This window comes from Fictibacillus enclensis (assembly GCF_030123385.1).
GTDB lineage: Bacteria > Bacillota > Bacilli > Bacillales > Fictibacillaceae > Fictibacillus_C > Fictibacillus_C enclensis.
In genome coordinates this window covers 518,005-632,150 of record NZ_CP126109.1, presented here as the reverse complement: position 1 = coordinate 632,150, position 114,146 = coordinate 518,005, and the positions used below count along the sequence as shown (strand labels likewise).

Sequence of the window (114,146 nt, the reverse complement as noted above, 5' to 3'; positions counted from 1 at the left end):
TTTTCTATGGACGGATACATCGAGAAAAACAAAACCGTCACCGCCACAAGCGAAAAGGTCCAGATTATCATGGGGCGCCGGTTCTCTCTAAGCTCGTGCAGGAACATGTTCACCTTGAACATCCTCCTTTTCATAATAATGAAGAAAAATTTCTTCCAGGTCGGGTTCATCCACCCACAGGTTAGCAAGCTGTACTTCCGCAAGTTTCCTCATGATCAGATTGATATCCCCGCTGTATAAAAAGCTGATCCGGTTTCCCTCTTCACTTTCGATTCTCGTAACGCCATCGAGGGCAAACAGTCCGGCATCGACGGGCACTTTGGTTTCAATTCTGATTTTCTTGTGGTTTCTTTCCTGCAGGGTGCTGATTTTTTCGACCGTAATCAGTTTTCCTTCCTTAATAATGGCGACACGGTCACACATCTTTTGCACTTCACTGAGAATGTGGGAGGAAAAGAGAATGGTGGCTCCTTTTTGGTTCTCTTCTTTTAATAGTTCAAAGAACGTTTGCTGCATTAGTGGATCCAGCCCGCCAGTTGGTTCATCCAGAATAATGAGCTTCGGTTCGTGCAGCAATCCCTGAACAATCCCTACCTTCTTCCGATTTCCATAAGACAGGTCATCGATTCGCTTGTTCAGGTCCAGATCCATTCTCTCTGCCAAATCACGGATTCGCTTTTTGCAGTCCTTTTTGTAAAAGCTGGCCGAGTAATGGAGAAGGTCCTTTACCTTCATCTTGTCGTAATAAAATACCTCCGACGGCAAATATCCAATATGCTTTTTAATTTCAGGCCCATACTTTACAACGTCCTTTCCGAAAATGGATGCACTGCCGCTCGTCGGGTAAATGATGGACAAAAGAGTTCGAAGCGTAGTGGACTTGCCTGCACCATTCGGGCCAATAAAACCAAAGATCTCCCCTTCCTTCACAGAAAAGGTAATGTCCTCGATTCCTCTTGACTGGCCGTATCGTTTGGTTAACTTATTCAGTTCAATCACGTTCATGGCAGCAGCCTCCCGTCATTTGTAAAATGCTTGTTTAAACATTTCAATATAAGCTTTCGATTCAGCAAACACCTCATCATAATCCAGTTCCTGCTGTTTCATTTTCGCTTTCATCAAATATTCTTCACTCAGTCCCTGGAACGTCCACATCATACTTTTTATGGCTTTCGGAAGATCCAGATCATCCCGGAACCGAGAATGGTCAATCCCGTCAAACAGCCACGTCGAACTGCTTGCTGTGAACTCCTTAATCCGGCTTTGAAAGTCGCTCCTAATCTGCTCCGACTCCTCCAGCATCACCTTTTCAAAAAAGCGAAAAATATCGGGATACGTTTGAAGCAGTTCTATTTTGATCAGCGTCATGTCATGAAGCCTTTTAAAGAAGTCGGGCTCCTCCATAACCGTTTTTTTATAAAAATCCTCCATTACGACCTCCACACAGTGGTCAAACAAAAACAGGTAGAGCGTTTTCTTGTTTTTGAAATAATGAAACAGCAGTCCTTTCGATATGCCTGCCTCCTTCACAATTTCATTGGTCGATGCGTGGTCATACCCTTTTTGTACATATACTTTGATTGCCGCATTTAAAATTTTGATTTGTTTCTCGTCATCGAGACTGAAAAATTTAGAATTCAAGAGCAGCACTTCTTTCATTTTTTCATTTCATTGACCACTTGGGTCAACATCAGTATATGCTGATTGACCACTCCGGTCAACAACATCTTTTCGACATGATCTGCTCACAAAAGAGGTGACCCCACTGAAAAGTTGATTGGAGTGTAAGGCGTTCGCGCCGGTAAGGCTCAGCCCCCGCCAAAACGAGCATCCTGGAACGGACTCTCATGAGCCACCTTTAAAAAAGCAAAAACACCCATCCTTTTTTTAAGGATGGGTGTCTATCACATTATCTTCCACGCTTCCATCTCGGGAGTTTTGGTTCTTTTACCCGGATGAAGCGGATGATGATGAACAGCATGTAAATGGCGAGGGCCAAATAGAAAAATACGGGAACTTTTTCAAATCTCGCTTTGGCCAAAAGGTAGAACATATAGAATAAGAACAGGGTAACAATAACACCGTTTTTGGGCAGCTTGATGTTTTTAAAGCTCGGTATCTTAAGGGTACTCACCATCAGAACAGCCAATCCGTAAAAGGCAAGAAGAAATACCCATAACGGAATGGTTTTTACGAACAGTACCAGGAATGTAACAATTGCACCTGCGAGGGTAATCGGAATGCCGGTAAACCGTTTCAGTGATTCCTCTGATGAGGTTACATTGAAACGTGCGAGCCGGTACGCTCCAAAGACAGGAAATATGCCCGCCATGGCTACACCATATATATAATGGAAGTCCGCCAAATACGTATGGGCCGCTAAAAACGCCGGAGCGACTCCGAAAGAAACCACGTCTGCAAGGGAATCCAATTCCTTCCCCATCTCATTGGTTACTCCGAGAATTCGGGCCACCCTGCCATCCACCGCATCAAGCATAATGGCAATAAAAATCAGGATGGTTGCGTTTTTGCTGTCGCCGTCAATAATATAGCCGATCGAAAAAAAGCCGCAATAAAGGTTTCCGAGCGTAAGCAAATTGGGTATATGCTTCTTCATGTAGCACGTCCTTTGTATGTAAACTATACCCTTCTATACTAATGCATTTCATGGAATTTACAATTCCTTTTCCTATAATATACGGCTAATTTCCCACTTCCATTACATTTTTATTTTATTTAATAAGGAAATAAACGTTTCCATTTCTTCTTCTGTCAATTCTTCAAATATTTTTTCATAAAAACCCTGCAGAACTTCTTCCATTTTCTCCGCCATCCGTTTTCCTTCAGATGTGATAGACAGATAGACGATTCTGCGGTCTTCACTGCTGTGGGTCCGTTTCACCAGTCCGCGGTTGATCAGTTTATCACTCGTAACAGAGATGTGGCTGTTGGTCACATGCAGATGATCCGCAATTTCAGATACCATCTGATCACCAAAGCAGTTCAACACTTTCAACACTGCATATTCATTATAAGGGATATAGTCTTTGAGCAGCGGATGAAAACAAGACCTGATCTTCTTGGTCTGATTCCGGTAACTAATCACTAAATCCTGTACGAGCCGTCCTCTGGTTTTCATATAAAAGATCTCCTTGCTTTTGAGGCAGATAATGGCTGAAGACGAAGCTTACTTCACCTTCGCCCGGATGCCTGCTTCTATTTTTTTCAACAAACGAATGTATTCTTCCTGTTCTTCTCTTTCCAGCGTGGAAAGCATCTCCATCCAAAAATGGTCCCTTTTTCTCAAAATCGTTTCCATTAGTGCCTTTCCATCCTTGGAAAGAATAATCCACACCACACGCCTGTCCTTTTCATCACGTGTCCGCTGAATCAACTTGTCATCCTCCAACTGATTAAGAAGTGTGGTCGTGGCCCCGGAAGTCAGCCTCATTTTGTTCGATATATCAACAACCATGCACTTATGGTTCTCAAAGATCATTTTCAGTACGGAGTATTTAGTTGCGGTTAAGCTATATGAGAATTCCTTCATTTGGTCTTCGATAAATGCACGCCGCAATTGAAAGAAGGTATCATTGATCTTGTCCAGCTCATTAATCTTCTTTTGCATTTGTTCGTTCATACCCTTTCCCCTTTGCCTTCCTTTGTTCAATATAATGGTAAATAACACTCAAAAATTTAAAGTATATATTTATTGTGCCCATCATTTCTTTGTGGTAAAGTGTTTACTTAGACAATACCTTTATCATAAAGTATCTTTACTAAAAAGTAAAACTTTGAGGAAAAGGTATATCTCATAAATAGTTAATTGTACGATACAGTTAACAATATTAACCATTAAGGAGGAAAACTAAATGTCAAGAGGCCGATTGCTCATGACCAACATCGTCGCATTTATTGTGGTACTTGCTTTAATTGCAGGAGGAGCGTACTACTATATTCAAAATAACAACTATGTGACAACCGATAACGCGAAAGTATCAGGTGATCTTCATACGATCACAGCTCCTGCCGACGGAAAACTTTCCGCATTTAATCTTGAAGAAGGAAAAAAGGTTTCCAAGGATGATGAGCTAGGAAAAATTTCCGGAGCTGAAAAATCAATGTCCGTCAAAACTCCAGCTGATGGAACCATTATCAAAAAACAAGCCAACAACGACCAAATGGTTCAAGCTGGCCAAACACTTGCAAGCGAAGTAGATATGGACTCACTTTTTGTGATTGCCAACATTAAAGAAGATGAACTAAAAGATATCGAGGAAGGCGACCAAGTGGACGTTACTGTAGATGGCGATGATGATACCACCATTGACGGAAGCGTTGAAAAAATCGGTTATGCAACTAACTCTCTATTTTCTTTAATGCCAAAATCCAATGATGACGGCAATTATACTAAAGTAACACAAACTGTACCGGTTAAAATTTCTATTACGAATTCATCCAATAAAGTTTTACCAGGTATGAACGCGGAAGTTAAAATTTCCAAGAACTAATTTTTAATTAACTTATTACTTCCGAAGAAAGGAGGAAGAATGAATGACAGATGAATTACAGCAACCACAAGATGCACATGGAATCAAAAGATATATTCCTTTGCTGGTCATCCTCATGGTCGGATTGTTCCTTGCCATCCTCAACCAGACATTGCTGAACGTGGCCATTCCCCATTTGATTACGGAATTCGGTGTTTCAGCCAACACTGCGCAATGGTTATTGACCGGCTACATGCTCGTCAACGGAGCGCTTATTCCATTATCACCGTTCTTGATTGAACGTTTTGCGGTTCGGCGCCTGTTTTTATTCGCGATGTTTTGTTTTACCCTTGGTTCATTGATTTGCGGTATAGCTACAGGTTTTCCGGTCATGTTAATCGGTCGTTTAATACAGGCGGTAGGCGGTGGTGTTCTCGCTCCGCTCGTCATGACCATCATTCTGTTTATCTTCCCGCCTGAAATCCGTGGCCGTGGTATGGGTATCTTTGGTCTTGCCATGATGTTTGCTCCGGCCGTTGGTCCAACCCTTTCAGGTTGGGTGGTACAAAATTATGACTGGCACCTTCTTTTCACAGGAATGGTTCCTCTGGGAGCTATTGTTCTGATATTTGCCTTTTTCAGCCTGAAAGACATTCAGCCTGCCAAGAAAGTAAAGGTGGATGCACCATCGGTCGTTACATCACTGGCCGGAATGGCGCTGCTGCTATATGGTTTCAGTGAAGCAGGAAATGACGGCTGGGATGATGCTGTAGTACTTTCTACCATGATTGCAGGTGCGGTCTTGCTCGCGATTTTTGTTATCCGACAGCTTCGCATCGAAAAACCATTGCTGGATATGCGCATTTTCAAATACAGCATCTTTTCACTTTCCAGTGTTATTAACGTCGTTTTAACAATCAGCTTGTTTTCAGGGATGTTCCTGCTTCCGATCTATCTGCAAACCATCCGTGGATATTCTCCATTGGATTCCGGTCTGCTTTTGCTGCCGGGTGCATTGATCATGCTGGTCATGTCCCCTGTTTCAGGTACTCTTTTTGATAAAGTAGGGCCTCGCCCTCTCGCTATCTTCGGTATGGCGATTACAACAGCAACAACGTATTATTTTACGAAGTTAACAATGGACACACCCTATACATTTATTGTGGTTCTTTACATGTTCCGAATGTTCGGCATGTCATTTCTGATGATGCCGATTATGACGGCTGGTTTGAATCAGCTGCCGAAACATTTGAGCAGCCATGGTACGTCCATGTCGAATACGCTCCGTCAGGTCAGCGGATCAATCGGAATCAGCTTAATTACAACCATTTTTACAAACCGTACAACGTTCCATGTGAACGAAATGGAAGGTGCAATGAACACAGCCGATCCGTTCTTTATGGCATCCTTCCATGAATTTGTACAAAAAGTAGCAATGACCTTGCATCTGCCTGTCTCACAGGCACAGTCACAAGCTGTGCAGATTCTGGCCGGAAGAGCAAGTCAACAGTCAAGCATTGCCGGCATTAATGATGCGTTTATCTGGGCTACCGTTATTTCGGCAATCGGTCTTGTGTTGAGCGTGTTCCTTCGTGACGTACGTAAGGATAAAGCCAATGTTTCAGCCCCTGAACAGAAGAAGGAAGAAGTTCTTCTTCTGCCGGCACCTAAAAACGTGTCCTGACGCATTACTTTACTAAATGGAGGAATGTTTGATGAAAATATGTGTAGTCTATGATAGTGAAGGCGGACATACTAAATCTCTTGCAGAAGCGATTGCGCGCGGAGCAGAGCAGGTGGAAGGAGCCACTGTTTATCTACAGCATGTGGATGAAGCAGATGTCTATACCCTTCCCGAAATGGATGCCATCATCTGGGGTTGTCCCGGACATTTTGGCACCATCAGCTCAGGATTAAAAACCTGGATTGATAAACTTGGCTATTTATGGGCCGAAGGAAAATTAATCAATAAAGTCGGTGCTGTGTTTTGTACCACTGCGACCACACACGGTGGTTTGGAAGCCACACTGCTTAATTTGATCACACCGATGCTTCACCAGGGAATGATTATTGCAGGACTTCCTGGCAATATCCCTGAAAACGCGCTGTATGGTTCGTATTATGGAGTAGGAATAACATGCCCGATTGAAGGGAATGAACTTATTACAGAAGATGACCAGGCACTTGGCCGGGCATTGGGAGAACGTGTAGCCACAGTAGCACGACAATTTACAGAACGGTAGGTGATGAAAGATGCTCCCGATTTTACTGATTGCAGTTGCCGTGATCTTGATTGTTGTTTTGATTGTGATTAACACGAGGGCGTTTTCATCCCGCAACAAAGAGGATTCTCCTGTCGAAGAACCGAAACAGTCTCCAGACACAGATCAGCCTGATGGGGATTTTCTCAGGGAAGAAACGTCAGCAGCTGTTGATCAGCATCAAGAGCAAGAGCCGGCTACTCCATCATCACCAAAGGGCCATGCGCCTGTTCCTGAAAAAGATCCCAATTCCATGGGTGACGATGAATACCGCAAAGCCCTGCAAAAACTAAAAACCAAGCCTTCTTCTGCTGCTCCTGCAGAGCCAAAGGAGAAGCTGTCCATGAAGGACAATGATTACCGTAACGCTCTGAAATCCATGCAGCAAAAACGGGATACTGAAAAGCCATAGAATTTTCTATGGCTTTTCTTCCATCTTTTTTTAATCTATATGATACGAGGTGCCTTATGAAAGTAAAAGAATTCATGATTTCAAATGTCATTACTGCAAAACCGGACGATACCCTTCAGGATGTCATGAGTCTTATTGTTCACAAGAAAATTGGCGGTATGCCTATTGTGGATGAGGAAGGAGAACTGCTGGGCATGGTCTCGGACGGCGATATCCTGCGCGCTATCAAACCACGCGAACGGCAGATCTATGATTTTTTCACCTTTGTCATTTATGAGCAAAAACAAGAACTGGAGCAATTCCTTAAAGAACTCGGAGAAGTCAGCGTCATTAAAATTGCCAAGCGGAACGGTCTGATTACTGTTTCTCCAGAGGATGAAATGGAAAAAGTCCTGCAGCTGCTGGCAAAGCATCACTTCAAAAAGCTGCCGGTGGTAAACGAGGAAAAACGAGTGGTCGGTGTAATCAGCCGTGGAGATGTAATTCGAAAGATTGAACAGACCATACTTAGACAGCTATAAAAACACACCTTAGCAGTCAGTCCCTTTACGGGGACTGTTTTTTTATTGTGCTGGCAGTTCGGTATAGGTGTTACGGAGCAAATACTTCTGGATTTTTCCGCTTGCATTTCTTGGCATCTCCGGCACAAATATAAACTTGCGCGGGCGTTTGTAATCTGCCAGTTTGCTGCTGTTCCGGCAAAACTCGTCGAGTTCGTGCTCCGTCAGGTTTTCGTCCTTTTTGACCACAATAGCGGTCACCCGTTCTCCCCACTTGTCATCAGGTGCACCAAGCACCGCTACATCCAGAACTCCTTCATGTTCATACAGCACATCTTCCACTTCCCGGGGATAAATGTTCTCGCCACCGCTGACAATCATATCGTCCATACGGTCTGAAACAAATAAATAGCCTTCCTCATCCATATACCCGATGTCCCCGCTATGGTACCATCCCTTATAAAGGACACGCTCTGTCGCCTCAACTCTACTGTAATAGCCCTTCATCACACTAGGTCCCCTGACAATAATTTCGCCCGGCTCTCCTGGCGGGAGAATGTCATCAGGATCAGACGGACCGGTGCTTCCCGGCCGTACCACCCGTATCTCATGATTGAAACAAGCTTTTCCCGCAGAACCAGCTTTGCTCTCCTGTTCATCCTCAAACAAAAAGGAGATGGCCGGGCCCATTTCTGTCATGCCATACGCCTGTACCAGGTGTATCCCCATTTTCTCCCCTAAGGCCCGTACAAGAACCGGCGCCATCGAAGCACCTCCGTAGAGACCAAACCTCATGGATGAAAGGTTATAAGCACTTTGGTCCTCCTGCAGCATCATGTTCCACATCGTGGGTGCCCCAAACATTACGGTGATTTTTTCACGCTGAATCGTATCAAGCACTTTTTTCGCGTCAAAATGATGAAGAATTACAGTGGTGCATCCATTATGTATGCGCGGCAAAAACGCGCAATGCAGCTCTGCACAGTGGAACATAGGGGCTGCAGTTAAGCCCCTGTCCGATGGCCTGAGCTGCAGCGCCTGCATGCATGTCAGACTCTGCTCGATCATGTCGCGGTGCCTGTGCATGACTCCCTTGGGCTGGCCCGTGGTCCCGCTCGTATACATAATCGCATAAAGATCATTCTCATCAAGCTCCACTTCAGGTTCCATAGCCTCTGCGGACCGGACCCGCTCATGGAAGCTTATCGCCGGATCCGGCTGGTCTTCGCTGATCGACCAGAACGACACAAGCGGAAACTCATCGAACAGGAGCATTACCTGGTCTTCCAGTGCTTTTTCATAAATTAAAAGAACAGGCTTCGAATCGTTAAGAATATACGATACTTCGCCTGATTTTAATCGAAAGTTAATCGGATTCAGTACGGCACCAATTTTGGCACACGCAAAGTAAACCGTCGCAAACTCACTCGTATTGTGCATGAAAACAGAAACAATATCTCCCTTTCTTACACCGGATGAAATAAAGGCCTGGGCCACACGGTTCACATATTGATTCCATTCTTCATACGACCATCTTTTCCCCTGTGACACATCCACAAGCGCTTCCTTCTTCGGATACTTTTTGACGCTTTGATCAAACAGCTTTCCAATTGTCGGATACATATCGTCCTTCCTCCCACGTTTTAGTGTAGAAACAAGCCCTGCATATGTAGTTCGTGGATGTATTAACTAATAACTTCACCATAATTTAATAAAACCCTTGTTTATAAAAGACTGTTTTAGCAAACCTTTGCTTCTCTTGAGAGTGGTTGATTTCCGTTCCAGGGTGCTCGCTTTCCGTGGGCGGGCGCTGAGCCTCCTCGTCGCAAGCTCCTGCGGGGTCTCATCTGTCCCGCTTTTCCCACTGGAGTCTCGCACCTTACACTCCAATCAACTGCAATGAAGAAACAAAAAATTGTTTTCCAAAAGCAATAATTAGAAAATAGACGAATGAAAAGGCTGAAAAGAAAACAGCTTATCCTAGATAAGCTGTTTTAACCTTCCCCTCATGTTGTAACTCTATTTTCTTCTTTTACTCCATCAAAACAGGCTATTATGAGACTTTTCATTTCTAATAAATCTTCAACTGAATTGATATAAATTCGACTAACTCCATTATTTTTAGGTGCCGGCTCAATCCTAAAATCAGGACATAGCTTTTCAACCACTTCATAATTCCATTCCCATTTTGAATTATTTAATACCTTAATTTTATTTTATTTAAAATTAATCGTATACTTATGCATTTTGTTACCTAATTGTAATAAAAATTTCCCTCTGCCTGCCGATAAACTTCATAGATTCAAAATTCTAAATACAGTTCATGGATAGAGGAGAGGGAAATGAATAAATCATTTATTCCGGGGATATGTTTCGCTGTGCTTACTACAGCTGCCTTATATCAAAGTCTTCATGCGGATGCAGTGTCCGCTCAGGAAGCAAAAACGAAATATGTGAATGTCAGTGCAACGTCTAGCCTGAATTTGCGCAAAAGCGCATCTACAAAAGCGTCCATTATCGGAAAGCTGGTTAAAGGCAACAAGGTAATCGTCTATTCCGAAAGCAAAGGATGGGCCAGACTGAGATATAACAACAAACTGGGATATGTCAGTTCAAAGTATCTTACAGCTTCAAATCCTTCTACCGTCAAGGCGGCAGCTGCCGTCCCAAAAACAACAACCAAATATGTTACAGTGGGTTCAGGCGGGAACCTTAACTTGAGAAAAAGTGCCACCACCGCTTCACCCGTTGTAACAACACTGAAAAACGGACTGGCCGTTACTGTCTATTCCGAAGCCAAAGGCTGGGCTAAAATTAAGGCCAATGGCAAAGGCGGATATGTCAGCCTCAAGTACTTAACAGCAAAAAAACCGGTCGTTGCAGCTCCCAAACCTTCAGCGCCAAAAACAACCACGAAATATTCAGTGGTCAGCTCTGGCGGAACCCTGGACGTATACAAAAGCGCATCTTCGACCTCTGCAATTGTCGCCACACTTAAAAACGGTTTGGCCGTTACGGTCTACTCCGAATCGAAAGGGTGGTCAAAAATTAAAGCCAATGGTAAAGACGGCTATGTCAGCAGCAAGAATCTTTCTGACAAAAAGCCAGTCGTCAGCACACCACAATCAGCACCACCCAAATTCACAACCAAATACGTGACGGGCGGAAACCTGAACCTTCGAAAAAGCGCATCTACCGGATCGGCAGTCGTTACGGTTCTAAAGAACGGATCCACCGTTAATGTCTACGCCGAAACCAACGGCTGGGCAAAAGTAAAAGCAGGCGGCAAGGATGGTTACGTCAGTGTGAAATACCTTACTGATAAAAAATCGGAGGCTCCTGCACCAAAGCCTGCACCTGCCCCGGCTGCGCCTAAACCAACAACCAAATATGTAACAGTATCCGGTGGTAACCTGAATCTAAGAAAAAGTGCTTCTACGGATTCAGCAGTCGTTTCGGTACTAAAGGACGGATCATCGGTTGATGTCTATTCTGAAGCGAACGGCTGGGCAAAGGTAAAAGCAAGCGGCAAGGACGGCTACGTCAGTGTGAAATACCTTACTGATAAAAAACCGGCTGCTCCGGCTCCAAAGCCAGTGCCAACACCCGCACCCGCCCCAAAGCCTGAGCCCGCGCCAGTTCCAGTTCCAAAGCCAACACCAACTCCTGAACCTGTTTCAGTAATTAAGTTTGTCACGGCGGACACATTGAATATGAGATCAGGGCCAGCAACCTCCTATTCTGTTGTGCTTCAGCTGGCGCATGATACAGCAGTCAAAGTGCTCTCTGAAGAAAACGGATGGGCCAAGATCGATGCGAATGGAAAAACGGGCTATGTCAGCTCCTCCTACCTTACCGTAAAAGGAGATCCCGTACCTTCATCGGATTATGAAGCACTTTATGGCAGAACGCTAGATGATATGGTTGCCATGCAGATGAAAGTCAGCCCGCAAACCGATTTATATAAAAATTATATTCACCAAAGTGCAGTTACTGTCTCAGGCACAACTGCCACAGTGGTAGGCGATAATTGGAATGTCAGAAACGGTGCCGGAACTGGCTTTTGGTCCCTTGGCACGGTGAACAACGGAACCAAGCTAAAGGTTCTTGGCAGTGTCAAAGGAACCGACGGGAAAATTTGGTACCAGGTCGCTTATAAAACGTGGGCCAACGCAAGCCCTGATGACGTGAAATACTATATGGATTCCAACAATTTTAAAAATGATCCGGTTAAATCGTATCAGTTTATTAAACTCTCACAATCGGCCAGTCTGAATGCCGATGAGGTCAATCAACGCATTCTCACTGGTAAAGGAATCCTTCAAGGACAGGCGGCAGCCTTTATCACAGCAGGGGAAACCTACCATATCAATGAAATCTACCTGATTTCCCATGCGCTGCTTGAAACCGGAAACGGAACCTCTAAGCTTGCAACAGGTATTCAATACAACGGAAGAACGGTCTATAATATGTACGGTATCGGTGCAGTGGACAGCGATCCGATCAACAAGGGGGCCGCACGAGCTTTTGCCGAAGGATGGTTTACACCGGAAGCCGCAATCATCGGCGGTGCCAGATTCATCTCTCAGGATTACATCCAGGCGGAGCAAGACACGCTCTACAAAATGAGATGGAATCCGCTTGCTGCGTCAAACAGCGGAAAAGCTACCCATCAATACGCAACGGACATCGGCTGGGCTGTCAAACAGACCACGCAAATGCACAATCTTTACAGCCTCTTGTCCTCTTATAAAATCATCATGGAAGTACCGGTTTATGCACAAAAATAGCAATAACAAAAGGGACTCTCTTTACCAGAGATGTCCCTTTTTCTATGAGTTTGGCTCAACATGAACATGCACATCATAAACGTCATACTTTTTTACCAGAGTGTTTTCCACGATGGTTGATATATCGTGAGCAGCCTTGATATCCAGTGTCGATTTTACAAAAATCACAATATCGACAACCGCATTATTGCCATAGTTTCTGGCCTTGATCTCTTTGACTCCTTTTACCCCCTCCACGTTTTGAATCGTCTCACGATAGGAGGTAATCAGGTTTTCATCGAACCCGTCAGAAAGTTGATGAGACGCGTCTTTAAAAATATCCCATGCCGTTTTACAGATCAACATGCCCACAATCAAGGCGGTAAGCGAATCCAGCCATGGCAAGTTCAACTGTGAGCCGAAAATACCTACCGCACTTCCGATACTCACCCATGCATCCGAAAGATTATCTTTTGCTGCTGCATTTACGGCTGAACTGTTGATTTTTTTTGCCAGGGCCTGGTTATACCGATATACAAAATACATGACAGCCGCACAGAACAACCCCGTCCAGCCGGCGATTAAATCCGGGGATTCCTTTACACCTGAAAACATGGAGGATACAGCTTCAAATAATACCTGAAGCCCAACGGCTGCCATAATAAGCGAAGCCGTTAACGAAGCAATTGTTTCACTTTTCCAATGGCCGTATGGATGATCTTTGTCCGGCGGCTTGCGCGACAGCTTTAATCCGACCAATACGGCCAGTGAAGCGATAATATCTGTCACATTGTTTAATCCATCAGCTCTTAAAGCTTCCGAATGGCTGAAGTAACTGATGACCAGCTTCAGAACGGACAAACAAATGTAAGCCACAATACTGATGATTGCCCCTCTTTCTCCCAATTTCAAATTTTGATAACGCTGCTCATCCATAAATAGCCATCCCCCAAATTCTTCTTCATAAATATCGTAGCAGGTGCTATCCGGGTGGGTCTATAGCAACGTTTTTGGGTTCTGGTATAAAAGCAATACACCTATAAAAGTGTTGGTCAGAGGAAACGTTTGTGCCCAGATGAAAGCCCAAGGTTCCCGAAACCATGGGCTTTCTTTCCGGGCAAGTTTGTCGAATTTCCGAGCATCTTTCATCCACTTCCGGGCAAGTCCCACCTCAACCGCCCCAACAACAAAAAACCGCCCGCTTTAAAAGAGGCACGGCCCTGCAATCAAACATCGATGATCTTATTATTGATATTGACGGTAATTCCATCATTCTCTATAGACTCGCCAGCGGATGCCAGTGGGGCTCTCGCATAAGGTTAACAAACGCTCCTCCCGCCATGGCGTGAAGCTGGGTGGATGTCACCTCATACGCCTCCTCATCTCTTTTAAAAAAGACGTTGTTTTGGAATCAAAATAGAGATTGGGTGTTCCGCTTGTATTCTTTAGTTTCGAGTACAAAACCAAATCTCGTCATGAGCTGTCCCCCATCATATCTGAACCTGTGTTATCCCCTACTTGTTATATTCTGTGGACTAAAAAGGAATGCCACAAAAAAGACCATCACGTTCCACACGGGATGGCCTTTTATCAACGATGTTATTGTCCTTTGATCTCCAAGAGCTTCTGTCTCAGGCCGGTCTCCATCTGGGCCAGCTCGTTTTCAGCCAATCGGCGCTTGTGACGGCCCTCCTCCTGAATTTTGAGTGTTTCCTCCAGGGTGGACATGAGGTTTTCCTGCGTCTTCTTCAGCGTCTCGATATCAACAAGTCCCCGTTCATTTTCACGGGCGGTCTCGAGCGTGTTGGCTTTAAGCATTTCCGCATTTTTCAGCAGCAGATCGTTGGTCGTTTTGGCGACCTTTTTCTGTGCTTCCACGGCACTCCGCTGACGAAGAAGAGTAAGCGCAATCGCGACTTGGTTTTTCCAGAGCGGAATCGCCGTCATGATGGATGACTGGATCTTTTCCACAAGCGCCTGGTTCGTGTTTTGAATCAGGCGGATTTGCGGCGCACTCTGAATGGTGATTTCGCGGCTCAGCTTCAGGTCGTGAAGCCGTTTGTCCAGTCTGTCGGCAAACTGCACCATATCGTTGACTTCCTGATATTTCATCTGGTCATTCGTGTCTTCCGCTTCTTTCCGTAGTGCCGGGATCACTTTAGTGTTGATTTCCTCAAGCTTCAGTTCCCCTGCTGCAATGTAGACATTCAACGCCTGAAAATACTCTTTGTTATGGTCATAGAGCTTCTCCAGCATGGCGATATCGGCCAGCAGTACATTTTTACTGCTGTCGAGTTTCAAACCAATCCGGTCGATCTGGGCACCTGTCTTTTGATACTTGGACAGCACCTCCTGAACCGATCCGGAAATTTTGCCGAATACCCTGCCAAACAACGAAGGTTTGTTGGATTGCAGTTCTTCCGGATTGACGTTGCTTAATTTCTTCATCAGATCGTTAATGATATCGCCAACCTGTCCAACATCCTGCTTTTTCACCTGGTCGAGCATCGTGTTCGAGAACGACAAAAGCTTCGACTGGGCAGGGGAGCCATAGGTGATCATAGCCTGATGATTTTTCGGGTCAATCTGCTGGGCCAGCTGATAGGCTTTTGCTTTGTTCTCCTCCGGGAGCACATCGATTAATTTCCGCTGTGTGGCCGGTTCTTCCTGCTGAACCTCCGGAACCTTCGGCGTTTCACCGAACGGGTCCGCAAGCAGGTCGTCCATAATATCCAATTTATCATCCTGATTATAGAGAGGTGATGTATTATCGCTCATGATAATCTCCTGCTTTCGTTTCTAATTTGGTTTCTTTCAGCATTTTCATGGAATGTCTGGCTACATCCAGTTCAAAGTTCAGTTCTTCCATGTCATCTGAAAGCATATGGTACAAGTCCTCTTCAATGTATTCGGTAAGCTCTTTTAACGTCCTTCTTGTTTCAGAAAGGGACTCCTGAATTTCCCAGTTTTTCTTTGGCTGGCTGGATAAAAACGCATACTTCTCTGTAAGTTCAACCGCAGAATCCAAATGGGTGAAGAAAAATCTCTCTCCTTGAAAAAAGCGCCTCGGCTCCCTTTTGGTCATACTGTATATTTTTCTTGTAATTTTCGTCAGCTCAAATCTCTGCTTTAACGTGGGAATGTCACGAATCGAAAACAGCGTTTTTTGCAGCCGGTGAATTTTCGGTTTGGCTTCTCTTAAATTTTTTTGAATGTATTTATATTCACCGCGGGTGAGCTGATGTTTTTTCAGCAGCCGCCAGTTCCAGAGCATCGATGCCATCCAATAACCGGCCAAACCGCCGCCAATGGCCAAACCGCTTGAAAGCCAAAAGGATTGGTCGAAGGCAAAGAAGGACAGCAGCCATACGATGGCCATGGTATTAAAGCCGCTGATGATTTTTACGACAAAACCTAAAAACCCGTTCATGTCAATCGCTCCCGACTTCATGTCTTTTCTATTACTACGAACAGAACAGACTTGAGTTTCATTTTTAGAAATATTTTACTTTCCCCTGCCTTTACCATACCGCATGATCCCCATTTTCTCCATTGCCCTGTAAACGTAAAACGACTAAGACTTAAGACGTAGATAAAAACCGAAGTGGAGGCAAAAACGAGGAACAGAAGAAGAAAGATTCATCGCGGCACTTTCATCACTAGAATTACCCTCCTGGAAAAAGCAGCAAACAGACCTTGGCTGATATTGTAAGGTTTATAGGAAAATAGAAGCGTTTATGCCAGAATTCCCCCTATATTGTCATTTCCTGACGAACAACTTAGAGGATTTATTACGAATGACAAAGGGGAGAAATACGATGAAAAAATGGTTGGGACTTTTAATGGCGGCAGCCCTCTGTACAGGCTTATTGTTTCCTGGACATAGCAGTGCCGCTCTAGGCAGCCAAATGCTGTCACAAGGATCAAGTAACAGTGATGTGGTTGATCTTCAGGAGTATTTAATGACGAAGGGTGTTTTTCCGTATCATACCGCTACAGGATACTATGGACCGATTACGAAAAACGCTGTAGAGCAATTTCAAACCCAATCCCGTATTAAAGCTGATGGGATTGCAGGATCAGAAACGATTAATAAAATAAAAGTACTGCGCAAAGGGGATATCGGCAAACCTGTCATCGAACTTCAGCGCCTGCTAAAGGCTTGGAACGCATACAGTTCCACAGTTGACGGTATTTATGGAGATGGTACGGTATCTGCAGTGACTTCATTCCAAAAAAACCATGGACTTTCCGCTGATGGCATCGCAGGGCCGAGTACATACAAAAAACTACGCCAAAAAAGTCCTTCTTACTCCACCAGAAGCTTCACGGTGAACAGTTCGGCTTACACAGCGGACTGTGATGGCTGTTCCGGTAAGACAAAAATGGGCATTGATCTGAAGAAATACAGCAACGGAAAAGTGGTCGCTGTCGATCCGGATGTGATTCCACTTGGATCAAAAGTTGTCGTTGAAGGCTATGGTACAGCCATTGCCGCTGATATTGGCGGCGGCATTAACGGAAAAATGCTTGATGTGTTCATCGCTGACCATGGAGATGCCATCAATTGGGGCCGTAAAGACGTAAAAGTAACGGTGTATGAAAACTAAAGCAATACCTGATCCCGGGAAGCCTGATGGCTGTATCCCGGGACTTTTTATTGTCCCATGCCTATTTTGTCTTTGAAAGCAGGGATATGTGGTGGCAACCAAACTTAAAGTCAGAAAAAAAAGGAACTCTATTTACCGCAAAAGAAAGGCCCTTTTCGACATAATCCGACCGATCCCATGTATCCCTGGGACACCGTGCCTGAGGACGTTATGAATCACCGGAAAATAGGCTATCTTTATGATACGGAAGCAAAACTGCTAAAAACGAAGAAAAAATAATAGAAAAGCTGACCCGAATAAAATGCACCATGATGCATTATGCCGGGCCAGCTTTTGCCATTAAAAGTCTATCGATCTTTCTCCTCCTACAACTGGAAGACGCAACGAACTTCTAGGAAGCAGAATCGTATTTTCTGCTTTCGTTGTATCCGGCACCGTCCAGTTGTCGTCACTTCCTGCAATTACAAGACCGATCCGGTGACCCGCCTTAAAAATATAGTCTTCCGGCAGGGCATCCCATCGCACCTGATACGGTTTTCCTGGATTCAGCAGTGTGGTCACAGAAAGAGATTGATAGTTTTGAGCATCCATCCAGCTCCGGGTCACAATCTCGTAGTCGGAGGTATGGGTGTTCTTTACGGTCTTTTTATAGCAGGCATCATCCGCACCATAGCTCTCACCCCAGCAATCTTCCTCCGTCAATGTCGTGATGCCTTCCCCTCTGCCTTCATGGTTCACCCTCGTATCGGTTCCATAATCCACCAGGTACGCTGTAAAGTTCGTATCCTCCGCATTCGTCGCTACACTAAGCTCGATTTTCGGCGTGCCGCTGAAACTGACATCTTGTGAAAGTGGCTTTGATAAGAACAGCAGTCTGTTTTTATTAAGAGAGGCATCTGGCTGGACAAGCTGCTTTTCTGTTAACAAAGGATTATCCGTAAAGGAGATGGAAGGACTTTTCAATTCAGAATTCTTGGTAAGCTCCCCTGTTTCCCCTTTTTTAGTCGCTGCCAGATTGATCTTCACGTACTTGGCCTGCTTGTCCGGCCATGTTGAATACGTTTTCCAGTTATCTGCGGACCGTTCAATATCTGCCATTGGTTCTTTCATAATGTCGTTTTTCATATCCTTCAGCCAATAATCAAACCATTGATGAAGTGTATCCACCCATTCTGAACGGCGGAAATCAAATGGATCCACATGCCCGGTCTGTGCCAGCCAGATTTTTCGCGGAACCTTTTGTTTGGCAAGCTCTGCCCACCAGCGGGAGAACTGATTGGTTTTTACATTGTAATCGTTCAAGCCATGGATCAGAAAAACACTCGCCTTTACGTTTTTCACATCATTTATGTAGTTTCTCTCATCCCAGAATGAATTGTAATCGCCAGTTGCATCATCTGATCCCTGAAGAAGCTGCTGGCGGACCGGTTCGCATTGCGCCTGTCGTTTGGAATTGACGACCGTTCGGGCAAGCCCTGAAGGTCCTCCTTTGTAATAAGGAATTCCGCCATAACGGTAATAGTCATACCAAGAACTGATCGCACCGATGGGGACAATGGTTTCTAATCCCTCCACCCCGGTCGCTGCCACACCATTGGCCAACGTGCCGTCATACGATTTCCCGATCATGCCTACTTTTCCATCAGTCCAATAGGCTTCTACTTCTTTTCCGTCCTTATTCCATGCTTTGGCGCGGCCATTCAGCCAATCGATCGTCGCTTTAATGCTTTCGATCTCTTCAGGGCCTCCTGTTGTCGGGCAGCCATCTGACTGATTGGTACCGACCATTTCCGGCTGGGCCACCGCATAGCCCCTCGGTACAAAATAATTGTCATACCAGAGCGGAAACATTTCATTGATGCCGTCTTTGTCTTTGTCCTTGACTTCGGACTCATTGCCTCGTCCCAATCGTTCATAATAAGGTGAGGCATCCATGATGACCGGAACCTTTAGGGAATCCTCCGTTTCCTTTGGACGGATAATGTCCATGGCAATACGGTCTTTTTTTCCATTGTTGTCGGTGTCGAGCTGTGATTCTACAAATACAGTTTCACGGATGGCATCACTGTAGGCGTATTTTGGCTGTGACAGAGGCGGGTTTAGTTGCTCTTTAACAGATTTAACAGAGGACGTACTTGCTTGGGCATGCACATAGGAAGGTAAACTCATGGAGAATAAGGCCGTTCCGGTTACAAAAAGCTTCAGAAACTTCGATTTGACTTTCACTCACATTCCTCCTTCTTTTGGCTTACCCCTCCATGTTAATCCAGTTTTTTACATACAAATAGGGCATTTGGCCTTAATTCCTTGCGTGCAGAATCATTATTCTTTCGACATCAGAAGGCAGCATTTGAGCTGGTTCGATATTTTTGTTCAACCAGTACCCTTATGGTTCAGTGTCTTTCGACCTAAAAAAATAAGACGACTCCATTTTCTGAGTCGCCTTTCGATGAGATTATTTATTAAAGATATACTTATCTTTAAGCCGGTCAAATTCACCCTGCAGTTCCATTTCATCCATCCAGAGGTTCACCCAGTTCTCATAAACAGAATCTCCTCGTGGGATCATATACGCTTTCTGGCTTTTCGTGAATGTTTTGTCGGTAAGCGCCGCATAGAGCCTCTCATCCCTGCTGGCATAATACATTGCTTCGGTACTGTCTGTGATCATCACATCCACTTTTCCTTCAGCGACCATATGAGGGATATCAAGGTTGTTTTGCACCACCACGACCTTTGCCTTTTTAATGTTGGCATCAACAAACTTTTGATTGGTTCCACCAGGATTGACGCCAATCGTTACATCAGGCTGATCAATCGCCTCCAGGCTCGTGAACCGGTCCTTATCTTCCATTCGGATCAATGGCGATTTGCCTTCATTCAAATACGGCCGGGTTAATTGAGCCGTCTTTTGGCGTTCTGTATTACGGCTCACTCCGCCGACTGCAATATCAAACTTGTCATCCAGCAAATCATCCATGAGTGTGGGCCACGAGGTTTTTACAAACTTGACCTTAACACCAAGATCCTTGGCCATCCGTTCAGCAGCTTCAATATCAAAGCCTTCGAACGTTTTGGTGTCCGGGTTGTAAAAGGTAAACGGCTTATAGTCCCCTGTCGTTCCTACACGAATGACCCCTTTTTTCATAATGCGGTCCAGCCTAGAAGCCACCGTATAATGGTTCCGCTTTTTATGCAGCACACTCCCTGATGCACTGGCCAGTTCATCAGCCGGTACATACGGCTTGCCATTGACCTCCAGGGTATTAAGCTGCTTCCCGTTCCACTCCAGTTCTCCTTCCTTTGTTGCCGAAGTAAAATTCATTCCCCCAAATCCAATACAGGCGATGAAGGTGAGTACTGCCACCCACTTTAAAATTATTTTGCTGTGCATATGCATCCTCCATTCTATGAGATACATCCATTATTCATAGAGCGGAAGAGCAAGTACATACATTTTCTGAAAATTCAATAAAATGGTCATTTAGTCTGAAGAAAATAGTCCCGCATTCGACAAAAAAGCACAGCGCAGGCTGTGCTTTTACCATTAGAAAAAGGTCAAATTCTCGCCTATTCCCGCTTCCCGCTTTTCAGGAATGGGCGTGAAGCCGTCCTTTGAAAGCATGACCTCTACCTCATCGCCAATCTGTTCCTGCATCATCTTTAGAACCACTTTATAAGCGGAAGGGTTGTACCACTTTTCCATTCCCGTGCGTTTGTAGATGTCCGAAATGCCAAGCCGCTCGGTCCGTTTGCCGCCGCTGCCGTCTCCCATCCAAAAATCATCAATTGTCACCCGGTCTGCGATGGGCCGCAGCTTTTGAGGAAATTCTTTTGAGCAGGGCAGCAGCGGAGACAGGCTCGCCTGCGTCGTAATGCCCGCTTCCTTAATCTCCCGGAGTGCCTGCATTCTGGCCGGAATCGGCGGAGCTGTGGGAGCAAATGCTTTTCTGATATCTTCCTTATCGGTTTCAATGGTCATCGATACCCGCACATGATCGCCAAATTGCTTTAAAAGGTCAATATCTCGTTTAACTAACGGTGAACGGGTTTGGACATGAAGAAAATCGGGTGGTAGTTCGAGCATGACTTCGAGCAGTGAACGGGTCAGCTTCGTTTCATGCTCCAATGGCTGATACGGATCTGTGGAAGAAGCCATAAAAATGGTAACGGGCCCTTTCCTTCTGGCCTTTGAGAGCTCCTGCCGCAGCAAATCAGCAGCATTCGTCTTGATATCCACCCAAGTCCCCCACTCCTCATCCCGATAAAGGGAGATGGGAAGCTGCCTTACATAACAGTAAGAACACGCAAAAGTACAGCCGGCATACGGATTCAGGGAGTGCGTAAAATCATCGAGTTGCCCCACACCGGGAGTTAATATGCTTTTCGATACAATGTCCTTCAGCTCTGCTTTCATCCTGTACGCCTCCTTCCTTAGAGGATCAGCCCATTATTAATGCCGCTGACCTCTTCCTCTGTCAAATGCCGCCACTGGCCCCTGGGCAAGTCCCCCAAAGAAATGCCCATAATCCGGATGCGTTCCAGTTTAATGACAGTGTACCCAAATGCCCGGCACATTCTCCGGATTTGCCGGTTCAATCCCTGAGTCAAAATGATACGAAATTCATCATCACTCACCCGTTCTACCACACACGGCTTTGTAACCGCACCGGGAATCTGTACCCCCTGTGCCATTCCTGAAATAAATTCGTTGCTAAAGGGATTATTAAGTGTTACCAGGTATTCCTTTTCATGTTTATGATCGCCGTGTGAGATGGCATGAGACAGTTCACCATCATTGGTCATCAGAATGAGACCTTCTGAAGCTTTATCCAGACGGCCGACAGGAAAAATCCGTTCGTGATAACCAATAAAATCAATGATATTCCCTTCGATATGTGAAGCGGCCGTACACGTAATGCCGGCCGGTTTATTCAAGATAATGTACACCAATTTTACCTTATTTTTAATGGTTTTCCCATCAATCCGCACGATGTCGTCCGGCCCAACAATCTGTCCCATTTCGCATACTGATCCATTCACAGTAATCCTTCCTGCTTTAAGAAGCCTGTCTGTTTCCCGTCTGGAGATTGCCATTGCCTGACTGATGTATTGATTGATCCTCATCATTTTCCTGCTTTCTATTTTTTGCTTATGGGTAAATCTTCTCGCCTTTTTCAAGCATCTCCAAAAATTGACTCATCCGTTTCATCCGGGTTTCCGGTTTCTTTGCTGTCTGAAGTCTGAAAAGAATGGCATACCGGTTCTGGCTGTTTAATGTTTCAAAATAAGCTTTTGCGTTTGGCCGCTGATCAAGCGCTTTTTGGAAATCCACCGGCAGGGACTTCTCGCTTTGAGGAGAATACGCTTTTTCCCAAAGTCCATTTTCCTTCGCCATTTCAATGGCCCGGAGTCCGGCAGATTTCATCCTCCCTGCCGCCAGGAGTTCTTCAGCCTTCTCCTTATTCACTTTCGACCAGATGCTTTTTGGCCCTCTCGGCGTGAACCGCTGCAACCATGTTTGATCATCATATTTTTCCTTCCGGCTGTCAATCCAGCCGTAGCATAAGGCGCTTTCCACAGCTTCAGCATAGCTCGGCGTTGCCTTGCCTGAATTCTTTTTCGCAATATGAATCCGAATGCCTGGGGATGAAACATGATGCTCTTCAAGCCATTTTTCTAATGCTTGCTGACTTTCAAACCATACGGCCGGCAGCTCTTCTTTAGCCATCCTTTTCCGCCTCCACTCTCTATTCTTGATGATGTACTACGTCAAAGAAAAAAGAAATCCTCCCGATCCTTGGAGAGAATTTCTTTGGAATTAAGAAGCCGCCTGTACTTTCAAACGCTTTTCTTTTTTCTGTGAATTCAATACCAGTTGAATAGTGCAAACGATAAAGTATACGAACGATGCGATAAGCACGTATGTCCAAGCCTGTGAAACAGCCTGTGTTTTCCATACTCCTGCCATCGAAAGAAGAGCAGGGAAAGTCAACGTCACCCATGACTGCACGAAGGCAACCTTGCCAATATACGAGTCAATCTTTTTGTTTAAAGCACCTGAAAGGAAGAACAGGAACCATAAATAGGCCCATGCGACCCAAGTCAAACTGCCGACTGTATCATAGAACTTCAGGAACGACACAACAGCATATAGAATTGCAATAACCGAAACCCATAGCGAATAATAGCCAAGGCCGCTGCCGTGAAGGCCTTTCACGTTCGTAACACCAACAAATAAATACGTCAGACCGAATAAAAAGATCGAAGCCAAATTAAAGATGGTCCAATGCTGTTGATCCGAGATCACGATCAGGTAAAAAGGGATAACCACCTGAAGCACTCCGACAAACAAGTTAAAATATCCAACACTCTTGCCATCGGCTTTACCGAAAAGCATAAAGCTATTTAAGAATAGGGCCGCTCCTGAAAGGAATAAACCGACGTCACCCATAATGTTTGCTGTGAGAAAAAACCCTCACAGGCTATTCACCTCACTTTTAATCGTTAAAAAAGAAAAAGCAGATCCCTCCGCACGGAGCAGTAAGGGATATGCCTGCTTGATCTTTTAAAATTGAACTTACAGAATGAAACTTACGATGATGGCTGAAAGGACGCTGACAAGCGTTGCTCCGTAAAGAAGCTTCAGTCCAAAACGCGCAACCACGTTACCTTGCTTTTCACTTAGTCCTTTAACCGCACCGGCGATAATTCCGATAGATGAGAAGTTAGCGAAGGATACAAGGAATACAGAGATGATACCCAATGTACGAGGGCTCATGGCCTCTTGTACTTTTCCTAGCTGAATCATCGCTACGAACTCGTTTGTAACCAATTTGGTCGCCATAATTCCGCCGGCAGAAACCGCTTCTGCCCAAGGCACACCCATGATGAAGGCAACCGGAGCAAAGATATATCCAAGCACGTGCTGGAAGGTAACACCGAAAATCAAATCAAACACACTGTCGATCGCTGCCATCAAGGCAACAAAACCAATCAGCATGGCACCTACGATGATGGCGACTTTAAAGCCGTCCATGATGTATTCGCCAAGCATTTCGAAGAAAGATTGCTTTTCTTCTTCCTGTACTTCAAGAATATCTTCGTTCTCGTCCACTTTATATGGATTGATGATGGAAGCAATAATGAATCCGCCAAAAAGGTTAAGCACAAGTGCCGTCACCACATATTTCGGTTCGATCATGGTCATGTAGGCACCGACGATCGACATGGAGACCGTAGACATCGCTGATGCACAGAGTGTGTACAAGCGGTGCTCCGGAATACGTCCCAATTGCTTTTTCACAGTGATGAAGACTTCAGATTGTCCAACCATAGCTGAAGCGATGGCATTGTAGGATTCGAGTTTACCCATGCCGTTTACTTTACTGAGGACAAACCCAATGGCTCTCATAATGAGCGGAAGTACTTTAATGTATTGGAAAATCCCGATCAAAACAGAAATAAACACGATTGGAAGCAATACCGTCAAAAAGAACGGTGCCTGACCATCGTTGGCGATTCCGCCAAAGACAAAGTCAACACCAGCCGCTGCATATTTAAGCAGCTTTTCAAACACACCGGCAAACGCTTTAATGACAACCAGACCAAATCTTGTATTTAATAGAATGTAGGCCAGAATGAGCTGCAGAACGATCATAATGGCAATTGGCTTATAATTGACTTGTTTGCGGTTATTGGATGCAAGCAGTGCCAAACCCAGTACGACAACAAGCCCTAGAATCGCAATAATATATGTCATAAGTCATTTCTCCTAAGTTGTTATTTGGCAAGGTGAAGTGAGAAACTACGCTAAATCCTTCGAAGAAAAGAATCCTGGCAAAAGCTCATGAATTGATGTTTCCTTGATATCACCTTTAAGATTGGAAAGAATAATTTTTGTATTTTCATCGCAAAATTCTGCAATGACCTGGCGGCATGCACCGCAAGGAGAGATTGGTCCTCCAGTATCACCGGCGACCGCAATGGCTTTTATTTTCTGCTGGCCTTCTGAAACCGCTTTAAATATCGCTGTTCTTTCAGCACAGTTTGTCATGCCAAAAGAAGCGTTTTCAATATTGCAACCGAGGAACAAAGAATCGTCCCCGGTCAGCAATGCTGCGCCAACTTGAAATTTTGAATACGGAACATAAGCCTTCTGACGGGCTTCAATTGCTTTTTCAACTAATGCTTTTGTTTCCATGTGGCATTCTCCATTTCAGATGGTTTTTTTGTTTAATGATTAATAAGAGCTATTAGACGTCTGACCTTTTGCAATAGCAACACCCGAACTCGCACCGATACGAGTAGCACCTGCATTTACTACGTTTTGTGCATCTTCAAGGCTGCGAACGCCACCTGATGCTTTAACGCCTACATTCGGTCCAACTGTTTTTCTCATTAGGGCTACATCTTCTGGAGTTGCTCCCCCTGTAGAAAATCCTGTGGATGTTTTAACAAAGTCTGCTCCTGCTTTAACAGACAATTCACAAGCAATCACTTTTTCTTCATCAGTAAGCAGTGAAGTTTCAATGATCACCTTTGTCAATGCTTTGCCTTTGGCAGCTTCAACAACGGCTTTAATATCATTTTCAACTGCGTCATACTGTTTGCTTTTCAACGCTCCGATGTTGATTACCATGTCAACTTCGTCTGCACCGTTTTCAATCGCATTTTTTGTTTCAAACGCTTTAACTTCAGGAGTTGATGCTCCAAGAGGGAATCCGATAACCGTACATACTTTGACTTCTGGTGTATCTTTTAGAATTTCAGCTGCTGTTTTCACCCAAGCCGGATTCACACAAACAGAAGCAAATTTGTGTTCTTTTGCTTCATGAGCAAGAACTTCGATTTGTTCAAGCCTAGCATCCGCTTTTAACAATGTATGGTCGATCATTTGAACTAAATTAGTGTTGGACATACTGATTGTTCCTTTCTTTTTTGAAAATGATAAAACGCTTTCAGTCATGCTCTTTTAGTTTGCATGAACACTATACCAAGCATTTGAACAAATGTAAATGACAAACTGAACAAATGTAAAAGTATTTTTTTCCAATAAAAAATCCCCGGAGGGACAGCTAGTTTTTATCCAGCAATGATCGTGCTGTAAACTGGTCGGTTACGAGAACATTGGCATAGCCGCCCTTAAGCGCTGCGCATATTCCCTCCACCTTTTGCTGTCCACCGGCAACCAAAATGGAATGATCCTTTTTTTTCAGCTCTTTTAAATCAATCCCCAGTGTCCGTTCGTTAATATCGGCATTAAGGATATCGCCATTTTCATCAATGAATCGGGAACAGAGGTCCCCTGCTGCTTCTGAACGGATCTGTTTTTGGTCTTCCTCGGAAAAGTAACCCAGCTGGAACAGGAGAGACTCGGATTTGACTGCGCCAATCGTAAACACAGCGATGTTGGCTTCTTTCCCCAAATCCAGGATCCGTTTAATATGCCGGTCTGCCTCCATTGCCTGTTTCACAACGACATGGTCCACGATGGCAGGAAGCGGCAAATAAATCGGCACGGTGTTATACGCTTTGCCAAACAAGCTCAGCACTTCGGAGTGATAGGTGTGCGTTTCCGAATGGCTGATTCCGCCTTTTAGCTGAACAACCTTCACATCTTTAACGAATTTTTGTTTCAGATGGCAGGCGACATTATAAAGCGTCGTTCCCCATGTGACCCCAATGACATCCCCATCTTGTGTGACCTCATAAAGATAGGCCGCAGCCTTTTCACCGAGTTCTTCTTTTATAAGACCGCTGTCATATTGAGGAATGGAAGCCACAATGGCTTTCTTCAGATGAAACTTCTGCTCAAGTTCACTTGACAGTTGTTCAATGTCATTTTCGGGATCCATGATTTTGATCTGAACGATCCCCTCACTTTTGGCAAGCTGAAGCAGTCTGGAAACGGTGGGCCGTGATATTCCCATTTCCGCTGCAATTTGATTTTGATTGTAGTCCAGCAAATAATAAAGCTTCGCTGCTTCTATTACCTTCTTCAATTTATCCTGTTCCACGCTATCCCACCGCCATTTCATCTTTCTTTTATATATATTATCAAAGTTTCATAGCTAGTGAACATATGTAAAAAGATCCATTAATTATTATTTCTAAAAATTGGTTGACTAAACCTTAAAAAGCGCATATCTTAAAAATGAATGAACCGTTCATTCATAAATTGAGAGGAGAATGAATCGATGAAGAAACTAGAAACCGGATTGGTTATTGGCGGGAGTATAGGCGGCCTACTGGCTGCGCGTGTTTTATCCGATTTTTGTTCCAAGGTACTGGTTGTTGAAAAAGATGCCTTCCCGGACGGCCCGGAACATCGCCAGGGCACACCTCAGGCCTTCCATCCCCACCGTATAACACCGCGTGGCAAAGCGATTATTGATCGTTTTTTTCCTGATTATGAACAGGATCTGGTTTCACTTGGTGCCCCTTCTTCACTTAATAAAATTATTCATCAGCACAACCAGTTCGGCACCATGGTCAGCCCTTATCCAAGAAACGATATTAAATTCAGCCGGGCCGTACTTGAATATGTGATCCGGGAACGGGTCCGGAAAATAGATAACATCCACTTTCTACAAAAGCATGACGTTCTTTCTCTCAGCGTCTCCCCTGAAAACGACAGAATTACAGGAGTGATGGCCCGTGACCGGGAAACAGACCTGTCGCCTTTTCCGGTCGAAGCCGAATTGGTCATTGATACAAGCGGAAGAACTTCCAAGCTAACCGAGTGGCTCGGTGATCTAGGTTATAACGTTCCTCTTCCGGATAAAATGACAGCAAACATCGGATACAGCACACGAAGGTATAAACTTCCTCCCGGCAAGGAACATCTGGCCGAAAAATGGGAGGCCGTAAATGTTGGCGGAACGCCTGGAAAGACATTCCTAGGTGCCTTTTCTTTCATTGAAAACCAAGTGGCCGAAACCATCCTTTATCGTCCGGACGGCGTGTTTCCGCCGAGTGATCCAGTTGAATTTGAAAAGGAAATCAGCAGGCTTTCAAGCCCTCTTATTTCCGAGTTGATTTCGGGTCTGGAACCCATTACCCCGCCGAAAAGCTTTCGTGTACCCTATTTATTCCGCCAGCATTTTGAACAAATGAAAAACTGGCCAGCTGGTTTGCTTGTTTTGGGAGATGCATACTGCAATTTTGACCCGATCTTTGGCCAGGGCATGACGGTCGCGGCAATGGAAGCTGAACTGCTGTATAAAGAATTGGAACGCAATGACACGTCTGAAACCGGTTTTGAACAATCCATCCTGAAAAAATTCCAGCATGTGATTGAGGCAGCCTGGTGGCTGAACTGTGCAGCTGATTTACGCTGGGACGGTGTCGGTTACGAGGGTAGCCAGCCTCTGAAAGGAATTGAATTTGGTCAAACCTATATGGATCTTTACTTAAAATATGCCACCGAAAAGCAGGACTGGAAGCTGTATGGACTTTATTGGGCTGTGAACACCCTGTCGGTTTCCCCGAGAGCAATATTCAATCCCGAAATGGTTCGAACCGTCCTGTCTTCTTCCCCATCCGGCCAAAACGTGCTTGATAAATTGGAGAATGGCCATTCGCTTGAAAACGTACTGAGGGATATCCTTCCCGATTTTTCGGAAGAAATCTTTGATCCGGAGAAAATGAACAAATTAGAGGTTCGTCACGAGAATTGATATACTTTTCCTAAGAAGCAGCAACCACAGGAGTGAATACATTTGCCATTAAACGAAGAACAGCTTCAGCAAAAACGTGACGAACGAAGAGAACAAATCTTGTCTGCCGCTCTCAAGGTCTTTGCCCGCAGAGGACTGATCGGTACAAAGATGAGCATGATCAGCGAAGAAGCCGGTATCAGCCAAGGCCTTATGTATCGGTATTTTACTTCTAAAGATGAATTGTTTATCACCCTGGTGGAACGCGCCATACAGGGATCCATCGAAGGAACAAAACAGATTCACCAGATGCCCGGTTCCCCGCTTGAAAAGTTAACAAGGCTGACCGAAATCATTCTTGATGAAGACGGACAGTTGTATTTTTTGCTTATGCATCAAGTGCGAACCTCAGATGAAGTGCCTGAAAAAGCAAAAGCGCTTCTTGAATATGCATCCATGGATGTATATGTCGACATGCTGAAGCCTGTATTTGAAGAAGGTCAGAAAAACGGAGAACTGGCAGAGGGAGATATCAGTGAACTGATCTCCTGCTACTTCACCGTCATATCCGGTTTGATGACCCTAAATATTCCTAAAACACAAGGATTTCAACTTCCACGGGTGGAATTATTGATGAGGATGTTTACACGTCTCTAATAAAAAGAGATAGAGGTATGGTGGATGAGAATTGGATTAATGCGTCATTTTAAAGTAACAAGGGGGTATCCCAGCGGATTTTTTTCATCGTCTGACCTGATGAAGTGGGTGGATGAATATGATGCTTCCGGGGTCGAAGAGTCAGAAGTTGACCTTGGGGGAGTAGATTGGAAGACGTGCTATTCGAGCAATCTTTCAAGGGCAGAAATCACAGCACGGCGGGCGTTTAAGGGAGAGATTACGTTTTTGGATGAATTAAGAGAAATCAGGCTTTCCCCTTTCTTTCGTTCAAACATCAAGCTTCCACTGCCCGTTCATCTCTTATTTATCCGGATGGCCTGGCTGATGAAACATCCCTCACAGAACCCTGGCAAACAAGAGGTTCTCCAGCAGATCAGCAATACGGTGGACCGTATCACCGGGCATCAGGAGGAGAATATTTTAATTGTCTGCCATGGCGGTGTGATGATGTTCATGCGCAAAGAGCTGCTGAAGCGAGGCTACAAAGGCCCTAAGCTTGGCCGGCACATTGAACATGGGAAAGTCTATGTATTTGAGAATTGAAACATGAGAAACTTCTGTTTTTCGCTTGTCGAAACTCAGAAGTTTTTTTGTTTATTTGGTTTGCGTTTCCCAACGAACTTCATCACCGTAATAAGGAGAGTGGTAACCGTAAAAGCGATAAAAAAGATGGCCTGTAACAGCAGGATCATGTCCATCGCCCTGCCCTTTTCACCTGAATAAAAATACCCGATTCCTAAAAAAAGAAGAGTAGCAGGAAACGTACCCATGACGGTCAGCAGTGAATACTTCCAGATGTTCATCTTGGACATTCCCGCAAAAAAGGGAACCACATTGCCGATCGGCAGAGGACTTAGGACAGCTACACACCAATTTCCGTACTTTCGTATGGCTTTCTTTGTTTTGTCCAGTTTGGCACGCTTATCAGAACTTATTTTTCTTTCAGCGGACTCTCCAAGTTTTAGCCCAATGAAATAGGGAATATAGCTTCCGACTGTGTAAAAAAGGCTCCCGCCCAGTGAAACCCATACCACATCCAACCAGCTTAAATCCATCAGAATGCCAGCTGTCACCATAAAAGCAGAACCGACAAATGGAAAAGAACTTCCCTCAAGCAGCTGGGAAAACAGAATGCCCCAAACTCCCCATTCTTCAAACAACCTTGTCATCCAATCCAACAAAACCACCCACCTCATTATCCATTCAACGTTTGATTCAAGTATAAGAAAATGCGGCGGTTCCACCCAGAGACTCCAGATATAAATGATGTACTCCCCGAGCATTATATTCCTTCTCTACCGATGTAAGCCTTATCATTTTCTCTCAATACTAAATATTTTAACAATTTACTCGATTCCTCTTGTACTGCCAGTTTTTTGCTGGTATGATAATCAACATTGAATTCACCGTAGAAGGAGTATCTTCATCATGAAAAAAGGAATTTTAACGTTACTGGTCCTGCTTCCTTTCGTTACTCAGCTGGCTTTATTGCCTTTTGTCAACAAGATCGGTCCCATCATTTTTGGATTGCCATTTTTCCACTTCTGGTTATTTCTGTGGATCGTTTTAACCCCTTTATGCACCTATGGCATCTACCAACTTCAGAAATCAAAGGGAGGCTTGGAGTAACATGCAAGGCAATTTAACCGCACTGTCCATCACTATTTTTATCATCTTAAGCGTAGTGCTCATCGGCTTCCTTTCCGGCCGGGATAAAAAAGTCCGCAGCTCTGTGGAAGAATGGTCGGTTGGCGGCAGGCGCTTTGGCGGCCTGCTCGTTTGGTTTCTTGTAGGAGCCGACCTGTACACAGCCTACACCTTTTTGGGGCTGACCAGTACAGCCTATACAGGCGGAAGCCTCGCCTTTTTTGCGATTCCGTATACTGTACTCGCCTTCTTTATCTCTTACTTTTTTCTGCCAAAGCTTTGGAAGGTGGCCAATTATCATAAATTAACAACATTGGCTGATTATGCAAGAGAGCGATTTGACAGCAAGCTCCTGTCCATTCTTATTGCCATTGTTGGCGTACTCATGCTGATTCCATATATCTGTTTGCAGCTCAGCGGTATTCAGGATACGCTGCAAGTTGCAGGAACCGGCTTTATCAATGTAAAGGTCGTGGTGATCACTTCCTTCCTGCTCGTGGCGCTTTATACCTTTTTCAGCGGTATTAAAGGACCAACATACACAGCAATTATAAAAGATGTTCTCGTTTGGGCCATCATGCTGTTTATGGTCGTGTCTCTTCCAATGATTCACTTTGGAGGCTGGACTCCGATGATGGACCGTCTTGTTAAGGATGCACCGCAGCTGTTAACCATACCAACCGACGGGCCAAAGGGTATTCCCTGGTTCATCACCGCATCACTCGTCTCTGCGTTAGCCCTGTTTATGTGGGCACACGCGGCAACCGGCGTTTTCACAGCAAAAAGTGCAGATTCGCTCCGCAAAAATGCGATGTTCCTGCCGCTTTATAATATCGTTCTTATTCTTGTTATTTTCCTTGGATTCATCGCTTTTCTTGTGCTTCCGAAGGGAACGGATCCTCGCTTTGCCCTGTTGACGCTGATCCAGTCTTCTTATGGCGGGGTCGCACAGGGGCTGGCGTATTCAACCATTGCCCTGGCTTCCTTGATTCCATGTTCCATCATGGCCATCGGGGCATCCAACCTGTTTGCCAATAACATTTACCGTGATTGGATTAACCCCAAGGTTAAACCTTCACGTCTTACCATGATTACAAGGGGTATGGTATTTGTTGTTATCGGACTGGCCCTTTTATTCGGCCTGGTCTTCCCAAGTGCCCTGGTTTCCCTGCAGCTGCTCGGTGTTTCCGGCATGGTGCAGATCTTCCCGGCGATTGTCATCAGCCTTTTCTGGAAAAACCAAACAAGAGAAGCGACAATCATTGGTTTGCTTGTTGGACTGGCCACAACATTTACGGTCTACGGCACTGGCAATTCCTATGGCATCTACGAAGGATTCTGGGGACTCGCTGCGAATTTCCTCGCGGTTGTTGTGCTTAACCCGCTTTTTGTGAAGAAAGCAAAGAGCAACGCCAACCCGGTAAAAGAGTTCTTATTTAACAAAAATCAAAAAGAAGCCTCCCTTGCCAAAAAAGGAGCTTAACAAAAGACCGCCCGGTGTTCCGGGTGGTCTTTTTTTTGTTATCATAAGTTCTTGGCATGAAGGGTATCGCCGCCTTCGATGGTGCCGTTCTTCAATCCTTTGTTAAACCAGCGCATCCGCTGCTCTGAGGTTCCGTGGGTAAAGCTTTCCGGCACCACATAGCCCTGGGCCTTTTTTTGCAGAGTATCATCCCCTACTGCACTGGCCGCCCTGATCGCTTCTTCTACATCTCCTTTTTCAAGGAGGTCCATGCCTTGTGCCTCATGTGCCCATACTCCTGCATAATAATCAGCCTGAAGCTCGACACGCACCGATTGGGCATTCGCTTGGGTTTTGCTCAAGTTCTGCCGTGAGCCCTGATCCATCGTTCCCAATAGATTTTGCACATGGTGCCCCACTTCATGGGCAATCACGTATGCCATGGCAAAATCCCCCGGTGCATGAAACTCGTTTTTGAGCTCCTGATAAAAACTCAAATCAATGTAAAGCTTTTGATCACCCGGACAGTAAAACGGCCCGACGGATGAACCCGCGGTTCCGCATGCCGATTGAACGGTGCCGTTATACAAAACCAGTTTTGGATTTTTATACTCTTTCCCTTCTTCCTCAAACTCTTTTTTCCAGACATCTTCCGTATCCGCAAGAACCACCGACACAAACGAAGCCAATTCCTTCTCCTGATCGGATTCTTCATAGGGGACAGAAGAGTTATCTGTACTTGTCGTGCTCAAGCTGTTCAGCACATCGCTCGGGTTTCCGCCGAGCAGCATGACGACGAGCACAAGAACGATCCCGCCTATTCCGCCGCCAACCAGAGTTTTCCCTCCCATTCCACGCCTGTCTTCCACATTTGTGCTTTGTCTTCTACCTTGCCATTTCATACGCATCCTCCCAGCAGCATGTTCAGTTACTAGTGAATATACCCAGATTTTTTCTGATTAAAAGGTAAAAGAAATAAAAGAGCCAGCAATACAAGCAAACTTCCGCCGGTGATTGAACATTTTGTAAGTTTACTGAAATCCGGTTCTACCACTGATCCCTCAGTCGACGAGTGGATCTTCTTCCACATCCTTTTTGAACTCAGAGTAGGGAACACCTGAAGCTTTATAATGCAGGGAACTATTGTTCAGCGGAATCACACGTCTATTTTCTAAAAGGAACCATGAATCCGTCCGAGCCTTTTCTCTTATTCTTTTACTTTCTTCATATGTAATTAATTCCTTCTTATCTATGATTAGCTCACCAAATATAAGGGTATTGAGTAACAAAACCATTAAAGGAGGAAGCACTCATGAAACTTGAAGTTCTTTGCAATGTGGAAAACTGTAAGTATTGGGCAGAAGGTGACCAGTGTGTTGCAGACTCTATCTATGTCATTGGAATGCACGGAGAAGAAGCGGACAACGTAGCGGAGACAGCCTGTAAAACCTTTGAGCACCGTGAATAGTTAGAATATGAAGAAACGACACTCGCGTTGAGTGCCGTTTTTTTTTGTTTATTTTGATTTCATTTTTTCGTCCAGTTTAACAAAAGCTTCTTTCAGCCTGTTCTTGGGCACTTTGCTGTACAGATCACCCAAACTTACTTCAAAACGGCTGCCATTTTCGCCATTTTCTCTGACATGCCCTGTAAGGCCAATTCCTGTTCCCTCATAAAGCTGTGCGAATAACGCTTCCATGTCTTCCTTACGGGCTTCCAAATGAACATGAAACATATTGGAAACCGGCACCTTCGGAAGAGTAGTGATTCCAGTACACTGGTTGTAAAATTCAGCAAGCTCTTTTGCTTCTTCATAATATTGGTTCATCTTATCTATATACTGATCAAAGTAGTAATCCGCACTCAATATGTAAGGGTAAAGACTAATCAAGTCCCCGCCGTGCCGTCTTTTCCATACTTTGGACTTCTCCGTAAACTCCCGGCTTCCCGCCAAAACCGCCCCGGCAATCCCGCCAATTCCTTTATATACCGAGATGTATACGGAATCAAACAAGTCGCAAATTTCCTGTGCAGATTTTTTATAATAAGGAAGTACTTCAAACAGCCGCGCTCCATCAAGATGCAGCCGGATGCCCTTTTCCCGGCAATACGCCGAGATTTCCTCCAGCGTGCTGTATTCCGGCAACTGACCGCCGATTTCACGCTGCGGCAGCTCAAGCAATATACAGGCAACCTCTTCACCTATATTCATCACATCAACCAAGCTGATCACCCGGTTCTCATCCGCCAGCAAAATCGGCTTGATGTGATGCAGTTCCTTCAGCCCGTCTTCTTCATGAATTTCCAGGTGACATAACGGGTGATAAGCTACTGTCTTCAGCTCTTTTTCATCACACCAAATTCTCAGTGCAATTTGCTGGGCCATCGTTCCGCTTGGAAAAAACACCGTCGTTTCCTTCCCCAGCACGCCGGCCATCTTTTTCTGAAAATCTTCCATTACGTTTCCCTTGCCATACATATCGCTTTCCAGCTCGCCATTCAAATCCTCTATGGCATTCTTCAGCACTTGAAGGTTCCTTGGCCCGTGACCGCTCACATGATAGTCTGCCTGTTTAAAAGCTTTCATAAAAATATCTTCCACTGAATGAATCCTCCCCATGACGCGGTTGTTAGATTTTCTTCCCTTCTTTCATTTTACTTAAGAAGGTTTTTATTGTACATATGGCGAAATTTTAACGAAGTTTGGAATGATTTGCGGAAAGGGGGAATCCGGGCTGTACGCTTCATTATATTGTTGATTTGGTTTGCCATAAAAAGGGAGGTACGCTATGAAAACTCAAATTGAGCAAAATGGTATTGTAACCCTGTCTGATGATGCAACCAAGAGTGTAAGTGACAGTGAATTATGGAATGATGACCTCCGCCCCACAACAGAAAAAGAACATACCTGGACCGGTTTGAACTTTGCCACACTGTGGATTGGTATGTGCCTTTGTATTCCCGCCTACACCATGGCCAGCGGAATGATTTCGCTCGGTATGAACTGGTGGCAGGCGATTGGAACCATCTTTCTCGGCAACGTGATCGTTCTTATTCCGATTCTATTAAACTCTCATGCCGGCACCAAATTCGGTATTCCTTATCCTGTGTTCGCCCGGTTGTGGTTTGGGTCAAAAGGGGCCCACATTCCTTCCATGGCCCGTGCCGTTGTTGCAGCTGGCTGGTTTGGCATCAACACTTGGATTGGTACAACTGCTATTGATGTCCTGTTATCCGCTTCCTTCCCTGCCTGGAAAAACCTGACCGGACATACAGCTATCATTTTTGCTTTATTTTGGGCTCTAAATGTAGGTGTTGCCTATAAAGGACCTCAGGCGATTAAAGTTCTGAGCCTGATTGCCGCGCCGGTAGTCGGAATTTCGGCTTTGATTCTTATGATCTGGGCATTTACTAACGCCGGCTGGGGACCTATTTTGTCCACACCATCCAAGTTCACGACAACTGGTGAATTCCTTAAAGTGTTCTTTCCGACACTGACCGGAGTCATTGCCTTCTGGGCTACATTGGCCTTAAATATTCCTGACTTTTGCCGTTATGCGAAAAGCCAGAAATCACAAATGATCGCGCAAAGCTTCTCTCTTCCCCTCACCATGAGCATTTTCTCCTTCATCGGCATTGCCGTTACTTCAGCAACTGTTGTTATGTTTGGTACAGCCATTTGGGATCCTGTTCAATTGCTTGCCAAGTTCCCGCCGTTCATCATCTTTTTAGGAACCATCATCATCGCCATGGCTTCTTTAACTATCAATGTTGGTGCAAACATCGTCGCACCAGCCCGTGCCATTGAGAACTTGTATCCGAGACGCATTACTTTTGGCATCGGTGCACTGATTACCGGAGTGTTTGCGATTCTCATGCAGCCGTGGTTCATCATGTCCAATTTCGGAAATTACATTTTTGGCTGGCTTGGTACATATGCAGCTCTCCTCGGACCCATCGATGGCATCGCCATTGCCGACTATTGGCTTGTTCGCCGGAGACAAATGGCTCTGAAAGAACTGTATGAGCCAGCCGGCAGGTACAATTACTCCTCCGGATTTAATAAGAATGGTGTATATGCGCTTATCATTGGAGTAGCCGTACCCGTTCTTGGTCTTCTCGCTCCGGGTCTTCGATTCCTGTGGGATAACGCCTGGACATTTGGCCTTTTCATTTCCATGTTCGCGTATGCCTATTTAATGAAAAACGATCAAAGCGTACTGAGTCCCGGAGAATACGAAGCCATTACCCAAATTCAGGCTCCAGACCCTGTGGAGCGTCTTGCCAAATAAAAGAAAAAACAGGACGTGTCCAGAGAGACAGGTCCTGTTTTCATTTTAAACTGTAGATCAAAAACTTCTCGTACGGATTGTTGTCATAAAGCCCCGGCAGCCTTACTTCCTCCATCAATTCAAAGGCCGTCTGGTCGTCCAAGAAATAGGTATACTCTTCTGTCGCATAATATAAGATTAGTTCCACCTCACGCGGAAAGTGTTCCACAGACAGCAAAATGTTGTTGATGACACTCATAAAGATCGGCATTGTAAATGGGTTAAAGAAGTAGAAGCGGTTATCCACCGGGTGGATGGGATATTCCTGCGCCAGAGCGCAATGAAAATGGATACGATCTCTGCTCTTTTGATGTTTTTTTAAATAAAGATCGAGGTTATTCAGTGCGTCTTTATAGAAGTCTTCATTCACCTCTACACCAGTTACCGCATTCTGATAGAAATGATTGATGTAAAAGCTGATTCTTCCTTTTCCGCAGCCAAAGTCCACCACCCGGTCACCCTGTTTCAAGTGATATTCACGAAATAAGCCTTCAAGCGCTTCGTAAGGTGTAGGCTCGTATCGGTGATAGTGAGAAGTAACACTATACACCTTTTGCTTACCTGTGGTGGTAATATTCAGCAATTGATCATACTCTTTTTCGTTCATCTGGCTGCTCCTATCTGCTTCTTTACATAGAAAAGACCCCGGCTGCTATAGCAGAGGGCGGACTGGATTAAAGGTTGGGACTGTGTGTCTCCTTCACACGGTCATTTTCAAAAACATTGTGAGCCATATATTTATGAAAGAACCATTCACCGGCTGCAATCAGTACAGCGGAAATAACGGATCCGGTAATGAGAGCGATGTTTTGTTCAATGATCACGGCACCACCAGCCAGATCGCAAAAAACGCGAGCACAAGGTCACTGATAGTGGCCACTGGATTTCCAGGTCTCCCAGGATATAAGCTACAATGGTAAGGATCAGACTGATTAGAAACGTGTCTCCGATGGAAACTTTCATGGCGGCTCCAAGAACAATATAAACCATCACTTCAACCATGACAAACTTTAAGATAAGTGCTTTCACATGATCCACTGTTTATCCTCCTTTTTCCATTATAGCTATGATTTACCCACTGTATGGTTTCATAAACCCCATTAACTATTTACTTATATCTTAACTGAACCAATCCCGATTCAAAGGTTTCGCACGAATCCAATGTCAAGGTTTTTCCATGGTCAACTTCCTGAAACAAACGAATACCGCTCCCAAGGAAAACCGGAATAATGGAGATCACATATTCATCAATGAGATCATGTCCTCTCAATACCTTGACCGCTTCAGCGCCGCCATCAATAAAGATATTTTTTCCTTCCTCTTTCTTCAGTTGATCAATGAGTTCCCGAACATCCCCATTGTAGAAATCTACCTGGCCATCACTTCCACTTTTTGACCGGGACAGGACATAGCATCTTCGATCCTTGTGAGAAAATTCGATTCCAAAGGAAAGCACGACATCATATGTCTTCCTTCCCATAATGACCGTATCCACGTTTTTTACAAATTCCGCATAGCCATAGTCCTCTCCCGGCCGTTCCACACTGGAAAGCCAGCTGAGATCATCATCTTTCCCCGCAATAAATCCATCGAGGCTCGTCGCAATATAGAGCACAACTTTTCTTTTTTGATCCATTGTTATTATTCTCCTTTCACTATTTCTTGTTCAAAACGAGTATACTATTGAATGATGACATCCTTTGTCATATTTATTATGAGTGAAAAGAGGATAAACCATGCGCGCTGACCGCCTGATCTCCATACTCTTATTGCTGCAAAACAGGGGGAAATTGACTACAAGGGAACTGGCAAATGAACTTGAAGTTAATCCCCGAACCATTCATCGTGACATGGATGCCCTGAGTTCTGCCGGCTTTCCGGTGATCGCCGATCGAGGAACCTCCGGCGGATGGCGGCTGCTTGAATCTTACAAGACCAATTTGACAGGGTTAAAAGCAGAAGAAATCAAAACGTTATTTCTCCTGCCTTCTCTCCACCTGATGAAGGACCTTGGAATTAGTGAAGACTGGCATGCGGCCCGAGAGAAACTGCTGGCTTCGCTTCCTGCCTCTTTTCATGGCCAAGCCCAGGATGTCTGGGACCGGATCCATATCGATACAAATTCATGGAGGCAATCACCCGAGAAGGTTACCGCCTTTACCATTCTGCAAGAATCGCTTTGGCAGGACAAAAGGCTTCTCATCCAGTATGAACGGGTCGATGGTGAACAGCGGGAACGGATAGTTTCTCCTCTCGGTTTGGTTGCCAAAAGCAGCACATGGTATTTCATCGCAGGTGTCGGCGGGGATATTCGAACCTACCGTGCGTCCAGAATCTTGTCTGCCCAATTCACTGATGAAACGTTTGAACGGCCGGCAGACTTTAGACTCGCCACATTTTGGGAACAATCATCACAGCAATTCATTCAGTCCCTGCCTACCTACGAGGTGAAGGCAGAGCTTTCTCCCTCGATCCTCTCCCGGATCAAGTTTACCGGGCGCTTTGTGCAACAAATCCACCTGGAGGATTCACTCCCAAATGGATGGATTCCCGCTTCGTTTTGCTTTGATACCGAAGAAGAAGCTGCTCAATATAGTTTGGGATTTGGTAACCAAATCAGAATTGTATCGCCAAAGCGTCTAAAAGAGATCGTTTATACGAGGGCAAAATCTTTGATCGAAATGCTGGAAAATGACCAATAAACCAAAAACCCGCCTGAAATTCATTTCAGACGGGTTCAGTTCTATTCCACTGTGACATACGTAATCAGTTGATCGGAGCTCTTTGCCTTTACACCTTTTGGTACTTTTAAGAGTATAAAATCATCACCAAACACTGGCTCATCGCCGTAAACTGATGAAACACAAAACCTTCGGAGTATGTCGCGAGGTTCAATTTGGTTTTATTAAAGGTAACCTCTAATAATGTACTAAAAATCCCATATGATGTATATTATTTTTTCATAAAAATAACAGCCTTGGAAACAGGCTGCAAGTTATTTCACATCTGCTTCTGTTATTTTTATAAATCCATAAAGGTTTTCAATCGCTTTTGTGGAAATGGATACTGACTAAGTGACAGAAAGTGAGTGACCACAGATGACAGAAAAAACGGCAGTACAGGATGTGTATCCCGATGATTATTCGTGGTGTTATGGATGCGGAAAACTAAATGAAAAGGGCCATCAATTGAAAACAAGATGGCATGGGGATAAGACCGAGACGATCTATACACCACAGCCGGAACATACCGCTGTTCCCGGGTTTGTGTATGGAGGACTGATCGCTTCATTAATTGATTGCCATGGAACAGGATCTGCCTCACTTGGCCTGCACCGGAAAAATGGGCATGAACCTGGTGATGGCCATGAACCGCCGCGGTTTGTGACAGCCTCGCTGAAGGTGGACTTTATGAAACCTACCCCTCATGGCACTCCTTTAAAAGCTGTGGGGACACTTGAAGAAGTTCATCCGAAAAAGTGGAAAGTACATACTGAGGTATTTGCCGGTGAGACTCTTTGTGTAAAAGGAGAAGTGACGGCAGTCGTGATGCCCGATTCCTTCCTGAAACAAACAAAAACCACCAACCCTTCATAGGGGTGGTGGTTTTATTTATCGGGCTCTGACGTTGGCAACAATGCCTTCCTCGTCGTCCAGCACCAATTCCAGACCAGCTGAAATCGGATCAATATTCATCTGTGTATCCAGATAAAAACGAAGTGCTTCAATCATGTTGGCTTCGATCAGCACTTGTTTTCTGCCTCCAACGTAAGCTTCAGCCGAAAACCCATAATCATCATCAAAGAGCAGTTCTACCTCAACGTCTTCTGGAGCTACTTCCTTTTTATTGGCAAGGTGCAGACAAAGGGCGTTGATAATGTCCTGCTCAGAGAGCATTATCGTTTCCATCCATCATACTCCTCACGCTTGCGGCGGCTGTTTTTTATGTTTGAGAAGATGCGAGTAATCAGAGAAATAATGACCAGAATGGCGATCACGTTAATAAAGAGGCCAAGCAACGAACCAAGTCCGCCCATATTACCAAGCAATCCGCCAAACAGCATACCTGCAATACCACCGAACATCATGCCTTTTAAGAATCCGCCCTTTTGGGATTTTGCAGCTGTGCTTTTATTTTTGCTGAAAATGCTGTTTTGCTGTTTGTTTTGGGTACTTTTGTTTTGGAAAAATGAATTTCCGCTTCCTTTGTTCGAATTGAACGATTTAACCCCTGAACGATAGCCTTTCGCACTTACAGTCTGGGCATGATCATGAAAAACAATGTCTTTTACAGGCATAAATACAAACGTCATGATCAAGGTAGCCGCAATCATCTTTTTTAACATGTTCTATATTCCCTCTTCCTTTTATAGTCTAAAAAACTTGTCCTCTATCATATACGGTAAGGATAACAAAAAGTTTCATTTTAATCCAAAATTTTAAAATTTCTTTTCGGGACATCTTACCGAATAACGATGGATACCTTGTCCTTTAATGATTCCATGGTATGTCCTCCATTCTAAAATGTGATCCATTTAACTATACTATCTAGAAGAGGTTTTTTTCATGGTTTAACCCTTAACTTTGGGATTTTTTTCAAGTATTTTTAGTCCGGTTTATTTTTTTAATCAACGGATTATGTATAATGGAGTTAAGTCCAACTAACAACGATATTCTGACAACGGGAGAGTTTTTTAATGATTGAAGTTGATGACGCTGGAAACGGGTGTCCGATTCTGGGAGAAGTATTTGCGGCAAGACGGACGGAAACAGGAGAGCATGCAGCCGTTTATATCCCGCTTCCACAGGAAACGGCAGACAGAACACCCAAAGAAGAGCACATCATGTCTCTTTTGGAAAAATTAAACGTGCGAAAGGATGAAGAACTTCTCCTGTGCCGTGGAAATACACTGAATGGATTCAGCGACTTTCTGGAGAATCGAGGGTACCAGGTACAACGGGGAAAAATCTCCGAAGAAACCGATCAAATCGCTGAAGCCTTTTTTATGGAGTGCCTGTATGAAATCGGCTTTCCAAGGGACCTGTCCCTGTCTGACAGAGCCTACTATGAATTTTATCAAATGGTGAAAATTTGGTACATCTGTTTTTATAACGGCAAACAAAACCTGTTTAAATCCGATCGGAAAGGCAATGTGAAACGGCGTGGATTTATGCATAACCCCGTTTACCATTATCCTCAGGTACTCGGTATGCTGTTTTATCACGACCAATAAGGAAAGAGACACGCTCAAACGAAAATCGTGTCTCTTTTTTTATTCATTATTCAGTTACTGCTTTACAGGCCGAACATCCTCATCAGTCATAAAATAATCATGGTATCTCATCAGCTTGTCCTTGAGATCATCGGAAACACGCTCGGCATTGTAGGCACATACCGTAATGACCTTTACATTTTTGAGCATTTGATCCACTTCGATTTCAAATTTTTCAAGCGTCTCTTCAAACTCCTCCTGTGAACCCCATTCCACATGACCCCATGTCCGGACAGACTTATCCTTTTCGATTAAAGGGGTTACAATATCAGAGAACTTGGATAAAATTGTTTCCGGATAAAAGTTACCATTCCAGAAATAAAAATCAAAGTTATTGATGAAATGGACGCTCTCTATCTGCTTTGGGGTTAAAGTTTTTTCCAATTCTTTTTGAATCATTGGAAAAATGCGTTCGTTTTCCAGAAATAGTATGTACTCCCCTTGTTCAATACCCGCCATAATGTAGGACACTGCGTTTTGAATATAATCCTCCACTTTATCAGAATAATAAAAGACATGAATGCCTTGACCTTGCATGGGTTCTGGTTGAGTGAACTGCGTAAGTTTTTTGTTCAATTATGTATCCCCTTCCGATTGACGTAAATGTTAATACGGTAATTCTTCACAAATAAAAAATCTCCTCTATTTTCATAAAAAAACAGGAACCGATCAGGCTCCTGCTTTTTATCTTATTCAAAATCGCACTCTTTAAGAGGTACCACTTTTGTTTTGTGTTTGAACTTATAGCCAAGCCATACGGCCAGGAAAATGGGTATACCAATATAGGAAACGAGCGCACCTTGCCAATCGATCGTATCGCCGGTAAAAGCGGAATAATTTTGTCCGAGAATAACGACGAAACAAAGCAGGAAGGCGAAGATCGGTCCAATCGGGAACCATTTTGCCCGGTACGGAAGATCACGCAAATCCCTTCCTTGTGCCACATAGGCTTTTCGGAAGCGGTAATGGCTGATCGCAATTCCAAGCCAGGCGATAAAGCCTGACATCCCCGAGGCGTTCAACAGCCATGTATAAATGGCTCCGTCACCAAATAAGGAAGCAAGGAATGCTACTGCTCCAACTGCAGCCGTCACGATCAGCGCAGGAACAGGAACACCCCGAGAATCCAGCTTTGCCAGAAACTTGGGCGCTTTTCCGTCACGTGCCAGGTCCCACAGCATACGGGTCGATGCGTACATACCAGAGTTACCGGCAGAAAGGACAGCGGTTAAAATGATCGCATTCATGACAGATGCGGCAAAGGCGATTCCCGCTTTATCAAATACCAGGGTAAACGGACTCACGGTGATTTCACTTCTTGCCAGCCTGCTGTCCGTATAAGGAATGATTAAGCTGATCACTAGAATCGCAAGAATATAGAACAAAAGAATGCGCCAGAACACACTCTTGACTGCTTTTGGAATGTTCTTCTTCGGATCTTCAGTCTCCCCTGCTGCCACACCAAGCAACTCCGTTCCCTGAAAGGAAAAACCTGCTGCCATAAAGACGCCAAGCGTAGTAAAGAATCCGCCTTTGAACGGGGCATCACCAATGGTAAAGTTTTTAAAGCCAATGGCTTCTCCGCCGAGAATTCCAAAAATCATAAGCGTACCGAGAATTAAAAAGATAATAACCGTAACCACTTTAATAAGAGAAAACCAGTATTCTGACTCTCCAAACCCTTTAACGGATAAGTAGTTCAATAAGAACATAATTGCTAAAAACAACGCACTCCAAATATAGGAAGGCGTATCAGGAAACCAGAACTTCATGATGAGCGTAACCGCTGCAAGCTCTGCCGCAATGGTGATTGCCCAGTTGTACCAATAATTCCAGCCCAGGGCAAATCCCACGGAAGGATCCACAAATTTTGTGGCGTAGGTACTGAACGATCCTGCCACTGGCATGTAAGATGCCATTTCCGCCAGGCTTGTCATCAAAAAGAAAACCATGATGCCAATGACTACGAAGGATAAAAGCGTGCCCCCGGGTCCGGCCGTATGGATTGAGCCTCCACTCGCCAAAAACAGGCCGGTTCCGATGGTTCCACCCAGCGAGATCATCGTTAAGTGGCGGGACTTCAGTTTACGCTGTAGTTCTCCTGAAGCCGCTGGTGCTGAATTCTTTGCTGTGTTTTGCATAAAAAAACTCCTTTTCATTTTGGAAGGAGTGGGAAATAAAAAAAGCCGCCAAAACGCAGTTTGACGGCAGTTCTATTCTACCCGCATCATGCCTTCCGTAAGATAGCGCATCCCACTCACCGGTAATGTGAGCGTGACAGTGCTGTTCCTTTTCGAAAACAGCCCCAATTCATATTTCCAGAGATAAACATGAATTTCGGCAGCTTTTCCTTTCACACGGAGTCTATGATGTCTTTCTGCATCTCGTACGTCCTACTAATAAAAGCCGCGACCTCTACCTCATCGGATTGATGAGGATTTTTGAAATATCCAGTTAGTTGACGCTAGTTGCTATTATAAAACACGAACATTAACTGTTCAACTGTTTTTTGTTTCCAAGGTCTCTTTTGCAGCATTAATGTACGTTTGAACCTTTTCTATAAACGCCTTGGCCGTAAAGCCCAAGAACTTATCTTTTCTATAGATGAGGCAAATCTTCTGACTGGGAACCGGGCCTATCAACGCCACTGTTTTAATCTTGGGGTGCTTAAGATTTCCCAAAAGAAGGGTAGGGAGAATGGCGGCCCCAATATCTTTTTCTACCATGGCAATCAAAGACGATAGCGTCGTTGTCTCCATTGACGGTTTTATTTTAAATCCTGCTTCGAGACAGTATCGGTCAATCAGTTTGCGGCATTGATGATAACTTGGAAACATAACCATCTTCATTTTTTGTACATCTTTAAAATAAAGAGACTTCTTATGGGCATAAAGTGAATCCGCATGAACCGCCAGGGAAAACGTCTCTTCAAACAGTGGGATTTCAACAAGCCGTTGGTCAGGATCAGGGCGAATCGTTATGCCAATATCAATTCCCCCACTAAGGACTTGCCCCGTAACATCCATCGTTTCAATTAAAGAAACCGAGGTATCCGGATGAGTTCTGTGAAAATCGAGAAGAAGCGCATCAAATACAAGATCAGCATCCCCAGGCAAAACACCGATCGTCAGAGACCCGCCTTTACCCATTTTCAGCTCTGCAATGCTGTCCTGTGCTTGTTTTATATGAGAGAAAATATGCCGGCATTGCTCTTGGAGAATTCCCCCTGCCTCAGTGAGTGAAATCTTTTTGCCTGTCCGATGAAACAAAGGCATTCCCAACTCATTCTCAAGCAATTTGATTTGCTGACTAAGATTCGGCTGTGATACCAGGATTTTTTCTGCTGCCCTCGAAAAATGAAGTTCCTCACAAATCACCATAAAATACTCCAGCTGCCTTAATTCCACATGATACCCCTCCCTGTTTACATCATAACTGAAACCAATCATGATCATAAGAAACGCGATATTGATGAGATTTTAATGCCTCCCTATACTGAAACTGTAGAAGTTAAGTTTTTCTTATAAAAAAGAAAACGGAGGAATGATACTATGTCTCACACTTTGCTGAAATCGGCAAAATCAGTTAGAAGCATGGCCCTTCAACAAGTCAAAGCGGCTCCCGAAGAGTTGTTCGACATCAAGCCCGCACCCTTTAATAATACTATCCGTTGGAACGTTGGTCACATCGTTTTTGTCCATGATTATTTACTTTCTTTTGCTTTTTCAAAAAGCCCAGGACTTCCCACTCACTATGAGCAATTATTTAATACAGGAACCAATCCGGATCAATGGTCCGTAAATCCTCCCTCGAAAGAAGAGCTAATCTCAAAATTATCCGATCAATTCGTCCACCTGGATCACATTTCATCAGATACATTTGAAAATATACTAACACCCGCAATGGAATTGGGACCTTTAACGTTTGAAACATCAGGTGAGCTGTTCAACTTCGTAACCATCCATGAAGCTATGCACTTCTCTATGATTTCCTCGTTATTACAATCCATCACCTATTCCAGGAAGCTTGACGAAAGGATATAAAAAAAGAAGGTTTGGCATACGTCTTCCCAAAGAAGGCGTATGCTTCTTTTTTGTAAACTATAGTTGTAAAAAGTAAAATATATATTACAATGGAAGTATAAGGAAAATAAGGAGCGCCAATTGTGAAAGACTTCACTGTACGTAACAAAGTAAAAGTAGCACGTATTGAAAAGGGAGGGCTGACCCAGGGAGAGCTTGCAAAACTAGTCGGCGTTACACGCCAGACGATGAACTTAATCGAAGCCCAAAAATACAATCCAACCATACGCGTTTGCCTAATAATCAGCAAATACCTGGAACGTCCGCTGGATGAACTGTTTTGGATCGAAGACTAACCATACTAAGGAGTTGATGCATATGCAGGTCAATGCGATGACGGTGATCATCGGCGCTATTGTTGGCTTAGGGGTCATAACCCTTCTCACCGGTCAATTTCAATGGGGATTTTTAACCGCGGTACTGATTCTGACAGCCGGATTGAAATGGCTGAGAATTGAAAAACAAAAGACCAAAGATGAAATTGAGTATGATGAGAGGATCAATGACAACATAAAACAAACCTCGCTTCAGATTTTTTCGTTTTCCAACCTTCTGCTATTCATTTATTTACTGGTTGTCCATCAGCTTTTAAACAAACGAATGATACAAGTCGATTCTCTCATGATCTACCTTGGCATTACTTTGCTCATCGCTTTTTATCTCGTTCCGTTGATCGCAAGAAAAAGATAACTCAACCATTGGAGGGAAAAACATGGATCAGAACTTATTCATTTTCGGAATTATTTTTCTGGTGCTCGCTTATTTCGTCGGCGTTAAAAAACAAACGTGGCTTTTATCCGGCTTTAACCAAAAACGGGTAAGGGATCAGGACAAATTGGCCAAACTGATCGGTGGCTACGACTTAATCGCCGGTCTTGTATTAGTGGCCGGTGCCTTTATTGAAAATCTGCAGGCCACCGTTTTAATGCCTATCGTTCTCATTGGATTCATCGTACTGCTTGGATATGTGAATACAAGAATGGTTGAATAGGACCTCTCCTGCTATAAAAGGATTTTCAGTGCTCTTGTCCAATAGATAAATGGAGAATCATATAAAAGGAGCGATTGAAATTGAATCGAGTTCTGTCCCCCGTCTCATGTAAAGTAAATAACGTATTCATTCACGTTACTGATTTAAAAAAAGCCGCAGAATGGTACAGCAGACTGCTTGGGCTCCCAACGCCGGAGCACGTCGAATCTCCGGTATACAATCTCCCGGTTACGGGCGAAACAGGCTTAACCCTGGATGACCACGCGTTTGACCCGGATTTTATTTTCAGCCCTTCAAGGCACCCGCTGTTTAATTTTTTGGTAACCGATGTAGATGAAGCTTACCAGTTCATGAAAGAGAACGATATTACCATTGTCAGAGAAACAGAACGCATCGGGGATGTTGCCTTTTTCAATTTTGCAGATGAAGACGGCAATGTACTGATGATCTGCAACTGTTAAAACTAAAGGAGGAATTTCAATATGAACCATATCGCTGTATTTTGTGGATCCAGGAGCGGCAAATCAGAAGTATACGTAAAGGAAGCCGCAAGACTGGGAAAAGAACTCGCTGAACGCGGCATTGGCCTTGTTTATGGCGGATCAAGTGCAGGCGTGATGGGAGCGGTCGCTGACGCCGTTATGGAGAACGGCGGCCAGGTCACAGGCATCATGCCTGAATTTCTTGAAAAACGTGAAATTGCCCACAAAAACTTGACCCAATTGGTTGTGGTGGATTCCATGCATGAACGTAAGGCAAAAATGGCCGAATTGGCCGATGGCTTTATGGTTCTTCCAGGCGGGGCCGGAACACTTGAGGAATTTTTTGAGATTTTTACATGGGCCCAACTGGGACTGCATCAAAAGCCGGTCGGTTTACTTAACACCAACGGCTATTATGACCCGCTCCTTTCGCTGTTTAACCATATGACCAGTGAAAATTTTATGGAGGAGAAGCATCATAAAATGGTGCTTTCATCTGCTGAACCCAAGGATCTTCTCGATCAATTCAGCTCCTACTCCCCGCCTAGCATTAAAAGCTACCTGACAGAGAATCGTACATAAATTTGTTTTGAGGAGGCTGGCATGTCCGGCCTCTTTTTGGATTGCGGTTTTATGAAAATGACGTGATATGCAACTATTTCGTGTCGAACCGCAATTAAATTTGCCAATACCGCAAGTAACGAACTCAATCTCCTCTAACGACACCTGTAAATAAAGTAAAAAGACAGCTGATCGGATCAGCTGCCCCTATTTTTAGGCTGATTTCTTTTCAACTGTTGTTTGCTTTCTTCCAAAACCATTTACAACAAGTACTCCGGCAATCGCAACCAATCCCCCTATGAGAGATAAGGTACTTGGCCACTCGCTTAACCAAATCCAGGCGGTCAGGATCGCAACCCCGGGTTCCAAATAGATCATGCTGGCCACAGAGCTCGCTTTCCCTGCCGATAAAGCAATTGCCCATGTAACATAAGCAATCGCAGCCGGAAAAATGCCGACATACAGGGTGGAAATATGGGCTTCCAGTGTTGCATGCCCGATGGAATCTAGAAGCCCGGGAGCAAACCATAAAAACGGCAGTGTGCCCGCCCACGTCACATAGGCGGTAAGCTCAACAGGAGAATAGCGGGTTAAAAAAGCCTTCTGAAAAACAAAAAAGACGGAAGTCGCTACTGCGGCCATTAACACGAGCAGGGCACCGCCCGAAACCGTCAATGACGAGGAGCTCCCTAATGTGATCAGCACAATTCCGGTTAGACCAATAGCCAAACCCGTCCATCCTGGTATTCCAAGGTGTTCCTTCAATACAATAACAGCAAAAAGTGCTGTAAATATCGGGGCTGCTCCAATCAGCATGCCAGCCGTTCCTGCTGAAATGGTTTGTTCACCAAATGTGACTCCAATATGATACATGCTGATTCCCACCCATCCGAGCAGAAGCAGCCGCAAAATATCTTGTTTTTTCGGTAATCGAAATCGGACCCCTGGCATAATTGCATACAGAATAAATGCAAATGAGGCGATTAAATACCGAACAAGCACCAGATGGCCCGCAGAGTAACCGCCGTGCAGGCTATATCGGATAGCAGCAAACGTGGATCCCCAAATAATAATCGTTATTAGTGCCATGCTTAAAGCCTTTGCGTTCATCATTTCACCTTCATTTTTTCAAATCTGAACCGTCTTTCCACTCTATCTATTTCCTTTTCTACGATCACAACTCCTTTTTTTATATCAAAAAAGCCGCCAAATAGGCGACTTGTCTTTCAATTAAAATAAGCTCTAATGATTATGACAACTGTTCTTTTTCTTTTTCTTTTTCTCTTTTTTTACCTTCTTACATTTAAGAACATACTCTGAAGAAGAGCTAGAAGAGCTAGAAGAACTGGAAGAACGTTTGGATTTCTTTTTATGAGATGAACATCCACAAGAATGGTGCTGGAGGAATGACATTATAATCACCTCCTTACTCTCAAATCGAGACGAAGATACGAATCTTCTAATCTCTTAATAGAGTATGTTAAATCTGGTAGTTGGTGAGAATAATGGAGTAAAATGTGCTGTTTTTCCATAACGTAACTATCAATCTCTCATCTGTATCCCTCGGCATTTGCGGGCTTCCCGGCCGCCTCTACCTCCACAAGATACCTCCAGCAGTCCGGCCTGGTTCCGTCGACATCCGTAAAATGATAAACTTTCGCCAGTTGGCCGCTTGATAGAGACTGACCATTCCAGCGATGACGCTTGGCATCTTCAGCAAGTGCAGAAACAGCCCGTCCGATGTAACGCGGTGACTCTGAGATGACAAAATGAGGTTCTGTCTTTACGGCATCCCTCCAATTCTCCTCGGTTACCCTAAACGTCTCCAACATCAATTCCGAGCGGAGCCAGCCAGGGGTAAGCGATACTGCCGTACCACCATACGGAGAAAGTTCATGCGCCAATGCTTTTGCCATTGTGATAACTCCGTTTTTTGCAAAATCATAAAACAAAGAAAGACGGTAATTGTTTTTGTTATAGTCTTCTGTTCCATCTGTCACTTCAACCACCAAGCCTCCCTTGTTTTTAATGAGCAGCTGCAACGCATAATGGCTGGTTATAATATGGGTATCAATCGCCAGGCGCAGCATCCGGAACCCTTTTTCCAAAGAGTGTTTCCATACCGGTGTATTCCACTCTGCCAGATGCTCGCTTCCCCATATATCATTAACCAAAATGTCCAATCTTCCCTGTTCTTTTTCGATCCGATGAATCAAGGATACCACCTGCTCAGGCACAAGATGGTCGGTTTGCACAGCAATACTCGTTCCTCTTACTTCATTTACCAGTTCTGCCGTCTCTTCGATGGTTTCAGGCCGCCCGTATTCAGAAGTTTCGGTTCGTGTGGTACGACCCGTCACATAGACGGTCGCGCCAGCTGCACCCAGTTCCACCGCTATTCCCCGTCCTGCTCCCCTCGTACCGCCTGCCACCAGAGCCACTTTTCCCTCTAAAGGTTTCACAGTATCTGCCTCCTTGCTTTTTCCTTCACTCTATCACTTAAGGATGACATCCTCTGTCATATATAAACTGTCATTCTTTTCACCCTGTTCCATGTCCGTTTTTTTAAGGCTTGGCTGCTTTAAAATACTTTGTGCATAAATCAATGCGGCTAAGTGAAACGTTTTTATTCCTTTTGAATATTCGCAAAATATGGTAAAGTTTAAATAACATTTCCTGACAAAGGAGCATGCCAATTGATTGTTGAATGTGATAAATACTATATGCCCCGCAAAAACCGTGTATTGCTGTTGCCTATACAATGGCGAGAAGAATTTAACATCTCAGAAAATGACCTATTGTCAGTACATAAAGAGAACAACAGGATCATCATTACAAAGAAAAAAAACACTACTGGCTTTGCGCCAAAATTCATCAAGATCAATAAAAAAGGCGTCATCACCATTCCCAAAGCCATCGACGATGAACTGGAATGCCGCTTGCACCAGCTTTACATCAACCAGGACGAGAATTCCTTTTTGGTTGTCCCTGTAACGACAGAAAAGAGCAGCTGATTTAATCAGAGCTGCTCTTTTCTTTATGTTATTTTGACTTGCTACTTAACCTTTGCTCGCCAAACCCCTCCTGCGCCATGAGTAAAGCCGCAAGCTTAATAAAATGCCCGGTGTTCATTGGCGTAAGTGACGGTGACGATTTCCAGGCCAAAGCGCTCTGATTCATGCAGCAATTCTTTTACGACAGCTGCCCCAAGACCTTGCTTTTGATAGTTTGGATGAATCATAATGTCTTCCATATACCCATGCTCCAAGCCCATCCCGCAAATATAGCCAAAGGCAATAAGCCGGTTTGCCTCATTTCTCGCACCAGCCCAAAAGTTACAGCGTTTTAGCAACACGGGATAGTCTTTATCCCGTCTTGGCCACCCGATGAGCTCCCTCAGATCAGGAACTTCATGATCATATAAAGGCATGTTAATCACAACATTCATCGTACCCCTCGCTTACGTCAAAGAACTCCCGGACGTCCTCCCTAACTCCTCCTGCAAAGCAAATCATATGTCCCTGCTGCCATTTGATTGTGTCGTTGAATCCTGGTTCACTTTATACCTTCGTTTCCTCTGAATCAATTCCTTCATCAATTTAAGGGACTTATTTGTTACTGGGAAGAAGCTGGGCGTGTTAGTGTCCGCTTTCCCCCAATCCGCAAAAAGGCAACCAGGCCAATGTAGGCCAGAACGCCAGTTACCCATGTGTTCACAACCGAATCCCAATTATTAAAAAACGTAAAAAATCTCCCCTTATTTGTACATAGAACCCTTCCCATTCTTAAAGTGCGTATAACCGTTTAACAGAAAGAGTTTTATAATAGTAAAGAAAGAATTTGGTTATGAAGGGCGGCTAATTAACATGCAGCATGAAAAACGGATACGCGACTATGGAATTCAAATCGGACGGTTGGAACCGGGGCAGCACAATGCTATTACTGATGTGAAAGGAGTAACAGTAGGCCATGTAACGCTCAGCGAAGGAAGCATTCAGACCGGGGTGACAGCCATTCTCCCCCATCCCGGCAATCTTTTTAAAGAGAAGCTCATTGCATCCTGCCATGTGATCAACGGCTTTGGAAAAACGATGGGCACAATTCAAATGCAGGAATTGGGCGTGATTGAAACCCCGATTGTATTAACCAATACTCTTAGTATTGGAACCGCTGCTGATGCAGTGATTCAATATACAACGGAGCGCAACCCAGAGATTGGCCGCACCACAGGAACGGTGAACCCGGTCATTGGGGAATGCAACGATATGCTGCTGAATGACATACGCGCTCAATATGTTACGAAGGAGCACGTGTTTCAAGCGATACATAACGCTTCAACGGAGTTTGAGGAAGGCAGTGTCGGCGCGGGAACCGGTATGCTGTGTTATTCCTTAAAAGGAGGCATCGGCACCTCCTCCCGCACTTTTCAGCTCGATCATGGCACGTACACCATTGGTGCACTCCTATTATCCAACTTTGGGATATTAAGTGATCTTATGATCAACGGGCGGATGATTGGCCAGGAATTAAAAGAAGCCCTTCTGCAATCGTGGGAGGAAAAAGACAAGGGTTCCATCATGATCATCATTGCCACGGACTTGCCTGTGTCAGAGCGGCAGCTGAACCGAATCATCAAGCGATCTGTTGCAGGGCTTTCAAGAACCGGATCCATTATTACGCATGGCAGCGGTGAAATTGCCATTGGATTTTCAACCGCTATAAAAATACCACACACTAAGCCGGATGATTGTTTATCCATTCCCGTGATACATGAAGAGGATATAGATACCGCCTTCCGTGCAGTTGGGGAAGCCGTGGAAGAAGCAGTGCTGAATTCGCTGGTAACCGCTACCCATGCCGTGGGCAGAGACGGCAACGAACGGCCGGCTTTTAAAGATTTATTACATCAATTTCATATTGAGTTATAAGGACCATAAAAACTTCCTCATCCATTGATAGATGAGGAAGTTAAATGGTTTTGACCCAAATCATATGATGGCTTCCTTCTCCCCAATAATCCTTCATAACGTACTTTGGCTCACCAAGTTTTTTTCTCCATACCATTTGAGCCTGTTTGTAGCCGCTGTCCAGGCAGAATTGATTGATTCCTTTTCCCTTCATGTCAGCAAACAGGTAATTCAACAAAGCTGTTCCTACTCCCTGTTTTTGATAGTCCGGATGGACGTACACTGTTCCAATCTCCAGCCAATCTTTCAACGCGCTCGGTTTGTACAATTGATGATCAGCGCATTGGCTGGTCCGTAAGAGATGGTTCCAATCATTTTTTTCTCGCGAACATCAACGGCAATCAGAAAATAATACTCTTCTCCATTACGGGTGAGATCTCTCTGCAGGAAATCTTTCTTCTGTTTCATTTCCCCTTCCATCTCTTCTGTCAGATGGGATATTCCTTCCTTTTTAAACGTATGTTTAATGACCGTTATAAAAAGCTGATTCAATTCCTCTTGATCTGCCTTTTCCGGTCTTCTAATAATCATTCCGTTCACGCTGCATTTTTGCATAGTAGGTTTGCTCTCCTCTTCCATATGAAGTTTTTAGTCCACCAAGATAGGGAAAATGTAAATTAGTAACAGTACGACAAGGAGGCCAAAACAGATGACGATTTTTTCAAAAGACGCGCTAAAGGATCAGCACATCATTATAACAGGCGCGACAGGCGGAATCGGCTGGGAAACTGCCCTGGCGTGTGCAGCAGCAGGCGCCAATATAACCATTACCGGACGTAACGAAGACAAACTCGTTACACTCAAAGGGAAGTGTGAGGAATTGAATTCAAATAATTCCGTTCATCTGTTCAGTGCCGACCTTGATGCGGAAGAAGAACGGGAAAGCTTGCTGACAGGAGCCATTGACGAAATCGGACCGGTAACGGGTCTTGTGAATGCAGCTGGAATCACCGGTGGCGGCGTCTTGGAAGACTTAAAGGAAGACGATTTAAGAAAAGTGTTGGAGCTGAACTTTATTTCAACGGTCCTTTTCACACAACTTGTCTATCGGCACATGCTGGAGAAAAAGCCCGAAAAAGGAGCCATCGTAAATGTTTCCTCCCTGTCAGGTCTGAGAGGAACACCCGGCAGCAGTGCTTACGCGGGATCCAAGTTTGCTCTCATCGGTTTTACTCAGTCATTGGCGGTTGAAGCAGCCGAGCGCGGCATTCAGGTCAATGCCGTATGCCCTGGATATGTCGATACAAAAATGGGCCGTGACAGCATCGCCCGAAAAGGAAAAAAATTCGGTCGAAGCTATGAGGAGCAGCTAAAAAAAGCAGAAGCCGGAATTCCTTCCGGACGGATCAGCTCCCCTGAAGAGGTGGCCAATACGATTGTCTTTCTGCTCACAGGCGCAGCCGAAAACATTGTCGGGGAATCGGTCAAGATCTCCGGAGGAAACGTTCTATAGGCAAATGAGAAGGCACGGCCAAATAGAGGTCATGCCTTTTTTCTTTATACTGTTGCATTTTCTTTTGAAAAGTCAATGATTCTCAAGCAGTTGCCTGATATATCCCTACAAATGGCATAGCGGCCGGGCGGAATATCCAACGGCTCTTTTACAAACGTCATGTATTCCTTATGTTCTTTATAAAATGCATCCACACTATCTACTAAAAATACCCCGCCAGCAGACAGTTCCTGTTCATCCTCCTCAATCAGCATCCGAACATCAGAGTTCGGCAGCACAAGAGCCACCGTATGCTCACCCTCCCGCCAGGCTTCTTCAAATCCAAAAGTATTACGGTAGAATGCGAGTGAATCCTCCAAATTAGTAACCGGGTAATATAAAAATGCAAGTTTCATAATTTCTCCTCCTAAACCGAAATAGATTGATGATCGAAAAAAGCTTCCCCTTCAAAAACCAGTACTGCCTGTCCTGAAATCAGTACTCTTTCTTCTTCAACCTTTATCTTTAGTTCTCCTCCCCGCTCTGAAGCCTGATAGGCTGCAAATTCCGTCTTATTCAATTTGCTTTTCCAATATGGCCCTAAACTGCAATGAGAGGACCCATTAACCTGGTCTTCCTTAATGCCCTGTGAGGGCGAAAAGAAACGGGAAACATAATCATAATGATTCGAATCAGATCGGCTTGTCACCACAACAGCACGTACCGGCAATTGAGAAAGCAGCTCAATATTTGGATCTGCGGCTCTGACTTCCGCCTCTGATTCCAGTTCAAGAATATAATCCAGCATGCTTTTAACCGCATATAAAGGCTTAACCCCCAGACCATCATTCAATAGTTTTGGAGCTTCTTCCGGTTCAAAGGGAATAATCGGAAAGGCAATCTCGATCCAGTCTCCGCTTAACCGAGCAGTCAGGATACCACTTTTGGTATGAAACCGGATCTCCGCATGGTGATTTACAACGCCTTTTTGCCACAATACAAAGGCACTTGCCAGCGTGCCATGGCCACAGAGGTTTATTTCCTTTACGGGTGTAAACCAGCGAAGATCATAACCATCGTTTGTTACATGAATAAAGGCGGTAACAGGCTGGCTTGTCTGTTTAGCCACCTTTTGCATCCACAAATCATCCTGTTCTTTTTCCAATAGACACACCGCTGCAGGATTACCGCCAAATGGGTCACTCGTAAACGAATTCAAAAAAAATAGGTTCATTAGAAGTCCTCCAATTTTAACAAGTGTTTAACATCTGTCCCTGTTCTGACCATCACGATAAACTCCACTTCTTCCCTATGAAACGCCAAGGTCTCACGAAAACCGAACTTCTGGTATAAATGAATGGCCCGTTCGTTAAAGGAGGCCACGGTCAAACGATATGAAAATTTGCTGAATTGGCCCTCAAGGTATCCCAGTATGAATGAAAAAAACAAAGACCCGTTGCCCCGGCCGGTTAATTCCGGATTCATTCCCAGCCCAATATCCAGTGCATCTTTTTCATAAGCCCCCGCCAGTTCCCCGGCCGGTACCTGTGCAGACGTTCCGGTACAAAAAAAGCCAACCAGCTTATCTCCTTCATCCAGCACAACAGAATAGTGATTTTCGATCAGTTCATTCATGGACTCTCTGCTTGTTGCCATGTTGTATAAGTCATAGGGAGCTTCATATCTCCAATTTAAAATTTGCAGTGCATATTCTTGATTGACGGGTGATACTGTTAATTGCATAATTGAACCCCTTTTATATACTTTTATCTATCTTCCTTTCTTCGCTTTAGGAAGATAGATTTCCTTTTACAGCAGGAAACCCAGGGTGGTTTAAGGAATATAGCTATGGGGTTGCATCAATTGTTAAAAAGGAGGATAACGATGACTGAACGGCCAAGACCTGATGAATATGCCGAGGACTTTGAGTCTTATATCCAGCTGGTGCCTGAAGGGGACGTTTTAGAAACGCTAAAACAACAAATTAAAGAAACGGCTTCTCTGTTAAACTCGTTATCTGAAGAAGATGGTGAATACCGCTATGCGCCGAATAAGTGGAGCCTTAAAGAAGTCATCGGGCATATGGCAGATACCGAATGGATCATGAATTACAGGATGCTCAGCATCGCCAGAGGGGAAACGGCAACGCTGCCGGGATACGATGATGAGGAGTATGTAAAAGCCGCAGCGTTTAACGCTCACTCATTAACCGACTTGACCCAGCATTACACAAGCATCCGCCAGGCTACTCTCTCACTATTGAACACGCTGAGTGACGAAGCGTTAAAACGAAGAGGAGCGGCAAACAATGAGGAAGTGACAGCAAGGGCCCTCGCTTTTATCATTGCCGGCCATGAGCTTCATCACCGTAACATCATTAAAGAACGTTATTTAAAATGACCAGGGGGAACTTTTCCCTTGGCCATTTTTTTATGCTTTCAATCCCATCATCGCCCCGAAATATTGTGAGGCTGTGGTAAAGGCGATAAACGCACACAGTTCACTGATTTCCTCGTCAGAAAAGGTTTCTTTCAACACCTTGAAAATAGAATCAGGAATATCTCCCTTCACTTTTAAAAAGACGTCCGCAAACCCAACGGAGATAGAGGTTTTTTCATCAAAAAGATGAGGTTCAGGCTTTCCTTTCGCCTTGCAGTATTCACAGCCGTTCCCCTGGGCCAGCGTTCTCCGCACCTGCTCTTTAAGACGGGATGAAAGTCTTCCTTCCTCCGCCAGCATACTGCCAAGGTCATTCCATTTGTTCATGACCTCCTGATTATGTCCGAGCAGATGCTGAAACGGTGTGGCTCCACGTTCTGATTCTTTTATTCTTGCCATTAAGCATTCCTCCTTGTACCCTTTAATGGTACTAAGGAAAACCAACCCCTACCATTTACTATTAAACATAATCTTTCAATTTTCTTTTTAAATTTAATGAGTTAAGGAGAATAACATTAAATATGAAAATCGATGATATCGACAGAAAAATAATTGATGAACTGCGGGAGAACAGCCGGCTGTCCATGAGCGAACTTGGGAGAAAAATCAATCTTTCATCTCCCTCTGTCACCGAACGTGTGCGAAGAATGGAATCGTTTGGCGTGATCCGAAAATATACATTGGAAGTGGATTATGAAAAGTTGGGCCAGCCGATCCAGTGTATTGTGGAGGCGACGGTAAAGAATGGAGATTACCAAGCTTTCAAGCGTTACATCAAGCGCCTGACCAACGTAGAGTTTTGCTACCGGATTGCGGGCAACGCCTGCTTTATGCTGAAGCTGCAGTTTGCTACCTTCTCTGAAGCGGAAACATTCATTGAAGAAGCAAGTCCCTATGCGCACACGGTGACCCATTTTATTTTTTCACAGGTGAATACAGCGCCGAAACTGCTTTAAAAAAGCAGGAACCGCAACCCGGCTCCTGCTTCATGGTTATTCCACTCCAAATGTGTACGTCGTATGGGCTTGATATTCCTCACCAGCATCCAGAACCACCGATGGAAACTGTAAATGGTGGATGGCATCCGGCACACCTTGTGTTTCCAGGCAGATGCCGAGATGCTTCCTAGATGGCACATCACGGAACTCTCCATCGGAATCCAGCATGTTCCCTGAATAAACGACCACGCATTTTTGATCGGTCTCAACCGTTAAGGTTCTTCCGCTTGTTTCCTCTTTCAGCACGATCTCATTGTTTTGATTCGTGGTCAGCAAGAACGGATGGTCATATCCTCCGCCAGCCAGCTTGTTCTGCTCATAATCTGCGGTTGTTCCTGTTTTCACCTTTTGCCCTTTTCGTAAATCAAACGGTGTACCCTGAACATTCAGCACCCTGCCGGTGGGAATCAGTTCTTGATCCAGCTCCAAGAATTGGTCGCTCTTTAACTGGAGCGTGTGATCCTGAATATCATGCTTCAGGTTCCCGCTTAAGTTAAAGTACGAATGATTGGTAAGATTCAACAGTGTCTTTTTGTCGCTTTGGGCGGAATATGAAATGCTTAATGTGTTTTCATCATTTATAAGATAGGTAACATTAACCTCCACCCTGCCGGGGTATCCTTCTTCTCCATCAGGGCTGACATAGGAAAATTTCACCCCGCATTGCTCTTCCTCTTCAATCACTTCTGCATTCCATACCACCGCGTTAAACCCTTTGTTTCCTCCATGAAGGTGGTTGTTTCCATCATTTTTGGCAAGGGTATATTCCTGTCCGTCCAGTTCAAAGGAACCGCTCTGAATCCTTCCGGCGACCCGTCCGGCGATGGCTCCAAGGTAATTGGTGTCCTTCAAATAATCCTCCAGTGTATCGTGGCCAAGCACGACATTCTCCAGGTTCCCCTCTTTGTCGGGTGCCATGATGCAGGTAATGATTGCGCCGTAATTAATCGCGGAAACTTCCATTCCTTTGCTGTTGATCATCGTATAGGCCAAAATGTCCTGATCTTGTGTGGTGCCAAAGTTCTCTTGAATGACTTTCATCGTCCATCACCTTTCTGTCTGCCTGCTAAAGCCTATTGTCATCCCAAAAGTTCATGGTAAAGTGCTGTTCCGGATCATAGGCACGAAATTGTACACCATCCTTGTTGATCCGATCAATGAGTCTCGACAAAACGGATGCTGTTCCTTTCGTCACGTGAAGAAGAATGACAATCGGTCCCTCGGCAACCGCATCAATGCCTTTGATGGCGTTTTCAATAATCCGTTCCGGAGCGGTTTCGTGATGTTTCCAGTCTACTGTATCCACATTCCAGTCCCACATCTTCATCATGTACTGAACCAGCCCATGGCGCAAGTCTTCTTTCATATAAGGATGGCTGCCAAAGGGGGCTCTCGTCAAGTGAGACGTCACACCTGTTAATTCATACAACGTTTTTTGGGTATGTCTCATTTCTTCTGCAACATTCAGCGGATTCCCTTCATAAAGCATCCTTTTATCATGAGTAACACTATGGAGTGCCGGGTAATGTCCTTCTTCTATTAAACGAAGAACAGCCTGCGGATATTCTCTCATATTAGGTTCTACCAAAAAGAACGTGCTCTTTACTTTTTTGGTTTTTAGGATATCCAGAATGTTGTCCATTTCGTCATTCGGCCCATCGTCAAACGTTAAATAAATGTCCTGTACCACCTGGGTCCCTCATTTCTATTCTCCATGCGATTATTGGTTCACATACCGTGGCTTTTCCGTTGTTCTAAAGCAGCTCTGAGTTTGATCATCCCGCTCCACGTATGAAAAGTAATCAAAATCCGCATAAAAGTCCCGTCCGCTTAAATCCTGACTGCAAAGGCCAATAAACGCGCCTGTGAAACCTTGATCCAGCAAGGTGCCGCCTTTTTTCAATTCGGCATGGTCATCTGAGATTTTCCCGGCATCCAGAACAGGACCCACAGCTGTCCAATTTTCCCCGTCGGGAGAATAATAGAATTGGAGATCATGATACTCAATTTCCGCCTTTAAGTACACCTTTTCCCATCCTTCAATAGAAATGGGTGCATCCAAAGATTCATCATAATCACCCTGGTCATTGCTCATGATATACAGGCACTTTCCTGCTTCCTCATCCTTGCTGATGCAGAGATAATAATAGTTTCGGTTGTTGTAATAATAGATCAGTCCGGCCACGTGCTGAAAGGTCTGTGGACAGCACTCCACCTCTGTTTCTGCCACGAACGAAAACGCCTGCTGTCTTCTGGCGATCAAACTTTGCCTGTGGTTGGAATTCATGGATTCCCTTCCCCTTAGCCTGAGATAACCGGGTCGTTCCTTTACCGATACCCATTCCTCGCTCATCGGTTCGCGCAGGGAATTAAAATGGATGCTAAGCCCTTCTCCATCAAAATCGTCAGTTTCAGGCACGGGTTTAATTGTAAACTCAGGGAGGGATGGTGCTTCCACTCTTTCATGGGGACGGTTACCTCCGTCTTCAAGTCTCAGCCAGTGATCATCAGTCCATACCGCTTTCTGGATCGAGGTTTCGCGCCCAAGGTTGCAATTTTCCGAGCCCGGCAACGGACGTCCGGTCAGGTGCACCATATACACCTCATTGTCCTGAGTTTCAACAATGCTCGCATGTCCGGCCTTTTGCAGCGCCAACTCTGGTTTCCCTTTTGAAGTCAGCACCGGTCCTTTGGGATCCACTTCATACGGACCAAAAAGACTCTGTGACCTGGCTACGGTTACTGCATGGTTATACCGTGTTCCTCCCTCGGCAGTGACAAGATAATAATAGCCGTTCTTTTTATAAAGATGAGGCGCCTCAGTAAGCCCCAGGCTTGTTCCCTTAAAAATATTACGAATGGACCCGACAAGCTTTTCTTCCTGCGGAGAGTATTCCTGAAGCAAAATGCCGCCAAACGAATTTTTATTTTTGCGGTGATCCCAAACCATATTCACCAGCCATTTCTTTCCGTTATCATCATGGAACAGAGAAGGATCAAAGCCGCTGCTGTTCAAATAGATGGGTTCAGACCAAGGCCCCCGGATATGTGTCGCCGTTACCAGGTAGTTGTGCGTATCCTTGAACGGGCCAATATGGCTTTTTACATCCGTATAAATGAGATAGAAGGTACCCTCGTGATAACTGAGACAAGGCGCCCAAACACCACCAGAACTGGGGTTGCCAAGCATATCAAGCTGGCTTTTGCGCGTTAATGGACGCGGCAGCAGCTCCCAGTTTCTCAAATCCTTTGAATGATGAATCTGTACTCCCGGAAACCATTCGAAGGTGGATGTTGCGATATAATAATCGTCTTCTACCCGTATTATGGATGGATCAGGATTAAAGCCACGTAAAATTGGATTGATGATTTCTGACATACTAGTTCCTCCGTTCTTAATAGATTTTTCTGTTTTGTTCATCCTTGATTTCCAATTGTAATCATTTCCGATATTTGAAACCGCCGTGATTCCAGAATGGGTCGGCTGATACAGCGATCCATCTACCACCCGTTTTACCTGGCAATCTCGCAAGTTAGACTAGTTTCTTAATTCCATCAGCTGTTGGTTCATTTCTTTCGTTTGCGCATACACTTGCTGGTAGATTCCGAATATTTTTTTATAGCGTTCCACATTTTCGCTGTTTGGAAGATAGGTTTTGGCTGACTCGATAAAGGATTCTGCACATTCCTTTAAAGAGGAGAACCAGCCTGAGCCATACGCTGCGAGCATGGCCGCACCCATCCCCGGTCCTTGTTCACTGGAAAGCTTGACGATCGTGGCATTGAAAATATCCGCCTGCATCTGCAGCCAATTCTCATTCTTCGCTCCGCCGCCGATGGAAATGATCGTATCAATCGCTTTCCCATGGTCCCTGAAAATCTCAATCGATTCATTCAGCGAGAAGGTGATTCCTTCAAGCACCGCCCGGATAAAATGCTTTCGTTCATGAGAGGCATCCACGCCAATAAAGCTTGAACGGATGCTGGAATCGGCATGCGGGGTCCGCTCACCGACCAAATAAGGCGTGAACAGCAAGCCGTTGGACCCCGCCGGCACCGTTTCGATGTCCTGCAAAAACGATTCAAACGGTTCATCCGCAGCAAAGCGTTCTTTAAACCAGCTCAGACTGTAGCCCGCTGCCAATGTTACTCCCATTGTGTAGAAGGCATTTTCCTCACCATGATTAAAATAGTGAACCTTGCCTTCAAAGTCCTGATCATTTCTTTCTTCATACGACAGCACCACACCGGATGTGCCGATGCTGCACAGCGTTTTGCCTTCAGACAGAATTCCGGCGCCTATTGCACCGCATGCATTGTCAGCACCGCCGGCATAAACGCCTGTCGAAGGAGCAAGACCTGTCTCCTGTGCGAATTCTTCGGTAATTTTTCCAACGCAATCATGCGATTCGACAAGCGGAGGACAAAGACTCGCATCAATGCCAAACGTTCCGCATATTTCCTCGCACCACTGTTTCCCGCTGACATCAAGTAGCAGAGTGCCGGCCGCATCGGAATACTCACTGTTCAAACTGCCGGTCATCCGGTATCTCAAATAGTCCTTTGGCAAAAGAAAAACAGCTGCTTTTTCAAAAATCTCCGGCTCATTCTCCTTCACCCACAGAATTTTAGGCAGGGTAAAGCCCTCCAGCGCCGGGTTTTTCGTTACCTTCAACAGTTGCTGTTCGCCAATCGTTTCAACGATTTCCCGGCATTGCGGGGTGGTACGGGTGTCGTTCCAAAGAATTGCGTTACGAAGCACCTGATTGGTTTCATCGAGTAAAACCAGCCCGTGCATCTGACCCGAGAAACTGATTCCTTCAATATCTTCCGGGTTTCCATCAACTTGGGCAATCAGCTCCTTCAGGCCTTCGGTCGTTTGCTTTACCCACTGTTCCGGATCCTGTTCACTGTATCCAAATTTCTCCTGAATGAGAGGATACGATTTGGAGACCTCCTGACATACCTCCCCCTTCTGGTTCACGAGCAAAATTTTTACCGCGCTTGTACCTAAATCTACACCGATGACATACTTCATGTTTGATCATTCCTTTTCTATTGATAAAAAAGTGCTGGGCAACTTGGATGTCCAGCACTTTTTGGTGGTTGATGAATGTTATTCTTTTCTTACACAGTCACGCTGGACAGTGTTTCAATGATGTAACGGTTTACTGTTGCTTTCAGGCGCTCCTGGCGTCCGGATTGGTTCTTGATGTCGCCCAATTGATAAGCATAAGCCTCAAGAGCATGGAAATCTGTTTTTCCTTCGACAATGTCAAGGCCGATTCCTCTTGTATAGCTGCTGTAGCGGTCTTCAATGAAGGCATCCAGCACACGGTCTTCAATCAGTTTGTTCGCTACCTTCAAACCGATAGCAAAGCAATCCATTCCCGCAATGTGAGCATGGAACAGATCTTCCGCCTCAAAGGATCCTCTCCGAACCTTCGCATCAAAGTTCAAGCCTCCGCTGCCAAGGCCGTCATTTTTAAGAATTTCATACATGGCCAGTGTAGCAGAATACAGGTCGGTCGGGAATTCGTCAGTATCCCAGCCAAGAAGCGTATCGCCCTGGTTCGCATCGACAGATCCAAGCATGCCGTTGATTCGAGCCACTCGCAGTTCATGTTCAAACGTATGGCCGGCAAGCGTCGCATGGTTGGCTTCCACGTTGAATTTGAATGTATCCTGAAGATCGTACTTTTGCAGGAACGCAAGACCCGTTGCCACGTCAAAGTCATATTGATGCTTCGTTGGCTCCTTCGGCTTCGGCTCAATAAGGAACTGTCCGTTAAAGCCGATTTCTTTTGCATAATCCTTGGCCATATGGAAGAAACGCGCGAGGTTATCCTGCTCCAGCTTCATGTCTGTGTTCAAGAGGGTTTCATATCCTTCACGTCCACCCCAGAACACATAGTTTTCAGCGCGAAGCTGCTTGGCCACTTCCAGCGCTTTTTTCACTTTCGCCGCGGAATAGGCGAACACATCAGCATTACTGGTTGTGGCTGCTCCGTGCACATAACGAGGATGGGTAAACATGTTGGCAGTGTTCCAAAGCAATTTTACTTTGCTGGCTTTCATATACTCCTGAATCATGTTTACGATAACGTCCTGATTTTCATTGGTTTCTTTTAAATTGCTTCCTTCTGGCGCAATATCCACATCGTGGAAGCAGAAAAACGGAACATCGAGCTTTTCAAACAGTTCAAAAGCAGCATCCACACGTGCTTTGGCAAGGTCCATCCCTTTAAAATGATCCCATGGACGGATGGCAGTCCCTACACCGAAAGGGTCTGTTCCATCTGCTGTAAAGGTATGCCAGTAAGCGACTGAAAAACGGAGCCATTCTTCCGCTGTTTTTCCATTGATTACTTCAGACGGATTGTAATAACGAAACGCAAGAGGATTGCTGGAATCCGCTCCTTCAAATTGAACCTGTTTCATGCCTTCAAAATATTCCATAGTATGTACTTCCCCCTTGATTGCTGTCAGAACCTATAATGTAGCCGCTTACATTATCGGCTGTATCGGCCCGCAGCTGATTTGTTACACCGATTATAGCACTTCTTAACTTAGTTTGTCTATCAAACAAACTAAATACATTGAACTATTTTTGTAATCGACTCGATCAAAGGCTGAGGCTGAATTCCTTAGCCTTAGGACGTTAAATGCATGATGCCCCTTTCCACTTCATCGTACCATATTATCCCAAAACCTGTCTTTGTTCTTTAATTTAGTAATAATAATTTTACTATAATGCAATAAAATAATTGAAATTAATACACTTTAGTATTAATATATTTACTATATAGATTAAAAGGAGAATCCTAATGAAGGAAGAACTCGCACAAGAATACATCGCACTAATCCCCAACCTGTTTGGCAGCTTTAGTGAATTAAATAAAAATGCCACAGAGTTAAGCCATATGCAGAACCATGTCATTGAGTATCTATTCATGATCAAACGGGCGTTAAACCTTAAAGAAATCAGCGCCGGCCTGGCTATCGCCAAGCAGCAGCTGACCAATGTCGTCAGTGATCTTGAACAGCAAGGCTATCTGGAAAAGAAGCCTGACCCCAAGGACAAACGGGCCGTTTTGATTGCACTAACTCCTAAAGGTAAAGAGATTCAAGAAAAGAAATGGACGGAAATCTACAACCGTTTCAGCCAAAATCTGATGAAATTGAACGAGGAAGAGCAACGAGATTTGCAATATGCGCTTCATAAAGTGAATGTTTTATTAACCAAAATGGAGGGATAAACATGAGTCAAAGAGAACGGGTTTCCATCATCACCGCCGGTGTAGTAACTGGTGTGGTCATGGGTCTGCTTTTTAAAGACATGTACAAATGCCTGATCACCGGCGTCATCGCAGCATCAGTCATTACCATCATGCTAAGCCAGCGCGCAAAGAAAGCGTAAGATTAACCATTAAAAAAGCTGCCTGGATCCTAACAGACAGCTTCATTTTTATACTGTTGCGGTTTCCACTTCATTCGGAGCCGTTTTTCTTGTTTCGTCCAGCCACAAAATACTGGTAACACCGCGAGGGTAATATTTGCTTCCCGAAATTTCACCTGAGCCTCCTTTGCCATGAAATCCAAGGGTAAAGCTTGAAAAGGCTCCCATTGGTGAATGGTGTGCATTAAAAAAGATATTTTTACCCATTTTTACTTCCCCGCTTTCTTTTTTACTATGTAGTTAAAGATTTACGAGCTGGCGTTTTTTGATGGATTCATAGCAGGCATCAATGGCCTGCATATTTTTATAGGTTTCTTCCAGCGGATAAGACGGCTCTTTCCCTTCAAGAATACAAGACGAAAAATATTCAATCTGGCTGCGATACTGGTCACCGGTCACTTTTTCTTCCCGCTGCCCTTCTTTTGTCTGTATCAAAATCAGTCCCTCTCCGCCAAATACATCTGGACGGAAAGCACGGTTCACCGTAATCGTTCCTTTTGTACCGACCGCCTCGTACTCTTCCCGGTTGGCCATATCAAAACTGCAATCAAACACCACAGGGATGCCGTTTTCGAGTTTCATATGAACAACGGAAGAAAGATCCACTCCAGTGTCAGGATCCAGGTCAGAGAATGCCTGAATCTCGACGGGCTCGGATTGCAGGATCGACCGGGCGGCATGGATGGAATAACAGCCAACATCATAAATGCTTCCTCCGCCCTTTTCCTTGCTCAAACGGATATTTTCTTCACGGTCACGGATATAAAAAGAGAAGCTTGAGCGCATGAGCTTCACCTCGCCGATCTCCCCGGAGGCGATAATTTCTTTCACGCGTTCGTGCTGCGGATGAAACTGATACATAAAGGCTTCCATAAAATAAACACCCTGTTCGCGGCACACCTCCGCCATTTCCTTCGTATCTTCTGCATGAAGAAATGCCGGCTTTTCGCACAAAACGTGCTTGCCTTTGCGGGCTGCTTTTACCGCCCATTCCAGATGCAGGTGATTCGGCAGTGGAATGTAAACGGATTCAATTTCAGGGTCATCCAGCAGCTTTTCATAGCTGTAATAGTACCTGGGGATCGACAATACCCCAGCTTTTGCCCTTCCTCTGTCCCCCCTGCTTGCCAGGCCAACGAGTTCCGCATTTTTTGAACGCTGTATGGCCGGTATGCCTTGAGTTAAACCAATTGTTGCGGTACTTAATACACCCCAGCGGACTTTTTTCATGTTTTGTCCTCCATTTTAAATGTGTGGTAGTCTGGTTTTACAGCATGGTTATCTGTTCTGTATGGTTTATAATTGTAAGTAAATGGATTCACTGTTCTTTCTATTTCTTATCTTAGCATGAATAACTAAGTTTGTATATTGACCAAACTAAGTTTATACTGATATAAACGCTCAAATGTTAGGAGAATTCTATGCAGACCATTACCTGGAACCAGCAAGTTGTGAAAAGAAACAATAAATCGCTCGTACTGCAGACGATCATTGAAAAAGAACCCGTTTCACGCGCCGACATCGCCCAGATTACCGGACTGAACAAAGCGACCGTCTCCTCTCTTGTGAACGATATTCTGGAAGAGAATATGATCTTTGAATCCGGCCCTGGAGAATCCAGCGGAGGCCGCCGGCCAGTACTCCTTCACTTCAACAAGACCGCCGGATATGCAATCGGCATTGATATTGGAGTTAATTACGTCCTTAGTATTTTAACGGATTTAAGAGGTAACATCATTATTGAAAAAAATCAGCCCATAAAGAATGTGGCGTTTGAAGCCGTCACAGACGTGGTCAGTGAAATGATCCGCTCTCTAATTCTTGATATGCCAGAAAGCTCCTACGGTGTCGTCGGGATCGGAATCGGGGTTCCAGGTATTGTGGACAAGCAAGGAACCGTACTCTTTGCCCCTAACCTGAACTGGAGCAACATTTCGTTAAAACAGCATATTGAAGAAAAGTTCAAGCTGCCGGTCCTTATTGAAAATGAAGCGAATGCAGGCGCATATGGCGAAAAGCAGCTGGGAGCCGGCCAAAGCTTTCAGGACATCATTTATGTCAGCGCCGGAATCGGAATTGGTGCCGGCATCATTCTGAACGGAGAATTATACCAGGGCAAGAACGGATACTCCGGAGAACTCGGACATGTGATCATTCAGGCCAACGGTAAAAAATGCAGCTGCGGAAGTCAGGGATGCTGGGAGGTTTATGCTTCTGAAAACGCACTTCTTGAAATGGCACCCCAGCCAGATGCCACGCTCGAATCACTGGTTGCGTTGGCAGAACAGAACGACCCGGAAGCCATTGCGTTATTTGAAAAAATCGGAGCATCCATCGGAATCGGCGTGAACAATATTATTAACGCCTTTAATCCCGAGCAGGTCATCATCGGAAACCGACTCGTGGTCGCCAAACAATGGCTTGAAGGACCGATTTTGGAAACCATTCAAACCCATACTCTTCCGTTTCATCAAAAAGAAGTGCAGCTCCAGTTCTCTCAGCTTTCAGTTTATTCAGCAGCACTTGGCGTCTCCGCTTTTGTAGTTGAAAACTTTATCCGCGATGGCGTCACTGCCCTCTAACAGCAAAACACCGGTTCAGGATCATTCCTGGAACCGGTGTTTTTAAAGTTTTTTCGCTTAATGTATTTTGGGTAATCAATCTTCCTTGAAGAGTTGATTGGAGTGCAAGGTGCGAGACTCCTACGGGATATGCGTGACAGGTGAGACCCGCAGGCGCCTGCGCCGAGGGGCTCAGCGCACGCCCCGTGGAAAGCGAGCAACCTGGAACGGAAATTAACTTCCTTCATACCCCTGTGAAAAACTATCCTTAACTGATCAACGCATTAATAATCAATACACCAGCCAAACCAACAAGCGATGCAATGGTCACCATCACGGACCAGGTTTTGATCGTTTTTCCGATGGACAGGTTAAAGAATTCTTTGTAAATCCAGAACCCGGCATCGTTTACGTGGGAGAAGGTCATGCTTCCTGCCCCTGTAGCCAGAACCATAAGCTCCGGACTGACTTGGGTTGCAGCGACTAATGGTGCCGCAATTCCTGCAGCAGTCATCCCGGCAACCGTTGCCGATCCCAGAACGACCCTGAGGATGGCGGCAATCAGCCAGGCCAGCAGCAATGGTGACATTGAAGAACCTTCCATGAGGTTCGCCACATATTTGTCCACATGGCTGTCGATCAGCACTTGCTTGAAGGCACCCCCGCCGCCAATGATCAACAAGATCATGGCAATGCTTGCAACCGATTCGGAGACCGAGTTCATCAGCTCAGGCATTTTCTTTCCGCGGTTCAAGCCAAATGTGAAAATGGCGACGATGACCGCAATCAGAAGTGCAACCCCCGGATTTCCGAGGAACTGGGCCATCGGAACCAGTGAAGAATGCGGCATGGCAATTTCCACGACCGCCTGGAAGGCGATCAGAATAACAGGGATAAGTGCTGTAAAGACACTGATGCCAAAGCCGGGCATCTCATGTTCTTCAAAATGCTTTGGTGTAAACAAGCCTTTTGGAATTTCAACTTCCAGATCTTCTTTCTTAAAGAGCCTGGTGTACATCGGCCCGCTCAAAATAACGGCCGGAACTGCGATGATAATCCCGTATAGAAGGGTCAGGCCAAGATTGGCATGAAAGATTCCTGCCACTGCCGTTGGCCCAGGATGCGGCGGAACAAATCCGTGCATCGTAATGAGCGCCGCAATGACCGGCATCCCGATATAGAGAATAGGCACACTGGCTTCCGCAGCGATAACAAACACGAGCGGAATGAGAACAACCACGCCTGTTTCAAAAAATAAAGCGATTCCAACAATAATGGCAGTAAGAACAGCAGCAAACTGAACCCGATTTCTGCCGAATATTCGAATCAATGTCGTGGCGATTCGCTGGGCACCGCCCGAGTCTGCCATCAATTTGCCGAGCATGCCTCCAAACCCGATGACGAGAGCCAGGCTTCCAAGCGTTCCGCCCAGGCCGTTCGTTACTGACGTCATTGCTTCCCCCGGGGTCATGCCTTCCATAATCCCGACAAGCACTCCAACAATAATCAATGAGATGAAAGCGTTTAACTTAAAGACCACCATGAGCAGCAACAATAAGGCAATCCCTATGCAAATATATACAATTGGCATGATTTCTACCTCTTTTCTTCTGTAATCGGGGATGCACCACTCTTTGGCCTTGCATCCCCTCAATTCTTAAGGATGAATGAGCATTTCTGTTACTTCTTTTAAGTCGCTTTTCGTGCCGACATTACCGGGAAATATCACATAGGACATTCCAGGATACTTGCTTTCATCTCCTGTCCGCCAAACCGGGATTCCCGGACGGACTTGTCCGGCCACCGTTGCCCGTTTAACGTTCAAGCCTTTTGTCCCCACATCACTTGAAGTGATTCCTCCTTTGGCAATAAGGAAATTTGGCTTGACCTGCAGCCTTGTCACAATGCTTGTGACCGCATCGGAAATGGCGACGGATAGTTTCAGTTCCTCTTCTTTTTTGTTCTCACCGAGATCCAGCCGCTCCCTGCTCGTATAGACCGCCACCGTTTTACCAGAACGTACGAGTGATTCTGTTGTTTCAATGACACGGTCCGTTTCCTGCTTAAAGCGTTCCGGCTCCAAAACGAGATGGCTGTTGAATTCAATAAACTCGATTTCCTTTATTTTTTTCAGCCGTTCCAGTTGTTCGGTTGTTTTCTTTACATGAGAGCCGATGATGATCAGTCCGCCATGTCCGGTTTCTTCCTGGATCATTTCGTTTCTTGTAAGCAATGCCTTATCCTGTACTCCGCCAATGACTTTTGGCAGCGCTGCAGCACTTCGGAACAAAAAGTTCTTTCCTGCATTGATCGCTTGAATGAGTGCGGCTGTAAAGATTTTTACATCCCCCTCATCCGCTGCATTCACGACGACTTTGTTGAAATCCTTAACCTCCATCAACTTGCGGGCAATCCCTTCAACGTCCCTGGAACGCAAAGCTTCAATCGAAAGATAGAGCGTGTCGGCTGCTTTATATTCTCCGCGAGATTTTTCCTCGATCCATTCACCCAGGTCCGACTTGGTATAGCCAAAAGTACGATCCTTCGCGAACTCGGTCTCACCAGCAGGTACTAGCTCCCCGCCATCCTGAACGTAGTGAATATTATTAATGGTGAAACGGCCTCCTTCTTTAAAGAACGGCAGAATCACTTCTCCATCAATCTTCTTTTCGGAAGCGGATTCGATGGTTTCCTTCAGCACCGTCGTTTCCAGCGGATAATGCCCTCTGAGCGTAGAATCACCACGGCTGATGATTAGAAAATCCCTGTTCCGTTTCTTGGAAATCACAAGAATATTTTCCGCGATTTTGATATGCTCTCTCGCTGTTTCTTCTTCGGTAAATCCTCTGGAGTTCGTCAGGATAAAAAACATGGACTGCTCTTCCAAAAATCCTTTTTCGATGCTCTCAAGAGACCAGTCGGTAAATACCGAAATGTCATGCACCGTTTGAACGCCTGTCGGATCATCATCCAGTACGATAATTTTTTTATTGAATGTCCCAAGAGCTTCCTGTATAAGGGCGTCCGCCTTATTTTTATTGAGCGTTGGAAGAGTTTCGAGAAGATTAGCGGAGACTCTCTGATTTTTCGTCATGGTTAATCCCCCTCTTCACTTCGACCTGAGCCAGTTTTTCGTAATACCGGACAATGCTTCCATGGTCGTCGTTGATTTTTCCGTCCACTTTTAGTGAGTGGAAGATTTCAAGAAGCTGACTGGACAGCGGGAGTGGAACCCCGATATCGTGAGCCGTATCCATCACATTGCCAATATCCTTCATGTTAATGGCAATGCTCCCTCCGGCGACGAAGTTTCGGTCAAGAATCATTGGTACTTTCGCGTCGAGTACCGCACTTCCCGCCAGTCCTCCACGGATCGCCTTGTACATTTTCTCAACATCAATTCCTGCTTTAGCGGCCAGTACCAGCGCTTCCGACATAGCTGCAATGTTAAGGTTTACAATAATTTGGTTGGCTAATTTCGCGGTAACCCCGCAGCCATTTTGGCCGACCAACGTGACGTCTTTTCCCATTCCGTATAAAACAGATAGAACGCGTTCAAAAACTTCCTCTTTCCCGCCAACCATGATGGCAAGTGTACCGTCGATTGCTTTTGGCTCTCCCCCACTGACGGGTGCATCAAGCATCTCAACGCCCTGCTTTGCTGTCTGATCTGCCAGCGCGCGGGATACGTCCGGTGTAATGGAACTCATATCGATAATGACGGAGCCTTCTTTTGCTCCCTCCAAAATTCCGTTCTCTGCCAAAACGACTTGCTCTACGTGCTTGGATGCCGGAAGCATCGTAATGATGACATCACTTCTTTCCGCTACTTCCTTTGGAGAGGAAGCTGCGATCGCTCCTTTATTTACGACAGCGTTTACACTTTCCTGATTTAAATCAAAAACGGTTAATGAATATCCCGCTTTCATCAAATTTAATGACATGGGTTTACCCATAATTCCAAGACCAATAAAACCAACCTTCTGTTCCATCGCTTTTCCTCCTTGATGTGGGGTCAGATATTTTTAAATGAAAGTGGTATGCAATCGCTTTCAGTATGATTTACAGTTGAATTGTACACCTTTTTTAAATTTTTGTATACATTTTTAATATTTTTGTATACAAAAATAGCAAACTAAGGGAACGGTTATATTTTTTTCTCAACCGTTTTGGTAAGATATAGATAGATTGTTGAAAGAAACTGAGGTGAAAATTGTGCTGGAAAATGATCGTTCACGCTCTGCCACCCATCAATCCTACGCCGTTCTCAGGGACAGGATTTTAACTGGTGAACTTCCAGGGGGCACAAAGATCGTGGAAGAAAAAATAGCCTCCGATCTGGGTTTCAGCCGGACGCCCATCAGGGAATCCATTCGGAAGCTGGAATACGAAGGGCTGATTGTCAATAAACGGGTGGTCAAACCATCGGAAAAGGATTTGCGGAATAACTTTCAGATGAGGATACTGCTCGAAGGGTATGCTGCTCAATGTGCCGCAGCCTTTTTGCCCGAAAAGGATCTACAAGCGCTGTATGAATGCGTGGAGATCGGAAGAAAAGGAACAAATGAAGAAATTATGGAAGCCAATGAAAGGTTTCATGAAATCATTGTACGTGCCAGCAATAATTCTGTCATGATTGATACGATCGATCGTATGCAGTCGCTTATTTACCTGTTTCGCAAAACCGTTGTTTTCTATCAGCGGCCACATCTTATTGATGAACACGAACAAATTTACGAAGCCATTCAAGCACGTGACGGGGAAAAAGCGGCAGATCTGATGAAAAGCCATCTTCAGGCCGATCTGGATTTCTGTCTGCATATTATCAGATGAATTTCCAACCGGAATTTATAGACCATGCATCTTCCCTGTTACGGAAGGTGTTTTTTTAAAAAAATAAATCTCGACATAAAAAAACACCCGATTACTCGGGTGCATACTTCATGATTCCATGTAAATAAACGGAGTAATCTCGTTGAACACACTCTCTTAATTTGATTTTCCCTTCTTTTTGTAATTCACCAGCCCATTCCTCTATCTTACTTCCGTCTTCTTGTACAGTCTTTGGAATCTCTATTGAAAACATGTTGCCTCGACTGGCTTTGCGTAAGATTCTTAAAAATTCTGCTTTATTCATTTAGTAATATCCCTCCTTTAAACGTTTGAGCAGGTGTTAAAAAAAGCATTAATCAGACAAACTGACTAATGCTTGGGAAAGTAAAAGAATATCTTTTCTAATATTGTTTCGAACTTGGTTATCGCTGCAGCTATTATATTCGAGTAGTAAACGGCCAAGTTCTTTGTTGAATAGCAAGCGTTCAAATTCACTTAGCACAGTGAACTCTCCTTTACATAGGAAAAAAACACTATGTCTACTAACAATACCACTTACCCCATGTATTTACAATTAAGTTATTTATAATAAAACAAAAGAAAAAATACCGCTCAGTTTCTACTAAAAGTCTGATCTAAAAATGAACCACCGGTTCGATCTTCCATTTCAACGTCGCTATGGATGCTTCCGCTTCAAAAGCAGCACCCACCTGGTAGAGCTGTGCTTCATCAAACGCCTTTCCGATCATCTGTAGACTGATGGGAAGTCCGCTGTCAGAAAATCCACAAGGGACAGACAAGCTGGGCAGACCTGTGACACAGGCAGGTTCCGTTAATCGCAAAAGCGCCGAACGGACTTGCTCCGTCTTTCCGTCAATGCTGATCTCTGTTTGTCCAATATCCGGCGGCAGAATGGCAACGGTCGGCGCAGCAATCACATCGATCCGTTCAAACACGGTGTTGAAAACCTCTCTTGCTTCCTGGCGGATTTCCTGGGCTTTTACATATTCAAAACCAAGAGCTTCTGCACTTTGTTTCAACCGTTCCAGGACCTGCGCCTGGTAATCCTGTGGACGGGAGAGAACAAGTTCTTCATGAAGAGCATAGGCTTCACTTTGAAGGGTTTTGAGCTGAGCATAGGAAACCTTTGATAATACAGGAATCTCCACATCCTGTATGACCGCACCCAAGTCTTCCAGCACGTGAATCGCTTTCTTTACCTTGTCCTTCACTTCTTCATCCACCCGGTCAAAATAGAAGCTGGTTGGAATACCAATGACTTTTCCCGAGATGGACTCACCGATACAGCGCGTAAAATCTTCGTTCCCAAGGTTTTGGGAGAACCGATCCTCATGGTCAAAACCGGCCAGCATGCCAAGCAGCAAGGCATTATCTCGGATGCTGCGGGTCATCGGCCCTACATGGTCGAGCGTCCTTCCAAGCGGATGAACCCCCGCCTTGCTTACCCGTCCAAAGGTGGGTTTCATCCCCACAATTCCTGTAGCTGAAGCAGGAATCCGGATGGATCCCCCCGTATCCGTTCCCAGTGCTCCGAAACACAGTCCAGAGGCCACTGCCGCTCCCGAGCCGCTGCTCGAGCCTCCGGTCATTTTTGAAGGATTGTACGGATTTCGTGCCGGACCAAAGTACGAAGCATCTCCTGTCGGCCCGTAGGCGAATTCCTGGGTGTTGCATTTGCCAATCATGATCGCTCCGGCCTTTTTCAGCTTCTGTACAACTGTTGCGTCCCGGTCCGGGATATAGTTTTGATAGATTTTAGAACCCATTGTTGTCCGGATGCCTTTTGTGTAGATCAGATCCTTCAGACCAATTGGAATACCATGAAGCGGTCCCCGGTAGTGTCCCGCCATGATTTCCTCCTCTGCCTGCCGGGCTTCTTTTACCGCCTGCTCTTGGAGGACTGTGATAAAGGCGTTGACTACAGGGTTGATCTCTTCAATTCTCGCCAATAACTCACGGACAACTTCTACCGGGGAAATCTCTTTCGATTTGATTTCTTCAGAAAGTGACGAAAGACTTAAATGTAAGATATTCTTATTCATCAATTCCCTCTCCTTAAACAGACGGCCGGTTGGCTGTTGATGATGAATTAATCTTGCGTTTGGAGCTTCCCGGTTTCACAAAGATCATCGCCACCATCCCCACGGCTGAAGCGATGGCAGCCGCGACAAACATGGCGCCATAACCGCTCATGGCCACCAATGCCCCGGTTAACGTCGGTGCCACAATGGTAGCAATATTGGTGAAGAAGTGAGTGACTCCGCCAAACGTACCTGCCTTGGATGGCTCCGTATCAATGATGACAGTCCAGTACACGGAGTTTGGCAAAAAGTTAAACGCATTTCCGATCGTCATCAGCGTAAGAACCGCGGTCACACTGTTTACCGTTGGAATAAGGATAAAGCAGATTGCCGTTAACAGAAGAGACACAACCGCAAGACCCGAGCGTGCAATGCGCAGACTTCCTGTTTTTTTTCGGAGAGCGTCGGAAATCCTTCCGCCAAGCAGCACGGTCACACACGCACCTGCCCATGGAATCATTCCCAAATACCAGAGTGAGGCAAGCTTAAAATCAAAGGTATCCTGCAAGTATTTCGGTGTCCAGGTTAAGATCAGGAAATTGACATACTGAAACGCGAAATACCCGATCGCATTCATAATCAACGTCGGATTACGGAAAAAGTGATGCCACGGCACCTGCTCTTCCTCTTTTTCGTCTACCAGTTTCTCTGAACTTAACAGCTCCTTTTGATTCCGGATTTCAGCCAGCTCCTCCATGGATACCTTCGTGTTGTCCTCCGGCTGATCGGTAAACACCTTCATCCAGACAAAGATCCAGATCAGTCCAATTACACCAAGAATAATAAACATCGTTTTCCAGCTGGTAAACGACAATAGCGCAACGGCGATAGGTGCTGTAAGAAGCGCACCGAGAGGCGTTCCGAGCAACCCAAGTGAAGCAGCAAAGCCTCTTTCTTTCGGTGCCGCCCAGTTGGCCATCGTCCGGTTAATGGTTGAGAACGTCGGTCCTTCTGCAAAGCCAAAAAGAATGCGGAAAACAGCAAAACCGGCAATAGCCGATCCGCCAAACAAGGCAAGGCCGATTTCCCCGGCAAAAGCTGTGCCCATTTCAAAAAGTGACCAGGCAATCCCGACCACAATCCAAACAAACTTCGGCCCCTTTTTGTCCGCCAACATACCTCCGAACAAGGCACCAAACATGTAACCGTAGCCAAAATACCCAAGAATTTGCCCCCACGTCTTCGGGTTCAATCCGAATTCCCCGATGATCGCTTCTTGAGCATAGGAGATGGCCCCCCGGTCAATATAGTTTACAACGGTCATAAATACAATCATGCCGATGATAAAATACCGGTACTTTCCTTTCACTCTGATTCTCTCCCTTCGTTATGTAAAACACTTAATCTATTCCCTTTCTGTAACAATTCAACCTGTAACAATACACATTGTGAAATATACGATTTAATTTTTTATGACGGTTTTAAAACGGACAGTATCAAACGAAACTTATAAAACCTAATACTTTTAAATTAAATACTTTTGTTGCAAATTGCCACTCTTCTTTAGGTTTACAAATGAATTACTATTTAGTTAGATAAGGAGTGTGTATAATGTATAAAACATTTAAGATTTTAAAAGTACCACATCAAGAAGTGAATCACGTTCATTCTTCAGCAAAAGACGAACTAACAGATCCCGAATGGTTGAAACTTGTAGAAGAAGCCATGAATTCCAACATAACAAAAGAGCAATTTACACAGTATTTAAGTGAGAAAAAGTCACAGCAATAGTCTAAGCACCCGTTCCTTTTATGGTACTTTAAGCATCCTACTAACAGTCACAGCACATACACACCTCTATTGACTAAAAAAAGGCAGCAGCTCTGTTCCGAACAGACTTGCTGCCTTTTTACTTTGGCTCTCTTACCTGCCGAGCCAGCCTCCATCCACCGCCAGCAAATGACCATGAATATAATTGGACGCATCCGATGCAAGAAACACAACGGTGCCCTTAAAATCTTCAGCTGATCCCCACCGGCCAGCCGGAATCCGTTCCAGAATCTGGCGGTTTCTCGTTTCATCCGCAATCAACGCAGAGTTCATATCCGTAGCGATGTATCCCGGAACAATGGCATTCACGTTGACATTGTCCTTCGCCCATTCATTGGACAGGGCTTTTGTCAATTGAGCTACGCCACCTTTTGCTGCGGCATACGCCGGGACTGTCAATCCGCCCTGAAACGATAAGAGGGAAGCCATATTGATAATTTTTCCTGACTGCTGCGGGACCATGAACTTTCCTGCTTCCTGGCATAACAGCCAGACACACTTTAAATTGACATTGATGACATCATCCCAGTCGGTTTCTGAAAAAGATACCGAGGGAGACCTGCGCTGGATACCGGCATTGTTCACCAGAATGTTGATCTTTCCAAGCTCACTTACCACGGTTGGGATGGCATCCCGAACATGGGTCTGCTCTTCTAAGTTGCAATGCACAATCATCGCACGCTGCCCAAGAGCTTCGATCTCTTTTTTTACCGTCTCATCGGCGGTGTTGCGCTGTAGAAGGGCAACGTCAGCACCAGCTTCTGCCAGGGCAAGTGCCATCTCGCGGCCAATTCCTCTGGTTGCACCAGTAATCGCCGCAACCTTACCTTCCAGTGAAAACATGAACAACTCTCCTTCTGTTTATGTGTATGTATTGGCTGAATTGTCTGTCTATAAGTGTAGCGAACCTTTCTATCTGTGTAAATGGATGGGTTTTGTCAAAGATAAAAAGCACTCGTTGTATGAGTGCTTTTTGATGTCGGCTCTTAAATTTCCAGTTCCCAATGTTCTTTTTCGGAGTCTTTCATTTTCTTTTCGGTTTCCTCCGGATAGGCGGTGCGAAAAGGGTGGTGCTCCAATGGAATGATTTCCACCATCTTGCGGACCATGTCCTCCGGATCGTACTGATCTTTTAAACTTTCCTCTTGTTTTTTCATATCCTCGATCCGTGTGAAATTCTTTCCTTTTTCAAACCACTTGTACTTCTCCTCTGCACTCCGGTCGTTGAAACCAGTCGCAAATGGGCCAGGGTTGATGGTCGCCACCTGTACACCGAACTCCTCCAATTCCTTCCGCAACGTCTGTGCGATGCCTTCAATGGCATGTTTTGTTGCCGTATACGGACCAACGTAAGGAGTAGCCGCAATCCCTGCGATGGAACTCATAAACACAATTTTCCCGAACCCTTTTTCCACCAGCTTCGCAGCGGCAAGCTGTACCGTTTCAAGCGTGGCAAATACGTTCACTTCAAACAGCGCCCGGAAACGATCCAACGGAACTTCCGACAACGGACCGCCTTCATTGATCGCCGCATTGGCCAAAAAGATATCAAAATCATGCTCCTTGATTTGCTCGCGGTCCCGCTCATTGGTGATGTCAAGCTTAAAGACCTCAATATCGAGATTCTTTTCACGCACTTCCTTCATGAGGTCACTTTGCTGGGACGTCAGTTCCGTCGTTGCAATCACTTTATGCCCGTTTTGGGCGAGTCCAATGGCTGTCCCTCTTCCCAGTCCGCTTCCGGCACCTGTAATAAAAATGGTTTTTGACATATAATAAAACGCCTCCTGATCATTTACTCTTCCACTTCTTCCCTTCCCTTTTCATCGTTGTGATAAAACTCCATGGAAGATTTGAAAACCATTCCCTTCCTGTTTTATCATAAGAATAGAGTTATCCAGTATATGAGGAGCTTGTGGCCTTGAAAAAAGAAGGCCCGGCACTACTAAAAGGACGTTTTATCATGAGAATTCAGTTAGGCGTGATCGGTCCGTCCGATTCAGTAGAATTGGTCAAAAAAGCAGCAGAACATTTCGATACTATTGATGTACTCCCATTTGTTTATAAAAAGCTCGAGGAAACGGTGGCTTTGATCGAAGAAAACAAACACCGGGTGGACCAGTGGTTTTTTTCCGGACAGGCCCCTTACCACTATGCTCTGGCCAAAGGAATCATCGAAGAAAAAGAAGGCAGCTATGCACCGGTAAACGGCATCAGCCTGTATAAAACCCTGCTCGAAGCCCAGGTGAAAGAAAACAAAATTTTTTCGACCATGAGCCTCGACAGTATTCAGGATGATGAACTCAAGGATATCGGCGAAACCATTCCGACTTTTCAGCTGTATACCCTTCCGTATACCGGCTACCTTCCTCCAGAGGATCTGATTGATTTTCATGTCCAGCTGTACAGAGAGGGAAAAACCGAGGTTGCCATTACATTTATCCAAGAGGTGTATTTTGAGCTGAAAGCACTTGGGATCCCTTGTTACCGGGTAACGCCCGGTATACCATCTATCCGGCTCATGCTCCAGTATTTAAAAGAGTACGGTCTGTCGCAGTGGTATAAAAAAGCCCAGACGGCCATTCTCGGCATCACCGTGTTTGATTCTCCGTCCTCTTCCGACGAATCCTTTTATACGTACAAACGAAGGCAACAGGAGTTGGAGCTGCAACGGATTCTGCTTCATTATGCGGAGCTGGTCCACGGTTCTTTTCAACAAATCGGTGACGATCACTTTTACATCTATACCACCCGTGGCGAAATGGACCTCCACTTCGGAGACAATTCGCTGCACCAGCTGATCGAGGATATCAAGCTTCACAGCAATTTGCAGATCAACATTGGCCTCGGCTATGGCTTAACGGCGCTTGAGGCCGAGCAAAACGTGAGACTCGCCTTTCGGTTCGCCCGCCGGTATGACAAGCCGGTGATCATCCAGGTGAATGAGGACAAAACCGTAACCGAAAGCCTGCAAACGAATGAACAGGTCTCCTATAACGGACGCACATTCGGTGACCAGTGGAAGGAAACGTTAAAAAACGCCACCATCAGTCCGGCGGTAGTCGGAAAAATCCAATCGTTCGCCCAGCATTATAAAAAGAAGACCGTTACCGCCCTGGAAGTATCGCAATGGCTAAAAGGAACCGAACGAAACGCAAGGCGCATATTAACTGAACTCGAAAAATTGAACCTGGCTGAGGTCACCGGCGAAGAACAGTCCGGATACCGTGGCCGTCCGCGCAAAATTTATGCACTGAAATTGTAAAAGCCCTCCTTGATGGAGGGCTTTTACGTTTGGAAGAGGTATGTTACGGAAGGTTACTCACCGTTTTGGGTACGTTACTCACAGAACCACTCATTTTCATTTTTTGCCAGCAAAAAATACAGCCGCTCAACGGTCAGTGCATTCTCTCCATCCATTTAAAATTCACTTCGATATTTTTCTGGAAGCAGTTCCATTACATTACATTTTACGATTTCCCCATTATAAGGAAGAATGACTTCTGTCTCTTTGCCATAGTCGCTGATCAGCTCACGGCACATGCCGCATGGAGGAACCACCCAGCAGTTTTCTATATTTTCGTGAGGATGAGGGTGTGCAACAGCTACAAATGTTTCGAAATTATGCTCTCCTTCTGAGATGGATTTACCAAGAGCCATGGCCTCAGCGCATACTGTAATTCTCCCTATATTGGCTTCCACATGGACCGCGGCGAAAACCTTTCCTGTTTTGGTTCTTACTGCTGCGCCGATATGATGCCGTTCATATCTGTAATTTTTTTCTATTACTTCTTCTGCTGCTTTAATCAGTTCATAATCTCTTTCTTCCAGTGGCTTTACATTTAACATAACTACCCTCCCATACTTCCGTTTATAAGTTTGACAGCGCGTGATAGGCCATATGCTCTTCCCCACGTTTAACAAAAAATTCATAGAAGGTTGATCCATTAAAATCGTTTGAACTGAAGTGAGAGCCTGGCGCCCAGCTGCCCTGGTTCACACGTTTCACTTTGTAATGTAAACCTTCGCTTTGAAATCGTTCAGCCACCTTAAAATACATGCTTTGGTCAAATGCGGTATAAACCGGTACGTTCTTTGACAAAAAATTAAATAGTTTCAGAGCAATTCACCTCTCTACATATTTTCCATATCCGACTAAAATTCTCCATAAAATGAATTCTCTTTCATTTTTAAATCTCCTTTAATATTCTATATTCCATTTATATGTAAGGAATCTTAACATGATTTAAATTTTATTAAAAAAGAAGAAGGATTCTGTCAGACTATGCTGAATACTTTGTTTAACGGAATATTAACGGACAATTTCCGTTAATAAAAAATACTGCAAAAGAAGGTGATTTTGAAATGGCAGAACTATCAGCCAGTGTTCAAAAAAGAAGTGCAAGGGGCATTTCTGGTTTTTTGAATACCATTGAACGGCTTGGGAACCGTCTCCCCCATCCTTTTATGCTTTTTGTGTACCTGGCATTATTCATGATTGTTTTATCTGCAATTGTCAGCTTGTTTGATGTATCTGTTGTGCATCCTGCCACCAAAGAAACATTGAAAGTCAAAAGCCTGATTTCTGGTGAAGGCTTGAAATTCATGCTCACATCGATGCTCGAAAACTTCACCGGATTTAAGCCGCTTGGCCTTGTTTTGGCGATGGTGCTCGGCATTGGGCTGACCCAGCGCGTCGGATTGTTCGAGAGCGTAATCACAAAGACAATCATTAAGGCACACAAATCGGTCATTACCTATACCGTGTTTTTTATCGGTATTATGGCCAACATTGCGTCAGATGCTGCTTTTGTAATCATTCCACCGCTGGCCGCTGTGGTCTTTTACTCCATCGGCCGAAATCCGATCGCAGGGCTGGCTGCTGGTTTTGCCAGTTCGGGAATTGGATTTACCGCCAATATCTTAATCGCAGGAACAGATGCGCTCCTATCCGGTATCTCAACCGAGGTAGCTCACACGATTGATGCCAATGCATCGGTCTCCCCTGTGGATAATTGGTACTTTATGAGCGTTTCTACCATTGTTCTGACAATCGTTGGCGGCCTGGTGACGGAAAAATTCATCGAACCCCGCCTTGGCACCTATGACGGCGAAACAGGAAAAAAGGAACTCGATTTCACGTCCAATGCTCTTGAGAACAAAGCATTACGCAACACGTTCATTGCTGCCATCCTTTACATCGGGCTTGTGGCTCTTGTGTTGTTTATTCCGAACTCCCCGTTGAGAGGAGAAGGCGGAACCATTATCCCTTCACCGTTTTTGGATGGAATTGTTCCAATCATCCTGCTCTTTTTCATTACCGTTGGTGTCACATTTGGTGTCACGATGAAAAAAATCAAGAAAACGAGCGATGTGCCTGCCCTGATGACCGATTCAATCCGGGACATGGCCGGCTATATTGTACTTGTGTTTGCCATCGCCCAGTTTATTGCCTACTTCAACTGGAGCAATCTTGCCACATGGATTGCGGTCAATACGGCAGATGGCTTGAGCTCCATTAACATGACCGGGCTGCCGGTTATTATTGGCTTTGTACTTGTCTCTGCCTTTCTGAGCCTGTTCATCATCAGCGGATCAGCTTTGTGGGCACTTGAAGCTCCTGTATTCATGCCGATGCTCATGCTGCTGAATTACAATCCCGCCTTCATTCAGGTGGCCTACCGGATCGGTGAGTCTTCCACAAACATGGTCACACCGCTAAATCCGTACTTTGCCATTCTGCTGACGTTCATGAATGAGTATGACAAAAAAGCGGGAATCGGCACCCTGATGTCGTTAATGATTCCGTATACGATTGTGTTTCTAGTCGTTTGGATTATCCTGCTTCTTGCCTTTGGACTTCTCGGCATTCCGGTTGGACCTGGAGTCGGCATGTACATTAACTAAAACTTAGAACATCCTGGAGAGTGATTTTAAATGGCAACAACGAAAACAAGTACTGTTCATGATTTATATCCCGAAATTGTAGAATGGCGCAGGGATTTCCACCAGCACGCTGAATCAGGATGGGTGGAATTCCGTACAGCTTCGCTTGTGGCTTCCCGTCTTGAAGAGTGGGGGTATGAGGTAAAAGCAGGAAAAGAAGTGGTAGATGAAGAGTCCCGCATGGGTGTTCCTTCAGAATCCTTTTTAAAAGAACAGGAAGAACGCGCTCTGGCACAGGGGGCTGATCCTAAGTGGCTTCCTTACTTATCAGGCGGTTTTACCGGAGTGGTCGGACTCCTGGACACCGGCAAACCCGGACCTACCGTTGGCCTCCGTTTTGATATGGACGCGCTCGATTTGAAGGAGTCGTCAGATGCTTCACACGTGCCGGTGAAGGAAGGCTTTCAGTCGCGAAACCACAACATGATGCATGCCTGTGGACATGATGCTCATACCTCCATCGGTCTCGGTCTGGCCAAGCTTTTATCCGAGAATAAGAACGAACTGACCGGAAAAGTAAAGTTTATCTTTCAGCCAGCGGAAGAAGGCGTCCGCGGGGCCAAGTCCATGGTAGCGGCAGGTGTCGTTGATGACGTGGACGTCTTTTTCGCCTCCCATATCGGAGTAGGCATTCCGCTCGGACAGATTGTGAGCGGAGCCAATGGATTCCTGTCCACCACAAAAATTAATGTGGACTATACAGGGAAAGCCGCACATGCCGGAAGCAATCCGGAAGACGGAAAGAATGCGCTCCTCGCTGCCTCGGCCGCTGTGCTTAATCTGTATGGCATCAGCAGGCACAGCGCCGGCCAGTCCAGAATTAACGTTGGCGTGTTTGAAGCCGGAACCGGACGAAATATCATACCTTCTTCGGCTCATTTAAAAGTGGAAACCCGGGGCGAAACGACCGAGATTAATCAGTATATCCTCAAACAAGCGCTGAACATCATTTACGGAGCGGCCTCCATGCACGATGTGGAAGTCAAAACAGATGTTGTCGGAGAAGCGAAGACGAGTGATTCCAGCCCTGAACTAAAAGTGTATGTGGAGGAAACCGTAAAGGATATCGAAGGTGTAGACTCAGTGATCAGCGATTCTCCGTTTGGCTCGGGCTCCGAGGATGCGACCTATATGCTGGAACGAGTCAAGGATCTCGGCGGCTATGCCACGTATCTGATCTTTGGCACAACGCTCGCTGCTGGCCATCATCACGAGAAATTCGATATTGATGAATCCGCCATGAAAATTGCAGTTTCCTCCCTTGAAAAGCTCGTGTCACATGTTGAGAAATTTACTCTTAAATAGGCGGTGTTAACGATGAAAACAGCGGAGTCTGTCTATCAAATTGAAAAGCTCATTGAAGAAAACCGCGATGCGTATATCAACCTAAGCGACACCCTTTGGGATTTTGCAGAAACAAGATTCGAAGAATACCAATCCTATAACCTTCTCGCCGGTGCGCTTGAAAAAGAAGGATTTAGCGTGGAGCGGGGCGTTGGTGGGATCGAAACGGCCTTTATCGCTACATACGGACAGGGTAAACCGGTCATTGCTCTTCTGGGTGAATATGACGCCCTCCCCGGGTTAAGCCAGCACGCAAGGACAGCTTCACCGGATCCTGTGGTCCCAAACGGCAACGGCCACGGGTGCGGCCATAACCTTCTTGGCACCGCACCTCTTGCGGCTGCCATCACTTTAAAAAAACAGATGGAAGCTGAAGGAGTAAAAGGAACCATTAAATATTATGGCTGTCCAGGTGAAGAAGGCGGATCCGGAAAAACTTTTATGATAAGAGAAGGACTGTTTGAGGATGCCGATTGTGCCCTCACATGGCACCCCGGCTCCTACAGCGGCATCTTTTCATTCTCGTCTCTCGCAAACTATCAGATTGCGTTTACGTTCAAAGGAAAAGCATCCCATGCCGCCAACTCTCCCCACCTGGGAAGAAGCGCACTGGATGCGGTAGAGCTCATGAACGTTGGTGTCAATTACTTGCGCGAGCATATCATTCCCGAAGCACGCGTCCACTACGCCATCACCAATACAGGCGGGCTGTCACCGAACGTCGTTCAGCCGGAAGCTGAGGTATTGTATCTTATCCGCGGACCGCAAATGAGCGATGTAAAGAGCATCTACAACCGGGTGCTGAACATTGCCAAAGGCGCAGCACTCATGACCGAAACCGAGGTCGATGTCCGGTTCGATAAAGCATGCTCCAACTATCTGCCAAACACATCACTTGGCAACGTCATGCACAAGCAGCTCGAAATCTATGGAACTCCTGACTATGACGCGAACGAGATGAAGTTTGCAGAAGAAATTCACCAACAGATTACAGCGGAGGATATTCAAAATACGATTCAGGAAATCAACAAGCTTACTCCCAATAGCCGGCTGAAGACGGTTAATAATACCTTCCTGGGAACCGTCCTTCCGTTTGAAGAAACGAGGGAGTTGATGTTCGGTTCCACCGATGTTGGCGATGTCAGCTGGACGGTGCCGACCGCTCAGTTCTTCGGATCCTGCTTTGTTTTTGGCACACCGCTACATACCTGGCAGCTCGTCAGCCAAGGTGCCACCTCCCTTGCCCACAAAGGCATGCTGCAGGCAGCGAAAGTGCTGGCAGGCACAGCATGGGAGATTTTGCAGGACCCTGAAATAGTGAGGCAGGCCAAGGACGAACTTGCCGGACAAACAGACGGACAAGCGTATGAGTGTCCGATACCAGAAGGAATTACACCTTCTCCGCTTTAAAAAATCAATATAAAGAAGGCAGCTCTCCTATTGGACTGGCTGCCTTTTTATTTCAATCTACAATGACAGGTTGGTGAGATAGATCATTGAAATCAGCCCAATGACAAACGAAAAGGTTGCTGAGCGTTCGTTTCCGTCGCCATGGCTTTCGGGAATCAGTTCTTTGTATACAACAAACAACATAGCACCTGCCGCAAAAGCCAGTCCATAAGGGACGATGCCAAGAAATGCATCGGACAGCTGCAGCCCGATGAGCGAAGATACCAATTCGATTAAACCTGTAAAAGCTGTATATAAAAAGGCCTGTAACCTCGGTATCCGGTTCGTGACAAGAAAGAGGCACACAAGAAAACCCTCCGGTATATTTTGCAGGCCGATCGAAAAAGAAACCAAAGACCCTAACTCGGCAAACTGACTGGCATAGCTCACCCCGACGGAAATTCCTTCAGGAATATTATGTATAGCCATGGCCGCAATGATAAGAAGCGGGCGGATTTGAGCAGAGTCAGCTCCATGTCCTGCATCCTGATGGGGTAGAACAATTTCCAGCAGGGTGAGGACGGTCGTTCCAACCAGGATGCCAACGGTCAGAACAAACATATTTGAAAGCTTCAAAGTAGACGGAATTAATGCATAGGCAGAAGCCGCCACCATAATTCCTGCACTGTATGCCAGCAGGTTATCTTTAACACGATGGGATACATTACGGATTAGCAGCGCTGGCAGGGCTCCGAAAACCGTCCCCAAAGCACTGAGAAAGATTCCCAGATTAATCTCCACAATACCTCCCCTTTTATCACCTGATGAATCATTATATGTACAACCTTTTTATTAAAGACAGAAATTCAGTGAGTCTTAAGCCCATAAGTGTTTGTTTCCGCTCCTGACGGTAACTTGGTACAAGTACAATCCATACTTTATGGTGAGGGTAATTGTCAGGAAGACAGATGTCCCTTGCGTTGTCTTTGTTCGTTCAACCTTTTAGGCAAAGGAGGTTATCGTATTGGATGAATTCAAGTGGAATCTTGAGGGATTAAACACGGAAGATGTCAATGTCAGCAATGTTCAGCCGAACTATCCGCAGTATCAGGATATGAATGATCCTGCGCGTCAGTGTGTGGTCGTTGGTGTCTGTGTGGTTGGGACTTGTGTCGGGCCGTGCGGAGGCTGTGGCGGATGCGGCGGATGCGTAGGATGCGTAGGCTGTGCTCGCTGTGCGGGATGCGGCGGTTGTGCGCGCTGCGGAGGTTGTGGCGGACGCTGCGGAGGTTGCGGAGGTTGTGGCGGCCGTTGCGGAGGCCACCGTTAAGCAAAAGAATCAGGGACACAAAGAAAAGTCTTGCATCCTTTCAAAATGCAGGGCTTTTCTTTATGGAGACAGACATAAAGGACAATCAGCGATCCATATAGTTAAATGATGTCATAGTCGAGCTTTCTGAAAAGGAGGGCCATCATGCAAAAGGTTAATGATTCAATGTGCTTAAAAATGAACAGAGACACGTTTATCATTCCTGATTCGAACCAGGGAGTGTCTGTCCGGAACAATGAAAAATCGTTACGAATGGAAGGCAGCACCATCGACCGCTGGCTGGAAAGATTGACACCGATGCTTGACGGAACACGCACACTTCAAGCCATAACAAATGGGCTGCCGGAGGCTTTTCAAGATCAGGTCTACAAAATTGCACACATTCTGTACGAAAACGGCTTTGCCCGGGATGTAAGCCAGAGCCTCCCTCACCAGCTATCTGACACTGTTCTTAGTCAATACGCTTCCCAAATTGAATATTTGGACCAAATCCGAAATTCAGGGGCCTACCGGTTCCAGGTTTACCGCCAGACAAAAGCCGCGGTATTGGGAGCCGATTCACTTCTTCCTTCTCTTGTTCAATCTCTCATTCAATCCGGTCAACCGGGCTTTACGATCATTCTTACCGAATCTCAACAATCTCTCCAGCCATTTTTGAGAGAAATGATAGGAGAAGCCGCGAAAAAAGACTCCGAGTCAAATATTACTCTTATGCAGTCATCGAAAAAGGACTGGAGCACGGAGCTAAAACCCTATGATTCTGTTCTTTATAGTTCCCATGGCAGTGATCTAACCGAGCTTCGTACCCTTCACTCCCTTTGCAAGAAACAGGGAAAAACTTTTCTTCCGGTTACCATTTCAAACGGTCTTGCTTTTGCCGGCCCTGTCGTCACTGCCAAATCGGAAGTTTCCTGGGAATCTGCATTTCGCCGCATTCACCAGCGTCGGGGTCAAGCAACTCCTACTTCCCCTTCCCAAACCGCTTGTGCCCTGTTGGCAAACGTGGCCGTTTTTGAATGGTTTAAAGAAGTCACAGGGGTGTATGAAGGTCGAAAGGATACATCCTTTTACCAGCTTAACCTTGAAACACTTGAAGGAACCTGGCAGCCGTTTCTTCCTCATCCTTTGGTCAACGGCCGTGTATCTGCAGAGCCTATTGAAAACCCGGCTGAATGTCTTGAAACCCGCGCCCATCAGCCAACAAATCTGCATCCCCTTTTCCTCCAAATCACGTCCACGGATGCGGGTATCTTTCATGTTTGGGAGGAAGCAGATTTATCTCAGCTCCCGCTATCGCAGTGTAAGGTTCAAGTTGCTGATCCGAGTTCAGAAGGTCCATCCAAACTCTTTCCCGAACTCGTTTGCTCAGGTCTCACCCATGAAGAAGCCCGCCTTGAAGCGGGTCTGTTTGGCCTCGAACAATATATCAGCAACTATGAAAATGAGTTCTTTGGTGAAAATCGTCCCTTCTATTGGGGAGCGGGGATTGGCCAAACGGCTGAGGAAGGCATGGGCAGGGCACTGCAGAATGCCCTTCACGAGGTGTTTCAGAAAAAGCAGGATTACCGTGTCAGCGAAACGCCTTTAAACCTGTCTTCCCTTGAAGATGAACGGTGCCAATTTTTATGGCAGTCATTGAAAACCCTCAAGCCGGCTCCTCAGCTCTTTTCTGGAGAAGCTGTTCTCGGTTTTCCGGTGATTTGGGTTAAGGCCGACGAAAATTGGCATGGGAGTGTGGGACTGAATCAAAAGATGGCTGTAAGCCGTGCATTGCAAACGGCTTTGATAACCGCTCAAGATAAGGAAATTTGTCATTTCCCATATGGGGTTACCGCTTCCTCTGTTACCGTCCATAAAGAGAAACAGCCCGAGTTTTCCTTTAACGAAGAAACATGGAAAGAAACCTTTCTGTCTGCTTTAAATCGGCTAAACCAGAAGGCTCAATTTTACGAGCTGCAAGCGGAATCCTTTTTCACCGAACATACAAAAGACATTTATGGTGTGGTGTTAAGCGGGGTGGTACAGACATGAGCCAATCCATCGTTATTATCGGCAGCGGAATGTTGGCTGATCAGGTACACGAGGAACTGTGCGGACAGTACTCATTATCAAGGGCAGCTAAAGTAAGCGAAGCGGTTTTGGATCAACCTGCGCTTGCCCTGGTACTTCACGATTCCTGGATACCTGGGGAGCACCGGAAAGCAGAAGAGGTCTTTCGGTCATCTGGCATTCCCTGGCTCCGGGGCTTTGTTGCCTTTGGCGAAGCCTGCATCGGCCCGCTCGTTCAGTCTGATCAAGAAGGGTGCTCAGAGTGCGCAGACCAGCGCCGCTTTATGGCCGGTTCAAACCGAAAAGAACACTTTCAGCTGAAGGAATATATGATGGACCATCCTCAAAGAGAGAGTGATCCCTGGGCTTCCACTCTCGGTCTAAAACAGGCCTCCCTTCTTATTCAGGAGGAGGTTCATAGGATCTTGGCAGGAGAAAACAGCCGTACCTTTGAACATGTCTTTCTTCTGCACTTAAATACGCTCCGTCTATCCAGCCACCTCGTTCTGCCTGACCCGTATTGCCCGGTATGCGGAAATTTGCCGAAGGATACAGCAGAGGGAGCAACGATTCACTTGAAACCCAGCCCTAAAGCCTCCCTCCAAAGCTTCCGCTGCCGCTCATTGGAAGAGCTGGAAAAGATACTTGGCAGAAATTATATCGACCACCGAACCGGTCTTCTGAATCAAAAACACTACGACCTCACTTCGCCGTTCGCTGATACGGTAGTGAACCTGCCCTTGCTGACGGGCAATGAATTATGCGCCGGACGCACCCATTCCTATGTTCAAAGTGAACAGGGCGCCATCTTGGAGGGGCTCGAAAGATACTGCGGTTATGCGCCAAAAGGAAAACGCACAACGATTTATGCTCCATATGCGGAGGTGGCAGATCATGCCCTTAACCCGAAAGCTGTAGGCGTTCATACAGAGGAACAATATAATCGTCCCCATTTTCCTTTCCAGCCGCTCACCCCTGACCGATCGATTGATTGGGTGTGGGGCTACTCGCTAACACAGGAACGGCCGCTATTGGTCCCGGAGACCTTTGCTTACTACAGCCTGGGATGCGGCGGAGGGTTTGTCTATGAAACCTCGAACGGCTGTGCGCTTGGCGGCAGTCTGGAGGAAGCCATCCTCTACGGGATTTTTGAAATTGTGGAGCGTGATTCTTTCCTGATGACATGGTACGGCCGGCTTCCTCTACCGTGTCTTGATCCCGCATCAATCAATGATCAGGAATTCCAGCTCATGATCGAGCGCTTACGCACGGTGGCTGGCTATGAAGTCCGGCTGTATAACTCAACAACCGAGAACGGCATCCCAAGTGTTTGGGCTATTGCCAAAAGTACAAAATCCACAGGCATGAACGTCGTCTGTGCCGCCGGAGCCCACATTGACCCAATGAGGGCGGTAAAAGGGGCGGTACAGGAGATTGCCGGTATGCTGCTCAACCTGGACGAAAAGCTCGAACACAACCGGGAAAAATACGTCAGCATGTATCACGATTCCTATCTCGTCCGGCAGATGGAAGACCACTCGATGCTGTATGGCTTAAAGGAAACAGAAGAACGCCTGTCCTTCCTGCTGGATCAGCCTGCCGTAAGACGCTTTGACGAGGAATTCGCGTCGCCCAATCAGCATCCGGATTTGCTTGACGATTTAAAGGATATCCTGAACATTTTTCAAGGTCTCCAGATGGAAGTCATTGTCGTGGACCAAACCAGTCCGGAATTGAAACGAAACCGACTTCATTGTGTAAAAGTCATCATACCTGGCATGATTCCCATGACGTTCGGCCATCATCTGACTCGCCTGAAAGGATTGGACCGGGTACTTAACGTGCCCGCGAAACTCGGGTATACCAAAAAACCGCTGAACATGAGCGACCTGAATCCTTATCCTCATCCGTTCCCATAATTCGTCCCGAAGGAGGAAGACCATGAACCTCAATGAGTTTTTATATAAACTTCATTATGAGACCGACCGGGTAAAGCCTGGGGACTGGGTGGTGAACTGGGACGACGCCCCCCTTCCCTATAAGCTGTACCAGGGATTGCCTTCAGTAGAACTGCCCATTTCCCCCCTTTTCCATTTCAAAGAGAGAAAAACATTCGTTCCATCCCTAGAAGAACTCGGCCACTTTTTAAAATTCACGTTCGGCCTTACCCAGATCAGCCAGACTTTGCCGATTGATGACCAAACCGGGGAATGGACCACCTACCGGCGCTTTGCCCCCTCGGGCGGCGCCCTTTATCCAAGCGAGCTGTATCTTTATTTAAAAATGGAAGGCCTCCCGCATGGCATTTACCACTATGATGCAGCACATCACCGATTGGTGGCTTTGCGAGAAGGGAATTTTGACAGCTACCTCCAGCGGGCTCTCGGGAGCCGTTGTGATGTTTCCTCCGTCTTTGGCACGGTTTTTCTCTCGGTTTTTTTCTGGAAAAATTTTTTCAAATACCACAACTTTTCCTACCGGCTGCAGGGATTGGACACCGGATTTGTGATTGGCCAGCTGCTGGAAACGGGCAGGAGGCTCGGGTTTCAAACCAGTGTATATTATCAGTTTCTTGACCATGCTCTTAACCATCTTTTAGGAATATCTGAGCAAGAAGAAAGCGTATATGCGGTACTTCCTCTTTCCGTTGATCCGGCGGTGGAGTTATCCAGAGAGGAGAAACTTGAAGAATCGGTCACTGCCGCTTTCTTATCAAGCGGACTGCCGCCACTTTCCCATTGTCATTACGTGCGATCAAGAGAAATCAGGGCCTACCCGGTAATACTAAATATGAATGAAGCCTGTTTGCTGGACTCTTTACAATTTAAAAAAGTGAAAAAGGAGGCAAAGGCAAAACCTCCTCAAACAGAGCGGTTATCGTACGACTTTTATTCTGTCTGTGGAAAACGCCATTCCCCCGGGCTGGACTTTTATCAGAAGCCGGTAAGTAAATCTACATTAACAGCTCTTCTAAACGAAGCCTTCTCTGCCTCTTTGCACCAAAATGATGTGGATGTATTAGACGTTTCACTGTATTGCTACACCTATAACGTAGCAGGTTTACCGAACGGCTTTTATTCTTACAATGAATCAAGCCGTGATTTAACGCTTATTGAGGAAGGTGATTTCCGCACCGAGCTGCAGGACGGATTGCTGGCGGACACGGTCAACCTGGCCCAGGTTCCATTACATTTTGTCATTGCCGGTGCAAGAGACCATAACCAAGCTAATTATGGATACAGAGGCCACCGCATTCAGCACATGGAGGCCGGGATTTTGTCCCAGCATTTGCTGCTCGCCGCTTCTGCATTGGACCTCTCTGGACATCCGCTCCTTGGGTTTGATGTAAATACCTATGATGATCTCTTTAAACTGAAGGAAACGAAAAAAACAAGCCTGCTGTTCCTGCCAGTGGGGAGTTCACGTCCCCTGCCAAGATTACAGGGACGATTATAGCGAATAAAACGGCGGGTTAGGATCCCCCGCCGTCTGTATATTTATTATCACCCATCATGTAATTCGAGCTGTCCCCTGGTTTCGCACCTGAATGCGTCGGGGAGGTGTGAATGGTTGTTATTTCTTTTGCGTTTCCAGTCTAGTAAAATAGCAAACCCGATAATGACTACCAGCAAGATTACCAGCCACATGATCCCACCTCCTTTTTAACCTTCTTTAATTATATTTATCTTACCTGTCACAAATGTGGTTAACTGCTATTAAAAACCAAATTAATGAAGCAAATAAAAAGAGATAAACATTCTTTTTTTCTCCCTTGGATTTGTACCATAGGGCGAAAAAGAAAAAAGTAATTCCTAAACAAGCTAACCCAATCTTCTTCATGAATGGAGTATCATAATCCTCATTGAACCATCCAATAGTAGTGAAAAGGAGAGCGGCAGACTCGCAATACCAGCAACCTCGTATAAACTTTTGATCCAGGTTTGTTTTCTTTCTGAAAGAAGATACCCATCATATTCTCCTTTCCTTTTTCCAAATACTACCATAACCGATCAATGTTAAAACAAAAAGGAGCATCCCCTTTTCATAAGGGAATGCTCCTTTTCTATTAATCTAGCTTCAATCCTGTATCCCTCTTCATCAGTTTTAAGGCAATTAAATATACAATTCCAATCCCCAGCCAGATGAAGCCGAGCTTCTTGGAGAGCAGATCCAAGTTGATCCAGACGTAACCGATGATCACAAAACCAACAATCGGCAGGATGAGGTGCCTGACATAATCGGTGCTCTTTTTTTTCCTGATAAAATAGTTGATGACAGATAGATGCAGGAACAAGAAAGACGACAAAGCCCCAAAGTTCACCACAGAAGACAGCATGCCGATCTTAGAGGCAAAGAATGCTGTGACGATAATAGAAATAATGGCAATGGCAATCGTTCCGAGGTAAGGCGTCTGGTACTTCGGATGAATTTTGGCCAAGAATGACGGCAGTTTGCGGTCACGGGCCATGCTGAACAGGATGCGTGAAATGGCTGCCTGCGCCACCAGTGAATTGGCAATTCCCCATGAGAGGGCGGTTGCCAAGATGGTCAAATACTTCAGCCACGTTCCACCAGCCACCTCGGCGATTTGATAGAATGCAACATCCGGATTGCTGAAACTTTTAAAGTCAGGCCAAATGAGAGCTGCCACCCACGTTTGAATAATGAATAATGCACCTACTGTGAGCAGCGCATAAATACAGGCTTTACCAATGGATTTGCTTCCATCCTTGGTTTCCTCCGCTAGGGTGGAGATACCGTCAAAACCGAGGAAACTCAAGACCGCAATGGAAACGGCTCCCATGACGACACCTAAACTGAAGTGGTTTTTGTCATACAATGGCTTGATCGTCAGCTCCGAGCCGTTGACACCTTTGGCGATCGCCATGATTCCCACCAGCAGGAAGATACCAAGAATGATCAACTCAAGAACCACGATAATCTTGTTAGCCTTCGCCGTAAATTCGATTCCCCGGATGTTGATCACCGAATTGATCACGATAAAAATAAGGGACCAGACGAACAGAGGAATCTGCGGCACCATATCGTGAAGAGCCGACGCGCTCACCAAGTACAGAAGCGCCGGGATAAAGATATAATCCAGCAAGATCAGCCACCCTGCAATGAACCCGACGGAGTCATTGATTCCCCGCTGGGCATAAGAGTAGACGGAACCAGCGATGGGAAAGGCTTCCGACATGCGCGCGTAGCTTAACGCCGTAAAGATCATGCCGACCATTCCAATCAGATACGCAAGGGCAATCATGCCGTTGGAGCCTTGAACCACCGATCCGTATATTCCGAACGGCGCAATCGGCACCATGAACACCATGCCGTAAATCAACAGATCCCAAAATGACAGGGACCGCTTCAATTCCTGGCGGTAAGGCGTCTGAACATCTGCTTTTGCAGCTGTATTGGGTTCCATGCTAATCACCCCTTAAACACAGACGTAATGCTTAGACTTCTCAGCACTTCTTTTGATAGATAGCAGCGGGCCGTTTTGAGCGGATCAACAATCTGGCTTACCTGCACCTGGCCGGCCACGCTTAACAGCATCGTAATTTCCTCAAGAGAAAGGTCCGTTCTGCCGAGCAAATAATCCACCATTTCTTCCACCGCTTTATCTGCCGCCTCATCCAAGGTTTCTTTTGAAACAAGAAAAGCCATTCCCTCTTCATTTTCCACTACTGGTGTACGAATGGATTCTCCCTTAATTACACTCAGCGTCACACGGACCTTGGCAGGGATTTCGATGCCGGACACTCCGACCTCACCGTCTCCCATGGCCGCGTGCAGATCTCCAAGCGAGAAGAGGGCTCCTTTATGGAACACTGGGAAATACACCGTGGCGTTTTCGGTAATCAACACCGTATCCATGTTTCCGCCGTGATTTCCAGGTGTTCCACAGGCAACCGCACCTTCTTCAGGAGCCACACCAATGACCCCGATCATCGGATTTAATGGAAGCTCGACGTTTTCATTGAAAATCGCTTTATTATCTTTTATGGTCACCACTTTTACCGAAAACTCGGAAATCCGTTTGCCCATAACGCCAAGACCGGGACCTGTCACCATCACACCTTGGTTTTCAAGCTCAATTTTATTAATCGTTACCGCGAGAATATCCCCTGGCTCTGCCCCTTCCACATACACCGGACCAGTTGCAGGATTGATCTGGTTCCAATCAATGGATGAATACTCGGTGTTTTCCGAAGTAATCTGGTTCAGGAAACAATCATACGTCTCAATCGTGACCTCGCTTCCCGATTTCACCACTAATGAAGGCTTATGCTCCTTGCTCATTTCATAAATAAAAGACTGCTTTGTCAGAGTTTCTGGCATTTTTTATTCCCCCCATTCATTTTCATTAATTGTACAAGTATTCAGACAAATGGGTTTGTGATTTATTATCTTCTTTTTGCGAAATATTCACTCTTTTCCTTATTCCTGAGATAAATATATCCGCCGGTCAGAAAGGATACGCATGCACAAATCAGCATCGGCCAATAAGGCTGGGAGGTCATCCGATAGATGATCAGGCTGAACACCAAGAAAAAGAGCATGACGCCCGTGACCCATCCGGATATCTTCCCCCTGCTTTTTATTATGAAAACTAGCGGGAGGGAAACGATCAAGTAGAGAAGCACGTACCCCATAAAAAGAAACTGCAGGTCCCGTAAAAGCCAAGCATGAACACAAAAGACGAGACAAGACAGAATGCCGAGACGCAAATATACACTTCGGATCCTGTTCCTTGGGGAATGCTGTCCAATGCTATTCAGAATCAGAACCGCCATCGAAAACATGGAGATGAACACAGAGTGAACGACACTCGCCAGCCAGCACACCACAATCAGCATGACAATCAAAGGGCCAGGCACCTCAACGATATGGCGCACAAATTCTATAAACGTGGATGCCGGGTGCTTGCTTAACGTATAAATCGCATAAATGCCAACGGAAATCGGAATGGACGAAAAACAGGCTACCGACAGCTTGCGCACCTGAGACCGATACTGCGGTTTAATGGACTGGATGACCTGCCATTGAAACAAATGAGTCATAAGTATTCCCATCAACCCAAACGGAACGGAAATCAGTAGATAAACCATTTCGTCCGGCACTTTCTGTTTCATTTTTAAAAAAATTTGATAGGAATCATACACGGTATGATTGCCATCTGCCAAATAGGAATAGAGCGGCACGAATAAAAAGGCCAAGCCGCAGACCAAAAGGAGGCTGTAGCCCGCCCTGAAAATCGAAAGGATGCCGCCAAGTCCGGCAATCACAAAACAAAAACCAAGGAGGATGGCCAAAAAGGTGCCTCGTGAAAGGTCAGGAAACCAAAGGGAAAATACTTTTTGCGCCAGCCCCAGCTGCAGGAGCAGTCCCTCCATGTTGGCAAATATAATGAGGGGCATAAGGAAGGCATACCCTTTCTTCGTCAGTCTGGCTTGATAATACCCAAGCAGACCCAGAGAATGAAACGGATCTTTCCCGACCTGCCGGAAAAGCCACGATAAAAGTACGTAAAGAAAAAATAAAAGAAAAAGGCCATATCCCATGCCGGTTGGCCATCCAAAATAATAGATAACAAATATCGGAGCAACCAGGGAAAAACCGCCAAAAAAGCTCATCCATAATAAAACCGTGCCCCGCTTTAACCCGAATTCCTGGCTGCTCATGAAATAATCACCCGGAGTGGGATGTTCAGCCACGTGGTTCAGATTGAAAATGATCACCGCCGCAGCAATGGACAAATGAAAATACCACTCAATCATGCTGCAGGCTCTCCCGGTATTGGCTCGGCGAAAGCTGAACGATCTTTTTAAACGTCGAGCTAAAATGATGCAGACTGGTGAAGCCCGACTTTTCCGAAACCTGCTGAATGGACCAGTCAGGCTGCTGCTTTAAAAATGATTTGGCTTTGGTGATCCGGTAGGAAATCACATATTCCTGAAAGTTCATGCCCACTTCTTCCGAAAACTTCCGGCTGAGATAATTCGGTGCCATATGCACTTCCTTCGCAAGTTCTTTCAGATTCAGCTTCGCTTCATATCGGTTATGGATCAGTTGGATGACCTTCTCAATGGATGGTGAAACCTTCTCCAAATAGCCGAACGTTGTCACGAATTTCTCCAGCGTCTGATAGAATTCCCTGCTGATCACAGGTTTGACGATGTAGTCAAAGACATGCAACTGAAGGGCCTGTTTGGCATACTGAAAATCTTCAAACGCCGTTACCATGATGCACTCCGTTTCGTACTGTTCTTTGATATAAACACAGAGATCAAGTCCCGACTCCCCAGGCAGATGGATGTCGAGAAGCGTCAGGTCGATGGAAGTTTCCGCAAGCACCTTTTTTGCCCGCACCGCATCTTCCGCCTCATACAAATTCCATGAAGGATATTGCTCTTGAATCAAATAATGCAACTGTTCAATTTCCAATGGTTCATCGTCCACAATGAGAACGTTCATCTTTCTCCCTCCGGTGTATACGGCCACACTGCCACTACGACAGTGTCCTCCATTCTTCTTGATAAGTTCACTTCGGTATGAAGATCGTAGATTAAAGAAAGCCGTTTTCTGATATTCTCCAAACCAACGCCATCGCTTGAGCTCTCAGGTTCAGCAGGACCCGGGCCGTTATCACTGACCCGCAGTTCCACCCAGCTTCCCATGCGCTCCAAAGCAATGCTTAACGCCTTTTCTCCCCTTTTCTTTTCCAGCCCGTGTTTAAAGGCATTCTCCACGAGCGTTTGCAGCACATAAGGCGGCAGGTGCGTACGCCTCGCCTGTTCATCGATAGTTAAACGAATGGTTAACTGTTTGCCAAAACGGATCTTCTGGATCGAAAGATAGTGCGAGGTATAGGCCAGCTCTTCTTCAAAAGCGACCAGGGATTCCTTGTTCACGTATTTATAGCGGAGAAACTGGGAGAACTCCTCAAGCGCATAGCTGACGTCCTTCGTCCGGCCCAGACGGTTCAATGACAGCATCGCATTCAGGGAATTAAACATAAAATGCGGCTGGATCTGCTGGTTCAGCTGCAGGTACTCCACACGATGAAGCTCTTTCTCCATCTCGATTCGTTTGTTCTGAACCTGGAGATAATCCAGCTCCTTTTCAAAGAAATCCAGCAGCAGCAGCGTCACATAGGCAGCCACCGGCAAACCGATTCCCCCTAATATCAATAGTGTGAAAACCGCTTCACTCATAACCTACCCCTCCCCTGCTTACAGCTCTTTTTATCCTCTATTGTATCGTATAGATTGTCTGGAATATAAAACAAAGAGCCGCCGGAGCGACTCTTATGAAAATACTCTATTCAGATTTACTTCTTCATCCACTCCGGCTTGCCGAAGCCTTTAAATTCTTTATCCATTGTTTGTTCAAATTCTTTCGACTCTACCGCTGCTTTAATGTCTTTAGCGAACTGGGATTTCACGTCTTTCGTATTCACTACCACACGATTTCGGTATTGATCCGGCATGTTCTCAAGGAATAGCGCATCCTGAAGATTCATTTTTGCTGCGATTGCAAAATTTCCCGGTACAGCGGAAACATCCGCACTTCCGACTGCACGTGGCAATTGGGCAGCCTCCAAAGGCTTAAACTGAAGTTTCTTTGGGTTGTCTTGTATATCTTTTTCAGAAGCGGTTAATGGATTAACATCTTTTTTGATGGTAATAAGCCCGGCATCCTGGAACATTAACAGCGTTCTTGCCAGGTTTACTGGATCATTGGCAATGGCAATGGTGCTTCCATTCTTAATGTCTTCTATTTTTTTTAATTTCTCAGAGTATACTCCCATTGGAGCGGTTGGCACACTGATTAGCTCAGACAGTTTTAGGTTCTTCTCTTTTGCAAAATTTTCCATATAGATCTTATGTTGAAACAAGTTGGCATCAATGGATCCTTTGGATAAGGACAGGTTAGGCTGTACATAATCACTAAACTCTACGACTTTGACTTTGTACCCCTTTTTCTCAAGTTGTGGCTTGATCGCTTTTGTTACCATGTCGCTGTATGGACCGGCTGTGGCGCCAATGGCAATATTCTTTTTATCACCAGAGCCTGATGATCCACTCGATGAAGATCCACAAGCTGACAAAAGGCCAACCACAAGCAGTAAAATAAGTGCAGACAAATACTTTTTCATAGTTTCTCTCTCCTATTAATTATTATCTTTTATCTACTTTTTTAGAGATAGAGTCTCCGGCAAGCTGAATAACCTGCACAAGGAGAATCAAAACCACCACCGTGGTAATCATAACGGTGTTATCGTAACGATAGTATCCAAATCGAATGGCCAGATCCCCAATACCTCCGCCCCCAACAATTCCGGCCATTGCAGAATAGCCGACCAAACTAATTGTTGTAATTGTGAGCCCTTGAACAAGTCCAGGCTTGGCTTCCGGAAGAAGAACATCCTTAATGATCATCCATGAAGTGGCTCCCACCGCAATAGCCGATTCTATGACACCCTTATCAATCTCTCTCATTGACGTTTCTACCATTCTTGCAAAAAAAGGAATCGCTGCTACCGACAAAGAGACAGAGGCCGCCGTAGGGCCAATCGTTGTGCCGGTAAGAAGATTCGTTAGAGGAAGCAATGCCACCAAAAGAATGATGTAGGGAATGGAACGAATCAAGTTTACGATCCATCCGGCAACACCTTTCACCACCGAATTCTCCAAAAACAATCCTTTATCCGTTACAAACAGCAAAACACCAAGCGGAAGTCCGAGAACAATTGCTACAAGCAGCGAAATTCCCACCATATAGAGAGTCTCGAAAAACGCCTTATTAATATCCGGCATAAGCTGGACGAGCGATTCAAGCAGCATCATGGACCACCTCCAGGCTTCTCGTTTTGCTGGTGATGTAATCAATTGCCTTTTTTACTTCGGACGCTTCTCCTGTCAATTCCATAATGAAAATGCCAAGAGGTGTATCCTGAATGTATTCTATTTTGCCGTGCAGGATGTTTCCTTTCACCTGATACCGCTGGAAAAGCTCGGATACGACAGACTCCTCAGCGATTTCACCTTTAAACTGGATCTTGATGATGGTTCCCTTTCTTTTCTCAATCAGCTGCTCTGGAAGATCGAACTGAAGGATACTATTAATGAAATCCCGTGTCAGCGGCTTTTTCGGATTGGAAAAAATCTCATACACCTCTCCCTCTTCGATCACTTCCCCGTTCTGCATAACCGCGATCTTATGGCAAATCTCCTTCACCACTTCCATCTCATGCGTTATCAGAACGATGGTCAGTCCAAGTTTTTTATTTATATCTTTTAACAGATTGAGAATGGATTTGGTTGTACTCGGATCTAGTGCTGAGGTCGCCTCATCGCATAACAGCACCTTTGGATTGTTGGCAAGTGCCCTGGCAATCCCTACTCTTTGTTTTTGTCCACCACTCAACTGTGCCGGATACTGGTCTTTTTTATCAGTCAAATCGACCAGATCCAAAAGTTCCAAGACACGCTTATTTGCTTCAGCTTTCGTCTTTCCTGCTGCTTTAAGTGCAAACGCAATATTTTCATAAACCGTTTTTGAGCTCACTAGATGAAAATGCTGAAAGATCATCCCGATTTTTAAACGTGCTTTTCGCAGGCCTTCACCTTTCAGCGTCGTAAGGTCGACTCCATCAATTTTCACTTGACCCGATGTTGGCTTTTCAAGCAAATTCAAACAGCGGATAAGTGAGCTTTTACCAGCACCGCTATACCCGATAATGCCGTAGATTTCCCCTTCTTTTACATTAAGGGAAACGTTGTTCACCCCTACGATTTCTTTCTTCTTTGAACGATACACCTTTACCAGGTTGTTCACTTCGATCAAGAAATTGCCCCCTCTTTTCTTTCAATGTAAAAAAGCCCCTTTCATCATGAAAGAGGCTTTTGATTATGAATTCAATCTCACCTTATCTTTCAGAATGAAGTTCATTCTGCAGGAAGTGGCACCTTTCCATATGGAGGTTGCCGGACGTCATTGGGCCTAATCCCTCAGTCTCTCTTGATAAGAACAGTTATTATATTATTATTAGAACATTTTTAATCATAAAATTCCTTTTTATCCTTGTCAATACTATTCTGCGTGGAATGGTCGTGATTAAGCGCTTTCATTAAGAAATACGAAGATAGATAATAAAAAAGTAAAGTGCCTTCGCCTTCTGAAATACGAGCCTAGGCATATATAGTGTTGCACTTTTCAGGAATCATTTGGTTGATGGTTTTAACCACATCATCATAAAACAGTTTTAAAGCGACCATTCTCAATTATTTGCTCTCTGCTAATTTCTCCAGACAAGAATCCAAAACGCCTTGTTTAAAATCGTCTTCAGGGAACATTCCTAGCATTTTATATTCCCAATATGTCTGGTGCTCTAGAGGCAATATTAGAGAGGTCCCTATAATCGTAGTCAATTTTAAACTCACCATCGTTTTGTCACGTAAAGATGAGACTTGTCCATACTTCTTGTTGATTCTTTATAAATTCAGATCTTAAATCATCAAAGATAAAATACAGGTTATGATACATTTCATCATAATTGTCCTGTTCCACATTAAATAATTTAGGTATATTATGGCTATAAATAAGCTTATTGCTTTCTTTTGAAACATAATAAAATAAAGCATAAATGTATACCGTCGCCCACAATTCTGGGATAATTTGGTTTATAAGATTGGCTGCATCATGATAAATGTTCTCCATAGTTTTCGTTTCCATTATACCTCGCTATTCCTTATTAATGCTTTCTGTTCAAACTTTATTGTAAAAAATAGGCACTCAATAAAACATCGATCTCCTTACTAAATAATAAGGAACTCTCTTCAATAGGATGAATTTTAATGTTTTTTTACGATAGAAACGGACTTTCTTATAAAAATCGATAAAAATCATCGGTTTTTCAGCAATTATTTGCACTTCTCACTTTCTACCAGCTTTCAAATAATTGATATTTATCATATAATAGAGATAGTTCAATCCATTAATTATTGTAATCCGTGATGATATCGTTTTCATTAAGACAGGAAAGTGTGTGATCCGATTGCACCTTGGCTTGGTGTGACGCCTGCAACTTTTCTGCAAATATTAGGCGAAAAGGTTGGTATAAATGAGCAACAGAGAAACTAACACAGACGTCATTTTAATTGGCGCCGGAATCATGAGTGCGACATTAGGAACTCTCTTGAAGGAATTAGTACCGGAATGGAATATTAAAGTGTTTGAGAAGCTCGGAAAACCAGGCGAGGAAAGTTCCAATGAATGGAACAATGCGGGAACAGGACACGCAGCACTGTGCGAGCTTAACTATACGGTCGAAAAGCCCGATGGATCCATTGATATTAGCAAAGCAATAAACATAAATGAACAGTTTCAGGTATCCATGCAGTTCTGGTCTCATCTGGTAAATCGCAAGCTCATCCAAAAACCTGAGGAATTTATCATGCCGCTTCCTCATATGAGTTTGGTGCAAGGTGAGAAAAATGTGGAGTTCCTGAAGAAGCGGTTTGAAGCGCTGTCAAAGAATCCACTGTTTCAAGGAATGGAATTTTCCGAAGATACGGAGAAATTGCTGGAATGGATTCCACTTATCCTTGAAGGCCGTAAAATGGACGAACCGATTGCGGCTACCAAAATTGACTCTGGAACGGATGTTAACTTTGGTGCGTTAACCCGTATCCTTTTTGATCATTTAAAAACAAAGAATGTTGATGTTCTCTATGGACATGGTGTTAATGATTTAAAACGTGCGAGTGACGGATCCTGGGAACTGAAAATTAAGAATTATGACAGCGGTACCTTGGAACGCCATAAAGCAAAATTCGTTTTTATCGGCGGTGGCGGCGGAAGCCTTCATCTCCTTCAGAAATCCGGTATTCCTGAAGGCAAGCATATTGGCGGATTCCCGGTAAGCGGAATTTTCATGGTATGTAACAATCCGAAAGTCATTGAGCAGCACCACGCAAAAGTTTACGGAAAAGCCAAGGTGGGTGCTCCTCCGATGTCCGTACCGCATCTGGATACACGATTTATCAATAACAAAAAGTCCCTGCTGTTCGGACCATTTGCCGGCTTCTCACCAAAGTTCTTAAAAACCGGCTCCATGTTCGATTTGATTACTTCTGTTAAGCCCGATAATATCTTAACGATGCTGGCTGCAGGTGTAAAAGAAATGTCATTGACCAAATACCTGATCCAGCAAGTACTGCTGTCCAAAGAACAGCGTATGGAAGAGCTTCGTGAATTCATCCCGAACGCAAAAATTGAAGATTGGGATTTGGTGGTTGCAGGCCAGCGTGTGCAGGTGATCAAAGACACAGAAGCTGGCGGCAAAGGAACCCTTCAGTTCGGTACAGAAGTGGTTACTGGTGCCAACGGAACCATCGCAGCATTACTGGGTGCTTCTCCGGGAGCTTCCACAGCGGTTCATGTTATGCTTGAAATCATCAGCAAATGCTTCCCTGATCGCATGAAAGAGTGGGAGCCGAAAATCAAAGAAATGATTCCGTCCTACGGTCTTTCCTTGATGGAAAATCCTGACCTGCTTAGAAAAATTCATCAGTCCACAGCCGAGTCGCTCGGTCTTAAAAAAAAAGAACCCGTCTTTAATGACGAAAAAACAACAGAAACAGTCTACTAAGTGAAAACGTTTAATTGGCAGCTCACTGGAACCTTCGATCCCTCTTGGGGTTGAAGGTTTTTTATGTTTATTCTAATGTTCTTCAAAATAAAGTGGGCACTGCCGCTGAAAGGCAGCGCCCTTTTTTCAATCACTCTCCACTCGGATAAATCATGATTTTGAGTGTGTTGGTTTTATCATGAATCGCCTTTTCAAAGGCATCGGCCGTCTGTTCCATCGTGTATTTGTCCGTAATGATATTTTCAATGTTAACCTCTGCTTTTGAAAGCATCTCGAGCGCTTTTGGGTATGTGTGATGGTAACGGAATACTCCCATGATATCGATTTCCTTATCAATGATTTGTGCCACGTTCATTGGCACTTCATCCTGCGGAGACATGCCGACGATCGCTGCTCTTCCACCTTTTCGGACAGAAGCAATCGTTCCCTGGACGGCTTTCGGGCTGCCAGCTGTTTCAATCGCCAGGTCTACCCCTCGACCGGCGGTAAATTCATTTAACTTTTGAGCCAAATCGTCTTCCCTGAGATTGATGGTATGGGTGACCCCCATCTCCTTCGCCGTGTTCAGGCGGCTTTGTTCCAGATCAACCCCAATAATCTGCCGGGCTCCTGCCATTTTGGCCGCTGCAGCAGTCACCATTCCGATTGGCCCCATCCCCATGATAATTACGGATTCACCAGCCTCAAGCCTTCCTCTTGTAATCGCATGAACACCAACGGAAAATGGCTCCACGAGCGCGGCTGTTTCGTAGCTCATCCCATCCGGAATCGGAAACACAAGATCCTCCCGCATCGCCACGTATTCACAGAACGCACCATCATACGGAGGGGTCGCGAGGAATTCCACATCCGGGCAAAGGTTGTAGCGCCCCGCTTTGCAGTGCTCGCATTCACCACATGTTGCGCCCGGCTCGATCGCCACTCGCTGGCCTTCCTTCAGGTTCTGGACCTTTTCCCCGACAGCCACAATGTCTCCGGAAACCTCATGCCCAAGGATGATCGGCTTCTCGACCACATAGCCTCCGATCCTGCCATGTTCGTAGTAATGAATATCAGAACCGCATAATCCTACGGCCCTTACACGAATGAGCACCTCGTTGTCTTTTGGTGCAGGAACACCGAATTTTTTGAGCTCAATATGTTGCAGTTCAGTGAGCACTGCCGCATCCATTGTTGCATTTGCCATGTCCATCTCTCCCTTTCATTCCTGTTCGAACCGGAACCAGCCAAAGTCAAAGTTGCTTCCCGGCAGGAAGACAAACGTCACCTTCTGCATCCCGGTTACCTTCTCCAGATCAAAGACTCTTTCTTCATAACCGTTCGAGTGCGGAAATTCCACCATCTGCTGGCTCTCCCCATCCGCATTCTCGAACCGGATAAGAATGGTGTTTTTATCGAACGGCGAATGGCCGTTAATCACAAGCCGGTTCGCACCCTTACCTGTAAAATCCATCTCTCCAAATACCAAGGAAACATTGTTGCCGATTCCCGTGATCCGTGTTCCTTCTTTTGTAAATGTATTTACCATAAATGGAGTCACATTCCACCGCATCAAATGCCAAGCCCTCAGTACTCTCCGTATCCAAACTGCTCTTCGCAAATTCCCAACCATCATTAAAAAGCGTTTTACTGTTCATGCTTGGGGTACCCACCTTTTTTATGGTTAAACATTCGTTTAAATCTCTAGGTGACCGACACTATGTTTATTCATTAAACAAACTATAGTATTCATACTATTCGAAAAACAACTAAATTTCAAGGATTGTTCCTCACGACCAATAAAAAACAGGTTCATAAAAAACTGAACCTGTTGATTTTTATTGCCCATTTTTTTACCTAGCCAACTTCACAGACGATTTAGTGGTTTTCTGAACAGTCTCCTGATTTTTCATTTCACCATAAAAGTAAAAGCCGATGTAGATAAAGCAGGCCATGGAAACGAGGAAGGCCGTCTGCATGGAACCGAACAGGTCGGAGGCGTAACCCTGAACGGCCGGAATGATAGCTCCGCCCACAATGGACATGATGAGAAATCCGCCTGCGGTTTCGGTATATTTTTTGTCTTTGACTACCTCCAGCGTATTTCCGTAAATCGTTGGCCAGCACGGTCCAAACAGCAGGCTTACGCCAATGGCGGCATAAACGGCAGTTGTGTTTGGCACAAACGCCACATAAGCAAGCGTTAGGGCACCAAGTATGGAATAACAGAAGAGCACCTTGGCCGGCTTGAACCGTGCCATCAAAAAGTTCGCAATGAACCTTCCCGCAAAGAAGCAAATAAAGCTGTATACCATAAAGTTGGAAGCAGCTCTTTCATTGATGCCTGAGTTCATGTCCAGGGCCAGACGAATGGTAAACGACCATACGGCGGTCTGCATGCCGCAATACAGCAGCTGAGCACCAACTCCCTTGCGGAAGCGCGAATTGGCCCCCAGGTATTTAAGAGATTCTTTAAAACCAGCCGTGTTTTTCTTTTCCTCAGCAGCCGGCTTACACGCAGGGAATTTTGTAACAGCAAACAGAATAAGTATGGCAATCAGTACAAAAATAATATATTTATAGGGTTGGAGTGTGTGCTGAAGCATATTTAATCCAAAGGCCTGTGCCTCAGCTGGAGACATATTGGCCATCCGGGCTTCCAGACTTTCTCCTTCCTGGAAAACAAGGTATTTGCCTAAAAGAATGCCAGAGATCGCTCCAATAGGATAAATCGTTTGTGAGATGTTCAATCGTAAGATGCTGTATTTACGGGGACCAATCATGGAGCTGTACGTGTTGGCTGCTGTTTCAAGAAAACCCAGACCGACGGCAATCCCAAAAATAGCAATCAGAAACATCATATAAGTCGCCATGTGAGAGGCGGGATAAAACAAGGAACAGCCTGCGATGTAAAATAGAAGCCCTGTAATAATACCAAACTTGTAACTCTTCTTTTTAATCACCATGGAAGCTGGAAGTGCGATAAGAAAATAGCCGCCATAAAAGGCGCTTTGCACAAAGGCCGTTGCAAAGTCACTGAGTTCAAACACATGTTTAAATTGGGCAATGAGAATATCATTTAAACTCGCTGCCACTGCCCACATGGGGAAAAGTAAGGAAACGAGAATAAATTGAAAGACAGGTGTACGGTTTAAGTAGCCATCAGGCAGCTGAACAATGGAATCGTTTTTCATGGGTAACTCCCCTTCTGTTCAAGAATTGATGTAAAGGCTTACATACTTCTTTTAAGAGAAGACACTGATGGTTCGATTCAGTGCCCGGTTTCATCCACTATGTTTATAAAACTCCTTTTTTCAAGATGATGTTGGCATATGGTACGTTTTCACTTGTTGCGAGAATGGCATATGCCGACTTGCTCCGTTCGTAAAACTCATGTCTTTCCAGCTTTTCAAATGTCACCTTGTCCCCGTTAGTGGCTTGAACAGCTCGTTCGAATTCCTTCCAGATCTGCGGATTCTTGTCGTCACCTTCCACCGGATCCATCAACAGAACCGGAGCATCTACATAGGTATCAAGCGGAAACAACTCCAAAATGGCATCCAAAAAGTCACAGACGCCATGACCATAGCCCGCAACCAGCCGGCGGGCATGGCTTGCAGCAGGAAAGTTCCCATCCGCAATGACAATTTCATCACCATGCCCCATTTCCATCAGAACCTTGAGCAGCTCAGGAGACAGGATCGAAGGTATCCCTTTAAGCATGGCTTTCTCCCCCTCCGCTTTCCATAGAGCTTTTCATCAAATGGTAACCTCCTGCTCGTGATCCATGTGATCCTCCGGTTGCGCCGCTTTGACCGTTAATCCCCCATCCACCATCAGCAAATGACCATTGATTTGCATGGCCTCATCTGAAGCCAGGAAGACAACCGCATCCCCAATTTGCTTTTCTGTTCCCAACCGTTTCATTGGGTTGGCTTCAATCTCTTTTTCCAGAATTGCCGGGTCTGCCAGATATTCCTCGCACATCTGTGTGGCGGTTGTGCTTGGACCAACCGCATTAACGTTGATGTTGTATTTGCCTAGTTCAATCGCCAGGGCCTTGGTTAGATGGCTGGCCGCTGCTTTGGACGAGATATAGTGCGGCACCACCGGGCTGGTGACCATCACACTGGCTGTCGAAGCAATATTTACAATCTTTCCGTATTTTCTTCCGATCATCGATTTCGCCACTCGCTGCGATGTTAGGAAGATCGATTTCACATTCGTCTGGTACGTTCGGTCCCACGTTTCTTCCGAAAGACTTAAAAACGGTTCAAACGGGGCGATTCCGGCGTTGTTGACCAAGATATCCACTGGTCCCAATTCCTGTTCCACTTCACTGATCATTTGATCAACATCCTGCTTGATGCCGACGTTCCCCTGAACTGTCAGTGCACGGACCCCAAATTGTTCTTCAACGTATTTCTTTAGTTCAACGGCTTTTTCAAGGTCACTTGAGGAAAAATAGTTGATCGCAACATTAGCTCCTTCCTCAGCCAATCGTTTTACGATAGCTGATCCAATTCCCTGGCTTCCCCCTGTTACAAGTGCGGTACGGTTTGTGAATTTACTCATCTTGTACTCTCCTTTGTCTTGGTATTTAAGCGGTAAAATTTCTTGGCATTCTCGCTGAAAATACGCTCTCTCTCTGCTGGTGTCAGTGAATCAGGAAGATTTTTATTAATAATGTCAATGGCATCCCCATAGGTTCCCGCCGATAAGCAGACAGGCCAGTCAGAGCCAAACAGCAGTCGTGACGGTCCAAATACGTTTGCGACATGCTGGATGTAAGGGTTAAAATCTTCTGTTTCCCACTCGTACGGAACCGCCTCTGTCATGAATCCGGAGACCTTGCACCATACATTCGGGTACTCGGCGAGGGCTTTCATGTCTTCCTTCCAGCCAGACAGCTCTCCCTCTGCGATATTCGGCTTGGCCATATGATCAACGATTGCTCTTAACTCGGGAAGCGCTTTCAATAACTCCAGTACAAAAGGGATATGTTTTTTGTTAATCAACAAATCAAGCGGCAGTTCCTTTTTATGAAGAAGCTTCACATTTTCAACAACCTGCTCCTGCAGAATCCAATCACTTTGCTCGATGTCCTGCAGCATCGGACGAAGACCAACTACTCCCGGATTTTTTAACAGTTCTTCCAATTGCTCTGGAAAAGAAGTTGAAGATAGATCGAGCCAACCAACCACCCCTTTGATCCAGTCATAACGTTCATATAGTGATAAGAGAAATAAGGTTTCTTCATATGTAGGTGCGGCTTGGACCACGATTGTTCCGGAAATATTGAATTGCTGCAGCAAAGGAACCAAATCTTCAGGCAGGTAATCTCGATAGAGAACCTCCATGTCTTCCGTCAGCCATCCATAGTCGCCTCTTTCCAGCTTCCAAAAGTGCTGATGGCTATCAATCATGTGCATTCCTCCTTTAATTGTTCATTTAAATGTTACCGGTAACATTATTAATAACAAAAGTATTTAGAATTGTCAATTAATTATTGGGACAAGTTATAAAATTGGGAAACCAAAATAAAAAAGCCAAAGTTTTCACCTTGGCTTTTACTGGCTCACATGCCTGTTCTTTTTAATTGTTGAAACAATGCCAGCAAGAATATAGATGATGCCACTCAGCGTAATGATGAGTAACCCTAAACCAAACCCAGTAAAATAAGCGTCATAAGCTTGCTGTTCATCATTTGTAATGAGGTGAAAAAAGATTCGAATAGCCACATAACCAATGGTTGGTCCGATCACCGTAATGACAATGCCGGAAACCCAATAACGAGCGTTAAATTTTTTATTTAAAGCAAAGGGAATCCAGTTAATCAAAATCAGGACCACAAGTGAAATCACCATTAAAAGGGCCAAGACTATCCTCCTGTAAAGTGTATTTTTCAACACTTCCATTTTAAGGTAAATTAACGAGTGCGTAAATCCTTTTTTTAAAATGAGGATATTGCATTACAGTATACATTGCTAACTATCCAGAAACTATTCTTTAATAGAGGTTCCTGATGATTTTCTGATTACCAATTCCGGCTTTAAATTAACGGACCGGTAACCGGACGGACTGTTGCCCTCTACCCGTTCGATGACCAGTTGAGTGCCAATGTAGCCGAAATCATAGGCAGGCTGCGAGGACACCGTTAAAAACGGATCCAGCTCGATAAACAACTCAAGATCATCAAAGCAGACGACTGCCATGTCCTCCGGTACACGGAGGCCGCCCTGGCGGAGCTGTTTAATGAGCTTAATGGCAATAAAATTGTTAACAGCAAAGAACGCGGTAGGGCGCTCGTCCTCCGGAAGTTCAAGCAAATGATTGATCCCTGCTAATTGATCCTCCTGTTTGTAATGGTCTTCAATCATAAAGGAAGGATTCACAGTTAGGTCATTTAATTTCAACGTCTCCACATACGCCTGATATCGTTCCTTCGACGTCGAAATGGTCAACGGTCCATGGACCATCGCGATCCGTTGGTGACCATTGTTGATGAGGTGCTGAAGCAGATACCGGGTTCCCTCGTAATTATCCCCAAGCACCATATCACATGGTACATTTTCAATTTTACGGTCGATTAACGTAAAGGGAATTCGGTTTTTCATTAGCTTTTTTAAATTTTTGATCGACGAATCACCGGTTGGTGCGATAATGACCCCATCTACCCGCTTTGCAATCAGTGCATCAATATACTCGCTTTCCTTCTCGTAATCCTCATCGGTATTGCAAAGAATGAGCTGATATCCCATCTGGTTGGCTTTATCTGTAGCCCCTCTCGCCACTTTTGTAAAAAAAGGATTGGTAATGTCCGTAATAACAAGCGAAAGAAGCTTCGTTTTCTTCAAATTCAGGCTTTGCGCGGCCGAATTGGGTATATAGTTTAATTCCTTGATCGCGTCCTCTACCTTTTTCCTGGTCGCTTCACTGATGTTTCCTTTGTTGTTAATGACCCTTGAGACGGTCATGGAGGAAACGTTGGCTCGTTTGGCAATATCGTATATCGTCGTCACATTACTTACCTGCCTTCTTGTTTTCCCGTTCTGTTCTGTCTATTATAGATAGTTTACCAAACTATTAGAAAGATCACCTTTTACATTATGTTCGTATATTTCCTAAATATTATTTGCCTCCTTTAGTTAAAAGATTTTATTTTCATCACTTCTAAAAGTTTACTCTCGAGCTTTTCTTCCTCTCCGCTCCCCGTGGTTTTAAATCTTATTATTGGTATATTACATTTCTTTAATATCTCATCTTTCATATTATCACGCTTTAACTGAGATGGATTCTCTGCATGATATGCGTGCCCATCTATTTCCACAACTAATATTGGCATTTTATCCACTTTATTAAAAAGAACAAAATCGGTATGAGTAGAAATGTTCATTACATATTTTTTTTCGGAATTATTTAGGAGTGAATAATCCCTCACTAACATTTTAAGAGGTTGATGGAGGATATGTCCTAAATGATGAAACCCTGGCTTGTTCAGTATTTTTTCTATAACAGCATTCATCAAATTTTCTGAGTCAAAGTCAGACACTTTCTTTCTATTTTTCAAATATTTTAATCGCTGTTCAGAATAACTGCTATATAGCAAATCAAACACAGAGCGAATCCTACTATCAATTATCTTAAAGTTATTATATTGAATATACCTTACCAAATCGCTTAAGTTACTCCCTTTCCATCGGTCACTATTCTCTGCCCCTACAATAACCAATCTGTTTACAGCTCTTGAAACAGCAACATTAATTAGATTAGGAGAGTCAACAAAATCATTTGCCTCGTTTACCACTGTTGAAAGAATTATGGTGTCCCTTTCTCTTCCTTGATATTTGTGAACTGTTTCTGCATCCATATTAACTTTATTATCTATAGTCTTTTGAATTTCATTTTTTTGATCACAAAAAGGTGAAATTATACCGATAAGTTCATCCGGATTCACCAAAATTTCCTTGTTAGTTAAGATTTCATCGAAAATGACTTCAATTTGCCTCTGATTTAATGTACCTCTGGCATGATTCCCTTTAACTGTTTTATAGAAGAGGAGAGGAGAATCATTGTCTCCTTCATTTGTTAGTATAACCAGCTTATTCTGATAAAACCTTTTGTTACAAAAACTAATTATTTTTGGGTGACACCTATAGTGTTCTTTTAATAATACTTTCGGAACATCTTTAAAGATAATAAGAAAAGAAGACAATAAACTATGGTTTAAATAGTTATAACCATTTGGAAGATTAGGATTGGCACACAATTGCGCAATACTTTTTTTTGCTTTTTTATCAACTATGTTAGATAGTTGTTGTAAATCTCCTACAACTACAGTGTTTTTTGCACATGAAAGTGCCAGAACACCTGTAAGTATGTCGACTTGAGAAGCCTCATCAATTATTACATAATCAAATAAGTAATTTTGTGATACGCAATTTCGTAATGAGTGTGTAGTACTTAAGATAACCGGATATTCATCTATAAAAAAATCTAAACTTTCTTTAAATTTATTCGCTTGAAAATTTAGTCGTTCCTTATTAAATTTGTATTTATTCGCTAATTTTGCTTTAAACAATTTCATTGATCCTATTTGATATTCCATCATTTTCTGTTCAAAATTATGTTTAGTAAGTTTCTCCTCCATTTCCTTAATCTCTTTTGATACTGACGCGATTTTTTTCCTATAGAAATTTTCTTGGAGATAAGATATTATTTCCTCAGGTGAATGGTCATATAACTTGAAATTATATATACCAAAAGCTATCAAATTATAAATTTTTTTGTTAATTGAAATTGTTTCTTTATGTAAATCTTGCTCATACTTGATTAATAAATGTAATAATTTATCTTCGTTTAATTTTAAAAAAGATTTTAATTTTATTGATGTAGATCTTTTCTCTTCAAAATAATATTCTTTAAAATACTTATATTCAATCTTTAGCTCTGACAATTCTTGCTTAAGTTTTGCATGACTATTTTGGTAATTAAGAATTTTAGCTATTTGCTGATGGGATTTTTCTAATTTATCTTTTAACAAATTAAATTCAGAATCAGGCAACACCCATTTTTTTAAGTCTTCGGGGTAAAATCCACTTTGTTCTTCAAAAAACTTTTTTTGATTATCCATATTTCCTAGAAAAGCAGTAATAAAATCCAATCCATATTTATTTAGCTTTTCAACTATATTAGCAGTAGCAGAATTATTATTAGAAACAACTGCTACTGATTTATCCTCTAAGACTGCGTTTGCGATAATATTTAAGATTGTTTGAGTTTTCCCCGTACCCGGTGGTCCCTCGATAACACTTATTTGTGCAGATAATGCATTTTCCGTTGCAACTTTTTGACTTAGATTAAAGCCAAAAGGAAAGATTGGTAGTTGAATTTCATCTTTAGTTGAAATTGTTTTTTTCCCAAGATACGATGAAAGAACACACCTTGGACTTATATTGTTAAGTTCCTTAAATTGATTACTTAAAAATTTAGAGTTATTGTTATTTGCATCATCTATACAGCCTGCTAATTCCTTAAAATAGCAAAGAAGAGCCCTAATACTACTTTTATCTATTTTTGATTTTTCAAATACAATTCTTTCCTGAGGATACACTAATGTTTCCTCATTTGACTTTATAATTTTGATGTATTTCTCAAACTCTATCACCTTTTTAATATCCTCTATCGGATTATCATCGTGATAAAGAATAAAGTTTGCGTGATCCAGTAACTTTGGTTTTTGGTAAATCTTTATATGGTTGTAATTGTTGTATTTATAAACTGTACTATTATTTATAAACTTAATTTGCAAACGGTTATTTTCATAGTTGTACCATTCAACTTCATTAGTCTTGTCAATTTCTTTAATTAGAATAAGAATTTCCTCATAGTTCAAGTTTAGAACACCTCTATTAAAAAAATTCTAACCATATAGTACATATAGAATATTTTACCATTGTTAATCTACCGCTTAATATATAGTTGATAAAAATACTCCTAGTTTTAATATAAAATTTATAATTAAAAAGGGTGAACAGCATTTTTGCCGTTCACCCTGAAAAAATAAATATTAAACTTTTTCTTTTAAAAACTCTTCCACTTCATCCAATTCCGGATACGAAGTCTGCGTCCCCCGCTTCGTCACACTGAGCGCAGCAAAGGCAGTGGCCTTTTTCATCGCCTCAAGTACATCTCCTGTTTTGACGTAGTAGTGGGAGAAGCAGCCGATGAAGGCGTCACCTGCACCTGTGGTATCAATCGCGTCCACTTTATGGGAGGATACGGTTTGGACATCATCCTTCGTTACCCACATCACACCACGGCTGCCCATCGTTACGATGACGTTCTTTACTCCGCGCTCCACCAACGTCATGGCCGCCGTGCGAATCTGTTCGTCGGTTTGCACCGGCAAATCCGTTAAAATCTCCAGCTCGCTTTCGTTCGGAACGAAAAAGTCGCTTTTGCACACATACTCAAAGTCCAGTTCCTTGGATGCCGGTGCCGGGTTCAGGATTACCGGGATGCCATGCTCGTTTCCAAATTCAATCGCACGGTAAACGGTTGGCAGCGGCACCTCCAGCTGCAAAACGATCAGTGAGCACTGTTTCAGCTTTTCTGCTGCACCGTCCACATCCTCCGGTAAAAGATGCTTATTCGCTCCTTTAATGATCAAGATCCG

The 114,146-nt window shown here is 44.8% G+C and carries 118 protein-coding genes, 2 pseudogenes and 2 riboswitches (2 of these 122 only partly in view); of the genes and pseudogenes, 42 read left to right on the top strand and 78 right to left on the bottom strand.

The window, feature by feature from the left end; translation table 11 throughout:
- The 6 genes from QNH15_RS03385 to QNH15_RS03360 form a co-directional block, all read right to left on the bottom strand.
- On the bottom strand, positions 1 to 107 hold the beginning of the coding sequence (locus QNH15_RS03385; protein WP_283895417.1) for an ABC transporter permease subunit. It extends 685 nt beyond the left edge of the window; the window shows 107 of its 792 coding nt (coding positions 1-107); it begins with the start codon at positions 105 to 107; its stop codon lies off the left edge, out of view.
- Positions 88 to 1,005 carry an ABC transporter ATP-binding protein gene (locus QNH15_RS03380; RefSeq protein WP_283892595.1) on the bottom strand — a complete coding sequence of 306 codons (918 nt, stop codon included), beginning with the start codon at positions 1,003 to 1,005 and terminating at the stop codon, positions 88 to 90. The genes QNH15_RS03385 and QNH15_RS03380 overlap by 20 nt, the downstream gene beginning before the upstream one ends.
- Before the next feature lie 15 nt (positions 1,006 to 1,020).
- Positions 1,021 to 1,650, bottom strand: coding sequence for a TetR/AcrR family transcriptional regulator (locus QNH15_RS03375; protein WP_283895415.1), 630 nt, complete (start codon positions 1,648 to 1,650; stop codon positions 1,021 to 1,023).
- A gap of 259 nt (positions 1,651 to 1,909) precedes the next feature.
- The gene (pssA, locus tag QNH15_RS03370) at positions 1,910 to 2,617 is read right to left on the bottom strand and encodes a CDP-diacylglycerol--serine O-phosphatidyltransferase (protein ID WP_061974604.1); all 708 of its coding nucleotides are present in this window, start codon (positions 2,615 to 2,617) and stop codon (positions 1,910 to 1,912) included.
- A gap of 102 nt (positions 2,618 to 2,719) precedes the next feature.
- On the bottom strand, positions 2,720 to 3,139 hold the full coding sequence (locus QNH15_RS03365; RefSeq protein ID WP_283892592.1) for a MarR family winged helix-turn-helix transcriptional regulator: 420 nt from the start codon (positions 3,137 to 3,139) through the stop codon (positions 2,720 to 2,722).
- Positions 3,140 to 3,187: 48 nt separating this feature from the next.
- The gene (locus tag QNH15_RS03360) at positions 3,188 to 3,640 is read right to left on the bottom strand and encodes a MarR family winged helix-turn-helix transcriptional regulator (protein ID WP_283892590.1); all 453 of its coding nucleotides are present in this window, start codon (positions 3,638 to 3,640) and stop codon (positions 3,188 to 3,190) included.
- Between the two features lie 232 nt (positions 3,641 to 3,872).
- Here QNH15_RS03360 and QNH15_RS03355 point away from each other — a divergent pair, with 232 nt between their 5' ends.
- Genes QNH15_RS03355 through QNH15_RS03335 form a run of 5 tightly spaced genes read left to right on the top strand, consistent with a single transcriptional unit; the run spans position 3,873 to position 7,684 of the window.
- Positions 3,873 to 4,511 carry a biotin/lipoyl-containing protein gene (locus tag QNH15_RS03355; protein WP_283892588.1) on the top strand — a complete coding sequence of 213 codons (639 nt, stop codon included), beginning with the start codon at positions 3,873 to 3,875 and terminating at the stop codon, positions 4,509 to 4,511.
- Between the two features lie 43 nt (positions 4,512 to 4,554).
- Positions 4,555 to 6,174, top strand: coding sequence for a DHA2 family efflux MFS transporter permease subunit (locus QNH15_RS03350; protein WP_283892587.1), 1,620 nt, complete (start codon positions 4,555 to 4,557; stop codon positions 6,172 to 6,174).
- Between the two features lie 31 nt (positions 6,175 to 6,205).
- Entirely contained in the window at positions 6,206 to 6,733 is a 528-nt protein-coding gene (locus QNH15_RS03345; protein WP_090237264.1) for an NAD(P)H-dependent oxidoreductase, read from the top strand.
- A gap of 10 nt (positions 6,734 to 6,743) precedes the next feature.
- On the top strand, positions 6,744 to 7,163 hold the full coding sequence (locus QNH15_RS03340; RefSeq protein ID WP_283892586.1) for a hypothetical protein: 420 nt from the start codon (positions 6,744 to 6,746) through the stop codon (positions 7,161 to 7,163).
- Between the two features lie 56 nt (positions 7,164 to 7,219).
- Entirely contained in the window at positions 7,220 to 7,684 is a 465-nt protein-coding gene (locus QNH15_RS03335) for a CBS domain-containing protein (RefSeq protein ID WP_283892585.1), read from the top strand.
- Positions 7,685 to 7,726: 42 nt separating this feature from the next.
- Here the strand turns inward: QNH15_RS03335 and QNH15_RS03330 are convergent, their stop codons facing one another.
- On the bottom strand, positions 7,727 to 9,286 hold the full coding sequence (locus QNH15_RS03330; protein WP_283892584.1) for a fatty acid--CoA ligase: 1,560 nt from the start codon (positions 9,284 to 9,286) through the stop codon (positions 7,727 to 7,729).
- A 719-nt stretch (positions 9,287 to 10,005) separates the two neighbouring features.
- Here QNH15_RS03330 and QNH15_RS03325 point away from each other — a divergent pair.
- A complete protein-coding gene (locus tag QNH15_RS03325; protein ID WP_283892582.1) occupies positions 10,006 to 12,453 on the top strand; it encodes an SH3 domain-containing protein in 2,448 nt (815 codons plus the stop codon).
- Positions 12,454 to 12,495: 42 nt separating this feature from the next.
- Here QNH15_RS03325 and QNH15_RS03320 read toward each other — a convergent pair whose 3' ends face one another.
- The 4 genes and pseudogenes from QNH15_RS03320 to QNH15_RS03305 form a co-directional block, all read right to left on the bottom strand.
- Positions 12,496 to 13,368 carry a cation diffusion facilitator family transporter gene (locus QNH15_RS03320; protein WP_283892580.1) on the bottom strand — a complete coding sequence of 291 codons (873 nt, stop codon included), beginning with the start codon at positions 13,366 to 13,368 and terminating at the stop codon, positions 12,496 to 12,498.
- Positions 13,369 to 13,717: 349 nt separating this feature from the next.
- Positions 13,718 to 13,899 (bottom strand): annotated as a pseudogene (locus QNH15_RS03315) (cupin domain-containing protein); the annotation flags it as partial.
- A 132-nt stretch (positions 13,900 to 14,031) separates the two neighbouring features.
- Positions 14,032 to 15,210: a toxic anion resistance protein gene (locus QNH15_RS03310; protein ID WP_283892578.1), complete on the bottom strand. Its 1,179-nt coding sequence runs from the start codon at positions 15,208 to 15,210 to the stop codon at positions 14,032 to 14,034.
- Entirely contained in the window at positions 15,200 to 15,862 is a 663-nt protein-coding gene (locus QNH15_RS03305; RefSeq protein WP_283892576.1) for a 5-bromo-4-chloroindolyl phosphate hydrolysis family protein, read from the bottom strand. Before QNH15_RS03305 ends, QNH15_RS03310 begins: the two co-directional genes overlap by 11 nt.
- Positions 15,863 to 16,250: 388 nt before the next feature.
- Between QNH15_RS03305 and QNH15_RS03300 the strand changes: the two genes are divergently transcribed.
- Positions 16,251 to 17,042, top strand: coding sequence for a peptidoglycan-binding protein (locus tag QNH15_RS03300; RefSeq protein WP_283892574.1), 792 nt, complete (start codon positions 16,251 to 16,253; stop codon positions 17,040 to 17,042).
- Positions 17,043 to 17,381: 339 nt separating this feature from the next.
- Here the strand turns inward: QNH15_RS03300 and QNH15_RS03295 are convergent, their stop codons facing one another.
- From QNH15_RS03295 to deoR, 10 genes are all read right to left on the bottom strand, one after another.
- On the bottom strand, positions 17,382 to 19,268 hold the full coding sequence (locus QNH15_RS03295; protein WP_283892572.1) for a Xaa-Pro dipeptidyl-peptidase: 1,887 nt from the start codon (positions 19,266 to 19,268) through the stop codon (positions 17,382 to 17,384).
- 229 nt (positions 19,269 to 19,497) lie between these two features.
- Complete coding sequence (locus tag QNH15_RS03290) at positions 19,498 to 20,436, bottom strand: transporter substrate-binding domain-containing protein (RefSeq protein WP_283892570.1); 939 nt, start codon at positions 20,434 to 20,436, stop codon at positions 19,498 to 19,500.
- Positions 20,437 to 20,589: 153 nt separating this feature from the next.
- Positions 20,590 to 21,459 carry an SPL family radical SAM protein gene (locus tag QNH15_RS03285; RefSeq protein ID WP_283892569.1) on the bottom strand — a complete coding sequence of 290 codons (870 nt, stop codon included), beginning with the start codon at positions 21,457 to 21,459 and terminating at the stop codon, positions 20,590 to 20,592.
- Between the two features lie 17 nt (positions 21,460 to 21,476).
- Positions 21,477 to 22,169, bottom strand: coding sequence for a pseudouridine synthase (locus QNH15_RS03280; RefSeq protein WP_283895413.1), 693 nt, complete (start codon positions 22,167 to 22,169; stop codon positions 21,477 to 21,479).
- Between the two features lie 25 nt (positions 22,170 to 22,194).
- Positions 22,195 to 22,773 (bottom strand): YdeI/OmpD-associated family protein, encoded by a 579-nt coding sequence (locus tag QNH15_RS03275; RefSeq protein WP_283892567.1) that lies wholly within the window; start codon positions 22,771 to 22,773, stop codon positions 22,195 to 22,197.
- A 90-nt stretch (positions 22,774 to 22,863) separates the two neighbouring features.
- Positions 22,864 to 23,496, bottom strand: coding sequence for an AmiS/UreI family transporter (locus tag QNH15_RS03270; protein ID WP_283892565.1), 633 nt, complete (start codon positions 23,494 to 23,496; stop codon positions 22,864 to 22,866).
- Positions 23,497 to 23,622: 126 nt separating this feature from the next.
- Positions 23,623 to 24,804, bottom strand: coding sequence for a NupC/NupG family nucleoside CNT transporter (locus QNH15_RS03265; RefSeq protein ID WP_283892563.1), 1,182 nt, complete (start codon positions 24,802 to 24,804; stop codon positions 23,623 to 23,625).
- 45 nt (positions 24,805 to 24,849) lie between these two features.
- A complete protein-coding gene (locus QNH15_RS03260) occupies positions 24,850 to 25,245 on the bottom strand; it encodes a cytidine deaminase (protein WP_283892562.1) in 396 nt (131 codons plus the stop codon).
- Positions 25,246 to 25,284: 39 nt separating this feature from the next.
- A complete protein-coding gene (deoC, locus tag QNH15_RS03255) occupies positions 25,285 to 25,962 on the bottom strand; it encodes a deoxyribose-phosphate aldolase (protein WP_283892561.1) in 678 nt (225 codons plus the stop codon).
- A gap of 157 nt (positions 25,963 to 26,119) precedes the next feature.
- Positions 26,120 to 27,061, bottom strand: coding sequence for a DNA-binding transcriptional repressor DeoR (gene deoR, locus QNH15_RS03250; protein ID WP_283892560.1), 942 nt, complete (start codon positions 27,059 to 27,061; stop codon positions 26,120 to 26,122).
- A 180-nt stretch (positions 27,062 to 27,241) separates the two neighbouring features.
- On the opposite strand from deoR, the gene QNH15_RS03245 reads away from it, so the two are divergent.
- Genes QNH15_RS03245 through QNH15_RS03235 form a run of 3 tightly spaced genes read left to right on the top strand, consistent with a single transcriptional unit; the run spans position 27,242 to position 29,923 of the window.
- Entirely contained in the window at positions 27,242 to 28,723 is a 1,482-nt protein-coding gene (locus tag QNH15_RS03245) for an FAD-dependent oxidoreductase (RefSeq protein WP_283892558.1), read from the top strand.
- A gap of 42 nt (positions 28,724 to 28,765) precedes the next feature.
- Positions 28,766 to 29,359 carry a TetR/AcrR family transcriptional regulator gene (locus tag QNH15_RS03240; protein WP_283892556.1) on the top strand — a complete coding sequence of 198 codons (594 nt, stop codon included), beginning with the start codon at positions 28,766 to 28,768 and terminating at the stop codon, positions 29,357 to 29,359.
- A gap of 24 nt (positions 29,360 to 29,383) precedes the next feature.
- On the top strand, positions 29,384 to 29,923 hold the full coding sequence (locus QNH15_RS03235; protein WP_283892554.1) for a histidine phosphatase family protein: 540 nt from the start codon (positions 29,384 to 29,386) through the stop codon (positions 29,921 to 29,923).
- Between the two features lie 35 nt (positions 29,924 to 29,958).
- Here the strand turns inward: QNH15_RS03235 and QNH15_RS03230 are convergent, their stop codons facing one another.
- A complete protein-coding gene (locus tag QNH15_RS03230) occupies positions 29,959 to 30,561 on the bottom strand; it encodes a DedA family protein (protein ID WP_283892552.1) in 603 nt (200 codons plus the stop codon).
- Between the two features lie 247 nt (positions 30,562 to 30,808).
- On the opposite strand from QNH15_RS03230, the gene QNH15_RS03225 reads away from it, so the two are divergent.
- Both QNH15_RS03225 and QNH15_RS03220 read left to right on the top strand, forming a co-directional pair.
- On the top strand, positions 30,809 to 31,009 hold the full coding sequence (locus QNH15_RS03225; protein WP_430667119.1) for a DUF3311 domain-containing protein: 201 nt from the start codon (positions 30,809 to 30,811) through the stop codon (positions 31,007 to 31,009).
- A 1-nt stretch (position 31,010) separates the two neighbouring features.
- Positions 31,011 to 32,510, top strand: a complete 1,500-nt coding sequence (locus tag QNH15_RS03220) for a sodium:solute symporter family protein (protein ID WP_283892550.1) — start codon at positions 31,011 to 31,013, stop codon at positions 32,508 to 32,510.
- A 41-nt stretch (positions 32,511 to 32,551) separates the two neighbouring features.
- On the opposite strand, the gene ypfJ is transcribed toward QNH15_RS03220, so the two are convergent.
- Positions 32,552 to 33,391 carry a KPN_02809 family neutral zinc metallopeptidase gene (gene ypfJ, locus QNH15_RS03215; RefSeq protein ID WP_283892548.1) on the bottom strand — a complete coding sequence of 280 codons (840 nt, stop codon included), beginning with the start codon at positions 33,389 to 33,391 and terminating at the stop codon, positions 32,552 to 32,554.
- A 410-nt stretch (positions 33,392 to 33,801) separates the two neighbouring features.
- Here ypfJ and QNH15_RS03210 point away from each other — a divergent pair, with 410 nt between their 5' ends.
- Entirely contained in the window at positions 33,802 to 33,957 is a 156-nt protein-coding gene (locus QNH15_RS03210; RefSeq protein ID WP_074440614.1) for a DUF1540 domain-containing protein, read from the top strand.
- Positions 33,958 to 34,005: 48 nt separating this feature from the next.
- Here QNH15_RS03210 and QNH15_RS03205 read toward each other — a convergent pair whose 3' ends face one another.
- Positions 34,006 to 35,109 (bottom strand): threonine aldolase family protein, encoded by a 1,104-nt coding sequence (locus tag QNH15_RS03205; protein WP_430667118.1) that lies wholly within the window; start codon positions 35,107 to 35,109, stop codon positions 34,006 to 34,008.
- A gap of 169 nt (positions 35,110 to 35,278) precedes the next feature.
- Here QNH15_RS03205 and QNH15_RS03200 point away from each other — a divergent pair, with 169 nt between their 5' ends.
- Complete coding sequence (locus QNH15_RS03200) at positions 35,279 to 36,781, top strand: NCS1 family nucleobase:cation symporter-1 (RefSeq protein ID WP_283892545.1); 1,503 nt, start codon at positions 35,279 to 35,281, stop codon at positions 36,779 to 36,781.
- A 40-nt stretch (positions 36,782 to 36,821) separates the two neighbouring features.
- Here QNH15_RS03200 and QNH15_RS03195 read toward each other — a convergent pair whose 3' ends face one another.
- The 4 genes from QNH15_RS03195 to QNH15_RS03180 form a co-directional block, all read right to left on the bottom strand.
- Complete coding sequence (locus QNH15_RS03195; RefSeq protein ID WP_283892544.1) at positions 36,822 to 37,427, bottom strand: class I SAM-dependent methyltransferase; 606 nt, start codon at positions 37,425 to 37,427, stop codon at positions 36,822 to 36,824.
- Between the two features lie 67 nt (positions 37,428 to 37,494).
- Positions 37,495 to 37,644: a DUF2512 family protein gene (locus QNH15_RS03190; protein WP_283892543.1), complete on the bottom strand. Its 150-nt coding sequence runs from the start codon at positions 37,642 to 37,644 to the stop codon at positions 37,495 to 37,497.
- Entirely contained in the window at positions 37,634 to 37,858 is a 225-nt protein-coding gene (locus tag QNH15_RS03185) for a DUF2512 family protein (RefSeq protein WP_283892542.1), read from the bottom strand. The genes QNH15_RS03190 and QNH15_RS03185 overlap by 11 nt, the downstream gene beginning before the upstream one ends.
- A 70-nt stretch (positions 37,859 to 37,928) precedes the next feature.
- Entirely contained in the window at positions 37,929 to 38,456 is a 528-nt protein-coding gene (locus QNH15_RS03180; protein WP_283892541.1) for a dihydrofolate reductase family protein, read from the bottom strand.
- A gap of 100 nt (positions 38,457 to 38,556) precedes the next feature.
- Here QNH15_RS03180 and QNH15_RS03175 point away from each other — a divergent pair, with 100 nt between their 5' ends.
- Both QNH15_RS03175 and QNH15_RS03170 read left to right on the top strand, forming a co-directional pair.
- Entirely contained in the window at positions 38,557 to 39,522 is a 966-nt protein-coding gene (locus tag QNH15_RS03175) for a helix-turn-helix transcriptional regulator (protein ID WP_283892540.1), read from the top strand.
- A 396-nt stretch (positions 39,523 to 39,918) separates the two neighbouring features.
- Entirely contained in the window at positions 39,919 to 40,416 is a 498-nt protein-coding gene (locus tag QNH15_RS03170; RefSeq protein ID WP_283892539.1) for a PaaI family thioesterase, read from the top strand.
- Positions 40,417 to 40,431: 15 nt separating this feature from the next.
- Here the strand turns inward: QNH15_RS03170 and QNH15_RS03165 are convergent, their stop codons facing one another.
- Together QNH15_RS03165 and QNH15_RS03160 are read right to left on the bottom strand one after the other, a co-directional pair.
- Positions 40,432 to 40,728: a YxcD family protein gene (locus tag QNH15_RS03165; RefSeq protein WP_283892538.1), complete on the bottom strand. Its 297-nt coding sequence runs from the start codon at positions 40,726 to 40,728 to the stop codon at positions 40,432 to 40,434.
- Positions 40,716 to 41,165, bottom strand: coding sequence for a hypothetical protein (locus QNH15_RS03160; RefSeq protein WP_283892537.1), 450 nt, complete (start codon positions 41,163 to 41,165; stop codon positions 40,716 to 40,718). Before QNH15_RS03160 ends, QNH15_RS03165 begins: the two co-directional genes overlap by 13 nt.
- Before the next feature lie 351 nt (positions 41,166 to 41,516).
- On the opposite strand from QNH15_RS03160, the gene QNH15_RS03155 reads away from it, so the two are divergent.
- A complete protein-coding gene (locus tag QNH15_RS03155) occupies positions 41,517 to 42,053 on the top strand; it encodes a hypothetical protein (RefSeq protein ID WP_283892536.1) in 537 nt (178 codons plus the stop codon).
- A 54-nt stretch (positions 42,054 to 42,107) separates the two neighbouring features.
- Here the strand turns inward: QNH15_RS03155 and QNH15_RS03150 are convergent, their stop codons facing one another.
- The 3 genes from QNH15_RS03150 to QNH15_RS03140 all read right to left on the bottom strand — a co-directional run bounded on the left by QNH15_RS03150 (position 42,108) and on the right by QNH15_RS03140 (position 45,499).
- On the bottom strand, positions 42,108 to 42,668 hold the full coding sequence (locus QNH15_RS03150; RefSeq protein ID WP_283892534.1) for an MEDS domain-containing protein: 561 nt from the start codon (positions 42,666 to 42,668) through the stop codon (positions 42,108 to 42,110).
- 113 nt (positions 42,669 to 42,781) lie between these two features.
- Positions 42,782 to 44,233 carry an amino acid permease gene (locus QNH15_RS03145; protein WP_283892532.1) on the bottom strand — a complete coding sequence of 484 codons (1,452 nt, stop codon included), beginning with the start codon at positions 44,231 to 44,233 and terminating at the stop codon, positions 42,782 to 42,784.
- A gap of 95 nt (positions 44,234 to 44,328) precedes the next feature.
- A riboswitch (Lysine riboswitch) is annotated at positions 44,329 to 44,518 on the bottom strand.
- 72 nt (positions 44,519 to 44,590) lie between these two features.
- Positions 44,591 to 45,499, bottom strand: coding sequence for a LysR family transcriptional regulator (locus tag QNH15_RS03140; protein ID WP_283892530.1), 909 nt, complete (start codon positions 45,497 to 45,499; stop codon positions 44,591 to 44,593).
- 144 nt (positions 45,500 to 45,643) lie between these two features.
- Between QNH15_RS03140 and QNH15_RS03135 the strand changes: the two genes are divergently transcribed.
- The 6 genes from QNH15_RS03135 (at position 45,644) to QNH15_RS03110 (ending at position 48,229) form a co-directional block, all read left to right on the top strand.
- Positions 45,644 to 46,135 carry a DinB family protein gene (locus tag QNH15_RS03135; RefSeq protein WP_283892528.1) on the top strand — a complete coding sequence of 164 codons (492 nt, stop codon included), beginning with the start codon at positions 45,644 to 45,646 and terminating at the stop codon, positions 46,133 to 46,135.
- 122 nt (positions 46,136 to 46,257) lie between these two features.
- Complete coding sequence (locus QNH15_RS03130; RefSeq protein ID WP_283892527.1) at positions 46,258 to 46,470, top strand: helix-turn-helix transcriptional regulator; 213 nt, start codon at positions 46,258 to 46,260, stop codon at positions 46,468 to 46,470.
- Positions 46,471 to 46,492: 22 nt separating this feature from the next.
- Entirely contained in the window at positions 46,493 to 46,864 is a 372-nt protein-coding gene (locus tag QNH15_RS03125; protein WP_283892526.1) for a DUF2178 domain-containing protein, read from the top strand.
- Positions 46,865 to 46,886: 22 nt separating this feature from the next.
- Complete coding sequence (locus QNH15_RS03120; RefSeq protein ID WP_283892525.1) at positions 46,887 to 47,165, top strand: DUF3784 domain-containing protein; 279 nt, start codon at positions 46,887 to 46,889, stop codon at positions 47,163 to 47,165.
- Positions 47,166 to 47,245: 80 nt separating this feature from the next.
- On the top strand, positions 47,246 to 47,626 hold the full coding sequence (locus QNH15_RS03115) for a VOC family protein (protein ID WP_283892523.1): 381 nt from the start codon (positions 47,246 to 47,248) through the stop codon (positions 47,624 to 47,626).
- A gap of 21 nt (positions 47,627 to 47,647) precedes the next feature.
- Positions 47,648 to 48,229, top strand: coding sequence for an LOG family protein (locus QNH15_RS03110; RefSeq protein WP_283892521.1), 582 nt, complete (start codon positions 47,648 to 47,650; stop codon positions 48,227 to 48,229).
- 192 nt (positions 48,230 to 48,421) lie between these two features.
- Here the strand turns inward: QNH15_RS03110 and QNH15_RS03105 are convergent, their stop codons facing one another.
- Together QNH15_RS03105 and QNH15_RS03100 are read right to left on the bottom strand one after the other, a co-directional pair.
- Positions 48,422 to 49,321, bottom strand: coding sequence for a DMT family transporter (locus QNH15_RS03105; protein WP_338082340.1), 900 nt, complete (start codon positions 49,319 to 49,321; stop codon positions 48,422 to 48,424).
- Between the two features lie 437 nt (positions 49,322 to 49,758).
- Positions 49,759 to 50,670 (bottom strand): SDR family oxidoreductase, encoded by a 912-nt coding sequence (locus QNH15_RS03100; RefSeq protein ID WP_283892519.1) that lies wholly within the window; start codon positions 50,668 to 50,670, stop codon positions 49,759 to 49,761.
- 234 nt (positions 50,671 to 50,904) lie between these two features.
- Here QNH15_RS03100 and QNH15_RS03095 point away from each other — a divergent pair, with 234 nt between their 5' ends.
- Complete coding sequence (locus QNH15_RS03095; protein ID WP_283892517.1) at positions 50,905 to 51,222, top strand: AbrB/MazE/SpoVT family DNA-binding domain-containing protein; 318 nt, start codon at positions 50,905 to 50,907, stop codon at positions 51,220 to 51,222.
- A gap of 95 nt (positions 51,223 to 51,317) precedes the next feature.
- Here the strand turns inward: QNH15_RS03095 and QNH15_RS03090 are convergent, their stop codons facing one another.
- Positions 51,318 to 51,656: a GNAT family N-acetyltransferase gene (locus QNH15_RS03090; RefSeq protein ID WP_283892515.1), complete on the bottom strand. Its 339-nt coding sequence runs from the start codon at positions 51,654 to 51,656 to the stop codon at positions 51,318 to 51,320.
- A 418-nt stretch (positions 51,657 to 52,074) separates the two neighbouring features.
- On the opposite strand from QNH15_RS03090, the gene QNH15_RS03085 reads away from it, so the two are divergent.
- On the top strand, positions 52,075 to 53,136 hold the full coding sequence (locus QNH15_RS03085) for a DmpA family aminopeptidase (RefSeq protein WP_283892513.1): 1,062 nt from the start codon (positions 52,075 to 52,077) through the stop codon (positions 53,134 to 53,136).
- 40 nt (positions 53,137 to 53,176) lie between these two features.
- On the opposite strand, the pseudogene QNH15_RS03080 reads toward QNH15_RS03085, so the two are convergent.
- Positions 53,177 to 53,706 (bottom strand): annotated as a pseudogene (locus QNH15_RS03080) (GNAT family N-acetyltransferase).
- 118 nt (positions 53,707 to 53,824) lie between these two features.
- Here QNH15_RS03080 and QNH15_RS03075 point away from each other — a divergent pair.
- The gene (locus QNH15_RS03075) at positions 53,825 to 54,628 is read left to right on the top strand and encodes an SDR family NAD(P)-dependent oxidoreductase (protein ID WP_283892511.1); all 804 of its coding nucleotides are present in this window, start codon (positions 53,825 to 53,827) and stop codon (positions 54,626 to 54,628) included.
- A 44-nt stretch (positions 54,629 to 54,672) separates the two neighbouring features.
- Here QNH15_RS03075 and QNH15_RS03070 read toward each other — a convergent pair whose 3' ends face one another.
- The 3 genes from QNH15_RS03070 to QNH15_RS03060 are packed head-to-tail and all read right to left on the bottom strand — an operon-like array spanning position 54,673 to position 56,350.
- On the bottom strand, positions 54,673 to 55,023 hold the full coding sequence (locus QNH15_RS03070; protein WP_283892509.1) for a VOC family protein: 351 nt from the start codon (positions 55,021 to 55,023) through the stop codon (positions 54,673 to 54,675).
- A gap of 11 nt (positions 55,024 to 55,034) precedes the next feature.
- A complete protein-coding gene (locus tag QNH15_RS03065) occupies positions 55,035 to 55,841 on the bottom strand; it encodes a PhzF family phenazine biosynthesis protein (RefSeq protein WP_283892506.1) in 807 nt (268 codons plus the stop codon).
- Positions 55,841 to 56,350 (bottom strand): GNAT family N-acetyltransferase, encoded by a 510-nt coding sequence (locus QNH15_RS03060; RefSeq protein ID WP_283892504.1) that lies wholly within the window; start codon positions 56,348 to 56,350, stop codon positions 55,841 to 55,843. The genes QNH15_RS03065 and QNH15_RS03060 overlap by 1 nt, the downstream gene beginning before the upstream one ends.
- Positions 56,351 to 56,491: 141 nt before the next feature.
- Here QNH15_RS03060 and QNH15_RS03055 point away from each other — a divergent pair, with 141 nt between their 5' ends.
- Positions 56,492 to 57,007, top strand: coding sequence for a DinB family protein (locus QNH15_RS03055; RefSeq protein ID WP_283892502.1), 516 nt, complete (start codon positions 56,492 to 56,494; stop codon positions 57,005 to 57,007).
- Between the two features lie 30 nt (positions 57,008 to 57,037).
- Here the strand turns inward: QNH15_RS03055 and QNH15_RS03050 are convergent, their stop codons facing one another.
- A complete protein-coding gene (locus QNH15_RS03050) occupies positions 57,038 to 57,445 on the bottom strand; it encodes a carboxymuconolactone decarboxylase family protein (protein WP_283892500.1) in 408 nt (135 codons plus the stop codon).
- Between the two features lie 122 nt (positions 57,446 to 57,567).
- On the opposite strand from QNH15_RS03050, the gene QNH15_RS03045 reads away from it, so the two are divergent.
- Positions 57,568 to 58,002: an Lrp/AsnC family transcriptional regulator gene (locus QNH15_RS03045; RefSeq protein ID WP_283892498.1), complete on the top strand. Its 435-nt coding sequence runs from the start codon at positions 57,568 to 57,570 to the stop codon at positions 58,000 to 58,002.
- Between the two features lie 36 nt (positions 58,003 to 58,038).
- On the opposite strand, the gene QNH15_RS03040 is transcribed toward QNH15_RS03045, so the two are convergent.
- The 5 genes from QNH15_RS03040 to xylA form a co-directional block, all read right to left on the bottom strand.
- Positions 58,039 to 59,085, bottom strand: coding sequence for an aldose epimerase family protein (locus QNH15_RS03040; protein ID WP_283892496.1), 1,047 nt, complete (start codon positions 59,083 to 59,085; stop codon positions 58,039 to 58,041).
- 25 nt (positions 59,086 to 59,110) lie between these two features.
- Positions 59,111 to 59,734, bottom strand: coding sequence for a polysaccharide deacetylase family protein (locus QNH15_RS03035; RefSeq protein ID WP_283892494.1), 624 nt, complete (start codon positions 59,732 to 59,734; stop codon positions 59,111 to 59,113).
- A 30-nt stretch (positions 59,735 to 59,764) separates the two neighbouring features.
- Positions 59,765 to 61,423 carry a glycoside hydrolase family 43 protein gene (locus QNH15_RS03030; RefSeq protein WP_283892492.1) on the bottom strand — a complete coding sequence of 553 codons (1,659 nt, stop codon included), beginning with the start codon at positions 61,421 to 61,423 and terminating at the stop codon, positions 59,765 to 59,767.
- Between the two features lie 159 nt (positions 61,424 to 61,582).
- On the bottom strand, positions 61,583 to 63,082 hold the full coding sequence (gene xylB, locus QNH15_RS03025) for a xylulokinase (RefSeq protein ID WP_283892490.1): 1,500 nt from the start codon (positions 63,080 to 63,082) through the stop codon (positions 61,583 to 61,585).
- A gap of 89 nt (positions 63,083 to 63,171) precedes the next feature.
- Positions 63,172 to 64,503, bottom strand: coding sequence for a xylose isomerase (xylA, locus tag QNH15_RS03020; protein WP_283892488.1), 1,332 nt, complete (start codon positions 64,501 to 64,503; stop codon positions 63,172 to 63,174).
- A gap of 368 nt (positions 64,504 to 64,871) precedes the next feature.
- Between xylA and QNH15_RS03015 the strand changes: the two genes are divergently transcribed.
- Together QNH15_RS03015 and QNH15_RS03010 are read left to right on the top strand one after the other, a co-directional pair.
- Positions 64,872 to 65,303: a MarR family winged helix-turn-helix transcriptional regulator gene (locus QNH15_RS03015; protein WP_283892486.1), complete on the top strand. Its 432-nt coding sequence runs from the start codon at positions 64,872 to 64,874 to the stop codon at positions 65,301 to 65,303.
- A 2-nt stretch (positions 65,304 to 65,305) separates the two neighbouring features.
- Positions 65,306 to 65,464 (top strand): hypothetical protein, encoded by a 159-nt coding sequence (locus QNH15_RS03010; protein WP_283892484.1) that lies wholly within the window; start codon positions 65,306 to 65,308, stop codon positions 65,462 to 65,464.
- 48 nt (positions 65,465 to 65,512) lie between these two features.
- Here the strand turns inward: QNH15_RS03010 and QNH15_RS03005 are convergent, their stop codons facing one another.
- Both QNH15_RS03005 and QNH15_RS03000 read right to left on the bottom strand, forming a co-directional pair.
- Positions 65,513 to 65,710 carry a hypothetical protein gene (locus QNH15_RS03005; protein ID WP_283895783.1) on the bottom strand — a complete coding sequence of 66 codons (198 nt, stop codon included), beginning with the start codon at positions 65,708 to 65,710 and terminating at the stop codon, positions 65,513 to 65,515.
- A gap of 33 nt (positions 65,711 to 65,743) precedes the next feature.
- Positions 65,744 to 66,733, bottom strand: a complete 990-nt coding sequence (locus QNH15_RS03000; RefSeq protein ID WP_283892483.1) for a Gfo/Idh/MocA family protein — start codon at positions 66,731 to 66,733, stop codon at positions 65,744 to 65,746.
- 191 nt (positions 66,734 to 66,924) lie between these two features.
- On the opposite strand from QNH15_RS03000, the gene QNH15_RS02995 reads away from it, so the two are divergent.
- Positions 66,925 to 68,085 carry an ROK family transcriptional regulator gene (locus QNH15_RS02995; protein ID WP_283892481.1) on the top strand — a complete coding sequence of 387 codons (1,161 nt, stop codon included), beginning with the start codon at positions 66,925 to 66,927 and terminating at the stop codon, positions 68,083 to 68,085.
- 247 nt (positions 68,086 to 68,332) lie between these two features.
- On the opposite strand, the gene QNH15_RS02990 is transcribed toward QNH15_RS02995, so the two are convergent.
- The 3 genes from QNH15_RS02990 to garR form a co-directional block, all read right to left on the bottom strand.
- Complete coding sequence (locus tag QNH15_RS02990; protein ID WP_283892479.1) at positions 68,333 to 69,655, bottom strand: gluconate:H+ symporter; 1,323 nt, start codon at positions 69,653 to 69,655, stop codon at positions 68,333 to 68,335.
- A 66-nt stretch (positions 69,656 to 69,721) separates the two neighbouring features.
- Entirely contained in the window at positions 69,722 to 71,158 is a 1,437-nt protein-coding gene (locus tag QNH15_RS02985; protein WP_283892477.1) for a four-carbon acid sugar kinase family protein, read from the bottom strand.
- Positions 71,130 to 72,056, bottom strand: a complete 927-nt coding sequence (gene garR / locus QNH15_RS02980) for a 2-hydroxy-3-oxopropionate reductase (RefSeq protein WP_283892475.1) — start codon at positions 72,054 to 72,056, stop codon at positions 71,130 to 71,132. The genes QNH15_RS02985 and garR overlap by 29 nt, the downstream gene beginning before the upstream one ends.
- 223 nt (positions 72,057 to 72,279) lie before the next feature.
- Between garR and QNH15_RS02975 the strand changes: the two genes are divergently transcribed.
- Complete coding sequence (locus QNH15_RS02975; protein WP_283892473.1) at positions 72,280 to 72,897, top strand: GntR family transcriptional regulator; 618 nt, start codon at positions 72,280 to 72,282, stop codon at positions 72,895 to 72,897.
- A 91-nt stretch (positions 72,898 to 72,988) separates the two neighbouring features.
- On the opposite strand, the gene QNH15_RS02970 is transcribed toward QNH15_RS02975, so the two are convergent.
- From QNH15_RS02970 to QNH15_RS02960, 3 genes are all read right to left on the bottom strand, one after another.
- Complete coding sequence (locus QNH15_RS02970) at positions 72,989 to 73,201, bottom strand: hypothetical protein (protein WP_283892471.1); 213 nt, start codon at positions 73,199 to 73,201, stop codon at positions 72,989 to 72,991.
- 331 nt (positions 73,202 to 73,532) lie between these two features.
- The gene (locus tag QNH15_RS02965; RefSeq protein WP_283892465.1) at positions 73,533 to 74,960 is read right to left on the bottom strand and encodes an amidase; all 1,428 of its coding nucleotides are present in this window, start codon (positions 74,958 to 74,960) and stop codon (positions 73,533 to 73,535) included.
- 13 nt (positions 74,961 to 74,973) lie between these two features.
- Positions 74,974 to 76,308: an MFS transporter gene (locus QNH15_RS02960; protein WP_283892463.1), complete on the bottom strand. Its 1,335-nt coding sequence runs from the start codon at positions 76,306 to 76,308 to the stop codon at positions 74,974 to 74,976.
- Between the two features lie 242 nt (positions 76,309 to 76,550).
- Here QNH15_RS02960 and QNH15_RS02955 point away from each other — a divergent pair, with 242 nt between their 5' ends.
- Positions 76,551 to 76,730 carry an anti-repressor SinI family protein gene (locus QNH15_RS02955; RefSeq protein ID WP_283892461.1) on the top strand — a complete coding sequence of 60 codons (180 nt, stop codon included), beginning with the start codon at positions 76,551 to 76,553 and terminating at the stop codon, positions 76,728 to 76,730.
- A 132-nt stretch (positions 76,731 to 76,862) separates the two neighbouring features.
- Here the strand turns inward: QNH15_RS02955 and QNH15_RS02950 are convergent, their stop codons facing one another.
- Both QNH15_RS02950 and QNH15_RS02945 read right to left on the bottom strand, forming a co-directional pair.
- Complete coding sequence (locus tag QNH15_RS02950; RefSeq protein WP_283892460.1) at positions 76,863 to 77,612, bottom strand: SDR family oxidoreductase; 750 nt, start codon at positions 77,610 to 77,612, stop codon at positions 76,863 to 76,865.
- 143 nt (positions 77,613 to 77,755) lie between these two features.
- A complete protein-coding gene (locus tag QNH15_RS02945; RefSeq protein WP_283892459.1) occupies positions 77,756 to 78,541 on the bottom strand; it encodes an SDR family oxidoreductase in 786 nt (261 codons plus the stop codon).
- Between the two features lie 191 nt (positions 78,542 to 78,732).
- Here QNH15_RS02945 and QNH15_RS02940 point away from each other — a divergent pair, with 191 nt between their 5' ends.
- Complete coding sequence (locus QNH15_RS02940) at positions 78,733 to 80,034, top strand: helix-turn-helix domain-containing protein (RefSeq protein WP_283892458.1); 1,302 nt, start codon at positions 78,733 to 78,735, stop codon at positions 80,032 to 80,034.
- Positions 80,035 to 80,189: 155 nt separating this feature from the next.
- Here QNH15_RS02940 and QNH15_RS02935 read toward each other — a convergent pair whose 3' ends face one another.
- Positions 80,190 to 80,618, bottom strand: a complete 429-nt coding sequence (locus QNH15_RS02935) for a cytidine deaminase (protein WP_283892456.1) — start codon at positions 80,616 to 80,618, stop codon at positions 80,190 to 80,192.
- Between the two features lie 516 nt (positions 80,619 to 81,134).
- On the opposite strand from QNH15_RS02935, the gene QNH15_RS02930 reads away from it, so the two are divergent.
- The 3 genes from QNH15_RS02930 to QNH15_RS02920 are packed head-to-tail and all read left to right on the top strand — an operon-like array spanning position 81,135 to position 85,469.
- On the top strand, positions 81,135 to 82,676 hold the full coding sequence (locus QNH15_RS02930) for an AbgT family transporter (protein WP_283892454.1): 1,542 nt from the start codon (positions 81,135 to 81,137) through the stop codon (positions 82,674 to 82,676).
- A 30-nt stretch (positions 82,677 to 82,706) separates the two neighbouring features.
- Positions 82,707 to 84,020: an amidohydrolase gene (locus tag QNH15_RS02925; protein ID WP_283892452.1), complete on the top strand. Its 1,314-nt coding sequence runs from the start codon at positions 82,707 to 82,709 to the stop codon at positions 84,018 to 84,020.
- A gap of 12 nt (positions 84,021 to 84,032) precedes the next feature.
- Positions 84,033 to 85,469, top strand: a complete 1,437-nt coding sequence (locus QNH15_RS02920; RefSeq protein WP_283892450.1) for a M20 family metallopeptidase — start codon at positions 84,033 to 84,035, stop codon at positions 85,467 to 85,469.
- Positions 85,470 to 85,526: 57 nt separating this feature from the next.
- Here the strand turns inward: QNH15_RS02920 and QNH15_RS02915 are convergent, their stop codons facing one another.
- Positions 85,527 to 86,252 (bottom strand): ZIP family metal transporter, encoded by a 726-nt coding sequence (locus QNH15_RS02915; RefSeq protein WP_283895407.1) that lies wholly within the window; start codon positions 86,250 to 86,252, stop codon positions 85,527 to 85,529.
- A gap of 220 nt (positions 86,253 to 86,472) precedes the next feature.
- Here QNH15_RS02915 and QNH15_RS02910 point away from each other — a divergent pair, with 220 nt between their 5' ends.
- From QNH15_RS02910 to QNH15_RS02895, 4 genes are all read left to right on the top strand, one after another.
- Positions 86,473 to 86,778 carry a heterocycloanthracin/sonorensin family bacteriocin gene (locus QNH15_RS02910; RefSeq protein WP_283892449.1) on the top strand — a complete coding sequence of 102 codons (306 nt, stop codon included), beginning with the start codon at positions 86,473 to 86,475 and terminating at the stop codon, positions 86,776 to 86,778.
- Positions 86,779 to 86,922: 144 nt separating this feature from the next.
- The gene (locus QNH15_RS02905; RefSeq protein WP_283892447.1) at positions 86,923 to 88,809 is read left to right on the top strand and encodes a bacteriocin maturation protein; all 1,887 of its coding nucleotides are present in this window, start codon (positions 86,923 to 86,925) and stop codon (positions 88,807 to 88,809) included.
- Positions 88,806 to 90,746 carry a TOMM precursor leader peptide-binding protein gene (locus tag QNH15_RS02900; RefSeq protein ID WP_283892445.1) on the top strand — a complete coding sequence of 647 codons (1,941 nt, stop codon included), beginning with the start codon at positions 88,806 to 88,808 and terminating at the stop codon, positions 90,744 to 90,746. The genes QNH15_RS02905 and QNH15_RS02900 overlap by 4 nt, the downstream gene beginning before the upstream one ends.
- 22 nt (positions 90,747 to 90,768) lie before the next feature.
- On the top strand, positions 90,769 to 92,283 hold the full coding sequence (locus QNH15_RS02895; RefSeq protein ID WP_283892443.1) for a SagB family peptide dehydrogenase: 1,515 nt from the start codon (positions 90,769 to 90,771) through the stop codon (positions 92,281 to 92,283).
- 47 nt (positions 92,284 to 92,330) lie between these two features.
- Here QNH15_RS02895 and QNH15_RS02890 read toward each other — a convergent pair whose 3' ends face one another.
- The 10 genes from QNH15_RS02890 to QNH15_RS26160 form a co-directional block, all read right to left on the bottom strand.
- Entirely contained in the window at positions 92,331 to 92,474 is a 144-nt protein-coding gene (locus tag QNH15_RS02890; protein WP_283892441.1) for a hypothetical protein, read from the bottom strand.
- 419 nt (positions 92,475 to 92,893) lie between these two features.
- Entirely contained in the window at positions 92,894 to 94,255 is a 1,362-nt protein-coding gene (locus QNH15_RS02885; protein ID WP_430667117.1) for an APC family permease, read from the bottom strand.
- A 5-nt stretch (positions 94,256 to 94,260) separates the two neighbouring features.
- Positions 94,261 to 95,172: an acetamidase/formamidase family protein gene (locus QNH15_RS02880; RefSeq protein ID WP_283892437.1), complete on the bottom strand. Its 912-nt coding sequence runs from the start codon at positions 95,170 to 95,172 to the stop codon at positions 94,261 to 94,263.
- A 65-nt stretch (positions 95,173 to 95,237) separates the two neighbouring features.
- Complete coding sequence (locus tag QNH15_RS02875; RefSeq protein ID WP_283892435.1) at positions 95,238 to 96,611, bottom strand: hypothetical protein; 1,374 nt, start codon at positions 96,609 to 96,611, stop codon at positions 95,238 to 95,240.
- A complete protein-coding gene (locus QNH15_RS02870; protein WP_283892433.1) occupies positions 96,604 to 97,308 on the bottom strand; it encodes a response regulator transcription factor in 705 nt (234 codons plus the stop codon). The genes QNH15_RS02875 and QNH15_RS02870 overlap by 8 nt, the downstream gene beginning before the upstream one ends.
- The gene (locus QNH15_RS02865) at positions 97,305 to 98,048 is read right to left on the bottom strand and encodes a sensor histidine kinase (RefSeq protein WP_283892431.1); all 744 of its coding nucleotides are present in this window, start codon (positions 98,046 to 98,048) and stop codon (positions 97,305 to 97,307) included. Before QNH15_RS02865 ends, QNH15_RS02870 begins: the two co-directional genes overlap by 4 nt.
- Positions 98,049 to 98,164: 116 nt before the next feature.
- The gene (locus tag QNH15_RS02860) at positions 98,165 to 98,992 is read right to left on the bottom strand and encodes a MetQ/NlpA family ABC transporter substrate-binding protein (protein WP_283892429.1); all 828 of its coding nucleotides are present in this window, start codon (positions 98,990 to 98,992) and stop codon (positions 98,165 to 98,167) included.
- Between the two features lie 22 nt (positions 98,993 to 99,014).
- A complete protein-coding gene (locus QNH15_RS02855) occupies positions 99,015 to 99,680 on the bottom strand; it encodes a methionine ABC transporter permease (protein ID WP_090237535.1) in 666 nt (221 codons plus the stop codon).
- A complete protein-coding gene (locus QNH15_RS02850) occupies positions 99,670 to 100,683 on the bottom strand; it encodes a methionine ABC transporter ATP-binding protein (protein ID WP_283892427.1) in 1,014 nt (337 codons plus the stop codon). Before QNH15_RS02850 ends, QNH15_RS02855 begins: the two co-directional genes overlap by 11 nt.
- Positions 100,684 to 100,762: 79 nt before the next feature.
- Positions 100,763 to 100,867: riboswitch (SAM riboswitch) on the bottom strand.
- A 422-nt stretch (positions 100,868 to 101,289) separates the two neighbouring features.
- Positions 101,290 to 101,556 carry an immunity protein YezG family protein gene (locus tag QNH15_RS26160; RefSeq protein WP_430667153.1) on the bottom strand — a complete coding sequence of 89 codons (267 nt, stop codon included), beginning with the start codon at positions 101,554 to 101,556 and terminating at the stop codon, positions 101,290 to 101,292.
- Between the two features lie 403 nt (positions 101,557 to 101,959).
- On the opposite strand from QNH15_RS26160, the gene QNH15_RS02845 reads away from it, so the two are divergent.
- A complete protein-coding gene (locus QNH15_RS02845; protein WP_283892425.1) occupies positions 101,960 to 103,489 on the top strand; it encodes a malate:quinone oxidoreductase in 1,530 nt (509 codons plus the stop codon).
- Between the two features lie 130 nt (positions 103,490 to 103,619).
- Here QNH15_RS02845 and QNH15_RS02840 read toward each other — a convergent pair whose 3' ends face one another.
- The 10 genes from QNH15_RS02840 to rbsK form a co-directional block, all read right to left on the bottom strand.
- Positions 103,620 to 104,675 (bottom strand): NAD(P)-dependent alcohol dehydrogenase, encoded by a 1,056-nt coding sequence (locus QNH15_RS02840; protein ID WP_283892423.1) that lies wholly within the window; start codon positions 104,673 to 104,675, stop codon positions 103,620 to 103,622.
- Between the two features lie 15 nt (positions 104,676 to 104,690).
- Positions 104,691 to 105,044 (bottom strand): carbohydrate-binding protein, encoded by a 354-nt coding sequence (locus QNH15_RS02835; protein ID WP_283892421.1) that lies wholly within the window; start codon positions 105,042 to 105,044, stop codon positions 104,691 to 104,693.
- Positions 105,045 to 105,321: 277 nt separating this feature from the next.
- Entirely contained in the window at positions 105,322 to 106,662 is a 1,341-nt protein-coding gene (gene fucP / locus QNH15_RS02830; RefSeq protein ID WP_283892419.1) for an L-fucose:H+ symporter permease, read from the bottom strand.
- Positions 106,663 to 106,765: 103 nt separating this feature from the next.
- Complete coding sequence (locus QNH15_RS02825; protein ID WP_283892417.1) at positions 106,766 to 107,191, bottom strand: RbsD/FucU family protein; 426 nt, start codon at positions 107,189 to 107,191, stop codon at positions 106,766 to 106,768.
- 36 nt (positions 107,192 to 107,227) lie between these two features.
- Positions 107,228 to 108,043, bottom strand: a complete 816-nt coding sequence (locus QNH15_RS02820) for an SDR family NAD(P)-dependent oxidoreductase (RefSeq protein WP_283892415.1) — start codon at positions 108,041 to 108,043, stop codon at positions 107,228 to 107,230.
- Positions 108,040 to 108,894, bottom strand: a complete 855-nt coding sequence (locus tag QNH15_RS02815) for an amidohydrolase family protein (RefSeq protein ID WP_283892413.1) — start codon at positions 108,892 to 108,894, stop codon at positions 108,040 to 108,042. The genes QNH15_RS02820 and QNH15_RS02815 overlap by 4 nt, the downstream gene beginning before the upstream one ends.
- 144 nt (positions 108,895 to 109,038) lie before the next feature.
- Positions 109,039 to 109,347 (bottom strand): hypothetical protein, encoded by a 309-nt coding sequence (locus QNH15_RS02810; RefSeq protein ID WP_283892412.1) that lies wholly within the window; start codon positions 109,345 to 109,347, stop codon positions 109,039 to 109,041.
- Between the two features lie 123 nt (positions 109,348 to 109,470).
- Positions 109,471 to 110,490, bottom strand: a complete 1,020-nt coding sequence (locus QNH15_RS02805; protein ID WP_283892410.1) for a LacI family DNA-binding transcriptional regulator — start codon at positions 110,488 to 110,490, stop codon at positions 109,471 to 109,473.
- A gap of 122 nt (positions 110,491 to 110,612) precedes the next feature.
- Positions 110,613 to 113,363, bottom strand: coding sequence for an AAA domain-containing protein (locus QNH15_RS02800; RefSeq protein ID WP_283892408.1), 2,751 nt, complete (start codon positions 113,361 to 113,363; stop codon positions 110,613 to 110,615).
- A 174-nt stretch (positions 113,364 to 113,537) separates the two neighbouring features.
- Positions 113,538 to 114,146: the 3' portion of a ribokinase gene (gene rbsK / locus QNH15_RS02795; RefSeq protein WP_283892407.1), read on the bottom strand. It continues 312 nt past the right edge of the window; the window shows 609 of its 921 coding nt (coding positions 313-921); its start codon lies off the right edge, out of view — the gene reads right to left on this strand; it ends in the stop codon at positions 113,538 to 113,540.

What these genes read in the sequence shown, in the direction of transcription:
- QNH15_RS02860 (WP_283892429.1), bottom strand. Translation starts at nt 98,992, where the DNA reads ATGAAAAAGTATTTGTCTGCACTTATTTTACTGCTTGTGGTTGGCCTT.
- QNH15_RS02940 (WP_283892458.1), top strand. Translation starts at nt 78,733, where the DNA reads ATGAGAATTCAGTTAGGCGTGATCGGTCCGTCCGATTCAGTAGAATTG.
- QNH15_RS02950 (WP_283892460.1), bottom strand. Translation starts at nt 77,612, where the DNA reads ATGTTTTCACTGGAAGGTAAGGTTGCGGCGATTACTGGTGCAACCAGA.
- QNH15_RS03360 (WP_283892590.1), bottom strand. Translation starts at nt 3,640, where the DNA reads ATGAACGAACAAATGCAAAAGAAGATTAATGAGCTGGACAAGATCAAT.
- QNH15_RS03280 (WP_283895413.1), bottom strand. Translation starts at nt 22,169, where the DNA reads ATGAGGATCAATCAATACATCAGTCAGGCAATGGCAATCTCCAGACGG.
- QNH15_RS03220 (WP_283892550.1), top strand. Translation starts at nt 31,011, where the DNA reads ATGCAAGGCAATTTAACCGCACTGTCCATCACTATTTTTATCATCTTA.
- garR (WP_283892475.1), bottom strand. Translation starts at nt 72,056, where the DNA reads ATGGAACAGAAGGTTGGTTTTATTGGTCTTGGAATTATGGGTAAACCC.
- QNH15_RS03065 (WP_283892506.1), bottom strand. Translation starts at nt 55,841, where the DNA reads ATGAACCTATTTTTTTTGAATTCGTTTACGAGTGACCCATTTGGCGGT.
- QNH15_RS03245 (WP_283892558.1), top strand. Translation starts at nt 27,242, where the DNA reads ATGAAGAAACTAGAAACCGGATTGGTTATTGGCGGGAGTATAGGCGGC.
- QNH15_RS03015 (WP_283892486.1), top strand. Translation starts at nt 64,872, where the DNA reads ATGAAGGAAGAACTCGCACAAGAATACATCGCACTAATCCCCAACCTG.
- QNH15_RS02945 (WP_283892459.1), bottom strand. Translation starts at nt 78,541, where the DNA reads ATGTCAAAAACCATTTTTATTACAGGTGCCGGAAGCGGACTGGGAAGA.
- QNH15_RS02845 (WP_283892425.1), top strand. Translation starts at nt 101,960, where the DNA reads ATGAGCAACAGAGAAACTAACACAGACGTCATTTTAATTGGCGCCGGA.
- QNH15_RS03125 (WP_283892526.1), top strand. Translation starts at nt 46,493, where the DNA reads ATGCAGGTCAATGCGATGACGGTGATCATCGGCGCTATTGTTGGCTTA.
- QNH15_RS03260 (WP_283892562.1), bottom strand. Translation starts at nt 25,245, where the DNA reads ATGGAAACAAAAGCATTAGTTGAAAAAGCAATTGAAGCCCGTCAGAAG.
- QNH15_RS03045 (WP_283892498.1), top strand. Translation starts at nt 57,568, where the DNA reads ATGAAAATCGATGATATCGACAGAAAAATAATTGATGAACTGCGGGAG.
- QNH15_RS02935 (WP_283892456.1), bottom strand. Translation starts at nt 80,618, where the DNA reads ATGTTAAATGTAAAGCCACTGGAAGAAAGAGATTATGAACTGATTAAA.
- QNH15_RS02990 (WP_283892479.1), bottom strand. Translation starts at nt 69,655, where the DNA reads ATGCCAATTGTATATATTTGCATAGGGATTGCCTTATTGTTGCTGCTC.
- QNH15_RS03275 (WP_283892567.1), bottom strand. Translation starts at nt 22,773, where the DNA reads ATGGCTAAAGAAGAGCTGCCGGCCGTATGGTTTGAAAGTCAGCAAGCA.
- QNH15_RS03345 (WP_090237264.1), top strand. Translation starts at nt 6,206, where the DNA reads ATGAAAATATGTGTAGTCTATGATAGTGAAGGCGGACATACTAAATCT.
- QNH15_RS03195 (WP_283892544.1), bottom strand. Translation starts at nt 37,427, where the DNA reads ATGAACGAAAAAGAGTATGATCAATTGCTGAATATTACCACCACAGGT.
- QNH15_RS02995 (WP_283892481.1), top strand. Translation starts at nt 66,925, where the DNA reads ATGCAGACCATTACCTGGAACCAGCAAGTTGTGAAAAGAAACAATAAA.
- QNH15_RS03235 (WP_283892554.1), top strand. Translation starts at nt 29,384, where the DNA reads ATGAGAATTGGATTAATGCGTCATTTTAAAGTAACAAGGGGGTATCCC.
- QNH15_RS03145 (WP_283892532.1), bottom strand. Translation starts at nt 44,233, where the DNA reads ATGCAAAACACAGCAAAGAATTCAGCACCAGCGGCTTCAGGAGAACTA.
- QNH15_RS03355 (WP_283892588.1), top strand. Translation starts at nt 3,873, where the DNA reads ATGTCAAGAGGCCGATTGCTCATGACCAACATCGTCGCATTTATTGTG.
- QNH15_RS03170 (WP_283892539.1), top strand. Translation starts at nt 39,919, where the DNA reads ATGACAGAAAAAACGGCAGTACAGGATGTGTATCCCGATGATTATTCG.
- QNH15_RS03265 (WP_283892563.1), bottom strand. Translation starts at nt 24,804, where the DNA reads ATGACATATATTATTGCGATTCTAGGGCTTGTTGTCGTACTGGGTTTG.
- QNH15_RS03030 (WP_283892492.1), bottom strand. Translation starts at nt 61,423, where the DNA reads ATGTCAGAAATCATCAATCCAATTTTACGTGGCTTTAATCCTGATCCA.
- QNH15_RS03090 (WP_283892515.1), bottom strand. Translation starts at nt 51,656, where the DNA reads ATGAATGTTGTGATTAACATGCCTTTATATGATCATGAAGTTCCTGAT.
- QNH15_RS03330 (WP_283892584.1), bottom strand. Translation starts at nt 9,286, where the DNA reads ATGTATCCGACAATTGGAAAGCTGTTTGATCAAAGCGTCAAAAAGTAT.
- QNH15_RS02900 (WP_283892445.1), top strand. Translation starts at nt 88,806, where the DNA reads ATGAGCCAATCCATCGTTATTATCGGCAGCGGAATGTTGGCTGATCAG.
- QNH15_RS02840 (WP_283892423.1), bottom strand. Translation starts at nt 104,675, where the DNA reads ATGGCAAATGCAACAATGGATGCGGCAGTGCTCACTGAACTGCAACAT.
- QNH15_RS03305 (WP_283892576.1), bottom strand. Translation starts at nt 15,862, where the DNA reads ATGAACGGGTTTTTAGGTTTTGTCGTAAAAATCATCAGCGGCTTTAAT.
- QNH15_RS03270 (WP_283892565.1), bottom strand. Translation starts at nt 23,496, where the DNA reads ATGGGTGACGTCGGTTTATTCCTTTCAGGAGCGGCCCTATTCTTAAAT.
- QNH15_RS03135 (WP_283892528.1), top strand. Translation starts at nt 45,644, where the DNA reads ATGTCTCACACTTTGCTGAAATCGGCAAAATCAGTTAGAAGCATGGCC.
- QNH15_RS02890 (WP_283892441.1), bottom strand. Translation starts at nt 92,474, where the DNA reads ATGTGGCTGGTAATCTTGCTGGTAGTCATTATCGGGTTTGCTATTTTA.
- QNH15_RS03120 (WP_283892525.1), top strand. Translation starts at nt 46,887, where the DNA reads ATGGATCAGAACTTATTCATTTTCGGAATTATTTTTCTGGTGCTCGCT.
- QNH15_RS02930 (WP_283892454.1), top strand. Translation starts at nt 81,135, where the DNA reads ATGGCAGAACTATCAGCCAGTGTTCAAAAAAGAAGTGCAAGGGGCATT.
- QNH15_RS02825 (WP_283892417.1), bottom strand. Translation starts at nt 107,191, where the DNA reads ATGCTTAAAGGGATACCTTCGATCCTGTCTCCTGAGCTGCTCAAGGTT.
- QNH15_RS02925 (WP_283892452.1), top strand. Translation starts at nt 82,707, where the DNA reads ATGGCAACAACGAAAACAAGTACTGTTCATGATTTATATCCCGAAATT.
- QNH15_RS03325 (WP_283892582.1), top strand. Translation starts at nt 10,006, where the DNA reads ATGAATAAATCATTTATTCCGGGGATATGTTTCGCTGTGCTTACTACA.
- QNH15_RS02895 (WP_283892443.1), top strand. Translation starts at nt 90,769, where the DNA reads ATGAACCTCAATGAGTTTTTATATAAACTTCATTATGAGACCGACCGG.
- QNH15_RS03290 (WP_283892570.1), bottom strand. Translation starts at nt 20,436, where the DNA reads ATGCACAGCAAAATAATTTTAAAGTGGGTGGCAGTACTCACCTTCATC.
- QNH15_RS03110 (WP_283892521.1), top strand. Translation starts at nt 47,648, where the DNA reads ATGAACCATATCGCTGTATTTTGTGGATCCAGGAGCGGCAAATCAGAA.
- QNH15_RS03350 (WP_283892587.1), top strand. Translation starts at nt 4,555, where the DNA reads ATGACAGATGAATTACAGCAACCACAAGATGCACATGGAATCAAAAGA.
- ypfJ (WP_283892548.1), bottom strand. Translation starts at nt 33,391, where the DNA reads ATGAAATGGCAAGGTAGAAGACAAAGCACAAATGTGGAAGACAGGCGT.
- QNH15_RS03000 (WP_283892483.1), bottom strand. Translation starts at nt 66,733, where the DNA reads ATGAAAAAAGTCCGCTGGGGTGTATTAAGTACCGCAACAATTGGTTTA.
- QNH15_RS02820 (WP_283892415.1), bottom strand. Translation starts at nt 108,043, where the DNA reads ATGAGTAAATTCACAAACCGTACCGCACTTGTAACAGGGGGAAGCCAG.
- QNH15_RS02955 (WP_283892461.1), top strand. Translation starts at nt 76,551, where the DNA reads ATGTATAAAACATTTAAGATTTTAAAAGTACCACATCAAGAAGTGAAT.
- QNH15_RS03060 (WP_283892504.1), bottom strand. Translation starts at nt 56,350, where the DNA reads ATGCAATTAACAGTATCACCCGTCAATCAAGAATATGCACTGCAAATT.
- QNH15_RS03210 (WP_074440614.1), top strand. Translation starts at nt 33,802, where the DNA reads ATGAAACTTGAAGTTCTTTGCAATGTGGAAAACTGTAAGTATTGGGCA.
- QNH15_RS03085 (WP_283892513.1), top strand. Translation starts at nt 52,075, where the DNA reads ATGCAGCATGAAAAACGGATACGCGACTATGGAATTCAAATCGGACGG.
- xylB (WP_283892490.1), bottom strand. Translation starts at nt 63,082, where the DNA reads ATGAAGTATGTCATCGGTGTAGATTTAGGTACAAGCGCGGTAAAAATT.
- QNH15_RS02815 (WP_283892413.1), bottom strand. Translation starts at nt 108,894, where the DNA reads ATGATTGATAGCCATCAGCACTTTTGGAAGCTGGAAAGAGGCGACTAT.
- QNH15_RS03300 (WP_283892574.1), top strand. Translation starts at nt 16,251, where the DNA reads ATGAAAAAATGGTTGGGACTTTTAATGGCGGCAGCCCTCTGTACAGGC.
- fucP (WP_283892419.1), bottom strand. Translation starts at nt 106,662, where the DNA reads ATGAAAAACGATTCCATTGTTCAGCTGCCTGATGGCTACTTAAACCGT.
- QNH15_RS03005 (WP_283895783.1), bottom strand. Translation starts at nt 65,710, where the DNA reads ATGGGTAAAAATATCTTTTTTAATGCACACCATTCACCAATGGGAGCC.
- QNH15_RS03055 (WP_283892502.1), top strand. Translation starts at nt 56,492, where the DNA reads ATGACTGAACGGCCAAGACCTGATGAATATGCCGAGGACTTTGAGTCT.
- QNH15_RS02870 (WP_283892433.1), bottom strand. Translation starts at nt 97,308, where the DNA reads ATGAACGTTCTCATTGTGGACGATGAACCATTGGAAATTGAACAGTTG.
- pssA (WP_061974604.1), bottom strand. Translation starts at nt 2,617, where the DNA reads ATGAAGAAGCATATACCCAATTTGCTTACGCTCGGAAACCTTTATTGC.
- QNH15_RS03365 (WP_283892592.1), bottom strand. Translation starts at nt 3,139, where the DNA reads ATGAAAACCAGAGGACGGCTCGTACAGGATTTAGTGATTAGTTACCGG.
- QNH15_RS02855 (WP_090237535.1), bottom strand. Translation starts at nt 99,680, where the DNA reads ATGCTGCTTGAATCGCTCGTCCAGCTTATGCCGGATATTAATAAGGCG.
- QNH15_RS02865 (WP_283892431.1), bottom strand. Translation starts at nt 98,048, where the DNA reads ATGAGTGAAGCGGTTTTCACACTATTGATATTAGGGGGAATCGGTTTG.
- QNH15_RS03105 (WP_338082340.1), bottom strand. Translation starts at nt 49,321, where the DNA reads ATGATGAACGCAAAGGCTTTAAGCATGGCACTAATAACGATTATTATT.
- QNH15_RS03165 (WP_283892538.1), bottom strand. Translation starts at nt 40,728, where the DNA reads ATGGAAACGATAATGCTCTCTGAGCAGGACATTATCAACGCCCTTTGT.
- QNH15_RS02920 (WP_283892450.1), top strand. Translation starts at nt 84,033, where the DNA reads ATGAAAACAGCGGAGTCTGTCTATCAAATTGAAAAGCTCATTGAAGAA.
- xylA (WP_283892488.1), bottom strand. Translation starts at nt 64,503, where the DNA reads ATGGAATATTTTGAAGGCATGAAACAGGTTCAATTTGAAGGAGCGGAT.
- QNH15_RS03380 (WP_283892595.1), bottom strand. Translation starts at nt 1,005, where the DNA reads ATGAACGTGATTGAACTGAATAAGTTAACCAAACGATACGGCCAGTCA.
- QNH15_RS03340 (WP_283892586.1), top strand. Translation starts at nt 6,744, where the DNA reads ATGCTCCCGATTTTACTGATTGCAGTTGCCGTGATCTTGATTGTTGTT.
- QNH15_RS03200 (WP_283892545.1), top strand. Translation starts at nt 35,279, where the DNA reads ATGAAAACTCAAATTGAGCAAAATGGTATTGTAACCCTGTCTGATGAT.
- QNH15_RS03155 (WP_283892536.1), top strand. Translation starts at nt 41,517, where the DNA reads ATGATTGAAGTTGATGACGCTGGAAACGGGTGTCCGATTCTGGGAGAA.
- QNH15_RS03050 (WP_283892500.1), bottom strand. Translation starts at nt 57,445, where the DNA reads ATGGCAAGAATAAAAGAATCAGAACGTGGAGCCACACCGTTTCAGCAT.
- QNH15_RS03010 (WP_283892484.1), top strand. Translation starts at nt 65,306, where the DNA reads ATGAGTCAAAGAGAACGGGTTTCCATCATCACCGCCGGTGTAGTAACT.
- QNH15_RS02880 (WP_283892437.1), bottom strand. Translation starts at nt 95,172, where the DNA reads ATGCCAGAAACTCTGACAAAGCAGTCTTTTATTTATGAAATGAGCAAG.
- QNH15_RS03175 (WP_283892540.1), top strand. Translation starts at nt 38,557, where the DNA reads ATGCGCGCTGACCGCCTGATCTCCATACTCTTATTGCTGCAAAACAGG.
- QNH15_RS03320 (WP_283892580.1), bottom strand. Translation starts at nt 13,368, where the DNA reads ATGGATGAGCAGCGTTATCAAAATTTGAAATTGGGAGAAAGAGGGGCA.
- QNH15_RS26160 (WP_430667153.1), bottom strand. Translation starts at nt 101,556, where the DNA reads ATGGAGAACATTTATCATGATGCAGCCAATCTTATAAACCAAATTATC.
- deoC (WP_283892561.1), bottom strand. Translation starts at nt 25,962, where the DNA reads ATGTCCAACACTAATTTAGTTCAAATGATCGACCATACATTGTTAAAA.
- QNH15_RS03160 (WP_283892537.1), bottom strand. Translation starts at nt 41,165, where the DNA reads ATGTTAAAAAAGATGATTGCGGCTACCTTGATCATGACGTTTGTATTT.
- QNH15_RS02905 (WP_283892447.1), top strand. Translation starts at nt 86,923, where the DNA reads ATGCAAAAGGTTAATGATTCAATGTGCTTAAAAATGAACAGAGACACG.
- QNH15_RS03075 (WP_283892511.1), top strand. Translation starts at nt 53,825, where the DNA reads ATGACGATTTTTTCAAAAGACGCGCTAAAGGATCAGCACATCATTATA.
- QNH15_RS03310 (WP_283892578.1), bottom strand. Translation starts at nt 15,210, where the DNA reads ATGAGCGATAATACATCACCTCTCTATAATCAGGATGATAAATTGGAT.
- QNH15_RS03285 (WP_283892569.1), bottom strand. Translation starts at nt 21,459, where the DNA reads ATGAAAGCAGAGCTGAAGGACATTGTATCGAAAAGCATATTAACTCCC.
- QNH15_RS03180 (WP_283892541.1), bottom strand. Translation starts at nt 38,456, where the DNA reads ATGGATCAAAAAAGAAAAGTTGTGCTCTATATTGCGACGAGCCTCGAT.
- QNH15_RS02965 (WP_283892465.1), bottom strand. Translation starts at nt 74,960, where the DNA reads ATGAATAAGAATATCTTACATTTAAGTCTTTCGTCACTTTCTGAAGAA.
- QNH15_RS02985 (WP_283892477.1), bottom strand. Translation starts at nt 71,158, where the DNA reads ATGACGAAAAATCAGAGAGTCTCCGCTAATCTTCTCGAAACTCTTCCA.
- QNH15_RS03070 (WP_283892509.1), bottom strand. Translation starts at nt 55,023, where the DNA reads ATGAAACTTGCATTTTTATATTACCCGGTTACTAATTTGGAGGATTCA.
- QNH15_RS03205 (WP_430667118.1), bottom strand. Translation starts at nt 35,109, where the DNA reads ATGGGGAGGATTCATTCAGTGGAAGATATTTTTATGAAAGCTTTTAAA.
- QNH15_RS03335 (WP_283892585.1), top strand. Translation starts at nt 7,220, where the DNA reads ATGAAAGTAAAAGAATTCATGATTTCAAATGTCATTACTGCAAAACCG.
- QNH15_RS02970 (WP_283892471.1), bottom strand. Translation starts at nt 73,201, where the DNA reads ATGAATAAAGCAGAATTTTTAAGAATCTTACGCAAAGCCAGTCGAGGC.
- QNH15_RS03040 (WP_283892496.1), bottom strand. Translation starts at nt 59,085, where the DNA reads ATGAAAGTCATTCAAGAGAACTTTGGCACCACACAAGATCAGGACATT.
- QNH15_RS02885 (WP_430667117.1), bottom strand. Translation starts at nt 94,255, where the DNA reads ATGGAACCCAATACAGCTGCAAAAGCAGATGTTCAGACGCCTTACCGC.
- QNH15_RS02875 (WP_283892435.1), bottom strand. Translation starts at nt 96,611, where the DNA reads ATGATTGAGTGGTATTTTCATTTGTCCATTGCTGCGGCGGTGATCATT.
- QNH15_RS03225 (WP_430667119.1), top strand. Translation starts at nt 30,809, where the DNA reads ATGAAAAAAGGAATTTTAACGTTACTGGTCCTGCTTCCTTTCGTTACT.